A 109,997-nucleotide genomic window follows, 5' to 3' on the forward strand; every position below is an offset into this window, starting at 1 on the left:
CGAAGGCGGTGGTGCACACCCCGTAGGCGAGGGCGAAGACCACCAGCGCGGCCGGCCCCGTCAACTGGGCGGGCCAGCCGCCGGCCAGCAACCGCTGTGGATGCCACAGCAGCATCGCGGCCCCGGCGCAGGCCAGGAGCAGAAACAGCAGTGCCAGTCGCGACCAGGGGGAGAACAACAGACGCGTACAGCGCGCGGCGAGGCCGTCGGGCGTTGCGGCGGGGGCGGGCATCCGGGGAGCGTATCCGACGCGCGCGGCGCACCGCCGGAATCCGGGCCGCGGCACGGCGATCGACACAGCGAATCGCGCCCCGTCTGGCCGCCGGGTCGAGGTCGATATGAAGGGGCAGGATCGGCAGGGCCGATGGGCCGATGGGCCGATGGGCCGATGGGCCGATGGGCCGACGGGGGCGACGGCTGTCGCCCCGCGCCTGTTGCCCCGCGCCTGTTGCCCCGCGTCTGTTGATCGTTGGGCCCGCTTGTGTCAGCCCCCAGGGCCGTAAATCGTTCGACGCCGGAACAACGTCCCGGCACCATATGACGCATGTTCCGGCACGCCTTCCTTCCGATGCCGTCCGCGGTCGCACCGACCGTCGCGGACGCGCCGAAGGCTGCCGCCGGACTCCTCACCGCAGCCCCGGCGATCGACGTGGCCGTCACCGCCGCCGCAGCCACCACTGCTCCCGTCGCCGCAGCCGTCCAGGCCGCCGTCGCGGCAGGCGGCGCACGAAGCTGACCCTCTCCGGATCGTCCGGCGGACCCCGCAGGGGGAGGGTCGGAGCGGGCCAGGGGTCCCCACGGCGCCACATCGCCGTCGTCACCGCATTCCCGATTCCCGCATTCCTGATTCCCGGATTCTCGAAGTCCGAATTCTCGAGTGCATTCCTGCGAGGAAGAACACCATGCCCAAGACGGCATACGTCCGGACCAAGCCGCATCTGAACATCGGCACCATGGGCCACGTCGACCACGGCAAGACCACGCTCACCGCCGCCATCACCAAGGTCCTCAGCGACCGGGGCAGCGGCACGTTCGTGCCGTTCGACCGCATCGACCGGGCCCCCGAGGAGGCCGCCCGCGGCATCACGATCAACATCGCGCACGTCGAGTACGAGACCGGGACCCGGCACTACGCCCACGTCGACATGCCCGGCCACGCCGACTTCATCAAAAACATGGTCACCGGCGCGACCCAGCTCGACGGCGCGATCCTCGTCGTCTCCGCGCTCGACGGGGTCATGCCACAGACCGCCGAACACGTCCTGCTCGCCAAGCAAGTGGGCGTCCGGCACATCGTCGTCGCGCTCAACAAAGCCGACGCAGGGGACCCCGAGCTCACCGACCTGGTGGAGCTGGAGGTGCGCGAACTGCTCAGCGGCCACGGCTACGACGGCGAGCACCTGCCCGTCGTCCGGGTCTCCGGGCTCCGCGCCCTGGAGGGCGACCCGCGCTGGACGGAGGCGATCGCCGCCCTGTTGGACGCCGTGGACACCTACGTCCCGGTGCCGGAGCGGTATGTGGACGCGCCGTTCCTGCTGTCCGTGGAGAACGTCCTCACCATCACCGGACGCGGAACCGTCGTCACCGGGGCCGTCGAACGCGGCACGGTGCGGTGCGGCGACCACGTGGCGGTGCTCGGCGCAGAGACGCTGACCACGGTCGTCACCGGGGTGGAGACCTTCGGCAAACCGATGGAGTCCGCCGAGGCCGGGGACAGTGTCGCGCTGCTGCTGCGCGGGCTGCACCGCGAGCAGGTACGCCGGGGTGACGTCGTCGCGGCACCCGGCAGCGTCACGCCGCGACGGCGCTTCACCGCCGAGGTGTACGTGCTCTCCACGGAGGAGGGCGGCCGGCGCACGCCGCTGACCACCGGGTACCGGCCGCAGTTCTACCTCCGTACCGCGGACGTGGTCGGCGCCATCGACCTCGGCGAGCGGGCGGTCGCCCGTCCCGGCGAGACGGTGTCGGCCACGGTCGAACTGGGCCGCGCGGTCCCGCTCGAGCCGGGCCTCGGCTTCGCCATCCGCGAGGGCGGCCGCACCATCGGCGCAGGCACCATCCGCACCACGGAAGCCTGACCGCAGCCCGACCGCACGCCGACGACACGGCCAGTTCTCGGACAACCAGTGTGGCCAGTTCTCGGACAACGCAGCCAGTTCTCGATCGTCCCTTGAGAACTGGCCGCACGCTCGTCCGTCGAGAACCGGCCGCGCGAGAACTGGCCGCACCGAACGACCACGCAGGGGCACGCCCCTGTAGGAACCACCCTGCAGGGGCGTGCTACGGCAGATCGGCTCACCTCAGCTGAGGGGCTGAGATCGGCTGAGATCGGCTGAGCGGGCTGCGGGATCTGAGGGCATGGAACTCCCCGCCCGCCCGTCACAATGGCTGGGTGCACAACGAATCACCGGCCGAATCACCGGCCGCCGAGGACCCGGTCCCCGTCACCCGCACCGTCGACCACGGGACCGCCAAACTGCTCCCGGACATCGATCGCCCTCGCGCATGGCTGCTCACCGTGGACGGCGCCCCGCAGTCGTACGTCGACCTCGACGACCCGACCCACCTGGAGTTCGAGTACGCCCGCCGGCTCGCGCACGTCCTGGACGAGGCCGCGCCCGAGGGACAGCCGCTGGACGTGCTGCACCTGGGCGGCGGCGCGCTGACCCTGCCGCGTTACGTGGCCGCGACCCGCCCGCACTCCCGCCAGGACGTGATCGACTCCGACCGCGGCCTGCTCGACCTGGTGGCGGAACACCTGCCGCTCCCGGACGCCCCCGACTCCGACGTTGATCCCGCCCCCGACTCCGACGACGATCTTGACCCCGACTCTGGAATCACGCTGCACGCGCAGGACGCCCGAGCGGCGCTGGAGGCTGCGCCGGAGGGGGGCGTGGACGTGATCGTGGCGGACGTCTTCACGGGCTCACGGGTACCCGCGCAGCTGACCTCGATCGAGTACGCGCGGGCAGCCGCCCGCGCGCTGCGCCCCCGCGGTTGCTACGCCGCCAACCTTGCCGACAGCGCTCCGTTCGACTTTCTGCGCAGCCAACTCACCAACTTCGCAGCGGTGTTCACCCACCTCGCTCTGATCGCGGAACCGTCGGTGCTGCGCGGTCGGCGCTTCGGCAACGCCGTGCTGCTCGCCTCCCACGCGGAGCTTCCGGTTGCCGCCCTGGCCCGCCGCGCTGCCGGCGACGCATTTCCGGCTCGCGTGGAACACGGCTCGGCCCTGCGACGTCTGATCGCCGATGCGCGTCCCGTGCCTGATGGTCAGGCGCGCCCGTCTCCTGTGCCTCCGGATGGCGCTTTCAGCGTCGGTTAGGCGGTTGGGGGTTGGGCGGTTGGGCGTTAGCTGGTTGCAGTCAGTTGGCGATGCAGGCGGTTAGCTGGTTGATGTTGATGTTGATGTTGATGTTGGTGGTGGGCTGTTGGCGGGTGCCCGTGAGCCCGTGAGCCCATGAGCCCGGGAACACGGGGGCGCTGGCTGCTGGCTGCGAGGTCGGCACCCCGCCCTTTGTCCCTTCTCCCTTCTCTCCCTTCGCTTCGTCTCTTCCGTTCCGTTGTGGCTCCGTTGGCTGTTCTTCTTCGGGGCGGGGGGCGGGGTGGGTCCCTGGGTGGTTGGGGTGGGGCCTGTGCCGGGGGGCGTCTCCTGCCTTTGCTGGGGCCGCTTCCTTTCTTCTTTTACGGCAACGATTACGGAGAGTTATTTGTTCCCTTCGTTGTGTTGCTGGCGTTTGGGCTGGTGGGAGGGAGAGGGGGTGGGGGAGGGGAGGTCGTGGGTGGGGTGGTGACGGTGGGTTTGGGTGGGCGGTGGGTGAGGTGGCGGACGTCGGGGACGCAGAGGACGGCGGCTGTCAGGAGCACAATCAGGGAGGCGCTGGCCCATAGGGCGGCGGTGCGGCCGATCAAGTCCTGAGCAGGGCCGGCCAATGCGGTGGTCACGGGGACCATCGCCAGTGAACCGAGCCAGTCGTAGGAGGAGACCCGGGAGAACTTCTCCTCTGGTATCTCCTGGTGGAGGGCCACCATCCAGGTCACCGAGAAGACCTCGATGGACACCCCAGCGGCGAACATGATCGCCGCGAGCCAGCCGACCGGTAGCGGTATGGCCAGTGCGGCTGACGGGAGGGCGAACGGGAAGACGCAGAGCGTGCCGGTCAGTAGGAGGCGGCGCGGTTTGAGACGAGTCATCAGGAGGGCGCCGGTTGCGGTCCCGGCGCCGAGCGCGGCCAGGGTCAGGCCCCAGGGGCCGGCGCCGCCCAGATGTTCGTCGGCGACCAGTGGCCCGTAGACCGATTGCGCCGCGACGGCCACCGCGTTGACGATGGAGAACTGTGCGACGATCGCCCACAACCACGGCCGGGACGCCACCTCCCGCCAACCGTCCCGGAGGTCGTTGCGGATCCCGCCGCCCGGAGTGCGCTCCGGGATGCCGCTCACGTCGAGGAAGGCACGCAGGGCCCCGGCGACCGCGAAGGCGGCGGAGTCGATCGCCAGCACCCACCCCGGACCGATGACCGCGACCAGGGCGCCGCCGAGCGCCGAGCCGCCGATGCCCGCGCCGTTCACCCCGATCCGGAACACGGCGAAGGCACGCCCGGCCTGCTCTCCGGAGACGCTGGCCAGCAGCATGCCCTCGGAGGCCGGGGCGAAGAACGCCTGCCCGGTGCCGCCGATCGCGGCCAGCAGCGCCATCTGCCACAGGTGTGCCGTGCCAGACAGGACGAGGAGCGCGAACAGGCCCTGGGAGAGGCAGTTGACGCCGTTCGCCGCGACCATCACCCGGTGCCGGGGGAGCCGGTCTGCGACCGCGCCTCCGACCAGTAGGAAGAGGACGAGTGGCGCCATACGGGCGGCGGAGACCAGGCCGACGTCGGTGGCGGAGCCGCCCGCGCCGAGGACCGCGAACGCGGTCGCGATCAGCGCCCCGTTGCTGCCGAGGCCGGCGATCACGGTGGCGGCGCTGAGGAGGACGAAGTTCCGGCCTGCCCAGGTGGGGCGGGTCGCCATCAGACCGGCCGCCATCAGTGGGGGTCCGGTTGGTTCGAGCGGTTCGATGCTTCCCGGGCGGGTGGTTCGAGGGGCCACACTTCCGGAGCCAGGGTCAGGGTCAGGGGTGGTACTTCCGGGGCCAGAGCTTTCAGGGGTGGATGTGTTCCTTGTGTTTCTGGTGGGGTCCCCAGGGGCGGGAGTTGGAGCCCTAAGGGGTGTGGGGGAGGAGCGGTGGGGTGTTGTCGGGTGCGGTTCCGTCGTGTCATGGGCGTTGACGATATGGGGGTGGGGAGGTCAACGCCTGGATTTTCGGCAGGGTTTGGGAAAGTGAGGTGCAGAGGGGTGCAGAGAGCGGCGGCGCTCTCTGCACAGCTAAGCTACTGATAGGTAACATGGTGGCTTGTCCGCAGAGTCCCTGCCGCCGATCGGCGACATGATGGCGGCATCCGTGCCGATGGTCCGCACCCTGAACCTCTAGATGAGTGAGTCCGATGTTTGTGCTGGCCGCGACCATGGCGAAGGGCGCCCGTTGGCTCGTGTGTGACGACAAACCTGGACGCCCGTCTGGCGGCACTCTACGTGTTCATCGACGACCATGTGGCCCCTCGTCGCCGGATCGGGCGACCCCCGAAACTCACAGACGCCGAACTACTGTGCCTGGCAGTCGCCCAAGTACTGCTCGGCTTCCCCTCCACCCGGCACTGGATCCGCTTCGCCCACGCCCGCCTACGACACCTCTTCCGCTACCTCCCTCAACAATCCGCCTACAACAAACGCCTGAACGCTGCCGGCCCACTGATCTCAGCCGCGATCCAGGCACTGGCCAGGCAGGTGCCCACCTGGCACGACAACCTGCGGCTGATCGACTCCACCCCACTGCCGTGCGCCGCCTCCCGCGAGACAGTCAAACGCTCCGAACTGGCAGGACACGCAGGCTACGGCTACTGCCGCAGCCACTCCCGCTACTTCTGGGGATTCCGGCTCTACCTACTGACCACAGCCGAAGGCATGCCCATCTCCTGGTGCCTGGCCAATCCCAAGATCGGCGAACGGGAGGTGATGACCGCGCTGCTGGAACGCGACCACCACCTGGTCCACTCCGGCCAGGTGATCCTCACGGACAAGGGCTTCGCCGGGAAGGAATTCGAGGCGTTTCTGACCGAGAGCCTGGGCGTCCATCTGGTGCGTCCGGACCGCAAGGACGAGCCCGTGCGACACGGCCGTCTCGCCCGTGTCCGCCAATGGATCGAGGCTGTGTTCGCCACGCTCAAGGGCCAGCTCAACCTGGAACAACACGGCGGCAGAACCCTGCCTGGAGTGTTCGCCCGCACTGGCCAACGACTCCTCGCACTCGCAGCAGGTATCTGGCACAACTGGACCACCGGCGCCAAGATCAAACGATCCCTGACCGCCTTCGACCACTGAGAACATCGGACTCACTCATCTAGTTCACCGGGACCACCGCCGAGCGCGCCGTGGTCCGCATGGCCGGCCAGCCCGACTTCCACAACCACGTCGGCGGTCCGCGCGCCGGGGCGTAATGCCCCCATAGGTACACGTCGGGGTTCCGTGCGGAGTTGTTGATCTCGCCGACGGAGCGAGTCCGCGATCCGTGGGGATCGAGGGGCTTCTATCGGGTCAGTGGTGCGTCGGGAATGGGGATGGCGGGTGATGCTACCGACGGGTAACATGGAGCCCATGACAGTTGAAAACACGTCGATTGGCGAGATGCTCGCAACCACGGTGCCGATGGTGCGCACCCTGAACCTGGAGTTCCTCGAAGTCACTCCGGAACGTGCTGTGCTCCGACTCCCTGACCAGCCGGAATACCACAATCACATCGCTGGTCCGCATGCGGGCGCCATGTTTACGCTGGCTGAGTCGGCCAGTGGTGCCATCGTCCTCTCCGCGTTCGGGGACCAGCTCTCACGGGCTGTCCCGCTGGCGGTGCGGGCCGAGATCGGCTACAAGAAGCTTGCCAAGGGGCCGGTGACGGCCACGGCTACACTGGGGCGCCCGATTGCCGAGGTCATCGCGGAGCTGGACGCGGGGCAGCGCCCGGAGTTCCCGGTGAGCATCGCCATCCAGCGCGAGGACGAGGCGGTCACGGGTGAGATGACCGTGGTGTGGACTCTCCGTCCCAACAGCTGAGTTGAGGGACAGGAGCACGAGGACTTCGGAACTCTCCTGGCTTCTGGTCGGAAACGGAGTGGGGGTGTCCGAGCATTGGATGCCCCCACGTCGGGGTTGGGGGCGGCGTTGCCGATTGGCGGGATTGGCGCGGCCAGGGGGAGGTCGAAGGGCGAGGCCCTGGGGGGAGTTGGACCATACGCACATGCCGGTGATGCGGGGCGAATTGCGGCTGACGTAGGGGGATTCGAGGCCAGAGCGAAGGCCAGTGAACCCTTGGCCGTCTGCAGAGCGACCGGCAAGACCCGGAATCTTACGCCCTGGGCGAGGGTGAATATGGTTGTGGTCTACCCGAAAGGACCACCCACTGGCATGGTCCCGGCTAGAGCACGGGCCCCAGGTATGGAGCCGCACCTGTGGCCGTGGCGGGCATCGTGCACTACTGGAGCCCACACCGCATGACGCCCCGGCTCACGTGAGCCGGGGCCGTTCAGGGGTTCTTCTTCTTGCGCGCCGTCCCGAATACCGCCTTTACAGCGTCCGTGACCCGCCCCACCAAGTCCTGGAGCCTCAGAGCAGACGCCCCTCCGCGGTGTCGCGCACCGGAAGCCACAGAGCCAGGCGCCGCATCCACCATGGCAGCTGCCGCAGGGGGATGAACGTCAGCGCGTCCCTGATGGCGTTTTCAGCCACGCCACCGAGCCTTCCGCACGCAGTACGGCGCAGATCCCGGGCTGAGCGTGGTGTACAGGCGCGCCATGTCGCCTGCGGCTACGAACCCCAGCTCGCGTACCTTGGGATCCGGTGAGCGCATCGCGCGTTCCACCCGGGGCGCGATCACGGCGACGTCATCGCCGTGCGGCACCATTCCGATGACGGCGGTGCCCACATGTCTCTCGCCTCGGTCGAGGGCGGCGTCGATCTCGGCCGGATCACGGATGTCGATCACCCCGTCACCGGTCTCCCAGTCCGGCTCATTCGGCACGTCGGTGCCCCTCTCGACATGGTCGGACACAGGCGGCGGCAATACCCACTGCTTCTTGGTGTTGTTGATCATCCCAGCCCTCTTCCAGCGCTGCCTGGCCGTCCGACGGTGCCCGTGAAATCTCCTGTCCTCCCAAGGAGTTGGCCGAAGCGCCGTGCTTCTTGTAGTCCTTGTCGTCGTAGATGCGGGTGATCTTCTTGGCCAGGCCCAGCGGGTCCAGCCACCGCAGAGGGTTGTCGACGTAGGCGTGGTGGTTGGGGGCCGGTTCCAGTCCGAGCGGGTCGGGTGAGAGGTGGCGGGCGGAGTCGGGGTCGTAGTAGTGGGCGAGGAGTGGCGGACGCGCGCCATGCGATCTCGCTGCTGAGAGTGACAGCTCGCGTGGGGTCCCGATCAGCCCGCAGCGATATTTGCGACCTGAGCCGGCGGCAGGACGCCGGTCCGCCCCGGCCGCGCCCACGGCATCACCGTCGCCCGGCCTGCGTGGGGGATGCCATCTAGTTGCGCTTTCCGTAACTAGATGGCAGCTTTGAAACCATGACGTCCGATGAACTCCGCCCCGGCCCCCGCGAGCAGCTGGCCGTGGTCAACGCCGCCCCCGACCTGTCCCGTTCCGCGTCCGTCCGGGAACGTGTCGTCAGCCTGGCCACCCTCGCCGTCCTGTACGCCGGGCTCGTCACCGCGATGGAGTGCAACCTCCCCCGCATTGCCGGAGTCGGCGTCTACCTCGCCGCCTTGGTCCTCCTCCTCACCTGGAACGGCCACCACGACGACGCTGCCCGCAGGCGGCCCCACACGCGCCTGGAGAAGGCCGCGCGGTTCGGTGGCGTCGTACTTCTCTCCATCCCCGCCACCAACCTCATCTTCGGCGGCGGCCCCGACACCCTCATCGGCCATCTCCTCACTGCCGCGATCCCCACCGTGTGCGCTGCCGTCTACTTCGTACTGCGCTGGAAGCGGTGACCGGTGGCGGAGGACACTGCGGCACGGCAGCCGCGCGACGTGCTGGCCAATCTCATCCACTCCCCGAACCGCCTGGCCATCCTGGCCACCCTCAACCGGGTCCAGCACGTGGCTTTCGCCGACCTGCGCGAGAGCCTGAACCTCACCGCCCCGGAACTCTCCCGCCAGATCGCGATCCTGGAGAAGGAAGGGATGGTGGAGGTCGCCAAGCTCCGCGTCAAACGTGTCGCCGTCACCCACGTCCGCCTCTCCGACACCGGACGCGAACGCTTCGCCTCCTATCTGGCTGACCTGCACGCCATCGTGGACGGATGAGGCTGACCGCTGACGAGCACCACCACGCAGGCACGACGGAGCCTCCGACATCCAGCGTCGGAGGCCCCGTTGCCATTGCACCGCCTCAACGAAGGCGGGTGTGCGCCGCCTTCGAAGCCAGCCGGTGTCTGCGGGCTACGCCCAGATACAGGTGACGGCAGCGACAGCGAGGGATGCGGCCAGACCCGCGGCCCCGCCCTTACCCGCGATCTTGATGCCGCGCTTGGCCGCTTCCTTGATGCCGATCTCGGCGACCTTCCGCCAGTTCTTCTTCTTGATGTGCTCCTTGACCTTCTCCACGACACCGCCGATGCCACCGACACCGATCGCGTTGAGCAGGCACATCTCGTAGGACATGCGCTTCACGCGCTTCGGGCCCTCCCCGCCCAGCTCCTTGTGGGACTTGATGGCGTCGGCGAACTCGACACCGAACTTCGCCTTGGTGGCCTCGTAGTCGAACTTGCCGTTGGCGTCGAGGTGTTCCCCCTTGTCGATCGCTTCGAGGTAGCGGGCGACCTCGTCGATCTGCGCCTGCGTGACCTCTTCGGCCTGGGCCACGGCCGCGGGCTGGTCCGCCGGGGCGTGGGCCTGCGCGACGCCGGTGGCGCCAACGGACAGGGCGCAGACGGCGGATATGATCGCGGCGCTGATGCGCATGCGCGGGTTCATGTGAAGGGTTCCCTTGCGTGTCGGTGCGCAGGGAGAGGAGTCGCGGCGTTGCCTGTACGGCGTTGCGAAACCATTCGGCCCCGCCCGGCTTCCCCCTGCCGTAACTGTCCCCCGGCCGCTTTGGTCAAAAGCTCCGGGGTTGAACGGGTGTGAACGTATCGATCCTGATCACGCGCATTCAAAGCCCAGCGAGAACTTCCGCACCCAATAGCTGCCTTTGACCGTTTTATTGGTCCGCGTGGCGGGTGCCCCGCCCCCGCCACCTGGCGGGGGCAGCGGTCCGGTCGAGCGCGTCCCCTGACAGCTCGGCCTCCGGTCGGTACGGCAGTACCGCGCGAACCACGAAGCCACCGTCCGGGGTGGGCATGGCGTGCACGTCACCCCCCAGGAGGGAAGCCCGTTCACGCAGACCTGCCAGCCCTCGGCCAGAGCCAGCGGCAGAGGAAGAACGGTGGGTCCTGCGGTTGGGCGGGAATCCGGTGCCGCGGTCGGGCGGCGGACCGTTGAGCACCTCGACGTGCAACGCGTCACCGCCGGGGAACGTCGACAGGGCCACGGTGACCTCGCTGCCCGGCGCGTGCTTGGCCACGTTGGTCAGGGCCTCCTGCACAGTCCGGTACGCAGCGTGCTCCGTCTCCGGCGCATACGGCCCCGTCGGCAGATGGTGCTGGATGCACACCGCGAGACCGCTGGCCCCGATGAGGGCAGACAGGTCGGCGAGACCCGGCAGGCCGACGGGCTCCGCAGTTCCGCGCAGCGCGCCCAGCATGGCGTGGAGTTCGTCGAGGGTCCTTGTGCCCAGCTCGCCGATGTGCTCACCACTTCTGCGGGCCTGGGGGTCCGATGACGTGAGGGCGAGTACCCCGGCCTCCACGGAGATCAGGTTCACCTGATGGGACACCACGTCGTGCATCTCGCGGGCGAGCCGGGCACGTTCGGCCGTGATGGCCTTCTCCGCCGCCACCATGCGCTCCCGCTCCTGGCTCTCTCTGAGCTCCGCAAGTCGGGCTGCCAGCTCACGGCGGGTACGGGCCAGGCGCCCCAGCGCCGTCGGCCCCGCGGCGAACAAGGCGGGACCCAGCAGCGCGGCGCCCCACTCACGTGCCTTCCACGACCCGACCTCGTCCATCAAGGAGGGTGTCGCGGCGGCCAGGAACATCAAGGCCGCGCAGCCGTAAACGAGGAACCGGCCGGACAACGCGGCGGCGGCCGTGCTCAGGGCGCACATCGGCGCGAGCCACAGATATCCGGTGACTGCGGCGGGCACGGTGACGAGCGCCACCGCGAGCGGCCACCGCCTGCGCAGCGTCAGGGCTGTCACGGCCAACACATAGGTGGCGATCACCATCGGTCCGACCTGGCCGATGACAGTGACGAGTTCCGCGGCGGCAACGGAGACGATCACGGCCTCCACAGCCCACACCGGGAGACGGCGCCTCATGACTGCTCGGAGCTGGTCCCGGCCCGGCTCACGCGCCCGGTTCCGTTGGTCGCCGAGCGTCCGGCCAGGACGGTTGCGGCCAGGACCGCCGCCTGGATGCGATTGTCCGCACCCAACTTGGCGAGGAGAGCACTGACGTGGTCCTTGACCGTGCACCGGCTGAGGAAGAGCCGCTCGGCGATCTCGCCATTGGTCATGCCCGTGGGCAGCAACTCCAGTACGTCCCGTTCCCGTTCGGTCAGCGGCGTACCGGGAAGCTTGCGGGGAGAATCGGAACCGTGGGGGACGGAGCGCGCGAAGGAGTGCGCGACCGCATGCGTGACCCGCGAGGACAGCGCACTGCCCCCAGCCGCGAGCAGCCGCACACCGGGGATCAGCTCTTGGGCCGCAGTGTCTTTGAGGAAGAAACCGGCAGCACCGGCGGCGAGTGCCCGTGCGACGTTCTCATCGGTCGCGAAGCCGGTCAGCATGGCCACGACCGGCGGGTCGTCGAGCTCCCGCAGTGCCGTCAGCACCTTCAGCCCGCAGACGTCGGGCATGTAGATGTCGACCAGCGCAACCTGGGGACGGTGTCGTACGGCTTGGTCCACGGCCTCAAGTCCGTCACACGTCGCGGAGACGCGGATGTCGTCAGTGCTCTCCAAGATTCTTTGCAAGCCATACCGCAACAGCTTGTCGTCATCGACGACCATCACATTCACGGGAGGCACAGACCCACTCGCCTATAAAGTAAAAAATCAGAACAATGATGCTCTGTGCACCTTAACCGATGCTTTACAGCCACCTCTGGTCCCGGAGCGAGCAACGGAACGGCGGCGGGCTGCGTGGCCGTGGACCTCACTCTTCGGCGGGGCCTCGCCGGTGCTCCCGAACAACCGGAGGGGGACCTGGTGAGCCTGCCGAGCTGGGTACGCAGCCGCTTGAGACGACCGCCGACCTTGTGGCTTCCGGGTGCGCGATGAGCTGCCCGACACCCGAGGGTGCGCGAGTGGTGGGGGATGCCCTGCTCACCGGCCTGGGGCCGCGAGAAGGACGCGAACAACCGGGTGGCTCGTGATCGCACGGGCCGGACCAGCGAGTTCCTCCGGCTTCAAAACGCCTCGGCCCCGGCAGTCTTGTCGCCTTCGGCAGGACGCCGGATCGGTCCGCCCCGCACGTTCTCCGAACAGAGGGTGCCCGCCAGCAGCGGCGGCTGAAGAAGTCAGTCTGGGGTCGTCTCGATGAGCAGGCGAATACCGTCGATCAGCGCCTGCGCCTGCCCATCGGGCCAGTCCGCGATCCGGCCCGCAAGGTGCCGGGTCAGCGTGTTGCGCAGCCCAGTGACCGTTGCGCGGCCCTTGGGCGTCAACGCGAGCAGGGTGGCCCGGCCGTCGCAGGGGTCGGGGCTGCGCTCGAGCAGACCCGCGCTTTCGAGCCGGTCGGCATAGCGACTTGCGCCGGATCGGTCGATGCCGACCTCGTCGGCCAGCCGCGCCGCCGATTGCGGTCCGAGTCGAGCCAGCCCACTGAGCACCGGGTAGGTCTGACGATCGACACCCGCCGGTGCCGCGTCGAGGACCGCGTCGTAGAGCGCGCTCCGGTTGCGCCGCAGCAACAGCTGTCCCAGCGCTTGCTCCAGGTCCCGTGCCAAATCCGTATTCGCCATCCAACAATGATACGTGTGAAACGCACGGAATGGGCGTAGGGTTGTTGCGTGCAAGTCGCACGCGCTTCTCTTGGGAGGTCTCATGGTCATGGGTCATGTGCTGACCCGGCGGATCATCGGTCAGCCGGACGACGCTGTGGTCGACATCGCGCGCTACTTACAGCCGTCCGACGTTCAGGTCACCGATGGCGTCGTCAGCGACTACTCGGGGTTCGTCGAGCACATCACACCGGTTCTCCGCGGCACGTTGCTCGCCCTTGCGGACACCGAGCCTGCGACGCCGATCGGCGCGGGCGAGGTTGTTGAGCGACTGGCGGGCGCGCGGCGGACCGAGGGGGCGCGGTGATGACCGAGAGGCGTCGCAGCGCGCTGATCGGGCCGGTGCTGGTGCTGGCCACGCTGGTCTCCAGCATCATCAGCTCGTTCGGTGCTCCGCTGATCCCCACTGTTGCCCGCGCTTTTCATGAGTCGCTGAGCACGGCGCAGTGGTCGTTGACCGTGGCGCTGCTGGTCGGCGCGGCGAGTTCCCCGGTCCTGGGCCGACTCGGCGACGGTCCGCGACGGCGAGTGACGTTGCTCGGCGGCTTGGCTGTGGTCACGGTGGGCGGTGTCGTGGCTGCGCTGGCAGGCGGCTTGGGGACGCTGCTCGTCGGCCGTGGACTGCAGGGCGTCGGGCTCGGGCTGGCGCCGTTGGCGATGGCCACCGCCCGGGAAGAACTGCCGCAGGCCAAGGTCGCGCCGATGATTGCGCTGTTGTCGGTATCGGCGGGGGCCGGCCTCGGCGCCGGTTACCCGATCAGCGGGTTGCTCGCCGAGGCGTGGGGATTGGCGGGTGCGTACTGGTTCGGCACGATCGTGTCCGGCCTCGCGTTGATCTGTGTCGCCGCAGTCGTACCGTCGAGCGCGGGGCGTAGCGCCCCCAACCGGCTCGACTGGGCCGGTGCCGTGCTGCTCGCACTGGCGATGGTCGCCGCACTGGTGGCAACGGCCGAGGGGACACAGTGGGGTTGGGGTTCGCCGGCGATCAACGGCCTGTTGGCCGCCGGGGTAGTGCTCTTCGCGGTCTGGGCCGTGCAGCAGCTGCGCGCCGGGAACCCGCTGGTTCAGCTGCGTCTGTTGCGCCATCCATCCGTGCTTTCCGCCGATGCCTGTGCCGTGGTGCTCGGCGTCGCGATGTACATGGTGCTTTCGGGGGTGACGGAGTTCGTGCAATCCCCGCGCTCGGGCGGATTCGGGTTCTCCGCATCGGCCGTCGTGGCCGGCCTCGTCCTCATCCCCCTGTCCATCTTCATGCTGAGCAGCTCCCGCACCCTGCCAATCTTGGTGACATGCATAGGGATCCGGGCGGTGCTGACGCTGGGCTGCCTCGTAGCCGCGCTGGGCTGCGGATTCTTCGCGGTCTTCCATGGTGCCCTGTGGCAAGCCTTCGTCATGACGGGTGTCCTGGGAGTGGGACTGGGCACCACCTTCGCCGCGATTCCCGGTTTGATCGTGCAGTCGATCCCCGCCCGGGAGACAGGTAGCGCCATGGGCTTCTACCAAGTGGTCCGCTTCACCGGCTTTTCCCTGGGCAGCGCGCTCACCGCCACCATCCTGGCCGCTCATGTCAGCGGCAACGGTCAGCCAACGGTGGGCGGTTACACCACGGTGCTGTGGTTCTCCGCCGGCTTCTGTGTCCTCGCCGCCGCCCTTGCCTGGTTCCTGCCCGCCCGATCCACCCGGCTCACGCCCGCAGAGAGCCTGCCCGCCGACGAGATCCGGCTACGGGGACAGACCGACAGCAACGACCTCTCGTCATGAGCAACCTCCGGCCGGACGACCCGCGTCGCCGCCTTTGCTCGTTCGTCCCTGCCGGTCCAGCACCTCAGCAGGTCTTGGTATCAATCCCCTCGAACTGTGGAGATCTTCTAAGCGGCCAGCCCCAGAGGGGAGTTGGCTTGGCGGTCATGTTCGTAGTCGATCGGGCTCCGGTACCCACACACGCTGTGCAGTCGGTGGGTGTCGTAGAACCCGGTGATCCAGGTGGCGATCTTCAGCCGGGCCTGGGTGCGGGTGGCGAAGGTGCGCCGGTGGACGTACTCAACCTTGAGGACGCTGTGGAACGCCTCGCTGACGGCGTTGTCGAAACACGAGCCGACCCGGCCCATGGACTGCGTCACGCCCAGGCGCCGGCAGACCCGCCGAAAGCGTCGGGAGCAGTACTCGCTGCCGCGGTCGCCATCGGGCGTCGGGCAGGTCGCTGGGGTACGGCTTCCGCTGGCTCACGCGGTAGCGTGATCATGGATGCGGCGGACGGTGCTGTCCGTTGCCGTTGGGCGTTTCTGTCTGATCTTCAAACCAGACGGGCTTCGTGTGCGAAAGCCGGAGCAAACGGGCGGCCACGTGCGCAGCTCGATGGATGCGACCTCGCTCTCCCCGGCGACTTCGCCACCGTGCTCTTCATCGCCTACGCGCTCCTCCTGGTCTGCTGGCTCACCGCATCCCTGTGGATGGCCGTCGCCATCCTGCGCGGCACCACCTCCTTCCCTCGCTGGATGTGCGCCGCCAATCCCGCCGTCTGCGTCCTTGTCGGCCAACTGCTCGCCAAGGGTGTCCCGGGCCCGGCGGGCATCCCGCTCCAAGGCGCCCAACTCAGCCTCGCCAACCTCCTGTTCTTCGCCTTGACCACTGCCACCCTATGGAACGCCCACCGTCGTAGGGCCGCAACGACGACGCCTGGGGATCACGCGCCACCATGCCGGTAGCCACGGGTTTCGGAGGTGGGGCGTGGCTACCGCCGTACCGCGCCGTGAGCGGTGCGGCGCCCACCGGTCACCGTGACGAGGTGTGCGGGAACCACGCCGTGGGCCGGGAGCAGGCCCGATGGTAGATCTGCTCGGCGGTGGCGTACTCGAACCTCGTGGTGATCCCCGCACGCGCGCAGGCCCGGGGGCGCGATCACCGGGTTGGACGGCTTTGACGCCGGGGTGGAGTCGTCGGTCGCTGTTGCGGACGGCTCGGGGGTGGCTCCATCAGCATGCGCAACCGGGCCGGCAGTGAACAGGAAGGCGCCGGCAGAGATAGTGGCCAGAAGGGCTCTGGTCACGTGCTTGGGTATCAAGGGTTGTGCTCCGGAGTGGTGTCAAGGTTGTGCAGTCGTACTCCGTCAGGGCCGTACACGTTGAGTACACGTAGCCCTGACCGAAGCGGACGCCTTCCCGGGGGAGGAAAGACGTCAGTTTGGTGGCGAAGTTGTCGACGTTCTCGTAGCCGGCCTTCTTGTGGGTCCACGCGCTCAGTGCAAGGACGCCCTTGTCGTTCTTCGCATGGTGGATGCCGTAGACGTCGGCGCCGCCCTGCAGTCGGTCCGCGCCGCCCGGCCCGACGGCGCCCCGATCTACATCATTTTGGACGACCGCTCCGCTCACACCGGAGCGGACATCCGCTGCTGGGCAAAGAAGAACCAGGTCGAGCTGTGCTTCACCCCGGCCTACGCCTCTTGGGTCAACCCGATCGAGGCCCACTTCGGCCCGCTGCGGCAGTTCGGCCTGGCGAATTCACACCACCGCAGTCACCCGGCGCAGACCCAGGCTCTGCACCGCTACCTACACTGGCGCAACGCCAACGCGCGCCCTCCCGATGTCCTCGTCGCACAGCGCAAGGAACGCGCCCGCATCCGCAGCGAAAAGGGCATCCGCTGGGGCGGACACCCCTCGCCACCGCGGCATAAGGGACGCCCCACGGTAGAACCGATCGGGTTCGGGCGGGAATGATCCGGGTCAGTAGGCGCCCGGTGCGGTGCGCGCTGGGAGGCAGCGCCAATGCGCCCCTGCACGGGAGTACCGCCCGCCCCCTGGATGCCGCCACCCTGGCCGGTAATCGATGGGGCCACCGCACCCCGCACGCAACGAAAGGGGTTCCGTCATGCGCCTGCTCAACACCAAGAGAATCGCACCCGCCCCGGCGGTCGCGGCGATGCTGCTTGGCGCCGCCTTCCCCCTTGTGGGGCCAACGGTCGCGGCGGACGCATCGGTTCTCGACCTCAGTTGCCGGGGTGCGACGCAGGTGACGTACGACCCCGGCCTGACCCTGACGCCTCAGCGTGTCCACTTTCACGCGGTGAACCAACTCACCAGCTGCACCTCGCCCAAGGACCCCACGCTGACCAGCAGCCAGCCGTACATCATCGACGGCGACCTCGTCCTGTCGTGCGGGACTCCGCTGGACAACGGGCCGGCCACCCAGACCATCACCTGGAACAACGGCAGGTCCAGCACCTTCACCGGCTCGTTCACCACCTCGTCGGTCGGCGGTGTGCTGGTGGACACCTTTGTCGGCAAGGTGACAGCCGGCGAGTTCCAGGGAGACTCCGCCGAGCTCGTCTTCGACGAGTCCCAGCGGAATATGGCGCAGTGTGCCCAGCCCGGCGGGCTGAAGCGAGAGTCCGGGGTCCTCAGCTTGACCGTCCAGGAGCTGTAACCCAGGGCCTCACGTCCTACGAGCCCCGGGGCAACCTCGTTTTGCCGGAGGTGCCGTGGCATGAGTGAACCGCTCCTCAGTACCACCTTGACAGGCTTCGAGGCGCTGCCCTTCTGCGAGAACTGCCGCAGCGTCTTCGAACGCGGCGACCATCTGCTGATCGGCGTCAGCCCTGGGAACAGCTATTTCACCCATCAGCGGATAGCTCAACTCGTGGCCTGGGCGAGGGAGTTCTTCGCAGCAGTGGACGTCGTGTACGCCGATCTGCAGGTCGAAGCCCAGTTCATGGCCTGCGGCTACCCTGCCGAGCAGGCGCTGCGTCGCGCCGCCAAGGAGGTCAAGGCCACGTATCGGCGGATTCACCGAGGCGTCCTGGAGGCGGATCGCAGCCGTGTACGGATCCACGCGCTCTCGGATTTCCTGTCTCACCCCGCCTATCGGCGACTGGGCCGGGCCGTCCGTGAGGCGCTGACTGGTGACCGAGAGTTCCGTGAGGCCACCGAGGGCATGGCCCGGTCCTTCCTCAAGGCCCGGCTCGACCAGGGGCTCGCCCCCTCCGCAGAGCAAGTCGCCACCGGCGTCGAGTACATCGCGGCCGAGCTGCCGTTCCTCCTGAACACCCCGGCGCTGCTCGACGTCCCGTCCTCCGTCGCCTGCTACCACGTCGAACTCCACGTCACTGCGGTGCTGTACGGCCGCGAGGGGGGTCTTCGGGCGGTCCCCGAGCAAGGCTACGCCGTAGTGCGCCCGGTGAGCCGACCGCAGACGGCGCTGCCTGATCCGTCGACCACCCATCAGATGGAGAGCAGGATGACCACGACTACGCAGCCCGAGGCCGCCTTCCCGCTCTCCCGGCGCGGCGACGTCCTCCCAGAGCAGGCACACCTGCTGTGCGAGAAGCATCCGGTTGCCAGGGTCCGCACGATGACTGGGGACGTAGCCTGGCTGGTCAGCAACTACGCCCTGGCCAAGCAGGTCCTGGAGGATGAGCGGTTCAGTCTCAAGGACACCGCCAACCCAGGAGTGCCCCGTCAATACGCGCTGACCATCCCACCGGAGGTGGTCAACAACATGGGCAACATCAACAGCGCTGGGCTGCGCAACGCCGTGATGAAGACCCTCTCGCCCCGCGCCGACAAGGAGTTGGCCGGCTGGCTGGAGACCGAGGCACACCAGCTCATCGACCGCCTCGTCGAGCAGGGCGCCCCGGGCGAGCTGCGAGACGGCTTCACCCAACCGTACTCGGCCGCCTTGCACTGCCGCCTGCTCGGGATACCGACCGACGACTGGCGCCGGCTGATGTCCGGCATCGACGTCGCGTTCATCACCAGCCCCACGCCCTTCGAGGGGGCTGCTCACAACTGGTACAAGGACCTTCGCTACATGCTCGATCGGCTCAACGCCGACCCCGAGCCGACCGAGGGCCTGCTCGGCCGCTTCGTCGAACTCCGACGCTCCCCGGACGTCTGCGACCAGGTCAGCGACGAGCTGCTGGCCACCGTCGCCCTTTCGCTCTTCGGCGCGGGTGCGGTCTCCACCTCCTCCTTCCTGCTGCACGCGATCATCGCCCTGGCGCAGCGGCCCGAACTGGCCGAGCGCATCCGCCGGGAGCCGCCCGTCATCGACCGGGCGGTGGACGAGCTCCTCCGCTACAACCTGTCGATCGGTGACGCCCTGCCCCGGCTTGCCCTGGCGGACGTCCAGATCGGCGACGTGTTGGTCAGGACGGGAGAGCTGGTCCTCGTGCTGATCGAGGGGGCCAACTACGACCCGGAGGTCTTCCCCCACCCGGAACGGATCGACTTCGACCGGGAGCCCAACCCGCACCTCGCCTTCGGCGCGGGACGGCACTTCTGCCCTGCCTCGGCCATCGCCCGCACGCACGCGCAGATCGCACTGACAGCACTGGTGCAGCGGTTGCCGGAACTACGGCTGGCCCTGCCGGTCGAGCAACTCGTCTGGCGACCGGGCTTCATCAAGCGCCTCCCGGAACGGCTTCCGGTCCTTTGGTGAACCCATGGCACTTGCTGACCCTCCATCTGGCACTTGCTGACCATCCATCGCGACCGCTGAAGTCTCGGCGACCGGCACCGCGGCGCCTCCTGCCATCGCAGCGGCTGGGGCTGCAGCCGGTTGCCTCCTCCGCCCGTCCGGTCCCGCGTACTGCGCAGGGCCGTACGAGTTGGGGTGGGGAGCCTGATCTACCGACGCCAACAGCGCTCCCGGAGCTGCTGCTCGGGGGCTGTTGGGGACTTCCTGGTGAACTGAGAGGACGTCTGGGCGCACGGTTCACCGCGCGCTGTGCGGTGCCCAGCGACGTGTCATATCGGGCAGGCTCTCCATGTTGCGATCGCCGTCGTTGGTGTCCAGGACGGTGAAACCGTGGCGCTCATAGAACGCCCGGGCGCAGATGCGCGCGATCACGGCTGCATCTGCCGCTTCCGCGCATCGGATCCGAGCCCTGCCGTCCTCACTCACGTCGGGAACCTACAAGGCCAGCAGCGCCCCGCCCACTCCCTTCCCTTGCTTCGGATGCGCCTGTTAGCCTGCTCCATACCAAACCTTTTGGTATGGAGCAGAGGGGGCAGGGTGAGCGTGGAGAGATCGGCATGGCTGGACCAGGGCTTGACGTTGCTGGCGGAGCAGGGCGCCCCGGCGGTCACGCTGGAGCGACTGTGCGAGCGCATGGGCATGTCGAAGGGCGCCTTCTACCACCACTTCGGATCGATGCCGAAGTATCGGACCCGATTGCTCGACCACTTCGAAGCCAAGTGCACCACGGCGATCATCGATGGGGTGGAAGCATCCGACATGCTGCCGGCCCGGGAGCGGCTGGACAGGCTCATGGCGGAAGCGACCAAGGCCGCCAGTCCCTCGCTGGAGGTAGCGATGCGGGCCTGGGCGAAACAGGATCCGGTAGCGGCGAGGGTGCAGGAGCGTGTCGACGCGACCCGCATCGGATATCTGCGTGATCTGTGCGAACAGGCCGGTCATGACAGACCGGACCAAATGGCCAAGCTGCTCTATCTGATGTTGGTCGGGGCAGAGCACCTCATGCCCCCGCTCCCGAAATCAGAGCTGCGCGACATGTACGAGCTGCTGATGCCGCTCCTGGACCGGCCGGCCTCCTGACTTGGCCGGCGATCGAGGTGGGTCCCTCATCCGGAAGGAACACAGCGTCATGAACGCCTCCGCACGCCCGGAATTCTGTAAGTCCAACGCCAGAGGTCTCCGCCTCTGGGTGCCCCGCCTGATGCTCGCTGCCGCTGTGGTGCACATGATGGTGGGCATCATCGCCGCGTACTCGCACTGGAGCGGAATCATCTCCGACGGGCTGTGGAACACGGTCCGCAATGACGACGACGCCCGCATGACGGCCCTGTGGTTCATGATCAGCGGGGTTGCCTTCTTCGGTCTCGGGCTCCTTGCCAGGAGGTCCGTGATCGCCACGGGCACGGTGCCTACGGAGACCGGATGGATCCTGCTGGCACTTGGAATCCCGGTAGCAGTGCTGGAACCCGTCTCGGGCGGCTGGTCGTTGATCGCCATCGGTGTGCTGGCAGTTGTGGCGTCGCGGCGTGACCGTTCCACGACGGGCTTCGGCCGGTCGGCCGCTCAGCGAACGGGAGGGACAGCCGCGTCGGCCGCGGCCTCATGGAATACCGCCCCCTCCGAATAAGCGCTCTGCGCCAGTAATCTGCCCACTGGCCAGCAGACTGTCTCCACGACCTGATCTTGGAGGTGGGGGCCGATACGACGTCCGCGTCGGTACGGCGTGTATGCCGAGGGGGTGGTGGTGGACCAGGAGCAGGCGCCGTCGGACGATTATGTGACGCCTGGCCTCGAGTTCACCGACCGGCAGGGCCGACCCGTCAGGTTTCTGGCCGCGGCGACAGGGACGGGGCTGGGGCTGGACCTCGGAACCCATGTGCCGGTCGTCTATCTGCCCGAACAGCCGGAGAATGCAAGGGTGTTCATCCGGAAGCACCGCCGATCCCGGACCGTCGGCCTGTTTACCGGAGGCGTGCTCTTCCTCGGCGCCGCGGTGCTGGTCACGCTCAGGTGAACCGCCACGTGAGCGGCCCACCGCCTCGCCAGACCGGTGCTGGACCGGTCGCCTGCGGGATCCAGGTACCCATGCCGGCCGGTGACGGGCCCCGGCGGCGTGCTGGTGGGCACGGCACACCGTGGCAACGAGTCCGCGAGTACGGACGGCGCTTGGGCAAGGAGTACTCCGACGCCTACGTCGACAGCGAGGCGCTGACTCACCTCCTGGGGCAGCTCAGTATCGGTGAACTCATGCCCTACGCGAAGATCGGCTGGGCGCTCATGCGGTCGGGAACACGGCTGTCGAGCGAACGCGAAGGCGCAACCAGGAGTCCCTGGTTGCGACCCTCGCGCGTGTCGTTCATGGACGCCCTTGGTCCATGAGGGTCGGGTCAGTCGTTGCGGTAGTTCGGTTCCTTGATCAGCAGATGCTGACGTCCGGTGACCTCCGGTCCGTAGACGGTGTCGAGCCAGTCGTGCGCGGCCACCGGCTCCAGAGCGATCGACACCGCGCCGTCGTAGGCGTGGAAGTGCTCTGTGACGGGCGATGGGGTCACTTGCCGAGGCGGGTGCGAATCGCCGAGACGAGTTCGGCGATGCCCTGCTCCTTCAGCACGCTGTAGTGGTCGGCGTCCAGGTCGACCACCGTCGGGGAAGCGGCGGAGTAGCCGGAGCTGCCCTCGATGAACGAGTAGTCGTCCCCGGTGGCCTTGAAGAGGGTCACGGGCGCGTTCACGCGCCGCTCGGCCAGCTCGCGGAAGCTGTACTCGAACTCGTACGTTTCCCCGACGATCCGCGTGATCCTCCGGATCAGCTGCTTGCCCAGGGTGGGGAGCAGACCGTGGACGAAGGACACGAAGCTTTCCTCGTCCCGTGCCGCCTTGAGGCAGTGATTCAAGGCGGGCCCACTGATGGAGCCTGTGAAGACGGAGAAGAGGATGGTCACGTATGCCGGATTGCGGTACGAGGCATCACGCCCGTATTGCCTTCCGTCGGCCTGGCGGACCTTCGGATTGCCGGGGCAGATCAGCAGCAGGTTTTCCACCTGCTCGCCGGACTGCTCCAGCTGCCAGGCCGCTTCGAAGGCGACTCGGGCGCCGAAGGAGTAGCCCCAGAGGGTGTAGGGCCCCTCGGGCTGTACACGCCGGATCTCCGCCACGTCGGCGGCGGCCATCTCCCGGATGGTCGGGTAAGGGTGCTCTCCGTCGTTGATTCCGCATGCCTGTACCCCGTAGAACGGCCGGCCGAGCCCGGTGCGCCCACCCAGGAGGCGGAGGTTCATCGGATAGCCGCCCAGTCCCGGCCAGCAGAACACCGGGCTGCCCGCGCCCTGGTGCAGCGGCACCAGCCGTGCGGCTGGATCGGTCGAGTTGCCTTCGATCCGGGCCGCCAGCTCGGCCAGTTTCGGGCATGCGAAGACGACCTGGAGCGGGAGCTGCGTGCCGAACTCGCGGTTGATCTTGTTGACGAGCGCGACAGCGGTCAGCGAGTTCCCTCCGGCGGCGAAGAAGTCGTCCTCCACCGAGACGTTCTCGTATTTGAGCGCCTTCCCCCAGGCTTCGGCGAGCCACCGTTCGTGCCGCGTGGCAGGAGCCACGTACGGGGTCGCACTGCCCGCGGACCGCACGTCCTGGGAGGCGGCGAGGGCCTTGACGTCGACCTTCCCGTTCGCCGTCAGCGGCAGCCGGTCCAGCACCAGGACCCGGTTGGGGATCATGTAGTCGGGCAGGACCTGGGCCAGCTCGTCCTTGATGATCTCCGCCGGGCCCTTCATGTGGACGGTGTCCTCGTACATGCCCTCGCTGCGGCTCTGCTCCTGGCTCACCTTGCCGCCGAGGAAGAAATACGAGGCGCCTGACCGGATGCCACAGGAGGCCAGGATGTCGTCGATGCGGCGGGCGGCCGGAAGCGGGTGACCGGTCTTGGAGCTGTAGCCCGAGGACATGAAGCCCAGCCCGAGGCCGTTGCGCTGCAGGTGGTGCAGCTTCTTGCCCAGGCTGATGTACTCCAGCCACGCCTCGTCGGCGCGGCTGACGGCGGTGATGCCGAAGCTCGCCCGCTCGTACACCTGCTGGTTGATGGCGATCACGTGCTTGGTCAGCAGCAGGGCGTCCGAGATGCGCTCCAACCGCCCGTCGGTGTAGCGGTATTGACCGGCCGGCAGGTCTGCCATCCGCCCAGGGTGGGCCTGGACGAAGACCTCGGTGGGGTCGGGATGCGGGGCGCCGTCGCCGGGGCGGATGTCGAACGTTCCGAGGTAGTAGTCCTCGGAGGCGACGTCCAGGCTGTCCTTGACGGACGGCCGGTGGCCCAGGGGCCGGATGCTGAGCCCGTACTCGGGCAGCACTTCCTCGAACACGCCCACCATATGCCCGGTCTCGAACTCCAGCACCTCCTGGATGTTGTTCTTGTACACCGGCTCGATCGCGCGCCTCTTGCCGGCGAAGTGCACCGACAGATACGGGAGATACGGGCCGGATCGCTTCGCGGACTCGCCGACCCGCACCAGGGTGTGGTCCGCGGGGTGGTAGTAGTACACGCCTGCATCCAGGCCGGCCACGCCTCCTGTCTCCAGGTACAGCTGTGTCGCGTACAGAGCCCCGGGGGAGGCGTAGGCGTACTTCGGCAGCAGCCGCTCGTCACTGCGGTACGCGCCGAACCAGCGCAGCATCTCGCCGAGTTCGGCGAACGTCAGCTCATCGAGGCCACGAGAGAGGCCGCCGCCCTTCGGCTCGGCGAGGAGTTCCAGCAGGTCCGCCCGGGTGACCTGGCCGCCGTCGTAGAAGCGGTAGGTCTTGCGGGCGAAGACCTCCCCGCGCTGGCGCTGCGTCTCCTGCCTGCCGGGCAGCTCCACGACCGTGCGGCCGGCGAGTTCCTCGCGGTCTCTCACACCAGGGTCGGACAGCTGCGCCTTCACCTGGAGCCTGCTGGCCTTCGACTGGTGGTGGGTGCCGTGGTTCCCCTGGTCCATCAGAGCTGCCTCCTTGGGGTTCAGCTCGATGCAGGCCACCAGGCTCTGAAAGCCGGTCCGCTCGTCGTCGGTGACGAGCGCGGCCGCATGCCGCACCCAGGGATGCTCCTCGATCGCCAGCGCGATCTCGTCCAGCTCGACGCGGTAGCCGCGCAGCTTGACCTGGTTGTCGGCCCGGCCCGCGAACTGGATGGTGCCATCAGGGTTCCAGTACGCCAGGTCGCCGGTGCGGTAGAGCCGCTCGGTCGGGACGAACGGCGAGGGTATGAAGCGTTCCTGGGTCTGCTCGGGGCGGTGCAGATAGCCGCGGGCCAGTTGGATGCCGCCGATGTACAGCTCGCCGATCTCCCCGATGTCCACCGGCGCCCGGTTCCGATCGAGGATGAAGCACTGGGTGTTGTCGACCGGCACGCCGATGGGGACCGTGCCCGGGCCGTCGTCGGCCGCGTCCGGGTCGACCAGGCACGCGGTGGCGTTGATGGTGCACTCGGTCGGCCCGTACAGATTGACCAGTGACGCCCACGGGAGATCGGCGGCGAAGGCGCGTGCGAGCCGCCAGGAGAGGGCCTCACCGCCGGAGAACACCCGTCGCAGCGTGCTGCACCGGTGGAACTCCTCGGTGTCCAGCAGTGCTTGGAGCAGGGTGGGCACGCACTGGAGCGCAGTCACCTCGTGCTTGACGATGGTTTCGATCACGGCCTCGGGGTCCCGGTAGATGCCCGGAGTGCCCATGACAACCTGGCCGCCTACCGCGGGGGCGAGGATCTCCCACTGCGCCGCGTCGAAGCTCATCGGCGTCTTCTGGAGCACCGTGGTGCCCTTGCCCAGGTGCCCGTAGGCGTGCATCCAGCGCATCTGGGACATGATGCTGCGGTGCTCGATCATCACGCCCTTCGGTCTGCCGGTACTGCCGGAGGTGTAGATGACGTAGGCCAGGGCGTCCGGCCGCACCATCGCCGGGCTCATCCCGGCATGGTCTGCCGCGTCGGCCAGGGTGACGACCCGCGTCCCCGGCGGGGCGAGCTCCGCGACGCGCACAGCCAGGTGGGCCTGGGTGACGATCACGCGGGTGCGGCTGTCCTCGATCATGTAGCGCAGCCGCTCTTCCGGGTACTCCGGGGACAGCGGCAGATAGGCGGACCCGGCGAACAGGATGCCCCACACCCCGGTCATCAACTCCAGGGACGGCTCGACGAACAGGCCCACGCAGTCATCGGAGCCCACGCCCAGATCCCGTAGGCAGGCGGCCAGCCGACTGCCTGCCTGCTCCAGTTCCCGGTAGGTCAGGTGCTGGTCGTCGCAGACCACCGCGATGGCCTCGGGCTGCGCCTCGGCCTGCTCCCCGAGCAGGCCCGTCAGGCAACCGCCCGGATGAGTGTGGTGTATTCGTGCGCTGAACGGTGCGGTTGCCATCACAGCTCCCCTCGGCCGGACGGTACGTGGCGGGACGCATGAGTGACGGGCGGCTCTTCGGCCGGCTCCTGGACACTGCGCCGCTGCCTGGGCTGCGCCAGGACAACAGCCGCGACGACGGCCGCGGCCCCGGTCATCTGCAAGGGCGTCAACGCCTGGCCCAGCACGACGTATCCGAGGACCGTCGCGGCCAGCGGGCTGGCGAACCCCAGGATCGACACCGCCAGCGCGGGCAGCCGTCCAATGCCCCGGAACCAGATGGCGTAGGCGAACAGCGCCCCGATCACGCCCAGGTAGGCGAACCCGGCGATGTTCGTGCCGGTGATGCGGCTGGGCAGCCCTTCGACGACCAGCGTGACCGGTGCCAGGACGAGACCCCCGACAGTCAACTGCCAACCGGTGAACGTCACAACGCCCACACCGTCCGGCCGGCCCCACCGCTTGGTGAGCACGATGCCGGACGCCATGCAGACCGCGCCCGCCAGTCCGGCCAGGACGCCGACGGCATCCACCCCCGCCTGCGGCTGCAGGACGAGCAGCGCCACGCCCAGCACACCGAGCAGGCACGCCGCCAGCTGCATCGGCCGGATCCTGTCCTTCAACAGGAACGCCGCCAGCAGCAGCACGAGCATGGGCTGAAGCGCAACCACCAGTGCGGCCACACCGCCGGGCAGGTGGTACGCGGCCACGAACAGCAGGTAGAAAAACGCGCCGATGTTCAGCACCCCCAGCACCAGGGCGCGCCACCACCACACCCCACGCGGCAGCACCCGGCCGAACGCGAGCAGCACCAGCCCCGCCGGCAGCGCCCGCACCGTGGAGGCCAACAGCGGTCTGTCCGGCGGCAGCAGCTCCGTCGTCACCAGGTAGGTACTGCCCCAGACCGCCGGAGCCAGCGCCGTCAGGGCCGCGTCGAGCGCCAGCCGGTTGCCCTTCACCTGACCCCCGCAACCATGACCGGCCCGGCAGCTGCCACGACGGATTGCACGAATATGGGCACGATGAGCCCTCCGATTCGGGCGGGGCTAGCTAACGCCCTGCGTCCTCCGGCCCACACGGCGTGAACCCGCACCGGAGAATATGTGAGGCAAGGCTTACCTAACAAGCCTGTGAGTCGGTTTTCCTCTCGGGTGGCCCTCGGATTGATCGACTCATGCCTCTCTGGCTTCGCCTCGTCGGGCGGCGCCGCAGCTCGGAAGGTACGGCGGCCCAGCACGTTGAGGTACGCGTGCTTGAGCGGGGAGAGCTCGGCGACGTCGTCGTGCAACTCGTCGGTGGCGTCCGTTTCGACACGTTGAGAATGATCCAAGCTCGCTGCGTGGCTGCGGCGTCGCCCAGGTGGCCGTGGGCCCGTGCTTCGATGGAGGCGAGACGCCGGCGCGCCACATGCTCCATACCCGCGAAGTGCTGCGCCTGGCGAGCCAGTTGGGCGACGCGCAGGGGCTGGCCGGAGAGGTACGCGATGTAGGCGAGTGTGCCACCGGCGAAGGCGCGCAGCGGGTTGAACCGGGCGGTCTCCCCGTACAGCGCGGCGGATCGTGACAGGCGGGTCGCGCCGTCGAGGGAGCCCAGGTCGAAGGCAGCGGTGGCGAGCAGCGCGCACGCCTGGCCCGCGATGATCAAGGTGATCCCCGCGATGGGCGGCACGACAACCCCGTCAGCGCACACGCCATGTTGATGCCATGTGCGTGCCACTTCCACCGGCCAGTTGAGGTACGCGTGGGTGCACGCCAGACGGCACCCGGTGCGGCATAGCGATGACACCCGCCTTCCCGGGACGCTGTGCCAACCGTTGAGGCGCGCGTCCACCGGGCGCGTAGGCGCCTGGCCGCAGCAGCGCTGCCTGGCCGCCCGTCTGCGACTGCCCGTCTGCCGGTTTCCGGTGTCGGGTGTCGCGGTGGGCGCCGATGCGGGGGTGTCTCGCCGGCGCGGGGCGCCCCCTGGCGGAGTCCGCCGCGGATGCACCAGCGCGCGACCGGGAATCGTCGTCGGGATGCCCCGATCGAGTACGCTTCCCAGGCGTGCCGACGTGGCGCGCCTGGGAACGACCGATCGGTGCCGGGCACCGGGCAGCGGCCCACGGGGGCCCAACATCAGCGGAGGAAGCGGCCTTGCACATCCAGGAGTGGCTGGAGACGGTACCCGCCGTGAGTGTCTACCTCCTCGTGGGGTTGGTCATCGGGCTGGAGAGCCTGGGCATTCCGCTGCCCGGCGAGATCGTTCTCGTCAGCGCCTCGATCCTGGCCGCGACCCAGGACCACATCAACCCCTACGTGCTGGGTGCCTGCGCCTCCGCCGGGGCGATCATCGGTGACTCCATCGGCTACCTGATCGGTCGCAAGGGCGGCAAGCCGCTGCTGGCCTGGGCCGGCCGGAAGTTCCCCAAGCACTTCGGGCCGGATCATGTCGGCATGGCCGAGGCCAAGTTCGACAAGTGGGGCATGTGGGCCGTCTTCTTCGGCCGGTTCATCGCGCTGCTGCGGATCTTCGCCGGTCCGCTCGCGGGCGTGCTGAAGATGCCGTACTGGAAGTTCCTGATCGCCAACGTCCTCGGCGGCATCATCTGGGCCGGTGGTACCACGGCGCTGATCTACACCGTCGGTCTCGTCGCCGAGCCCTGGCTCAAGCGCTTCTCCACGTGGGGCCTGGCCGCCGCGGTGCTGTTCGGCATCGGGTCGTTCCTGCTCATGAAGTACCGGGCGAAGAAGGCCGCGGCGGCGCGCGAGGCGGCGGAGGCGGAGAAGTCCCCGGTCGCCGCGACCCGGGCCGACTGAACCGGCCGGCGACGCACCAACGAGCGCGGCGCCCCGGATGTCCACCTCAGAAGGGGCAGGACCTCCGGGGCGCCGCGCTCGTTGATGCCGCATGCCGAGCATGGCAGGGGTGCATCCGTCGTGCTGTACGTGTCTCTGCGTGTCTGCTGCCGCCGGCCGGCCGGCGACGTCACGGCATCTGCCAGGTGTCCGGTCCGCAGTCGCGCCACTCGATGACGCCGGTGTCGTGCCAGACGAAGCGTGTGGTGGAGAATCCGGCCCGGCGCAGGATGGCCGCCACGTCGCCGGGGCGCAGCGCCCGGCCCAGATCCTGGCCGTGGAGCGTGACGCGGCGGCCGCCGGTGCACGGCGGATGCACGATGACGGGGGCGCGTTTCATGCCTCCAGGATGCGACGGACCGGGTCCCTCCGCATTCCGACCGCAGTCGTAGCGTCACGTACGGTGTGGGGCAGCGGCACCGCCGATCCCACGCGCTCCGCTGTCCGCATGCACAAGGGCGCCGAACGGCCGTGCATCACGGGCCCGCCCCCTGCCCCACCCGTCGGGCATCACGGCCCCGCGCGCAGCCGTGAGAAGAAGGGCTGGGAGTGGGGGTCGGAGGTGCCGCGCCGCCACCAGCGGGCTTCGCCGCCGAGTGTGCGGACGGGGGCGTCGGCGCGGATGCCGCGGCGCAGGGCGGCCAGCATGGTGCGGGCGCCCACGATGAACAGCGGGTCGCCGATCAGCTTCTTGGCGACCAGGGCCTTGCGGCAGGCCCGGAGGGCGGCGGCCGGGTCGCCGTGGGCGCGTTCGATGAGCGCGCGGGCGTAGAGGATCGTCGAGTGGAGCCAGAAGTCGCAGTCGGCGTGGCGGGATTCCCAGGCGCGGCGGGCCGCGGCCCGGGCCCGGCCGGCGTCGAGCGGGGCGAGCGCGATGGCGAGCAGCGCCCAGCTGTGGGCGGGCCCGGGGCCGAACCAGGTGTCCTTGGAGGAGTGCCGGGCGGCCTCCTCCAGGCAGGCCACGGCGGTCGTGATGTCCTCGCGATAGAGCGCCAGCACGGCGTGGGCGTGCGCGATACGGGCCAGGCCGTCGGTGTCCGCGTGCATCACGGCCGCCTTCCATGCCTGGGCGAGGAGGGGTTCCGCGGCCGCGGGGGCGTTCTCCTGGGCGGCGAGGTAGCCGGCCAGCCACAGGGCGCGGGCCCGCAGGGCGGTGTCTTCCCGGGCGAGTGCCAGCAGCCGGTCCAGATGGGCGCGGCCCTCGCGGCGGAAGCCGCAGGCCGCCCACTGGAACCACAGGGAGACCGCGATCTCCAGGGCGGCGAGCGCGTCCTCGGCGTCCAGCGGGGGCCGGGTCAGCGCCGCGTCGAGGTGGTGCTGCTCGTCCTCGACGAGGCGGACCGCGAGCTGCTGTCCGGTGCCCTGCCAGGTGATCTGGGCCTCGGCGGCGAGGGCCGCGCACGCCTGCCGGAAGCGGCGCAGGGCCCCGGCCTCGTCACCGGTCTCGCGCAGCCGGGCCCGGCCGAAGTCCCGGGCGCCGCGCGGGAGTCGGTAGCGCGGCGGCAGCCCGGCCCCGGAGTCGGCGGTGACATCGGCGTCCCGTACGCATTCGAGGACGGAGGCGGCGCGCAGACGCTCCAGCGCGGCGTCGACGGCGGATGCAGGAACGTCACTGCGGGTACAGACGCACCCCGCGAGCCAGGGATCGAAGTCCCCGGGGAGGACCGAGAGGCAGTCCCAGACCCGGCGGTCGAGCGGGGAGCAGAGGGCGTAGCCGGCGGCGTGCGCGGCGTGCAGCGAGGTATGACGGGTGGTGGGGGAGGGCCCGGAGTAGTGCAACGGGCCCTCCAGGTCCAGCCGGGCGGCCAGTTGGGACAAGGTCATCCGGTCCAGTTGCCGGGCGGCCAGCCCGATGGCGAGTGGGCAGCCCTCCAGGGCCCGGCACACCGCGACCAGCAGTTCCGGGGCGGCGGGGCCGGTGCGTGCCGCCAGGAGTTCCACGGCCGGTCCGGCGATGCCCTCGCCGAGGGTCACCGGCAGCGGGGCGAGGGCGAGGATCCGTTCGCCGGGTAGTCCCAAAGGGCGGCGGGCGGTGGCGACGATCCGCAGGGCCGGTTCGGTCCGCAGCAGGCCCCGGACCAGGGCCGCGCAGGCGTCGAGCAGCGGGTCACAGTCGTCGAGGAGGAGGATCGTGCGGTGGGTGCGGCAGTGGCCGGCGAGGTCCTCGACGGTGCTCGGCGCGGGGAGGCCGGCGGCGCGGCGGAGGGCGCCGGGCAGGTCGTCCGCGGTCAGCCCGTCCCAGCAGGCGATCCGGAGGACGGCGCCGGGGCGGTCGGCGGTGTGTTCCTCGAGGACGGCCCGGGCCAGCAGGCTCTTGCCCACTCCGGCCGGCCCCGTCAGCGTGACCGGCGCGGCCCGGTCCAGCAGCCCGGCCAGCTGCTCGTGCTCGACCGCCCGCCCCACTACGCCGGGCAGCGGCCCGTGATCGGCCCACGCGGTCATCGGTCATCCCCAACCACGGCACAGTGCCGCGCACTTCCCTAGGAGCGACCCACGATGCCAGAACCGACCGCCGGGTAAACAGCGGACGGGGTTCACCGTTAGGGGGAAACCTGCTCGGCGGCTTTGACGTGGCGTTTCGTCTTGGTGCTGATACAGAACGGTAAACCCCAGGTCACGAAGGCGGGGGCGGCGTCGGGCAGCCGTGGGACCGATCTTAGAGTTATGGCTTTCGACCGGATTCGCGGTGGCACCGTGGTGTCCCGCCCGGCCCCACGTGCCTGCAAGTGCCTGAGGAGATCGTTCCGATGAAGTCCGTGCGCGTCCGAGCTGCGGTGAGCGTGGTGGCCCTGGGGCTGCTGGCCGGGTGCGGCGGGCCGCAGCAGGACGTGGTGGACGCCTCGAACGTGCCGCGGCTGCGGGCCCACGCCGCGGACGCGGTCAACGGGCGGCCGCGCACCGTGATGCCGCAGGGGCCGCGCTCGGTGTTCACCACGTATCGCACGACGGGCGACGACGGCAGCCAGGTGGTGCACACCAAGTGGCACGGCCGGGCGTCCGGCTACACCGGCGACGTCTGGGCCTGGGTGCCGCCGCAGTACAACCAGGCCAGGTACGCCCGGAGCGGCTTCCCGGTGCTGATCGCGCTGCCCGGGGCCTGGGGGTACCCGTCCAACTACTGGGCGGATGCGCCGTTCGCGCTGGAGGAGCGGCTCGCGGAGTGGTCGAAGGAGGGCAAGACGCTGCCGTTCATCCTCGTGATGCCGGTGCTCAACCCCCGCAAGACCTACTACGACGGCAGCGATATCCCGGGGCAGCCCAGGATGGGGAGCTGGCTGACCAGGGACATGCCGGCGTTCGCCCGGGCCAACTTCCGCACGTATGCGTCACGGGACGGCTGGGGCTTCATGGGCTCGTCGTCGGGCGGGTTCGCGGCGCTGAAGGCGGTGCTCAAGGAGCCGCAGCGGTTCAAGGCGGCGATCGTCAACGGTCCCGACACGGCTCCGGACTCGCCGCTGTGGAAGGGACATGCGGCAGAGAAGCTCGCCAACGATCCGCGGCATCTGGCGCGGCAGTTGACGGCGCGCGGCGGGCCGCAGGTCTACCTGGCCTTCGAGCTCGGCAGCAAGGAGGACGCGGTGCCCGATGTGAAGCGGTTCGTCAGCGGGTACACCGACGGGGCCCGTGGGCCGATCCACTCCACGCTCTTCGAAATACCGGATGGTGTGCACAGTGGGCACACCTACATCAAGCGGATGCCCGAGTCGCTGCACTGGATCAGCGAGCAGATGCAGGGGCCGGTGGCGGCGCCCTCGGTCTGAGGGATGAGCGTCTGAGGGATGAGCGTCTGGCGGTCCGTCGGCGGCGAGTTGGCGGTGCGTCTCGGACAATCTCGTGCCGCCGAGGGTGCTCCGTGAGCCGCGTTCGACCGGCCGGGAACGGTCCGCGCAGGGCCGAGTGGCCGCCGGACGCGGCCTGTTGACGCCGCCGACCGCCGGTCGATGGCGGGGTGTTCGGCGGCGTCTTCCGGTGTGCGGCGGTGGGGTGATCGAGCTGCGTGGCACCCGGTGCCACCGATCCGGCCTGCGGATTCGTGGTGCGTTGCGTTCGTTGGCGCGCCGTTCGGAGTGCTAGCGGGTCGTCAGGAAGCGGCCCGACTCCTTGCGTCCCGGAGCCGTGCCGGGAGCCAATAGCCCCATAGGGGGCCTTTGTTGAATCTCCGTCAGGTGCCAGAACGTTACGGATCGCTGTTGGACTTGAGTCGATGGCGTGATGCTAAGATCATCGCACTTGCCAACCGGGTAGTCACCTGCTATGGCAAAAGGGAATTCCGCGCATTGGCCTGAGAAAATCGCCACCCCGGGGAGAGGTATGCCGTTAACCGGGCCCTCAGAGGCTTTCTGGCAGGCGACTTTGCGCGGCCGATCGTCTATTGTCTGGGGCCGTGCGTGATCATCCACACGGCAGCCGGGCATACGGCACCTGGTGGCTTCGTCCTCCGAAGAGAGACCTATGACGCAATATTTTCAGGATCCAGCGCTGTGGGCCTTGGTCGCTGGTACACCTGTCGCCGCTACCGCGATTATTCGTGGCCGGAAGAAGATCTCGGAGCTGAGCAAAGAAAAGCTTGAGCTGAAACAGCACTACGCGCAGCTGGAAGAGCACTACGCGGAGGCCGTGGAGGAGGCCAAGGACCGCGCCGAGGAATCCACCAAGAACACCCTCAAGACTGCCATGCGGACGCTTCAGGGTCTGGCGAGCGAGCAGCAGCTGGCGATCTCCAAACTCCAGGACGCCTACGGCGAGCATAAGATCCTGCAGGATCTGCTCGATATCGACCACATGAACTCGCAGTTCGCACGACGGGCCCAGTCCATCGCCGTGCTCTGTGACGGATGGCTCGGTCGGCGTCGTAACGACGCCTCGCTCTACGACGTGGTCCGCAGTGCAAAGGGCCGTATCCGGCACTTCACCCGCGTCGAGATCCGCTCGCAGAGCAATTTCGCCATCGTCAGCCGCGCCGTGGAACCGGTGGCGCTGGTCCTCGCCGAATTGCTGGACAACGCCACCAGTTATTCCGCGCCGGAGACGGTGATCGAGATCAATATCCGCCCGGTACCCAAGGGCGTGTGCATCGTCGTGGACGACGCCGGTGTCGGCATGAACGAGGAGGAGAAGGCACGGGCCGGCCAGCTGCTTTCCAGCGGTAATTCCGCGAGTGTTTCCAGCCTCGGCAATCCGCCGCAGTTCGGCTTCACCGTCATCGGTGTGCTGGCCGCCCGCTACGGCTTCACGGTCTCGGTCGACTCCACCTCGCCGTACGGCGGTGTGCGCGCGGTCGTCCTGCTCCCCGACGAGTTGCTCACGTCCCTGCGCGAACCCGAGGAGGGTCCTGCCGTGGCCGCGTCCGCCCCGTTGCCGCCCGAGAATCCTCCTGGTCAGCAGGGCCTTCCGACACCGGGCAGGCATCGGGCGCCGGCCCCTCCGCCGGGCTTCGGCGCCCCGGACGCCGACGCTCCGGACGTCGCCGAGACGACCGCCGGCGGGCTGCCGAAGCGCCGCCGCCGCGGAGCGATATCGATCGTGCCGCCGGCGGACGAGGGCACCCCCACTCCTCCGGCCCGCGACAGCGCCCGGACGGCGTCCGCCCTGGGCGCATTCCAGCGCGGTACGCAATCGGGCCGTCGTTCCACCCAAGCAAGCAGTGAAGGGCATGAGGTTCCGTGAACTACGATCTGTCGTGGATGCTTGACAGTGCTCTGGAATTGCCTGAAGCGCAGCATGCCATCCTCGTCTCCGCCGACGGTCTGCTCATGGCCCGTTCGAAGGAGGTGGGCCGGGACCACGCCGACACGGTGGCCGCCGCGATGAGCGGTATGCAGTCGCTGAGCCGTACGGTCGCCGATTTCTGCAACAGCACCGGTCCCGCGGTGCGCCCGCAGTGGCGGCAGACGCTGGTGGAATTCGACCACGGCTGGGTCTTTCTCATCTCGGCCGGTGAGGGCGCCTATCTCGCGGTCTCGGCATCGCCCGATGTCGACATGGCGGAAATCACGTTCCGGATGCAGCAGTTGGTCAGTCAGCTCGGCAAGGCGCTGACCAGCCCGCCGCGCGAGAGGGCCGATATCCAACCATGACGACCGATGACGAGCCGGAGCTGGTACACGAAGCAGCGGAATTAGTACGGCCGTACGTCATCACCAACGGCCGGGACCTTGTCGACGACAGCACGTTCACGTTGCTGACACTGGTCACCGTCGCTCAGGATCCGCCCCGGACCCAACCGCTCGACCCGGAGAAGCAGCGCCTGTTGGAGCTGTGCGCCGGGGGTTTTCTGTCGATCGCCGAGATAGCCGGGCACACCGGGCTGCCGGTGGGTGTCGCAAAGATTCTGGTGTGTGATCTCACGGAGGAGGGCCATCTCTATGTGCGCGCGCCCATCCCCAGCGCTCAGCTTGTCGAACGGCAAATCCTGGAGGAGGTGCTGAATGGGCTCCAGGCTCGCTTTGGATGACGGTGTGTACCTGCGGAATTCGGTGCAGACCGCGGCCAAGATCCTCGTCGTCGGGCACTTCGCCGTGGGGAAGACCACGTTCATCGGAACCATGTCGGAGATTCCGCCGCTGCGCACCGAAGAGGTGATGACGCAGGCCAGCGCGGGCATCGACGATCTGCGGGCGGTGCCGGGGAAGACCACGACGACGGTCGCCATGGACTTCGGGCGGCTGACGCTGAGCGAACGGCTGGTGCTGTACCTGTTCGGAACTCCCGGCCAGCAGCGTTTCGTTCAGGTGTGGGAGGACATGACGCGTGGGGCGCTGGGGGCGCTGATCCTGGTCGATCCGCAGCGTCTCGAGGAGTCCTTTCCTGTCATGGACCTGGTGGAACACTACGGCATCCCGTACGCCATCGCCGTGAACCGCTTCGACGGGACTCCGGAGCATTCGCTGGACGAGATCCGGGAGGCGCTCGACCTCCTTCCGGAGACACCGGTCGTCAACTGCGATGCGCGTGACCAGAAATCGTCGGCGGATTCTCTGATCACGCTGGTCCGCTATCTGCAGTCCCGCCTCAACTAGGAGTGCCCCCATGCAATCTCATCCGGAATTCCAGACTCCGCCACCGGGTTGCCCCGCCCATGCCGATGGCATGCGAACGTCCCTGCACGGCCCGGAATTCGCCGCCGCGCCGCACGCGGTCTACGAGCGGCTGCGGCAGTACGGCCCGAGCGCACCGGTCGAACTCGCCCCCGGGGTGGAGGCCGAACTCGTCACGGACTACGCGACGGCGCTGCAGGTGCTGCAGAACCCGGACGTCTTCGCGCGTGACTCCCGCCGCTGGCGGGCGCTCAACGAGGGCCGGGTGCCGCTCGACAGCCCGGTGCTGCCGATGATGATGTACCGGCCGAACGCCCTCTTCTCCGACGGCGCCGAGCACATGCGGCTGCGGCAGTCGGTCACCGCGAGTCTGGCCAAGGTGGACACCCACCGGCTGGGCCGCCATGTCGGCCGCGTCGCCGCGTACCTCGTCGGCCAGTTCAGCAGCCGCGGCCGGGTCGACCTGGTCGCCGACTACGCCCAGCTCCTGCCGCTGCTGGTCTTCAACGACCTCTTCGGCTGCCCGGAGGAGATAGGCGACCGCCTCGTCTTCGGGATATCCGGCATCTTCGACGGGGTCGAGGCGGAGAAGGCCAACGAGGTGCTGACCGAGGCGCTGAGGGAGCTGGTCGCCCTCAAGCGGCGCTCGCCGGGCGACGATGTGACCTCCTGGCTGACGCAGCATCCGTCCGGGCTCTCCGACGAGGAGATGGTCCACCAGCTCGTCACGCTGATCGCGGCGGGCACCGAGCCCACCCAGAACATCATCACCAGCGCCCTCCTGCTGCTGCTGTCCGACGAGCGGTACGCCGGGGACCACAACACGGCCGGTCTGCTGGTCGACGACGCCATCAACGACGTGCTGTGGAACAGCGCTCCGATCGCCAACTACGGTGTGCACTACCCCGTGCGCGAGGTCGAGATCGGCGGGGCCAAGCTCGCCGCGGGGGACCCCGTGGTGATCAGCTTCGCGGCCGCCAACACCGACCCCGCACTCTCGACGGGCCGTCAGATGCTCAGCAAGCGCGCCCATCTGGCCTGGGGTGCGGGCCCGCACGCCTGCCCGGCGAAGGACCCCGCGACCCTGGTCGCCAACCTCGCCATCGAGAAGCTGCTCAATTCCCTGCCGGACATCGAACTCGCTTTGCCGACGGAGAGTCTGACCTGGCGGCCCGGCCCATTCCACCGTGCGCTCGAAGCGCTGCCCGCGCGATTTACTCCGGTCCGGCCGGAGCGGCGTTCGCCCGATTCCTCCGCATGGGGTCAGAGTGCGCCCGAGAATGCCCCGGCGCCGGGGAAGAGTGGGGCGCAAAAGGGCAAGTGGTGGAGTTCATTCCTGTCCTGGTGGAAGGTGTGATCTTTACGGCAGACTTAATGCGGCCGCGGTGCGTAAACGTTCAAGTGCGTGGGTAGTCAGGGCTGGTCCATCGGTTCTGGTGTCTTGAACGAAGGAGTTACCGCGGTGGAGCCCGGCATAGTTTCCCTGCGCACGTCCCCGGCTGTCGACCGGCGTTCCGTGGCAAGGCTGCTCTCCCGTCTGCGCACCCCGGACGGGCAGGCCAATCCCTTGCCGCACTACGCGGAAATCCGGTCGATGGGGGACGTCGTTCCGGCGCCCTGGGGTGGCTACCTGGTCAATTCCTATGGCCTGTGCGACCGGATCCTGCGGAGCAAGTCCTGGCTCGTGCCGGACAGTTCATGGCGCGCCCGGCAAGGCCGGACGCCGCGCTGGACGGCAGCCTCCTCACAGGAAATGGCCGCAATGCTGCCGGGACTCAACCCGCCGCACCACACTCGTGTGCGGCGGTCGGTGGGCAAGATATTCGACCGCCGTGCACTGGTCGATATCCAAAAATCCGTCGAGCGTTTCACCGAAGAACTCCTCGATGAACTCGACGTGCAACTGAAGGACGGCGAAGCGGATTTTGGAGCCATTGTCAGTGACCAGCTGCCGGTGCTGACGATAGGGGACTGGCTCGGACTGCCGACCGCCGACTACCCCTTGCTGCGATCCCTGACCCACGATCAGGTATTCGCCCAGGAGTTGCTTCCCTCGGCCAGTCAGCTCGCCCTCTCGGACGCTGCGACCGAGATTCTGCGCGAGTATTTCACCGCCCTGGTGAAGGAGCGCCGCAAGGCTCCGGGAGACGACCCGGTCTCGGGCTGGATCAGGACCTGGGACCACCTCGAACGGGACCGGGAGAAAGCGGACGAGGCCGTCTACCGGCTGGTGCTGTTCGTGGTGCTGGCGGCGCTGGAGACCACAGCGAACCTGCTCTCCACCGCGGTGTGGCTGATCACTTCGCATCCCCGCCAGATGGGATGGCTCCGTGCGCAACCGGAGAACATCCCCGCGGCCGTCGAGGAGGTCCTGCGCTACGACTCCCCGACGCACGTGGTGACCCGGGTCGCGGGCGAGGACACCGTGCTCGCCGGTGTGCCCGTCCGCAAGGACCAACTGGTGCACTGCATGGTCGGGGTGGCCAATCACGACCCGGCGCAGCACGTGGACCCCCACCTCTTCGACGCCCGGCGCAGGGCCGGCCACCTCAGCTTCAGCAGCGGCATCCACTACTGCCTCGGCTCCGCGCTGGCCCGGCTGGAGGCGCACACCCTGCTGACGGCCGTGCTCAGACGCTTCCCCGGACTGCGGCCGAGCCGGATGCCCGAATGGGCGCCGCGGGTGGCCTTCCGGCGGCTGCTCACCCTGCCCGTCGCCCAGGCGGGCGTCGGGGTGAGGTAGGAATCGAGCATGATCGAAGACTTCAAGTCGCTCGTCGTCCGGACCGAAGGACCCGTGCTGACGGTCCGGTTGAACAGCCCGGAGACCGGCAATGCGCTCTCGGAGACGGTGCTGGACGAACTCCTCACCGTGCTGCGGGCGATACCGCACCAACCCGGCATACGCGTGGTGATCCTCTCCGGCGCCGGCGCCGACTTCTGCCTGGGGGCCGACCGCCGGGAGTTCGCCGAGTCGCTCGCCGCCGACCCCACCGGAGCGGGCGTGCGCGTCGTGGGCGCCAAGGCGCGGCAGGTGTGCGACGCGCTCGCCACCACCGAGGCCGTCACCGTCGCCCGCCTGCACGGTGGGGTGATCGGCGCGGGGATCGGGCTGGCGCTCTTCTGCGATCTGCGGGCCGGGGCGGACAACTGCCGCTTCCGGCTGCCGGAGGCGGCACTGGGGGTGCCGCCCGCCTGGGGCGGGGTGCTGCCGCGGCTCATGCACGAGGCCGGCGCCGCCAAGGTGCGCGAACTGATCCTCACCGCGGACACCTTCGACGCCGCCACCGCCCAGCGGATGTCGATCCTCCACCAGGTCGTCCCCGAGGCGGAGCTGGACGGGGCGATCGCCCGCTGGATCAAGCCCCTGGTGCGGCGGTCGCCCACGGCGTTGCGGACCGCCAAGCTCATGATGAACGCCTACGGGAACGCGCACCGGCTGGCGGACGCCACGCTGTTCGACGCGGAGCTGCTGTCCTCCGCGCTGAGCGCCGGTCATCAGGCCCGACGGGACTGACCCCGTCCGGAACGGGATACGCAGACCCGACGCGGACCCGTCGGTGCGGCCCTGACCAGGCCGCACCGGTGGCGCGTCCGGAGCCGTCAGCCCGTGGGTTCCCCGGCCGGTGTGCCGTCCGCGGCGAGCGGGACCGCCGCGCGGTGGCGGGCGGCCAGCTCCACGTACACCGCGGCGTTCAGTTCGATGGACTCCCGCTCCTCCGCGGTCAGTTCCCGCCTGACCTTGGCCGGCACCCCGGCGACCAGTGAGCCCGGCGGCACCCGCATGCCCTGCGGCACCAGTGCCTGGGCCGCGATCAGCGAACCCGCCCCGATGTGTGCCCCGTTCAGCACCGTCGCGCCCATCCCGACCAGTACGTCGTCCTCGACGGTGCAGCCGTGCAGGACGGCGTTGTGGCCGACCGAGACCCGTTCGCCGACCGTGACCGGGAAGCCGGGGTCCCCGTGCACCGTGCAGTTGTCCTGGATGTTGCTGTCGGCGCCCAGGACCACGGGGCCGCTGTCGGCGCGCAGTACGGCGTGATACCAGACGCTGGCCCCCGCGGCCAGGGTGACGTCGCCGACGACGACCGAGGTGGGCGCGGTGTACGCCCCGGGGTCGAGGTGCGGTGTCGCGCCGCCCACCGCCGCGATCAGTGCCCGTTCTGCCATCTGCGCATCTCCTCGCCGGTTGAGTGCCGCGCCACCAGCACCGTAGACGACCGGTGCGCGGGGCGGACGGGGCGGCCGGGGGTGGGGTGAAGATCACAGCCCGGCGCGCGGCCGGTGGCCGGGCGCGCTGAGTACGGTGTGCGGGTGCCGATAAACCAGAACGTGTTCTCGTCCCTGACGGCCTGGCGGCGCCGGGCGGTGTCCCGCGCCGTCCACCGCGGGGCGCGCTGGGTGCGGGAGACCGGGGCGGTCACGGCCGAGCGCCCGGGCCCGTACCGCTTCCGCCGGATCGGCACCGGCACCCGGCTGGCCTTCCCGCAGGGGACGGTCTTCGGTGACCCCTGGATCGAGCTGGGCGCGCACTGCATCATCGGCCAGGACGTCACGCTCACCGCGGGCATGATGCCCGATCTGGACCTGGGCCCGGACCCGATTCTGACGCTGGGCGACGGTGTGGTGCTGGGCCGCGGCAGCCATGTGATCGCGGACGTCCGGCTGACCGTCGGCGACGACTGCTTCTTCGGGCCCGGCGTCTACGTCACCACCACCAACCACAGTTACGACGACCCCGAGACGCCGATCGGCAGGCAGTGGCCGCGCAGTGAGCCGGTCGCCATCGGGCCGGGCGGCTGGATCGGTACCGGGGCGGTCATCCTCCCGGGCGCGCGGCTGGGGCGGAACGTGGTGGTCGCGGCCGGGGCGGTGGTGCGCGGCGAGGTCCCCGACCACGCGGTGGTGGCCGGGGCGCCGGCCAGGATCGTCCGCCGCTGGGAACCGGCCACGGGCTGGCAGCCGCCGCTGCGCACGCCGGCCCCGGTGCCGATCCCCGAGGGCGTGACGCCGCAACAGCTGCTGGCCCTGGGGGAGTGGGAGAAGGCGGGCGGCTAGGGCGCGTTGGCCTCTTGGCCGTTGGCCGTTGGCCGTCCGGCCTGCCGTGCTCGGGTGGGCCGGCCCTCTCGGGGGCTCGGTCAGCCGTGGGATGCCAGGAGGAGGGAGCCGACCAGGGCGAGGGAGGCCCCGGCGGTCTGGACGGCGCGCAGGCGTTCCTTGAGGACGCCGAGGGCGGCGAGTGCGGTGACGACCGGGTACAAGGAGGCCAGGACCGCGGCCATGGTGACCGGGCCGTGCTGGGCGGCGACGGAGTAGGTGCCGTTGGCGGCGACGTCGGCGAGGCCGACGAAGGCGAGCGCGGGGAGCGACCCGCGCAGGGCGGACAGGCCGCCCTCGGGCAGCGCCGGGGTGCCGCGCCGGACCGTGGCGTACAGGGCCGCGCCGCCGACCGCCACATTGCACAACCGCTGGACGAAGAGGGCCAGGAAGAGGCCGGTGACGGTGGTGGACGCCTCCGCGATCAGGGCCATCACCGCGCCGAAGCCGAGCGCGGAGACCACGGTGAGCACGATCGTCCGGCGCTCGACGCTCGCCCCGCCCAACTGGGGGCCGCCGGCCAGGAGTACGCCGACCACCGCGACGGCCATGCCGGCGGCCTGGAGGAGCCCTGGCCGTTCGCCCGCGAGGATGCCGACGCCGAGCGGGACGAGGACGGTGCCGAGCGAGCCGAGCGGGGAGACCACGCCCATCGGGCCGAGGGCCAGCGCGCGGTAGAAGCAGAGCATCGCGGCGGGGCCGACGACGCCGGCCGCGACCGCGAACCACAGTTGTGGTCCGGCCTCCCGCCAGCCGCCGGTGGCCAGCACGATGCCGCCCAGTGCCAGGGCGGCCAGGGTCTGCGAGACCACCACGACGGTCAGGGCGTGCAGCCGCCGGGTGAGCAGGCCGCCGCCGAAGTCGGCGAGCCCCCACAGGAGGCTGGTGGCAAGGGCGAAGGCCGCGGTCATGGAGGAACCTCGCAGTACAGTGAACCGGACGATGAAGTACAGCACACCGTAGTGCAATAAATTGAACCGCGGTAGCGAATATATTGACCTGCCACCACGACCCTGACTTGGACGGACCGTGACGGACCTCGACCAGCTCACGCAGGCGCTCGCCCGCAACCTCAAGCGCTGGCGCACCGAGCGCGGCTACACCCTCGACGCGCTGGCGGCCCGGGCCGGCGTCAGCCGCGGCATGATCATTCAGATCGAGCAGGCCCGGACCAACCCCAGCGTGGGCACCACCGTCAAGATCGCCGACGCGCTCGGCGTCAGCATCACCACGCTCCTCGACTACGAACAGGGCCCGCAGGTACGGGTCGTCGGCCCCGGCGAGGCAGTCCGGATGTGGTCCACGGAGGCCGGCAGCCACACCTCGCTCCTGGTGGGCGGCGAGGCCCCCGGCCCCTTCGAGATGTGGGACTGGCGGCTGATGCCGGGCGACGAGAGCGCCTCCGACCCGCATCCGCCGGGCACCGTCGAGCTGCTGCACGTCCGCTCGGGCACCCTCACCCTGCTCGTCGACGGCACCGCGCACGAGGTGGTCGCCGGGGCCTCGGCGACCTTCGAGGCCAAGGTCCCGCACGGCTACCGCAACGACGGCCGGGAGCCGGTGGAGATGACCATGTCGGTGATCATTCCGCCGCCCCGCTGAGGCCGTCGCTCAGCCCAGGCGGGGTATCTCGATCGCCGGGCAGCGGTCCATCACCACGGCGAGGCCGGCCGCGCGGGTGCGCCGGGCGGCGTCGTCGTCGATGACGCCGAGCTGGAACCAGACCGCCTCGGCGCCGATGGCGACCGCTTCGTCGGCGACGGGGCCGGCGAGTTCGCTGCGGACGAAGACGTCCACCACGTCGATCTCGAACGGGACGGCGGCCAGCGACGGGTACCCCTTCTCCCCGTGCACGGTCTCGGCTCTGGGGTGCACGGGGACGATCCGCTTGCCGTAGCGCTGGAGCACGTCGGCGACGCCGTACGCGGCGCGCCGCTCGTTGGCGGACAGTCCCACGACCGCCCAGGTGTCGCCGAGTTCGGTGAGGACCCTGCGGATGGTGGCTTGTTCGGCGTGCATAGGGGCTCCCGTCGTCCGTCGTCGTGCCCGGTGACCGGCGCGCGGCTCGGTGCTCGGTGCTCGGTGCTCGGTGCTCGGTCACCTTGGGCAACGGCCGGCGGGGCCGGCGCATTCCTCGATCGCTGCCCGAATGACGGGTCGTTCGGGACGACGGGGCGTCCGGGCAGCAAGACGCCCCGCCCGAAGGGGAAGACGGGCGGGGCGGGTTCGGGGGCGTCAGCCGGTGCCGCGGGCCAGGCCGGCGGTGACGACGTCGCCGGCCGCCGCGGAGCGGGCCGGCTTGCCGATCGCGCGGCCGCCGACGACCGGTTCGGCCGGGCCGGCGCCGGTGCCCGGCCACCGCGCCGCGGCGGTGGCCGGCTCCCGGGCGGGCCGCGCGGTGCCGTCCGCGGCGGCCGGCGCCGCACGCAGCCGCTCGGCCTCCACGACCATGCTCACCGGCCCGGACGGGTTGACGTAGAGGGCGTGGCCCGGCGGCAGTTGCTCGACCAGTTCGGCCACCGGCCGCTGGTCGTAGAGCAGCCGCCCGGTCGACTCCAGGTGGGCGGCGGCGGTGTAGACGGGCACGACGGGGGCGCCCTCGGGGGAGGCCGCGGTCAGGGGCGCGCCGGTGGCGGTGACCAGGAAGGAGACCTCGGCGGCGGCCAGCTCCTCGTAGACCGCGCTCTCCGGGCCGTACCCGGTGGCGGACAGCTGCACCGCGCGGTCCACCGGGTCGGTGGGGTCCGCCCAGTCCAGCATCTGCGGCGACGGCCGGTACTCCGGGTTGTCCCGCCACTCCTCGATGGCCCCGTCCGGGCCCGACCGCCACTGGCCGATCACCGCCCACAGCGGGGGCGCCTCCGTGCCCGACCAGGTCAGGTCCACCATGGCCAGCCAGTGGTCGGGGGCCTCACGGGCCGCCTCGACGACCTCGGGCGGCGGCACCGGCATCTCGTCGCCGGTCACCGGAGCGCCGGCCGTCATCGCCGCCAGTGTGCTGTCGTCCATCGAGCCCTCCGCCGAGCCGCCGTTCCGTTCCCGCCGGCCGTGCCTCCGTACGACGGGTCCCGCTGGGCCCACAGTGCCCATGGGGGCGGCGGACGTCTCCCCGACGCACCGCACGGGCGGCCCGGGTACGCCGGGTGGCGGTGCGCGGTCCGCCCGTACGGCGGACACCGCAGCGCGGCGCGGGGCGCCGGGTGCCCGGACCACCTCCGCGGGGCGGGCGCATAGGGTGGTCGGATGCAGGACCAGTACCGGACGCCGGCCCGCGAGGGTGTCCACGAGATCGAGATCAGCAAGTCCCGCTTCCTCTGCGCGCTCGCACCGGTCGCGACGGAGGAGGAGGCCCAGGACTTCATCGCGCGCGTCCGCCGGGAGCACCCCACCGCCCGGCACCACTGCTTCGCCTACGTCCTCGGGGCGGACGGCGGGATCCAGAAGGCCAGCGACGACGGCGAACCGGGCGGTACCGCCGGGGTGCCGATGCTGCAGATGCTGGTGCGGCGCGAGGTGCGCTATGTGGTCGCCGTGGTCACGCGGTACTTCGGCGGCATCAAGCTGGGGGCGGGCGGCCTGATCCGGGCCTACGGTGGCGTGGTCGGCGAGGCGCTGGATGTGCTGGGCACGGTCACCCGGCAGCGGTTCCGGCTGGTGACGGTCACCGTGGACCACCAGCGCGCGGGCCGGCTGGAGAACGATCTGCGCACCACGGGGCGGGCGGTGCGCGAGGTGGCATACGGGGCCGAGGTCCGCATCGAGGTGGGGCTTCCGGAGGCGGAGGTGGACAGGTTCCGCGCCTGGCTGGCGGACACCACGGCCGGGACGGCCCGGTTGGAGCTCGGCGGGGAGGCGTACGGGGAGGTCTAGGGCGAGGACGGCGGGAGCCGGGGCGGGGGGTTTCGGTCGGTACCGGTGCGCGGTGGCGGCGGGCGTGTCAGCCTGGGGCCCGCGGAACAGGCCGCGGCCGGCGTGGGTGCCGGCAGGGGAAGGGGCTTGAGGCATGCCGGACCTCCTGGGTGAACGGGTGGGATTCGTCCGCCGGATCGGGCTGTTGCAGGCCACCGCGATCAACATGAGCCAGATGTGCGGCATCGGGCCGTTCGTGACGATCCCGCTGATGGTGACGGCGTTCGGTGGGCCGCAGGCGGTCATCGGGTTCGTGGCGGGTGCGGTGCTGGCGTTGGCGGACGGGCTGGTGTGGGCGGAGTTGGGGGCGTCGCTGCCGGGGGCGGGCGGCAGTTATGTGTATCTGCGGCAGGCGTTCCAGTACCGCACCGGGAAGCTGATGCCGTTTCTGTTCGTGTGGACGGCGATGCTGTTCATCCCGCTCGGGATGTCCACCGGCATCATCGGCTTCGTGCAGTACCTGGGCTATCTGTGGCCGGGGATGAGCCCGGGGCAGGGGGACGCGGTCGGGCTGGCCGTCACCGTCGGCGTCGTGGCGCTGCTGTGGGGTCGGGTGGAGCGGATCGCCCGGCTCGCGGTGGTGCTGTGGACGGTGATGATCGCCGCCGTCGGCCTGGTGATCATCGCGGCGTTCACCCACTTCAGCCCGGAGCGGGCCTTCACCTACCCCGCGCACGCTGTGGAACTGACGGCCGGTCACTTCTGGGTCGGGTTCGCCGGCGGGCTCACCATCGGCATCTACGACTACCTCGGCTACAACACCACCGCCTACATGGGCGCCGAGATCAGGCGGCCCGGCCGCACCCTGCCGCGGGCCATCCTGTTCTCCATCCTCGGCATCATGGCGATCTACCTGCTGCTCCAGATCGGCACGCTGGGGGTCGTCGACTGGCGCGAGATGCTCGACCCGCACAGCACCGCCGGCTCCTCGGTGGCCTCCGCCGTCCTGGAGCGCACCTGGGGCCGGACCGCCGCGGGCGTCGTCACCGTGCTGATCCTCGTCACCGCCGTCACCTCCGTACTGACCGGTCTGCTCGGCGGCTCCCGGGTCCCCTGCGACGCCGCCCGGGACCGCGTGTTCTTCCGCCCGTACGGGGCGCTGCACCCCCGCCACCGCTTCCCCGTCCTGGGGCTGCTGACCATGGGGGGCATCATGGCGGCGGGCTTCCTCCTGGGCCGGCACACCGATCTGGCCACCGTCATCCAGCTGCTGACGACGGTGATGGTGCTGGTGCAGGCGCTGGCCCAGATCGCGGCGGTCACCGTGCTGCGGCGCCGGCAGCCGGGGCTGCGCCGGCCCTACCGGATGTGGCTGTACCCGCTGCCGAGCCTGGTCGCGCTGGTCGGCTGGCTGGTGATCTACGGCTACGCGGACCGCAACGCCCCGGGCCGGCACCCCATCGAATGGTCGCTGGCGTGGGTCGCGGCGGGGCTGGTGGCGTTCCTGGTGTGGGCCCGGCGCGAGCGCGAGTGGCCGTTCGGGCCGAAGCGGATCAGTGAGGAGTATCTGGGCGGGGCGGATCCGGATGCGGAGATGGATGTGGAGGTGGACGCGGACCCGGATGCGGTTCCGGGTGCCGATGCGGGAGGGGCGGACGGAACGGCGGCGCCGCTCCCTCAGCCGGATTGACGGCCTGACCGGACTGGCGGCCTGATCGGACTGGCGGACCGTTGGACTGACGCAGCGTCAATCGACTGTGCTGGAAGGCGACTTCAACTGTCCGGCAGGGCGATGGTGCGCGTCGTGCCCGGGGCGACGGTGAAGGGGCGGCCGCACAGCCGGACGCGGATCGCGGCGTGTTCCGAGTCCGGCACCGTGATCCGCACCGTGCGGTCGGCACGGATGCGCAGGTCGATGTCCCGGTGGCGGCGGTAGCGGATTCGCACGCCGAACTTGGACAGCTGGGGTAGCGGCGCCGGGTCCAGCCACAGGGCGCGGTCCCGGGTCTCCAGGCCGGTCATCCCACGCTGCACGAAGTCGACGGTGCCGGCCATCGCGCCCAGGTGGATGCCCTCCGCGGTGGTGCCGCCCTGGACGTCCGCGACATCGCCGGTGAGGGCCTCCGCGCAGTACGCCCAGGCGTCGTCCCGGCGCACCCGGGCCAGTACCCAGGCATGGACCACGGAGCTGAGCGTCGAGCCGTGACTGGTGCGCCGCAGGTAGTGGTCGACGGTCGCCCGCCAGCCGTCGTCGTCGAGGCGGTAGCCCAACTGCTCGAAGAGTCCGGCCAGTTCGGAGGGCGGGAAGAGGTAGCCGAGCATCAGCACGTCGGCCTGCTTGGACGCCTGGTAGCGGTTGACGCTGTCGCCCTCCGCCTCCAGGATCCGGTCCAGTCGCCGGATGTCGCCGTAGCGGGCGCGGTAGCCCGCCCAGTCGAGCTCGGCCAGCCGCTCGTAGCCCGCGAACTGGCTGATCAGGCCCCGGTGGAAGGGGACGTGCAGGCGGTGCGCGACGTCGTCCCAGTACTGCCGCTCGTCGTGGGCGAGCGCCAGCCGCTCGAACAGCGCCCGTCGTCGCGCCTCGGGCAGCCGGCGGCACAGGTCGAGTGCCCGCGCCAGCACCCAGGCGGCGGTGACGTTGGTGTAGGCGTTGTCGTCCAGACCGGGCAGGTCGGCGCCCGGATACGCGTCGTGGTACTCGTCCGGGCCGACCACCCCGCGGATGCGGTAGCGCGCGAGCGCCGGGTCCCACTGGGCGCTCGCCGCCCAGAAGCGGGCGATCTCCAGCAGCATCTCGGCGCCCCTGGTGTGCAGGAACGCGGTGTCGCCGCTGGCCTGCCAGTACCGCCACACGTTGTAGGCGATCGCCGAACCGACGTGGTGCTGGAGGTGGGAGTGGTCCGGCAGCCAGCGGCCCGAGCGCGGGTTGAGGTGCAGCCGCTGGGTCTCCTCGCGGCCGTCGCTGCCGCTCTGCCACGGGTACATCGCGCCCGTCCGGCCCGCCTCGCGCGCCGCCCGGCGGGCCGCCGGCAGCCGCCGGTGGCGGTAGTCCAGCAGGGCCCGGGACACCTCCGGGAAGCGCAGGTTGAGAAACGGCAGCACGAACAGCTCGTCCCAGAAGACGTGCCCCCGGTACGCCTCGCCGTGCAGGCCGCGGGCCGGCACGCCGACGTCCAGCCGCGCGGTGTGCGGGGAGACCGTCTGGAGTACGTGGAAGACGTGCAGCCGCAGGAGCCGGCCGGGCTCGCCGGGGACGTCCAGCCGTACCTGCCGCCACAGGTGCTGCCAGGCGCGGTGGTGCGAGGCGAGCAGCCGGGGGACGGCCGGGGCGCGGCGGACCGCCTCCAGGGCCGCCGGGAGCGGCGCCGCGCGGGCCAGGTCGCGCGAGGTGTGCAGGGCCACCGTCTTGTCGACGGTCGCCGGGGAGCCGGGCCCGACGGGGACGGTGAACACCCGGCGGGCCGCGCGGGGCGCGAGGGCGGTGCGGGCGGTGCCGCCGCGCGGCGCGACCCGGGTGCGGGCGGCCAGTGCGATCGTGACGCCGGAGCTGCGGGTGCGGCACCGCAGCCAGAGGACGCCGTCGTCCGCCGCACCGGTCTCCCAGTCGGTGAGGTGGGAGTCGGCCAGGTCGCGGTAGCGGGCCACCCCGCTGTTGCGGACGTCGCCGTCCAGCTCCGCCGCCACCTCCACCTCCCCGGACCAGCCCTCGGCGGTGAACACCGCGCGCTGGACGGCGAGATCGGGCTCGCCCATGTGCACCAGGCGGCGTTCGGTGACGGTCAGCCGCCGCCCGGCGCCGTCCTCGTAGGACGACCAGCGGGTCAGGGTGCCGCGGCGCAGGTCCAGTGTGCGGCGGTGGCCGGTGAGCTGGGGGTGGTCGGGGGAGAGCCAGGGGCCGGGCTCCGTGGCGTCCGCGGGGCGGATGCGATAGCGCAGCGGCAGCCAGTCGGGCAGGTTGACCAGGTCCTCGTTCTCCACCCGGAGGCCGCCGACGACGGAGGTCAGCCGGTTGTAGACGCCGGCGGCGTACGTGCCCGGGTAGTGGGTGGGGCCGCGCGGGGTCTCCGGGGCGGCGCCGCGGGTGGCGAAGCGGCCGTTGCCGAGCGTGCACAGCGCCTCCCGCAGCCGCTCGTCCTCGGGGACGTACCCCTCGTACGTCCAGGTCCAGGCCGGCGCCGTCATCGGGCCGCCCCGGGGGCCAGCAGCTCGCCGGGGTCGGTGACCACCACGTCGGCGCCGCGGCGGCGCAGCTCGGCCGCGTGCCCCGGGGCGCCGCTCCGGTCGACGCCCACGACCAGGCCGAAGCCGCCGCGGCGGCCCGCCTCGACGCCGGCCTCGGCGTCCTCCAGCACGGCCGCCTCCCGGGGCGGGACGGCCAGTCGCCGGGCCGCCTCGGCGAAGAGCGCCGGGTCCGGTTTGCCCGGCAGGCCCAGCCGCGCCGCCTCGTCGCCGTCCACCACCGCCGCGAACAGCTCCAGCAGTCCGGCCCGGGACAGCAGCTCGGTGGCGTGCCGGGACGCGGACACCGCGGCGCAGCCGACGCCCGCGCCGCGCAGCGCGTGCAGCAGCCGCACACTGCCCGGCCACACGGTCGCCCCCCGCTCCCGCAGCAGCGCGGTGTAGACCTCGTCCTTGCGGGCCGCGACCGCCGCCACGGTGCCGGTGCCGGGCGGGTCGCCGGGGGAGCCGGGCGGCAGCGCCAGGCCGCGGGAGGCCAGGAACGCGGCGGCGCCGTCCAGCCGGGACCGGCCGTCGACGTGGCGGAGGTAGTCGTCCACCGGGTCGAAGGGGCGCTGTCCGCCCGCGGCCGCCAGGCAGGCGTCGAACGCCGCTCGCCAGGCCGCAGCGTGCAGCCTCGCGGTGTCGGTGAGCACACCGTCGGTGTCGAAGACCACGGCCCGCACCGGGCGCAGACACGCGGCCAGCGGTGACGCGGCGGACATGGCGGGTCCCTCCGGCAGCCCTGGTCGGCAACTCGTCCCTCCATGGCACCACGACATCCGCGCCGGGGCTGCTCCTGGCCGCCCGCGGGCCTGGCGGGCCCGGGCCCCCGGGGCACACGATGGAAGGGGCCGAGGGCGCGACCGGCCGCCGCGGTGCGGGCCCGGCGCCCGCCCGGCACGGCCACGGCCCGAGCGACGGAAGGCGGTGGGGACGATGGAACTCCCCCTGGTCGTAGGCGTGGACGGATCGGACGCCGGGCTGCGCGCCCTGGACTGGGCGGTGGACGAGGCGGTGCGCCACGGCCTACCACTGCGCCTGGTGTACGCGTCCCAGTGGGAGCGGTACGAGGGAGTGGCGCCGCGGGAGGACGCCCCCGAGGAGCAGGCGATGGCCGACCGGGTCGTGGCGTCCGCCGCCGAGCGCGCCGCCCGCCGCAACCCCGAGGTCGAGGTCTCGGTGCAGGTCCTGGCCGACGACCCGGTCGCCGCGCTGCTCCGCGAGGCGCCCTACGCCACCGCGGTCGTCCTCGGCTGCAAGGGGCGCGGGGAGTTCGCCGATCTGCTGCTGGGCTCGGTCAGTCTGTCGGTGGCGGCCCGCGCCCGGCATCCGGTGGTGGTGGTCCGCGGCGACCGGGCCGGGCTGGAGAGCGGCCACGACCGGGTGCTGCTCGGTGTCGGCGACACCGCCCAGGGGTCCGCGGCCGTCCGGTTCGCCTTCCGGGAGGCGGAGGCCCGCGGCTGCGTCCTCGACGCGGTGCGCGCCTGGCGCTGCCCCGCCTACGAGACCGCCGACCGCGCGCAGCGGGCCGCGGGGCCCGAGCACCACTACGAACACCAGGCGTCGGAGCTGGTCGACGCCGCGGTCGCCGAGGAGGCCGAGGCACATCCGACGGTGCACGTCCGGCGCACCACCGTGGAGGGGCCGGCGCACAAGGTGCTGGTCCGGCGGTCCGCCGCCGCGGACCTGCTGGTGCTCGGCGCCCGGCAGCGGCACGGCCACTTCGGGCTGCAGCTGGGCCGGGTCGGGCACGCCGCGCTGCACCACGCGGCCTGTCCGGTCGCGGTGGTGCCGCGGGGCTGAGGCCGGCCGGTCGGTCGCGGCTCGGACCCGCGTCGCCGGGCATCCGGCCGCGTCCGTGCGCACCCGGCCGGGTCAGGGCGCGCAGGCCCTCAGGCGTAGTGCTCGTACGGTGCCAGCACCGCCCGTTCGATCCGCCGCCGGACGTGCTCCGCGAGGGTGGCCAGCGGTGTGGAGACCGACGGCGGCACCGGGACCGGCGACCGGATGGCGCGGGCCGCCGCCGGCAGCTCCGCGAGGTCCGCCGCCAGCCGGGCCCGGGCGTCCGCCAGCGGGGTCCGCGGCGCACAGCGCACCCCGTCGCGCATCAGCGTCTCCAGCAGCGGCACACTGCCGGCCGGCGCCGGCTCCTCGGCCAGCCCGATCACATCGCGGCAGCCCGGGTGCCGGAAGACCTGCTTCCGGCCGGGCGCGGTGACCTTCGCCGACGACAGCTTCATCACCGGCCGGCCGTCGTACGCCACGAGCTTGTACGCCGAGTCGAGATACGGCGCGTCGGCGCTCACCCCGACCCGGGTGCCCACCGCGAACACATCGATCGGCGCCCCGGCCCGCACCAGGTCGTCCACCGCGAACTCGTCCAGCCCGCCGCTGGCCACGATCCGCACCCCCGGCAGCTCCGCCCGGTCCAGCATCGCCCGGGCGCGGACCGCCAGCGCCCCCAGATCGCCGCTGTCCAGCCGGATCGACGCCCCCTCGGCGCGGTCCAGGGCGTGCAGCACCCGGGCCGCCGCGGCCACCCCGGAGTCGACGTCGTAGGTGTCCACCAGGAGCGTCACCGGCCCCGGGTGGGTCCGCAGGAAGGCGGTGAACGCGGCCTCCTCGTCCTCGAACGCCTCGATGTACGAGTGCGCCATGGTGCCCACCGCCGGCAGGCGTTCGGCGTGCGCCGCCGCGACGTTGCTGGTCCCCGCGAAGCCCGCCATCGCCGCCAGCCGCGCGGTGCGGAAGCCCGCCTCGGCGCCGTGCGTCCGCCGCAGCGAGAAGTCCACCACCGGCCGCCCGCGGGCCGCCAGGACGCACCGTGCGCACTTGGCGGCGATGGCGGTCTGGTGGCTGAGCTGGTTCAGTACGAAGGTCTCGACGAGCTGGGCCTGCGGCAGCGGCGCGGTGATCTCCAGCAGCGGTTCGCCGGCCAGCACCACCCGGCCCTCCGGCACCGCCCGCACCTCGCCGGCGAAGCGCAGCCCCAGCAGCGGCGCCAGCTCCGCGACCGGCCGGCGCAGCGCCTCGGCGAACACCTCGACGTCCTCGGGCCCGATCCGGAAGCGGGAGAGGTAGTCGAGCACCGACTCCGCCCCGGCGGCGACCAGGAAGCCCCGCTCGGCGGGGAGTTCCCGGACGAAGCAGCTGAAGGTGGCCGGCCGGGTCATGCCCTCGCGCAGATACGACAGGGCCATGGTCACTTCGTACAGGTCGGTCGTGGTCGGACCGGCCGTCGTCGCGTCCGGCATCACCGGCTCCTTCCCGGGGCGGGCCGGGGCGGTGCGGCCCACGGGCCCGCGGGCGGTCTCAGGCCAGCTCGTCCGCCCAGCCGTAGAGGGTGCGCCGCTCGTGCCCCGGCGGCGCGGCGCCGGCGCCCGCCAGGTCGCGGTCCGCCAGCCGGATCAACTGCCCGGCGAGGTCCTTCATGGCCCGGCCGGCCGCCAGCTCGTCCCCGATCACCGGGACGTCGGGGTCCTCGGGGTTGCAGCGGGCCCGGCCGTGCCCGGTCAGCGACCGGGTCCCGGTGTGCAGCTCCACCCGGGCCCGGGTCGTCCCGTCCTCCTCGGTGACGGTCAGCCGGACCGGCCACTCGGTGCTCTTCGCCATGGCTCACCTCCGCGGTGTGCAGGGGCCGCGCCGGGCGGAATCCGCTCGTCGTCCCCTGCCACCCATTGTTGGAAGAAACCGCCCGGCCCGCCTGTCCGTGCGGGGCGCGGCGGACGGCTCACTCGTGCGGCACCAGCGCGACCGGGCACGGCGCGTGGTGCACCACCGCCTGCACGACGTGGCCGATCCGCGGCGCCGGGAAGCGCAGCTTGTGCCGGCGGCCGACGACCAGCAGCGCGGCGTCCGCGGCGTCCCGCAGCGCCGCCCGCACCGGGCCCTCCAGCTCGACCCGGGCGTCCACCGCGACCTCCGGGAACTTCTCCTGCCAGGGCCGCAGCGCGTCCGCCAGCTGCTGCCGGGCGTCCGCGACCGTCTGCTGCGCGGCGATCGGCTCGACCCCGCCGCCGCGGTTGTACGCGTGCGCGGGCAGATGCCGGCCGTGCACCACCCGCAGCGGGACGCCCCGCCGGGCCGCGCTCCCGAAGGCGAACGACAGCAGCGCCTCGCAGGGCTCGTGCAGGCTCAGCGCGGCCGTCACCGGGGCGCCGGGCGCCTGCGCCGCGGCGCCCAGCGGAGCCCGGACCAGCACCGTGGGGGTCTGGGTGTGCGCCACCACCTGGAGGCCGAGCTCGCCGATGGTGTAGCGCGCCACCACGCCCACGTCCCGTGACCCCAGGACCAGCAGCGACGACTGGCCGGCCGCCTCCTTCAGGGCGGTCAGCGGGTCGTCGGCCACCAGGGCCTCCTCCACCGGGAGGTCCGGGTGGCGGTCCCGGACGGCGGCCCGGGCCTCGTCGATGATCCGGTGCGGCCAGTAGTTCCGCTGGTCCTGGCCGTCCGGTCCGGGCTCCGGCTCCGGCCCCAGCAGCACCCAGGCGTGCAGCAGCCGCAGCCGGGCCCGCCGCAGCTCCGCCTCGTGGGCCGCCCACAGCGCGGCGGCGGTCGCCTCGGGTGTCCCGTCGACACCCGCGGTGATCACGTCCTGCATGACCTCACCTCGTTCCCGGTCCGCTCGCCGCCGACGGGCGCGGCGGCGAGCCGCATTTCCAGTCTCCGACGGACCGGCGCCCGGCACCGGGCGGGCGGCACCCGGCCGGGTGGCCCGGCGGCGCTGGAGCGGACCGAAGCGAGGGCCCGTGCCGTCCGGGTACGGCGGTTCAGGCCGGCGGAGGCGCCTCCTCCGGATGCTGCCGCCGCCAGCGCGCATGGGCCGGGCTGCCGGGGCGGGCGTCGAGATGGGCGGCGCGCACCCGCCGCAGCACCGCCTCCCCGTGCCGGGCGAGCGGGCCGTCGTGGTGCCAGGCCAGCAGATGCCGGTACCACAGCGGGTTCCCGGCCAGCGGACGCACCGCGACCCCGGGCACCTCGATGAACGTGGCCTGACACAGGCTCACCGCCAGCCCCGCCCGGACGATCTCGACCAGCTGCCGCCCCTCGGCCTCGTAGGGGATGCGGAGACCGCGGCCGGTCCGGGCACAGACCGACGACCAGTGCTCGCGGGTGCGGTCGCCGTCCATACGGGGCGCCGCCCAGTCCTCCTCGGCGAGCCGCTCCAGGGACACCTCCGCCGCGTCCGCCAGCGGATGGTCCGCCGGCAGCAGCGCGAAGAGCGGCTCGGTGACGAGCGGCTGCAGCAGCACCCCGTCGGGTGCCGTCGGCTCCTGGCCGGGGTGGGCGCCGAGGACGGCGACCTCCAGACGGCCGGCGCCGAGGTCGTCCAGCAGCGGCCCGGACGCGTGCTGCCCGCGCGCCGTCACCTCCGCGTCCGGCAGCAACTCCCGCACCGCCAGCAGGAGATGCCCGAGGAACGGGGTGCCGACCGAGCCGACGCGGAGGCGGGTGGGGGCCGCGGCGCGGCGCGCGACCCGCTCGGTGTCGGCGAGGAGCTGGTCCACGCCCGGCAGGATGGCGTGCGCCCGGGCCAGCACCAGTTCGCCCAGCGCGGTGGGCGCCGAGCCGGCCCGCCGGCGGTCGAACAGCGCGCCGCCCAGGAGGTGTTCGATCCGCCGCAGCTGGGCGCTCAGGCCCGGCTGGGTCATGCGCAGCGCCGCCGCGGCCCGGGTGAGGCTGCCGGCCTCGGCGATCGCGCACACCACGCGCAGATGCCGTATCTCCAGATCCATGAGCGGATGTTATGGACCGCCGGGAGGTTCCCGACAGGGTGTGCCGTCCCGCAGGCTCATGTGGCGTCCCGCCCCCTGTCGGGAGGGCGCCCCCAACCCTGCCGACGAGGAGGAACCCATGACCGGAGCCCGCCCCACCGCCTGGCACACCGTCAGCCACGATCTGCCCGTCTCGCCGGAGCTCGAACGGTTCCTGGCGGGCGGCTGGGCGCCCACGCCGCTGCCCGACGGGATCCGGCTGCCCGCCGCCGACCGCACCCCCGCCCGCCGCCGGCGCCTGTCCGCCCGCTTCCCCGGCGAACGGCTGCTCGTCCCCGCCGGGGACCTCACCGTCCGCTCCAACGACTGCGACCACCGCTTCCGGCCGCACAGCGCCTACGCCTGGCTCACCGGCCTGACCGGCGAGGACCAGGCCGGCCACGTGCTGGTCCTGGAGCCCGACGGGCCGCGGGGGCACGAGGCGGTGCTCTACCTGCGGCCCCGTTCACCGCGCAGTGACGGGGGCTTCTACCGGGACCGCCGGTACGGCGAGTTCTGGGTCGGCCGCCGCCCCGACCTCGCCGAGGCCGAGCGGATGACCGGCCTGCGCTGCGTCCACCTCGACGAACTCGGCGCGCTGCCCCCGGGTCGCAGCGCCGCCACCGACGGCGAACTCGCCACCGTCCTCAGCGAGTTGCGGCTGGTCAAGGACGCCTGGGAGATCGCCCAGCTTCAGCTCGCCGTGGACCACACCACCACCGGATTCGAGGACGTGGTCCGCGCGCTGCCGCGGGCCCTCGCCCACCCGCGCGGCGAGCGCTGGATCGAGGGCGTCTTCGGCCTGCGCGCCCGTGCCGAGGGCAACGGCACCGGCTACGAGACCATCGCGGCCGCCGGCGCACACGCCTGCGTCCTGCACTGGATCCGCAACGACGGCCCGCTGGACGCCCGGCAACTGCTGCTCCTGGACGCCGGCGTGGAGACCGACACCCTCTACACCGCCGACATCACCCGCACCCTGCCCCTGTCCGGGCGCTTCTCCCCGGTGCAGCGCCAGGTGTACGACGTGGTGCTGGCCGCCCAGGAGGCGGGCATCGCGGCCCTGAAACCGGGCGCGCGGTTCCGCGACTTCCACCGCGCGGCGATGCGGGTGATCGCCGAGGGCCTCACCGACTGGGGCGTCCTGCAGACCCCCGAAGGGGACCTCCACCGCCGCTACACCCTCTGCAGCAGCGGCCACATGCTGGGCCTGGACCTCCACGACTGCGCCCGGGCGCGCGCCGCGGCCTATCTGGACGGGGTGCTGGAGGAGGGGCAGGTGCTGACCGTGGAGCCCGGTCTCTACCTCCAGCCCGACGACGAGACGCTCCCGCCCGCACTGCGCGGCATCGGCATACGGATCGAGGACGACCTGGTGATCACCGCCGACGGGGCACGGCTGCTGTCGGGCGCCCTGCCGCGGACGCCGGACGCGGTGGAGAGCTGGATGGGAGAGCTGACGGAGGGCTGAGCCCCCGCAGCGCCCAGGAGGCCGATGCGGGCCCCGGCACCGGCAGCGACTAGCGTGGTCGCCTGCGGAGACGCCCGCCCGGGTGGACAAGGGCCGGCGACGGTGTGGAAGGAGCGGAGAACATGCAGGTCGGAGCGGTGCCCCGGTGAGATTCCTGCACACCTCGGACTGGCACCTGGGCCGGTCCTTCCACCGCGTGAACCTCCTGGCCGCCCAGCGCGCGTTCCTCGACCACCTCGTCGAGACGGTCCGCACCCGGGACGTCGAGGCGGTGCTGGTCGCCGGCGACGTCTACGACCGCGCGGTGCCGCCGCTCGCCGCCGTCGAGCTCTTCGACGACGCCCTGCACCGGCTGGCCGCGCTCGGCGTGCCCACCGTCATGATCTCCGGCAACCACGACTCCGCCCGCCGCCTCGGCGTCGGCTCCGGACTGATGCGCCGGGCCGGCATCCATCTGCACACCGACCCGGCCGACTGCGCCACCCCCGTCGTCCTGGAGGACGCGCACGGACCAGTCGCCTGCTACGGGCTGCCCTACCTCGAACCGGCCATGGTCCGCGACACCCTCGGCGCCCCGCGCGCCGACCACGCCGCGGTGCTCGGCGCGGCCATGGACCGGGTCCGCGCCGACCTCGCCGAGCGGCCCGCCGGCACCCGCTCGGTGGTGCTGGCGCACGCCTTCGTCACCGGCGGCACGGCCAGCGACAGCGAGCGCGACATCACCGTCGGCGGCGTCGCCTCGGTCCCCGCCGCGGTCTTCGACGGCGTCGACTACGCGGCCCTCGGCCATCTGCACGGCTGCCAGACCCTCACCGAACGAATCCGCTACTCCGGCTCGCCGCTCGCCTACTCCTTCTCCGAGGCCGCCCACCGCAAGTCGTCCTGGCTGATCGACCTCGCCGCGGACGGCGGCGTGACGGCGGAGCGGGTGGACTGCCCGGTGCCCCGCCCGCTGGCCCGCCTCCGCGGCCCGCTGGAGCAGCTGCTGGACGACCCCGCGCTGGCCCGGCACGAGGACTCCTGGGTCGAGGCCACGCTCACCGACAGCTCCCGCCCGGCCGAGCCGATGGCCCGCCTGGCCAAACGCTTCCCGCACACCCTCAGCCTGGTCTTCGACCCCGACGAGGCCCCGGCCCGCCCCTCCGCCTCCTACGCCCAGCGGCTGCGCGGCCGCAGCGACCAGGAGATCGCCGAGGACTTCGTCGCCCATGTCCGCGCCGGCCGCGGCGCCGACGCCGCTGAACGCGCCGAACTCCGGTCGGCCATCGACGAGGTACGGGCCGCCGACGCCGTCGAGGAGGTGGCCCGATGAGGCTGCACCGGCTGACCCTCACCGCCTTCGGCCCGTTCGCCGGCAGCCACACCGTCGACTTCGACCGGCTCGCCCGCGACGGCCTGTTCCTGCTGCACGGCCCGACCGGCGCGGGCAAGACCTCCGTCCTGGACGCGGTCTGCTTCGCGCTCTACGGCTCGGTGCCCGGCGCCCGGCAGAGCGGCCAGGCCCTCCGCAGCGACCTGGCCGACCCCGCCACCCCCACCGAGGTGGTCCTCGAACTCACCGTCGCCGGGCGCCGGTTGGAGATCACCCGGCTGCCCGAGCAGCCGCGCCCCAAGAGGCGCGGCACCGGCACGACGAAGGAGAAGGCGCAGAGCCGCCTGCGGGAGTTCGCCCCCGCTGCCGACGGTGCCCCGGACGCGGGGGAGTGGCGTGCGCTCAGCCGCTCCCACCAGGAGATCGGCGAGGAGATCGGGCAGCTGCTCGGCATGAGCAAGGAGCAGTTCTGCCAGGTGGTGCTGTTGCCCCAGGGCGACTTCGCGCGCTTTCTGCGGGCGGACGCGGAGGCCCGGGCCCGGCTGCTCGGGCGGCTCTTCGACACCCGGCGGTTCGCCGCGCTGGAGGACCAGCTCACTGCTCGCCGCAGGGCCGCCGCCGACCGGGTCGCGTCCGGCGACGAACGGCTGCTCGCCCTGGCCCACCGCATCGCCCAGGCCGCCGGCGACACCCCGGACCTGGCCGACCCGTCCGTCCCGGCACTAGCCGCCCGGCCCGCCGTGCCCGCCCAGGCCGGGCCCGCCGGCCGCGGCGCCCGTACGCCCCGCGGCACCGCACCGGCCCGCCCGGCGGACCCGGACGGCGCCGCCGCTCCCGGCCCCGGCGATCCCGGCTTCGCCGACGCGGTCCTGGCCCGGGCCGCCGTCGCCCGGTCCGGCGCGCGCGAACGCCTGGACATCGCCCGGGCCGCGGTCGCCGCCGCCGAGACCGCCGAACGGGCCGCGGCCGGGCGGCTGGAGGAGGCCCGTGAGCGGGACCGGCTCCAGCGCCGCCACGCCGACGCCCGGCAGCGCGCCGACCGGCTCGCCGCCCGCACCGAGGAACGCGACCGGCTCCGCACCCGGCTGGAGCGGGCCCGCGCCGCCGCCGAGGTGGCCCCCGTCCTCGACCTCCGCGACGCCGCCTGGCGGGAGCTGGCCGCCGCCCAGGACGCCGAACGCCGCCACCGCGCCCCACTGCCGCCCGACCTCACGGACGCCGAGGGTGACCAACTCGCCGCGCACGAAAGGGAGTTGCGCTCCACCCTCGGCTCCCTCTCCGCCGCCCGGCGGGCCGAACGGCGCGCCGCCGACCTCGTCCGGGAACGCGCCGGCCTCGACCGCGAGGCCCGCGCCGACGAACAGACCCTGCTGGACGCCGCGGAGTGGCTGGCCGACTGGGACGCCGCCCGCGAGGCCCACCGGCGCCGCATCGACGACGCCCAGGAAGCCGTCCGGCGCGCCGAACAGCTCGCCGCGCAGCTCGCCCCGGCCGCCGAGCGGCTCGCCGCCGCCCGCCGCCGCGACCGCATCGCCGCCGAACTCGCCGCGGCCGAACGGCAGTTGCTGGCCGCCCGGGAGCGCGCGGCGGCGGCCCACGAGCACTGGCTGGACCTCAAGGACCGGCGGCTGCGCGGCATCGCCGCCGAACTCGCCGCCAACCTGACGGCCGGCCGGCCCTGCGCGGTGTGCGGGGCCACCGCCCACCCGGACCCGGCGCGGGCCGGCGCCGGCCACGTCGACCGGGCGGCCGAGGAGGCCGCGCAGACCGCCCACCGCCGCGCCGAGGACGCCCGGCAGCAGGCGGAGGACCGCTGCCAGTCCGTCAAGGAGTCCCTGGCCGCCGCCACCGCTGCGGCCGGCGACACCCCGACTGCCGAACTCGCCGCCCACGTCGAGCAGTTGACGACGGAGGCGGACCACGCGCACGCCGCCGGCGCCCGCCTGCACGCCGCCCGCGAGGAACTGACCCGCGCCGAGCAGGAGTACGAGCGCCGCCGCGACGACCGCCAGCGAGCCGAGCGCCGGGCCGCCGCCCGCACCTCCCACCGCGAGGCCCTGGACCGCGAACGGGCCGCCCTGGAGGCCGAGTTGGCCGAGGCCCGCGGCGACTGCGCCAGCGTCGCCGACCGGGCGGCCCGGCTGGAGGCGCAGGCCGCTCGGCTCGCCGCCGCGGCCGAGGCGTCCCGCACTGCCGCGGCCTGCGCCGAACGCCTGAAGGAGGCCGACGCCCGGCTCTCCGACGCCGCCTACCGCGCCGGCTTCACCACCCCGCAGGACGCCGCCGACGCCGTCCTCCCGGACGCCGAACGCCGGGCTCTCCAGCAGCGCCACGACGACTGGCAGGCCGAGGCCGCCGCCGTCGCCGCCGAACTGGACCGTCCCGAACTCCGCGCCGCCGCGGCCCTGCCCGCCGTCGACCCGGACGCCGCCCGCACCGCCCACCAGGCCGCCGCGGCCCGGCTGCGCACCGCCACCACGGCCCTCGCCGCCGCCCGGGAACGTCACGCCGCCCTCGACCGGCTCTCCGCCGACGCCGCCGCCGACGCCCGCGCACTGGCCCCGCTGCGCACCGCCTACGACCGCATCGCCCGCCTCGCCACGCTGGCCGCCGGCACCTCCGCCGAGAACGAGCGCCGGATGCGGCTGGAGTCCTACGTCCTGGCCGCCCGCCTCGAACAGGTCGCGGCCGCCGCCACCGCCCGCCTGCACCGGATGTCCGCCGGCCGCTACACCCTCGTGCACTCCGACGAACGCGCCGGCGGGGCCCGCCGCTCCGGCCTCGGCCTGCACGTCATCGACGCCTGGACCGGCCAGGAACGGGACACCGCCAGCCTCTCCGGCGGCGAGACCTTCTTCGCCTCGCTCGCCCTCGCCCTCGGCCTCGCCGACGTCGTCACCGACGAGGCGGGCGGCACCCGGCTGGACACCCTCTTCATCGACGAGGGCTTCGGCAGCCTCGACGAGCAGACCCTCGACGAGGTCCTCGACGTCCTCGACGGCCTGCGCGAACGCGACCGCAACGTCGGCATCGTCAGCCACGTCCCCGACCTCAGAACCCGCATCCCCACCCAACTGGAAATCATCAAGAACCGCGCCGGCTCCACCCTCCGGCACCGGACACCGGCCGGCACCTGACCGACTCACGGGCTGCCTTCGCGGCGTTACCCGGTACGTGTGCAGGCCGGCCGCACGAGATGGCAGAATCCCGCCATGACTCAGAAGAACGGCCTGCTGTCCGGCAAGATTTCCCTGATTACGGGAGCGAGCAGCGGGATAGGCGCGGCAACCGCGAAGCTCTTCGCAGCAGAAGGCGCGGTGGTGGTGCTTACGGCCCGTCGGGTCGACCGCCTCGCTGCTCTCGTGGCAGAAATTCGGGAAACCGGCGCCGAAGCGTCGTACACGGCGATGGACGTCTCTCGCGACGAGGACGTGAAACGTGCCGTCGAATTCACCATGGAGAAATACGGGCGCTTGGATCTGGCGTTCAACAACGCGGGCATCGGCTGCGATCAGGAGCCCATGCACCTGATGAAGCAGAACGCGTACGACGAAATCATGGACATCAACGTCCGCGGTGTCTGGCACTGCCTGCAACACCAGATCGCCGCGATGCTGCACGGCGGTGCGGGCGGATCCATCGTCAACAACAGCAGTGTCGCCGGACTGCAGGCAATTCCCGCCGGCGCACCCTATATCGCCTCCAAGCACGCCGTCATCGGGCTGACCAAGGCAGCGGCTGCCGAATATGCGCCGCACGGTATCCGCGTCAATGCGGTGGCGCCCGGTACGACCCGCACGGAGATCATTGCCGGCTGGTTCGACCGGAATCCCGGGCTGGAGGAGCAGCTGCACCAGGCGACTCCCCAGGCCCGTACCGCCGAGCCTGACGAAATCGCCCAGGCGGTCGCGTGGTTGTGCAGCGACCGCTCTTCTTTCGTCACGGGGACGGTGACGCCCGTGGACGGTGGATACACCCTGGTGTAACGCCCGGACGTGGAAGATGCCCGCTTGCGCTGAGCCGGGCCTGGACCGGCTGTCTCTTTCGGGCAGCCGGTCGAGATCCGCAGCGGTCGCCGGACGTCAGCAGCTGGAGCTGGTGAGGACGGCGGTGAACGCCAACTCGCCGTTCTGACGGCCGGTTACGGACACCGCAGTGGCGCCCTCGGTCTCAGCGGAGACCGGGTGCGCTTCGATCGAGCAAGGGCTGTCGAACTCGACGTAACGGTGAAAGGCTGTCTTGACGGTTTCCGCCCGGAAGGTCCTCGGCGACGCCGCCAGACGGGCGGCTTGCTGGGCGGCCTCGATCAGGACGAGGCCGGGGACGTGGTCGACGGGATGGTCGTACAGCGCGGTGTTCTGGAAGTCACTGCGCAGCAGCCACCGCCCGGCGTCGTCCGTGGGCGTGAGCACCACCTCGACATCGGTGGTGCAGTCCACCTGAGCCGGCGCGACGGGAGCCGACAGCGGTGGCTGGTCACTCACCGCCTCGGCGTGGTCGCCCCGGAGGCGCCGGAAGACGGCCGGAGGGATCCATTCGAAGCTGGTGGCCGCCGTGCCGACTTGCCGTCCGTCGAAGTGGATGCTCATCGTCATCTGCAGACCGGTGATGGAACGGCCGCGCGACTTGGTGATCTCGCACCGGACATTAATAATCAGGTCGGCCGGTTTGTTTTCGCCGCCCAGAAAATCCATGTCGAAGTCGAAGTCGAAATTGCGCAGCAGGACCGCATGACTCAGGGGGACCCCGAACTCCGTGTGTGCGAGCAGCAGTCCTGCCTGCCGTACCGTCTGCGCGACCGTCATGGTCCCGCTCCGGAAGTCCCGGCCCGGCACCTCGTTGCCCCGTGCCGGCCACCTGGCGGTGACCTGGTAATTCATGGCGCTGGAGCGCTGCCAGTCGGTGACCAACACGGAGTCGTCGCGTCGGAGATGGACGAAGCTCTTGAGCACGCTTGCGCTTCGTTCGATGCTCTGCGTCGCCGGGAGCGGCGAGCTCTCGTGCGGTGCGACAGAACGTTCCTTGTGGTCGAGCCTGAGCAATGGCCTGGACATGGAGGACCCCCTCGGTACCTCGAGCAACAGCGCTTCGGCTGGCTGATGATAAGATACGTACTTACCGGTTTGATTTTCAATGCAGAGGTACACCACCACAGAGCACTCGCTCAAACGGGGAGGTGAGCCGCGTGCGGGAGGATCCGTCATGGCGAGGCAGGCACGGGCGATACAGACGCGACGTCAGATCTTAGAGGCGGCGGGCGTTGTGTTCGACCAGCTCGGATACGAGTCCGCAACCATAACCGAGATCCTCTCGCGGGCGGGCGTGACCAAGGGCGCCCTGTACTTCCACTTCGACTCCAAGGAATCGCTGGCCCGAGGCGTGCTCGCGGAGGCCGTCACCACCGAGGGCGTCCTCCCGCAGGAGTCCAAACTTCAGGAATGCGTGGACCTGGGCCTCGTTCTCGCGCACCGCGTGCCGCGAGAACCCATGCTGAGCGCTGCGATTCGCCTGTCGGCCGATCAGAAGGCCCGCACTCTGTTCGGCACTTCCTGGACGGCCTGGGCGAACCTCATGGGCGAGTATCTCGACCTGGCCAAGGCGCAGGGCGAACTGTTGCCGAACACCGTCCCGCAGGAAACGGCGATGATCATCGTCGCGGCATGGACCGGCGTGGAGATCGTGACCTCCGATCTCAAGGACGGCGAGTGCCTCGAACGCCGCATTTCCCGGCTCTACGATCACCTGCTGCCCAGCATCGCCGTGCCGGGTGTGCTGGCAAAGCTGGACACCTCGCCGGACCGCGGCGCCCGGATCTGGGAGGCACACCAGAAACAGGCTGCGGGAGCTGGTGGCACTCTCGATCTGCCGGCCTATGTCTGAACTGGCCCCCTCGGGCCCGCAGTCCGCGGCTTGAGCGGCGCGCGTCCGCGCAGTCGCACGGCACGTCCCGGCCCAGGCCCACCTGATTCACGTCGGCTCCTCAGTCGAGGGGGCACGTCGTCCCGGGGCCGACCCGCAGGTTTCGAGTGGTGCCGCCTGTGGCGTGCGCAGGGGAGCCCGGCTGGGTCTTCCTGGCGCGGGGCACGGACCTGGCGAGGCCCGCACGGGGGCCGAGCACGCCGCCCGTGGTGTTGATGACCGACTCCGTGCCCACGAGTTCCAGCCTCTCGAACGCTTCTGGTCTGGCGAGTCCGGGCAGCAGGTGCCGCCAGAGGCCGGCCAGGGACTCTCTGGAGAGCCAGTCAGGGTTCTGCCGGCCGAGGGACTCGACTCCGACGGTGGCCGCCACGATCGTCGCCGTGGCGTCGTCGTGCGCCGCATCGGGAAACGCCGTCTGGTCGGCCACGGCTCGGGCCAGCAGCTCGTGGACGCAGGTGAACCAGCGCTCGCGGAGATTGATGTCGAGCGCGTGCGGTGCCTCGGAGTTCAGGTGCAGGCCCGCGCGCACCACCACGTCCCAGCGGATGTGCTGCGCGTACACGTGGCTGATGTCGATCAGTGCCTGAAGCGCCGAAGGGCTCTTGCGCCGGACGTGACGAGCCAGGCCCCGCAGCGTGCGGTCCGCCTCCTCCTCTACGGCTGCTGCCACGGCTGCCTTGGTGTCGAAGTGGAAGTACAGCGCCCCCGGGCTCACGCCGGCTCCGGAACTGATTCCGGACAACTTCGCGTGCGCGAAGCCATGTTGGTCGAACGTCTGCGCCGCGGAGCGGATCAGGGCGTTGCGCGTGGAGACGGCCCTCGCCTGCATCGTCATCGGTGGCTCCTGCTCAAGGCATCCGGAGTGGCGAAACGACGACGGCTTGCGCGACGGGGACGGGCGGCGAACGGAACGGCTGCAGCACCCCACCATCAAACCAACTAACCGGTTTCTTTTCCAGGGTGCCGCCCGAATTGCTGCATGTCTGCACTCCTTGCGCCGCGGTCGAATCCGGGCAACGGGCAGGGACCTCGGGTTACCCGTGCACCGTCGACCTCGCTTCGGCGTAGGCCGCGCGGATGCGGTGACCGGTGGAGCCGTCGGCGGGTGCGGTGATGCGGCGGGACGCGGCAACGGGCCAGGGCGGTGGTTCGGGAGTGCCCGCCAGCGCCCAGGCGGCCTGGCGGGCGGCGCCGAGGGCGACGTACTCCTCCGGGGCGGGCACGGTGACCGGGGTGCCGAAGATCTCCGCGGCGATCTCGCCGACCACGGGTGCCTTGGCCGCGCCGCCGATGATGAGCACCCGGCGGGCCTCGACGTCCTGGTCGCGCAGCCGGTCCAGGGCGTCGGCCATGTTGCACAGCATGCCCTCGACGGCTGCCCGGGCGAGGTTCGGCGGGTGCATGTTCGCCTTGCGCAGGCCCATCAGGCTGCCGGCGGCGTCGGGGAGGTTGGGGGTGCGCTCGCCGCCGAGGTAGGGCAGGAGCACCAGTCCGCCGGCGCCGGGTTCGGCCTCGCGGGCGAGCCGGTCGAGGTCGTCGAGGGTGACGTCGAGCAGGCGGGCGGTGGAGCTGAGGACCCGGGCGGCGTTGAGGGTGCAGACCAGGGGCAGGTAGCGGCCGGTGGCGTCGGCGAATCCGGCGACGGCACCGGTGGGGTCGCCGGTGGGGTGGTCGGCGACGGCGAAGGCGGTGCCACTGGTGCCGAGGGAGATCACCACGTCGCCCGGTTCGATGCCGAGGCCCAGGGCCGCGCCCATGTTGTCGCCGGTTCCCGCCGCGACCAGGGCGCCGTGCGGGGTGCGTCCGGCCGCCTCCAACGGGCCGAGGACCCGGGGGAGTCGGGCGGTGCGGCCGTCGAGGGCGAGGGCGAGCAGGTCGCGGCGGTAGGCGCCCTCGGAGGGTGACCAGTAGCCGGTGCCGGAGGCGTCGCCGCGGTCGGTGACCGGCTCGGCGCCGCTGCCGGGTCCGCCGCACAGGTGCCAGGTCAGCCAGTCGTGCGGCAGCAGGACGCGTTCGGTGCGGTCGGCGTGCTCCGGCTCGTGTTCGGCCAGCCAGCGCAGTTTGGCGACGGTGAGGGCGGCGACCGGGACCGTGCCGACCGCCTCGGCCCACTTCTCCGGCCCGCCCAGCTCGTCGACGAGGTCCGCGGCGGCCCGTGCGGAGCGGGTGTCGTTCCACAGCAGCGCGTCGCGTACCGGTGTTCCGGCGGCGTCCAGCGCCACCAGACCGTGCTGCTGGCCGGCGACCGCCAGCGCATCGACATGTTCCAGGAGGCCGTCGCCGGCCTCGCGGAGCGCCCGCCACCAGGCCGCGGGTGCGATCTCGGTGCCGTCGGGGTGGGCGGCGCGGCCCCGGTGGAGGACCTTCCCGGTGTCGGCGTCGCAGACGACGACCTTGCAGGACTGGGTAGAGGAGTCCACCCCGGCAACTGTGGGCATGACGATGTCGCTTCCGTGCAACGAATCGGGAGAAGTGGGGAGTTCAGCCCTGCGGGCGGATCTGGATCTTGCGGCCGGAGCCCTCGCGGAAGGTCTGGAGGGCGGCGCCGAAGTCGTCCAGCGGATAGCGGTGGGTGATCATGGTGTCGGCGTCGATGACGCCCTTCGCCATCAGGTCCACCGCGCGCCCGAAGCTGTGCAGTACGGCCATCGACCCGACGATGGTGATCTCGTCGTTGTAGACCCGGAACGGCGAGAAGGACGCGGTGGCGGCGGACGGCGCTACGCCGAACTGCTGGAAGGTGCCGCCGCGGCGGACCCGGCCGAGGCCGTCCTCGATGACCGGGATCACGCCGGTGCAGTCGATGACGGTCTCCCAGCCCTGCGGGCGGTCCAGCTCCGCGGCGCTCACCGCGGTGGCGTCCGCGCCGAGCCGTTCGGCGACGGCCAGCCGGTCCGTGTTGAGGTCGACGACCGAGAGGGAGGCCGCGCCCGCGGTCCGGGCGAGCTGAAGCATCATCAGGCCCATGGTGCCGGCGCCGTAGATGAGGTAGTGGTCGCCGAGCCGGCGCGGCAGCACGTCGAAGCCGCGCACCGCGCACGACAGCGGCTCGATCAGGGTGCCCTGGCCGGCCTCGACGCTCGCCGGTAGCCGGTAGCAGTTGGCGGCGGGCACCTTGACGTACTCGGCCATCGCGCCGTCCACGGTGTCACCGATCGCGCCCCAGTTCTCGCACAGGTTGCCCCGGCCGTTGGCGCAGTAGTGGCAGGCCCCGCAGAACAGCGACGGATCGACGGCGACCTGCTCGCCGGTGCGCAGCCCGGTCACGCCCGCGCCCAGCGCGACGACCTCGCCGGTGAACTCGTGGCCGGGAATGATCGGATACGGGGTGGGGGCGAACTCCCCCTGCACTATGTGCACATCGGTGCCGCAGATGCCCACCGCGGCGGGGGCGACGACGACCTCGCCCGGACCGGGCGTCGGGTCGTCGACGGTGGTGACCTCGTACTGCCCGGGGGTGTGGATGACGACGGCACGCATGGACGTGGCCTTTCTCGGGGGTGGGTGGGGTGCGGAGGGTGTTGGGGGAAGCGCCCCGGGAAGGCGGGGGCCTCGGTCCGGCCGGGGACGGCTCGGCTCAGCCGTGGGGATCGACGGTGCGGATCTCCACGCCGAGGTCCCGGACGGACCGCAGCTCGCTCTCCGGGGTGTCGGTGTCGGTGACCAGCAGGTCGTAGCCGCCGGCGTCGCCGTACGGGTAGGTCGCGGTGCGGCCGAACTTGCTGTGGTCGACGGCCAGTACGGCGCGTTCGGCGGCCTGTAGGTACGCCTGCTTGGTCTCCGCGTACTCGCGGACCGGGTGGAAGAGCCGGCCGTCGCGGACCGAGGTCGCGGTGACGAAGGCGACCGTGGCACGGAGGTCCTGGAGCTGGCGGCGGACCTGCGGGCCGGCGCAGGACTCGAAGTCCTCGTAGTAGCGGTCGCCGAGCAGCGTCACCTCGGCGGGCGCGGCCGCGAGGAGGGAGGTGACGCGCAGCGAGTTGGTGATCACGCGGATGCCCTGGACGGCGGCGAGCCGGCGGGCGAGCGGGAAGAGCGTGGAGCCGCAGTCGATCAGCACCGTGTCGCCGGGCGAGACCTCTTCCGCGAGGGCGTCGGCGATGGCGGACTTGACCTCGACGTTGGCGTGCTCGCGAAAGCGCAGTGCGCTCTCCATGGCGACGTTGGAGAAGGCCGTCGCCACTCCGCGGCCCTTGCGCAGCAGTTGGCGCTCGTGGAGGTTGTCCAGGTCGCGGTGCATGGTCATCACGCTGACGCGCATCCGCTCGGCGAGGTCGGCGATGCGGATCTCGCCTTCCGCGGCGACCTGGCGCAGTACCGCCTGCCGGCGCTCCTCCACCTCGGCCTCGGAGCCGCGACTCGGTCGCATGGTGGCACCCCGTTCCTTCCCCGGCGGTCCGTCCGCCGCGCTGCACTCTAAAACATCACACACTTTATGTGAAGCTCTTGAAATTCTCTGAGACCTTGTTCAGTCTGTTGGCCGTCCACGGGCACACGCCCGGCCCATCAGGAGGTCCCCCGTGCTCCACCCACCCCAACAGCGCGAACCGTCGCCACCCCGCAGCACCGTCCTCGGTATCCCCCGGGCCCTGATCTGGGGCTATGTCGGTGTCCTGCTCTTCATGATCGGCGACGGCGTGGAGACCAGCTATCTGCCGACGTTCTTCAAGACCGACCTCGGCTTCGCGGAGGCGAGTGTCGGGATCATCTTCACGGTGTACGGGGTCACCGCCGCGGTGGGTGCGTTCCTGGCGGGCGGGCTCTGCGACCTGTGGGGGCCGCGCCGGGTGATGATGGCCGGGGCCGCCTGCTGGGCCGTCTGCCACACCCTGATGCTCGCGGTCGCCGTCCCCGCCCACTCCTACTGGCTGATCCTGTTCACCTACGGTCTGCGCGGCTTCGGATATCCGCTGTTCGCCTACGGGTTCATGGTCTGGATCATGGCGGGCGCGCCGGAACGGCAGCTCGGCAAGGCGCTCGGCTGGTTCTGGTTCTGCTTCACCATGGGCTACCCCGTCCTCGGCTCCGCGCTGGTCTCGCTCCTCAAGCCCGCGATCGGCTTCTACCACACCCTGTGGGTGTCCCTCGCGATGATCGTCGCGGGCACCCTGGTCGCGCTGCTCCTGCTGCGCGAACGCACCGGATTCCAGGGCCTGTCCAGGGGCGCGGAGCGGCCCGGCCTGTCGCGTACGTTCCTCGGTTGCTTCACCGTCATGTTCACCAAGCCGCGCGTCGGCATGGGCGCCGTGGTCCGGCTCATCAACACCACGTCGCAGTTCGGCGTGTGGGTCTTCGTCCCGCTCTTCCTCGTCGACCGGATCGGCTTCAGTGCGCAGGAGTGGGCGTCGCTGCTGATCGTGATGATGGTCAGCAACCTCGCCTGCGTGGTGCTCTTCGGCGCGCTCGGTGACAGGTGGAGCCGGCGCAAGACCGTCGCCTGGCTCGGCGGTGTGGTCTCGGCGCTCGCCTGTCTGGCGCTGTACTACGTGCCCCGGGCCGCGGGCCACGACTTCCCGCTCGTCGCCGTCGCCGCGGGCGCGCTGGGCGTGGGCATGGCCGGGTACGTCCCGTTGCCCCCGCTCATGACCTCGCAGGACCCGGAGCGCAAGGGCCAGATCATGTCGGCCTACACGCTGGGCGCCGGCGCCAGCATGGCCTTCGGCCCGCTCATCGGCACGCTCTTCATCGGCTCGATCGGCATCGGCGGCGTCCTGTGGATCTACGCCGTCCTGCATCTGCTCAGCACGGTGCTCGTGCTGGCCGTGAAGTCGCCCGGTGCGCCCGCGGAGCTCGGTACGTCCGTCGCCGCACAGCTGGTGGAGCAGTAGTCGGCGGGTCGTTGAACGGGCCGTACGGTAAATCCATGAACAAAAGGGGCGTATCGGTCATCTCGGTCTACGGGGGCTAACTCCCGCGCCCCTCATGGCCCGGCCGCGGTCGGGCCGTCGGCCCCCGGCGGGTCAGGTGCGGACCGCACGCCGGGGGACCGGTGAGGAGTACACGACGCTGGTGGCCACCTCGCCCAGGGTGCCGATCCGGCCCGACACCTCCTCCAGGTGCTTCATCGACCGCGCCGCGACCTTGATGAACAGGCAGTTCTCGCCCGTGACGTGATGCGCCTCCAGGATCTCCGGGGTGTCCGCCACCAGGTCCCGGAACGGCCGGCCGTCCCCGCCGGAGTGCCGCAGCCGGACGAACGCCAGCACCGGCAGCCCGACCCGCTCCGGGTCGATCACCGCCGCGTACCCGGAGATCACCCCGGACTCCTCCAGGCGCCGCACCCGTGCGGACACCGCACTCGGCGACATGTTCACCGCCCGCGCCAGCTCGGCGCGGCCCATCCGCCCGTCGTGCTGCAGGACGTCGAGGATGCGCCGGTCGGCGTCGTCAGGGGAGTATCCGGTCATCCCCGCTGTCTAGCAGGGGAGTCACCGGCAGAGCAAGGGTCTCCGGGGCACCGATGGGTGGGGCCTCCGAGGCCGCCGCGGCCGGCCATCACGGGAGGGCGGTGGCCGGCCGCGGGAGCAGGTGCCCCGGTTCAGAGGGCGGAGAGTTCGGTCAGCAGGTCGTCCAGGCCGAGCGAGCCCTGCGACAGCGCCGCCATGTGCCATGCCTTCAGGTCGAAGTCCGCGCCGTGCCGTGCGCGGGCGGCCTCCCGGCCCTGGAGCCAGACCCGCTCGCCGAGCTTGTAGCCGATCGCCTGGCCGGCCATGCCCTGGTAGCGGACGATCTCGCTCTCGACGAAGTCGGCCGGGCGGCTGCTGTGCGCGGCCATGAACGCGTGCGCCAGCTGCGGCGTCCAGCGCTCGCCCGGGTGGAACGGCGAGTCGGCCGGGATCGCCAGCTCCAGGTGCATGCCGATGTCGATGATGACTCGGACCGCCCGCATCATCTGGGCGTCCAGATAGCCCAGCCGCCGCTCCGGCGTGGTCAGGAAGCCCAGCTCGTCCATGAGGCGCTCGGCGTACAGCGCCCAGCCCTCCACATTGGCGCTGACCATGCCGACCGAGGTCTGGTAGCGCGACAGCCGGTCGGCGACGTGCGCCCACTGCGCGAGCTGGAGGTGGTGGCCGGGCACCCCCTCGTGGTACCAGGTGGAGACCAGGTCGTAGGCCGGGAAGCGGGTCTGGCCCATGGTCGGCAGCCAGGTGCGCCCGGGCCGGGAGAAGTCCAGCGACGGCTGGGTGTAGTACGGGGCGGCGGCGCTGCCGGGCGGGGCGATCCTGGACTCCACCCGGCGGACCCGCTCGGCGAGGTCGAAGTGGGTGCCGTCCAGTGTGTCGATGGCCTCGTCCATCAGCGACTGGAGCCACTGCCGGGTCTCCTCGACGCCCTCGACCGCCTCGCCGTGCTCGTCGCACCAGGCCAGCGCCTCCCACGGGGTCCTGGCGCCGGGCAGCACCTTCTCGGCCTCGGCCTGCATCTCGCCCAGCAGCCGGTGGAACTCCGACCAGCCGTAGGCGTACGCCTCCTCCGGGTCGATGTCGGCGCCGTTGTAGTAGCGGGCGAGCCGGGCGTACCGCTCACGGCCGACCACGTCCGGCGCGCCCTCGATCGCCGGGGCGTAGACGTCCCGGAACCAGTCGCGCAGCTCCACCAGGGCGCCGCCGGCGGCCTCGGCGGCCGCGTCCAGCTCGGCGCGCAGCGACTCCGGGCCGGGGGCGGTGAACTCGGCGAACCAGCTGCGGCCGGTGCCGATCCACTCGTCCAACTGGCCGATGACGGTGGTCACCTGGAGCGGCCCGGCGGGGAGGTCCTGCTCCAGGCCGGCCTGGAGGGCGGCGCGGTAGCCGGCCAGCGCGGCCGGCACGGCGCGCAGCCGCCGGGCGATCGCCGCCCAGTCCTCCTCGGTGTCGGCGGGGTTGAGGATGAGCGCCTCGCGGACGTGGTGCAGCGGCGAGCTGAGGTTGCTGACGGTGCGCAGCCCCTCGCCGGCGTCGTGGACGGCGAGTTCGGCGGTGAGCCGTTCGCGCAGCAGCCGCGCGCAGACCGTCTCGGCGGGGCTGTCCGCGCCCGGCCGGGCCTCGGCCTCGGTGAGCCGGTCCAGGGTCGTACGGGCGAGCTGCGCCACTGCTTCCTGGCCCTCGGGCGAGAAGTCGGGGAGCCTGCCGGAGCTCTCGGGAACGCCGAGGAAGGTGCCGGTGATCGGGTCCAGTTCGACGAGGGCGTCGACGTAGGCGTCGGCGACCTGGCGGGGCAGCGGACCGCCCGCGGGAGTAGTGGTGTTGGACATGCGGGCCATCCTCGTACGGATCGGCCCGTCGCGTCACCATCATTCCGTCGGACGGGCCTGTCGCGGCCGGTGCGGCGCTCCTCCGGCACCGGCCGCACCGGCTCAGCCGTGCCGGGAGCCGTCCCGCAGGCGCAGCTGCGGACCGTCCGCACGACGGGCGGGGAGGCCGCCGGGGCGTGCGGTGATCACCAGCGTGCCCTCCTCGATCTGGTAGTCCAGCGGCAGCCCCAGGCCGCGCATCGCCGCCACCATGCCGGTGTTGGACGCCTTGGTGATGGCGTAGACGCTCTCGCAGCCGGCCTCGGCGGCCATCGCGATCAGCCGCCGCAGCAGCTCCGTACCGATACCGCGCTGCTGCCAGGCGTCCTCGATCAGTAGCGCCACCTCGGTCTCGTCGCCGTCCCACAGCAGGTGACCGAGGGCCACCAGCCGCCCGGAGGCGGTCTCCACGGCCAGCGTGCGGCCGAACCGCGGGCTCAGCAGATGCCCGAGATAGCGGTCGGCGTCCCCGACCGGGCCGTGGTAGCGCTGCGCCAGCGTCCGCGGCGAGCAGCGCTGGTGCATGGCCCGGGCGGCGGCCAGATCGCCGGGGTCGGCGCGGCGGACGGTGATCTCGTTGCCCTCCGGCAGCGTGAGCACGTCGCGCCGCGGCGGTATGCGCTGGCCGAGCCGGGCGTCCAGGTCGACCAGCGCCCGCACCCGGGCGAACTCGGTGGGGGTGAACGGCAACTGCGGCCGTTCGATGGTGAGCGAGCCCCCGGAGGGGTCGCGGAACTTCATGGTGTGCTCCTCCAACACGCCCTCTGCGGGCACTTCTTCGGCCTGCGGCTGGCCGGTCAGCGACCGGGCCGGCACCGAGTGGATGGTGCAGCGACCCAGCAACTGCCGCAGTGCCAGTGGGAGTTCGGCGGAATCCAGGGCCGTACGGGTGGCCAGGCCCAGCATCCGGGTCGGCGCGTCGGCGAGGTCGTGCGCGTCGGCCCGCTCCAGCCAGGCGTCGCTGCCGCCGGCGCCGGTGATCGCGGCGGTCAGGTCGGCGGGCGCCAGGCCGGCCGGGGTGCGCAGCAGGAACTCGTCGACCGTCCCCGCGGACAGCGGGTGGGTCTGCAGGCTGAGGATGTCCACCCGCAGTGCGGCCAGTGCCGTGCACAGGACGGCGAGGCTGCCCGGTTCGTCGCGGACCGTGGTCCGCATCCGCCACAGCGCCGTCTCCGGGGCGCCGGCCTCGGCGGCGGGCCCGGCCGGCGCCGCGGTGGCGCCGGCGGCCGCGGGAACCGCCGGTGGTCGGGCCGTCTCCTGACGGCGTGCCCACCATTCCCGGCAGCCCGCCGCGGCCAGCAGGGCCGGCGCGGCGGCGCACAGCAGCAGCCGGCCGGACGGGCCGGGGACCAGGGCGTCGACGGCGGCATCGGCCACCGCCACGGCCGTGAACAGGGCGGCGAGCGCGACGGCGGCCCGGCGCCGGTCGGGGCGCCGGGCGGAACGGGCGGAGGTCGCTTCAGTCATGCGGACAGCCTCGCCGACAGGTGTTGCCTGGTCGCCAACACCTTGTGTCGGACGGGTAAAAGGCACCTTGGGCACATTGGCCTCTACTGTCCTACCCATCCCGGTTGCAGCGTTTTGGTGAACAACACCTCGCCGCCCTCCTGACACAGCCGCACCGTCAACTCCCCGCTTCCCCCGTCGATATCGACCTCGCCGAAATACTGCGGACTCTCCGCCGGGGAGACGTTCGCACGGTCCGGCGCCTTGATGAACGGCTGCGCCGGCCCGAAAGTTCCATCGAGCTTCACGGCCGGGAAACCGCCCGCGCAAAGCGGTCCGGACACGAACTCCCAGAACGGCTCGAAGTCCTTGAACGCCGCCCGCTCGGGTGCGTAGTGCTGCGCCGAGGTGTAGTGCACGTCGGCCGTCAGCCACAGGGTGCCGGTGATCCGCCGGTGCTTGATGTGCCGCAGCAGCTCGGCGATCTGCAGCTCCCGGCCCAGCGGCGCCCCCGGGTCGCCCTGCGCCACCGCCTCGAAGTTCGCCGGGCCGTCCGTGACGACCAGCCCCAGCGGCATGTCCGCGGCGATCACCTTCCACACCGCCCGCGACCGCGACAGCTCCCGCTTGAGCCAGCGCAGCTGCTCGGCGCCCAGGATGCCCTGCGGGTCGGCGGTCTGCCGGTCGGGGGAATTGGCGTTGCGGTAACGGCGCATGTCCAGCACGAAGACGTCCAGCAGCGGCCCGTGCCGCAGCACGCGGTACACCCGGCCACGGGCGTCCGGCCGGAGCGTCCGGACCGGGAAGTACTCGCTGAAGGCGCGCAGCGCCCGCGCGGAGAGCACGTCGACGTCCTTGACGCGGTACCGGTCGTCGTCCAGCAGCTGGCCCGGATACCAGTTGTTGTGCACCTCGTGGTCGTCCCACTGGATGACCGTCGGCACCTGGGAGTTGAACCGGCGCAGGTTCTCGTCCAGCAGGTTGTAGCGGAACGCGCCCCGGAACTCCGCCGGCGTCTCGGCGACCTTGGACTTCTCCTCCGTCGTGACGTTCCGCCAGATCCGGCCGTCCGGCAGCGTCACCCGCTCCGGGATCGGGTTGTCGGCGTAGATGTTGTCGCCGCTGCACAGGAAGAAGTCCGGGTCCCGGCGCCGCATGTCCTCGTAGACCCGGTAGCCGCCGCGCTCGGGGTTGATGCCCCAGCCCTGCCCGGCCAGGTCCCCGGACCACAGAAAACGCATGTCCCGGCGCCGCTCGGGCGCGGTGCGGAACGTACCGGCCACCGGCTCGCCCGTGCGCTTCGGGTGGTCGGGGTCGGCCAGCAGTACCCGGTAGTGGACCTGCTCCCCGGCCGGCAGTCCGTGCAGCGCGGTCACCCCGGTGAAGTCCGTGCCGGGCCCCAGCAGCGGCCCCTGCCACGTACGGGCGTTGCGGAACGACTCGGTGGCGGCGGTCTGCACCACCATCCGGGCCGGCCGGTCGGACCGCACCCACACCAGGCCGGACGATGCGGTCACGTCACCGGCCTGCACGCCCCAGGAGGCGCGCGGCCGTCCGCTCCGTACCAGTGCCGGCGCGGCCGTCGCCGGCGTGGCCCCGGCCACCGCGGGCAGCGCCAGCGCCGCGGACCCGGCCGCCGCGCCCTGCAGGAGCGACCGCCGCCCGAAGCCGCCGCCGGAACCCTGGCCCATCTCGCACCTCCGTGATGCGTCCGATCTCGTCACGCCCCGTTCGTATCGCCACCCGGTGCCCTGCGGGCGAACTCCCGGTGAACACCGGCCGCATGACCCCGGATCGGACCAGCGTCCCAGGACCACCGACCGATCGCCAGGCGCCGTCCGCAACCCCTACGGTCCGATAACGCGCCGCCGCCCGGCGGCCTCACGGAAGGCGACACCCGTGCCCGACCTCGGCACCGCATCCCTCCGCCTGGCCCGCCCGTCCCGCGACCTGGCCGCCGCCGGCCACTTCTGGCGGGACGGCCTGGGCCTGCGCGAGCTCTACCACCACACCTCCGAGGCCGGCGAGCACTCCCTGCTGATGCTCGGTCTGCCGGACGCCACCTGGCACCTGGAACTCACCCTCGACCCCACGGGCGCGCTCCACCCGACACCCACCCCGGACGACCTCCTCGTCCGCTACCTGGCCGAGCCGGTCCCCGAGGACCTCGTCGCCTGTCTGGAGCGCTGCGGCGGCACCCGCGTCCCCGCCCACAACCCCTACTGGGACGAGTGGGGCGTCACGATCGAGGACCCGGACGGCTACCGGCTCGTCCTGTCCACCCGCGACTGGAACAACGCCCAAGCCCTGGCCGTGCCCTGACACCACCGCTCCCGCCCATCCCCCCGAAAACTGCGCGGCGCGGCCCGGCTTCCCGCCCGGGGGACGCCCGCCGGACGGCAATCCCGCTGGACAACGCGCGCATCGGCCGCTGGGATGGGACGGTGCAGAGCGAACCCGCCGGCGACGCCACCGAAGTCTTCGAGGCCCACCGCCCGCTGCTCCACGGGGTGGCCTACCGCATGCTCGGCCGGGTGGCCGACGCCGAGGACGTGGTCCAGGACGCCTGGCTGCGCTGGTCCGCCGCCGACCGTGCCGAGGTGCGCGAACCGCGCGCCTATCTCGTCCGGATCACCACCCGGCTGGCCGTCGACCGGCTCCGCCAGGTGCAGTCGCGCCGCGAGTCCTACGTGGGGCCCTGGCTGCCGGAACCGCTCGTCACGGACGTCCTGGCCCCCGGCCGGCCCGCCCCCGACGGCGCGGAGCAGGCGGCGCTCGCCGAGACCGTCACCTTCGCCTTCCTCGTCGTCATGGAGGCGCTCTCCCCGTTGGAGCGCGCGGTGTTCGTGCTGCGCGAGGCGTTCGGCTACCCCTACGCGGAGATCGCCACCGTCCTGGAGCGCAGCGAGGCCGCGGTGCGCCAGCTGGCCGGGCGGGCCCGCCGCCATGTGGAGGAGGGCCGGCCGCGGTTCGACGTCGACCCGGACCGGCAGCGGGAATTGACCGTACGGTTCCTGTCCGCCGCCGCCGGCGGCGACCTCGACGGGCTGCTCGACCTCCTCGCGGCGGACGCCCGGCTCGTCGGGGACAGCGGCGGCAAGGCCAAGGCCCCGCTGCGGATCATCGCCGCGCCCGACAAGATCGCCCGGTTCCTCATCGGCGTCGTCCAGATCTCCCCGGCCGACCTGGAACTGCAGTTCCTGGAGATCAACGGCGGCATCGCGCTGCTCACCCGCCTCGGCGGCACCCCGGACTCGGTCCTCCAACTCGCCATCCGGAACGGCCGGATCGAGACGGTCTACGTCCTCCGCAACCCCGACAAACTGGCGTCACTGGCCCACTAGCCGGGCCGCCGCCCGCAGGCCGCTCCGCGGGCTCGCCAGCACCGGCACCCCGCCGTCCGCGAACCGCTCCGCGGCGGGTGCCATGGACGCCTGCGCCAGGACGAGGGCGTCGACCCCGCCGGTCTCCCGCACCCGCCGCACCGCGTCGGCGACCGCCGCCAGGCTGCCTTCCTGGTCGCCGGCGGTGAAACGCTCCCAGGCTTCCGGCACGAGCACGGTGCGCACCTGGGCCGTCCGCCCGGCGCGGCGGGCTTCGTCGGCGATCAGCTCCGTGGTGGGCGCCAAGGTGCTCTCCACCGAGGCGAGGACCGCGATCCGGGACCCGGTAGCGACGGCCTCCGCGGCCATCGGCCGGTCGACCCGCAGCACCGGCACGCCCAGCGCCGGCCCGGCCGCCTCGGCCACCGTGCCCAGCGTCGAGCAGGTGCACAGCACCGCCCCGGCTCCGGCGCGCACCAACGTCCCCAGCTCCCCGGCGACCTCCTCCGCGACCGCGTCGGGCCCCGACTCCCGTGCCGCGGCCAGGAGTTCCGGCCGTACCAGATGCCGCAGCGGAAGCCCGGGGGCGTCCGTGTCGCGCAGCGCGTCGAAGACGGGGACGTGGACCGGCGAGGTGTGCAGGAGAGCGAGCATTGCAGGAGGGTAGCGCCCGCTCGGAGGCCGGGCGACGGCCGGGGGAGCCCCGATGAGCGGGCGGAATCGGTGGGCGAATTGGTCTTGACCAAGGGTGGGGGCAGTCATATCGTCGGGATACTGCAACAACCTTTAATAAAGAAGCGCTCAATATCTGGTCCGCATGCGGGCCGCGGCTATGGGGGTGGGGACCACGCAGCTCGAAACGGCTCCGGAGCCCAAGTACTGGCATCTGAAGACCGTGCTCAGCGACGCACTGGACACCGAGTTCGCGGTCGGCGAGGTGCTGCCCAACGAGCGGGATCTGGCGGCCCGTTTCGGCGTCGCCCGGGCCACGCTCCGGCAGGCGCTCGAACAGCTGGAGCTGGAGGGCAGACTCCAGCGCCGCCGCGGTGTCGGCACCACCGTCGCCCCGCCGCGGGTCGGCGTCGCCGTCGACCCCACCCGGCACACCTGGCCCGGCGCCGCCGGTGACGACTGGCAGCCGGTCGCCGCCAGCGAGTCCGACACGGTGCCCGCGGCGGTGGCCCGTCTGCTGGAGACCGCCCCCGCGGAGGCGGTCCACATCGTGCGCCGCAGCCGGGTCTCGGCGGGCCGGCCGGTCGCCGCCGAGCTGCTCTACGTCCGCGCCGACGCGGTCCCCGGCTGTGCCGTGGCGGCCGTCACCGACCCGGCCGCCCGCGCTCGCGCCGTGCTGCACGCCCTCCAGGAGCTCGATCTGGACGGCCAGGAGCGCACCGTCGAGCTGGGCTCGGCCCGCGCCGAGGACGCCAAGCAGCTGGACCGGCTGCCCGGTTCGCCCGTTCTTGTCGTCACCACCCGCTATGTCTCCCAGGGTCGGGCCGCCGCCGTCGCGGTCTCCACCTACCGTGCCGACACCTGCCGGCTCACCTTCGGGGAGCGCGAGGCGGAGCCGCTGCTCGCCGGCTGAACGGGCCGTCGCCGCACGTGAGGTGCCGCCCCTGTGCGGCACTGCACGGCGTCGCTCACGTTTTCCGCTCTTCACGGTGTGGGCCCGTTACCGGGGCGTGTGTGTGCGCTCCCGGTAACGGGCCTTCGGCAGTCGTACGTCCGGGCCGGGATGCGCGCGCTTCAGCGCCGCCGCCCCGTCACCGTCCCCTCCACGGCGAAGAGTTCGCCCTCCACATGGTCCAGCGCCAGCCGCAGCGCCCCGGTCGCGATCGCGGCCGGTCCCAGCCGCGACAGTACGACCTCCGGCGGGCGCAGGCAGTAGCGTGCCAACTCCCGGCGCAGCGGCCCGAGAACGCCCGCCAGCCCCGACGCCCAGCCGCCGATCACCACCAACTCCGGGTCCAGGGCCAGCACCAGCGCCGCGACATCGTGCACCAGTCGCCGGAGGAAGCGGTCCACCGCCTCCCGCGCCTGTCCGTCCCCGTCCCTGGCCGCCGCGAACACCGCCGCCACCTGCGCCTCGTCCAGCGGGTGCAGCGGTTCCCCGGTCGTGGACAGCAGTGTCTCCGGCGTGGCCTCCCGGCCCAGCAGGTGCAGCGCGCCGATCTCCCCGGCCGCGCCGCCGAACCCGCGGTGCAGCCGCCCGCCGATCAGCGCCCCGGCCCCGGGACTCAGCCCGGCCAGCACGAACACCACGTCGTCGGAGCCGGTGGCCGCGCCCTGCCAGTGCTCGGCCACCGCCGCCGCGTTGGCGTCGTTCTCCACCAGGACCGGGCAGCGGAACGAGCGCCGCAGCCGCCCGCCGAGCGGCAGTCCTGTCCAGCCGGGCAGCGCGGTGCCCAGCCGGACGGTGCCGTCCGCCTCCATGATGCCCGGGCCGGCCACCCCGACCGCCCGCAGCGAACTGCGGGCCACGCCCGCGTGCCGCAGCAGGTCGGCCACCATGGCCCGCACCCGCTCCAGCCGCTCCTCGGCCGGCGCGGTCTCGGCCACCGTGCGCTGCGCCGAGTCCCGCACCCGCCCGCTGAGGTCGGACAGCAGCGCCGCGACGCGGTGCGGTCCGATCTCGATGCCCAGCAGATGGCCGGCCTCGGTGCGGAAGCGGAACCGGCGGGCCGGGCGGCCCTGCCGCCGGGCCTCGCCCTCCTCGGCGGGCGCCTCGGCCACCAGCCCGGTCTCGATGAGCCCCTCGATCACGCCCTCGACCGTCGGCCGGGACAGGCCGGTCACCTGGACGAGATCGGTGAGCGTGGGGGAGTCCGCGGCGCGCAGCGCGTGCAGCACCACCGCGGAGTTGATCCGTCGCAGCAGGGAGGGGTCCCCGCCGGTGAGCCGACCCAACGTCCGTCTCCTCGCCTCGCCTGTCCCGCGGATCGTAGCCGGTCAGCGGGTGTGCGGCGAGCCCCGAGAACCCCGCGGGCGCCGCACCCGGAGCGGCCCGCGGTGCCGATGCGGAGCGCGCGCCCGGCCAATTGTCAGAACCCGGGGGTTTACTGACGGTATGACGACAGAACCACCGCGCGACGCGCGGACCCAGCCGCCCGGCGGACCGCCCGCCGGCCTCGTCGCCCGGCTCGACGCCTTACGCGCACGCCCCTTCCCGAAGCGGACGGAGCACACCGCGGCCGGCACGAGCGGACCGGGCTTCCATGTGGCGCGCCTGTGGGCGACCGGCCCGCTGTGGGACGCGGACCCGGCGGACGCCGCGGCCGCCCGCGAGAGCTGCGTCGAGGAGCTCGCCGCACTGGTCGCGGTGGTGTCCTTACGCCGCGGCGAGCCCGTCGTCCACGAGCTGGCCGAGGCCCTGGAGCGAAGCGCCATGGGTCTGCCCGTCCCGCCGCCGCTGGCGCTGCTCGCCGGGCGGGTGCCGCGGCTGTACGGCTGGCGGGACGGCCGCCGCTGGTTCGCGGTCAGCGCGGGCCAGGCCGGCGACGGTCAGCCGCACCAGGTGCTGGCCGCCATAACCGACGGACCGCTGCCAGGGGGTGGATGACCATGCGGCCGGTGCACACCCGCCGCCGGTCAGGAGTCGGCGAACGCCGCGGCGCGCAGCCGGCCGTACTCCTCCGCCATGGTCGCCAGTGTCCAATGGGCGTTCAGACCGCTGGGGTTGGGCAGCGCCCAGATGCGGGTGGCGCCCAGGGTTCGCTCCTGCGGGCCGATCGCGGCGCGCTTGTCGTCGAACGCGACGCGGTAGGCCGTGACACCGGCGACCGCGAGCCAGTGCGGCCGGAGCCGGGCCACCTTCTCCGCCAGCAGCCGGCCGCCCTCGCGGTACTCCTCCGCGGTCAGCTCGTCGGCCCGCGCGGTCGGCCGGGCCACGACGTTGGTGATGCCCAGCCCGTGGTCGAGCAGTTCGCCCTGCTCGGCGGGGCGGAACACCCGGGGGGTGAAGCCGGCCGCGTGCAGGACGGGCCAGAAGCGGTTGCCGGGCCGGGCGAAGTGGTGCCCGGTGACCGCCGTCATCAGCCCGGGATTGATCCCGCAGAACAGCACCCGCAGTCCGCCCGCCACGACGTCGGGGACGACGCGGTCGCGGGCGGCCTCCAGTTCCTCAGGGGTGAAGCGCATGCCGGCTCCGGGTCAGAGGATCGCGCCGGGGGTGTAGGCGGCGGCCTCGGGGTGCTGCTCGGCGATCTTCTCGATCCGGGCGACGACGGTGGCCACCTGGTCGGCGGCCGCGCCGGTGAAGGACAGCTTGTCCGCCATCAGCTCGTCCAGCTGCGCCTTGTCCAGCGGGATCCGGCCGTCCGCGGCCAGCTTGTCCAGGAGTTCGTTGCGCTCGGCGCCCTGCTCGCGCATGGCCAGCGCCGAGGCCACCGCGTTCTCCTTGATCGCCTCGTGGGCCTCCTCGCGGCCCACCCCGGCCCGCACCGCGCCCATCAGGACCTTGGTCGTGGCGAGGAAGGGCAGGTAGCGGTCGAGCTCGCGGGCGACCACGGCCGGGAAGGCGCCGAATTCGTCGAGCACCGTCAGGAAGGTCTCCAGCAGGCCGTCCAGCGCGAAGAACGCGTCCGGCAGCGCGACCCGGCGGACCACCGAGCAGGAGACGTCGCCCTCGTTCCACTGGTCGCCGGCCAGCTCGCCGGCCATCGAGGCGTAGCCGCGGAGGATCACCATCAGGCCGTTGACGCGCTCGCAGGAGCGGGTGTTCATCTTGTGCGGCATCGCCGAGGAGCCGACCTGGCCAGGCTTGAAGCCCTCGGTGACCAGCTCGTGCCCGGCCATCAGCCGGATCGTCTTGGCCAGCGACGACGGTGCGGCCGCGAGCTGCACCAGCGAGGTCACCACCTCGTAGTCCAGCGACCGCGGGTAGACCTGGCCGACGGAGCTGAACGCCTGGCCGAAGCCGAGGTGGGCGGCGATCCGCTGCTCCAGCTCGGCGAGCTTGGCGGCATCCCCGCCGAGCAGGTCGAGCATGTCCTGGGCGGTGCCGACCGGGCCCTTGATGCCGCGCAGCGGGTAGCGGGAGAGCAGTTCCGTCACCCGCGCGAAGGCGACCAGCAGTTCGTCGGCGGCGGTCGCGAAGCGCTTGCCCAGGGTCGTGGCCTGCGCGGCGACGTTGTGCGAGCGGCCGGCCATGACCAGCTCGGAGTGCTGGGCGGCCAGCGAGCCCAGGCGGGCCAGCACCGCGACCGTGCGGTCCCGCACCAGCTCCAGCGACAGCCGCACCTGGAGCTGCTCGACGTTCTCGGTCAGATCGCGGGAGGTCATGCCCTTGTGGATCTGCTCGTGCCCGGCCAGGGCGTTGAACTCCTCGATCCGGGCCTTGACGTCGTGCCGGGTGACCTTCTCCCGCTCGGCGATCGAGGCCAGGTCCACGGTCTCCAGGACCCGCTCGTAGTCGGCCAGCGCCTGCTCTGGGACGGCCACTCCCAGGTCCTTCTGGGCGCGCAGCACCGCGAGCCACAGCTTCCGCTCCAGCTTGACCTTGTACTCGGGGGACCACAGCACGGCCAGCTCCGTGGAGGCGTAGCGGCCGGCCAGGACATTGGGGATGCGAGGCTTCGCAGACACAGCAGTCACGTGGTCAGAGTCTACTGGCGGTTTGCGCAGGCCAGCGCCCCGGTCCCGGCTGTACGTTCCTACAGGCGCCGCGCCCCCGTGCGGGCCCCCACCGTACCGTTCGGTCACCGCGCCGCACCCGGGGCGGCCCGTGCCGTCAGTCCTCGTCGTCCTCCGCCCGGCGCTCGCCCTCGGCCTGGGACGGCTGGGTGCGCATGGTCTCGGGGTGCCGCGCCTCCTTGGGGTCCCGGTCCTCGTCCAGCCGCTCGCCCTCGGCCTGGGAGGGGGTGGTGTACTCGTCGTACTGGCTCATGGCCGCCTCCGTGCAGTCGGAACATATCCGGACAAAGCGAGCGTAACGCCTGGCCTGGCCCGCGGCCCGGAGTGATCCCTCGCACGGCGGCGTACCCCTCGACCCCGCCCGGCGCGTGCTCGGCCTGCCGCGCCCCAACGACGTGCACACGGCGCGGTGTTGGGGCGTCGAGAGGGGGCCCGGTGGCCCGGTCAGGCGCCGATGTACGCCGCGAGATGCTCGCCCGTGACGGTGGCGCGGGCGGCGACGAGGTCGGTGGGGGTGCCCTCGAAGACGATCCGGCCGCCGTCGTGGCCGGCGCCGGGGCCGAGGTCGATGATCCAGTCGGCGTGGGCCATCACCGCCTGGTGGTGCTCGACGACGATCACCGACTTGCCGGCGTCGACGAGCCGGTCGAGCAGGCCGAGGAGCTGTTCGACGTCGGCGAGGTGCAGGCCGGCGGTCGGCTCGTCGAGGACATAGATGCCGCCCTTCTCGGCCATGTGTGTGGCCAGCTTCAGCCGCTGCCGCTCGCCGCCGGAGAGCGTGGTGAGCGGCTGGCCCAGGGTGAGGTAGCCCAGCCCGACGTCGGCGAGCCGCTGCAGGATCTTGTGGGCGGCCGGCGTGCGGGCCTCGCCCTCGGCGAAGAACGCCTCGGCCTCGGCCACCGGCATCGCCAGCACCTCGCTGATGTCGCGGCCGCCGAGGTGGTACTCCAGCACCGACGCGTCGAACCGCTTCCCCTCGCAGTCCTCGCAGGTGGTGGAGACCCCGGCCATCATCCCCAGGTCGGTGTAGATGACGCCGGCGCCGTTGCACGTGGGGCAGGCGCCCTCGGAGTTGGCGCTGAACAGCGCGGGCTTGACGCCGTTGGCCTTGGCGAACGCCTTGCGGATCGGGTCGAGCAGTCCGGTGTACGTGGCCGGGTTGCTGCGCCGCGAACCGCGGATCGGGCCCTGGTCGACGGAGACGACGCCCGACTCGGCGGGGATCGACCCGTGGACGAGCGAGCTCTTGCCGGAGCCGGCGACGCCGGTGATCACGGTGAGCACGCCGAGCGGGATGTCCACGTCGACGTCCCGGAGGTTGTTGGCATCGGCGCCGCGGATCTCCAGGGTGCCCTTCGGCTCGCGCACCGTGTCCTTGAGCGAGGCGCGGTCGTCGAGATGGCGCCCGGTGACGGTGTCGCTGCCGCGCAGTCCGTCGACGGTGCCCTCGAAGCAGACGGTGCCACCGGCCGTGCCGGCGCCGGGACCGAGGTCGACGACATGGTCGGCGATCTCGATGACCTCCGGCTTGTGCTCCACGACGAGCACCGTGTTGCCCTTGTCCCGCAGCCGGCGCAGCAGGTCGTTCATCCGCTGGATGTCGTGCGGGTGCAGGCCCGCGGTCGGCTCGTCGAAGACGTAGGTGACGTCGGTGAGCGAGGAGCCGAGGTGGCGGATCATCTTGACGCGCTGCGCCTCCCCGCCGGAGAGGGTGCCCGCGGGCCGGTCGAGCGAGAGATAGCCCAGGCCGATCTCCACGAACGAGTCGAGGGTGTGCTGCAGCGCGGTGAGCAGCGGCGCCACCGACGGCCGCGCGAGCCCGCGCACCCAGTCGGCCAGGTCCCGGATCTCCATCCGGCAGGCGTCGGCGATGGAGAGCTTCTTGATCTTCGCCGCGCGGGCGTGCTCGGCGAGCCGGGTGCCGTCGCAGTCGGGGCAGGTGGCGAAGGTGACCGCGCGCTCCACGAACGCCCGGACGTGCGGCTGCATCGCCTCCTTGTCCTTCGACAGCATCGACTTCTGGATCCGCGGGATCAGCCCCTCGTAGGTCATGTTGATGCCCGCGATCTTCATCCGGGTCGGCTCGCGGTGCAGCAGGTCGTGCAGTTCCCGCTTGGTGAACCTGCGGATCGGCTTGTCCGGGTCGAAGAAGCCCGACTCCGCGTAGAGCCGGGAGTTCCAGCCGCCGCCGGTGTAGCCGGGGACGGTGAACGCGCCGTCGTTGATGGACTTGCTGTCGTCGTAGAGCTGGGTCAGGTCGAGGTCGGAGACCGCACCGCGGCCCTCGCAGCGCGGACACATGCCGCCGACCCGGTTGAAGGTGACCTTCTCCGCCTTCTTGGCGCCGCGCTCCACCTTGATCGCGCCGGATGCGGAGACCGAGGGCACGTTGAAGGCGAAGGCTCCGGGCGGGCCGACGTAGGGCTTGCCGAGCCGGCTGAAGAGGATCCGCAGCATCGCGTTGGCGTCGGTGGCGGTGCCCACGGTGGAGCGCGAGTCGGCGCCCATCCGCTGCTGGTCGACGGATATCACGGTGGTCAGCCCGTCGAGGACGTCGACCTCGGGCCGCGCCAGGGTGGGCATGAAGCCCTGTACGAAGGCGCTGTAGGTCTCGTTGATCAGCCGCTGCGACTCGGCCGCGACGGTGTCGAAGACCAGCGAGCTCTTGCCGGAGCCCGAGACGCCGGTGAACACCGTCAGCCGCCGCTTGGGGAGCTCGATGCTGACGTCCTTGAGGTTGTTCTCCCGCGCGCCGTGGACGCGGATCAGGTCGTGGCTGTCGGCGGCGTGCCGCGCGGGCAGGTCCCGCCCCGGGGCGCTGCTCATCGTGTCTCCCTCTGCGAGGCGGGGCCGCCTGCGCGGAATCGCTGTGTCGTCGTGAGGCTGTGTCGTAGCGAGTATGAAGTGCGGCGCGGGGCCGAAGGGGGCTGATGGCACACGGGGGTGGCCCCGCGGGACGCCGCGGCCGCTGCCGCCGGACGGTTCAGCGGATCTCGTTGATGCGGATCAGGTTGCCCGCGGGGTCGCGGAAGGCGCAGTCGCGCACCCCGTACGGCTGCTCGGTCGGCTCCTGGACGACCTCGGCGTCGCCGGCCTGCAGCCGCTCGAAGGTGCCGTCGAGGTCCTTGGTGGCCAGGACGATGATGCCGTAGGTGCCCTTGGCCATCATCTCGGTGATGGTGCGGCGCTCGTCGTCGGTGACGCCCGGGTCGGCGGCCGGCGGGTGCAGCACGATGGCGGTGTCGGGCTGGCCGGCGGGGCCGACGGTGATCCAGCGCATGGTGCCGCCGCCGACGTCCTGGCGGACCTCGAAGCCGAGGGTGTCGCGGTAGAAGGCGAGGGACGCCTCGGGGTCGTCGTGCGGGAGGAAACTGGCGTGAATGGTGATGTCCATGGAGCTCAGGCTAGGACCGGCGGTTCCCCCGCGCTTCTCGATTCCTGATCGGTCTGGTGACCTGCTTCGCCACGCACGGCGGCGGCTCCTGCGCGGTGGCCGCGGCGTCGCGGCGGTAGGCGCCGGGCGGCATCCCGACGAGTTCGGTGAAGCGGGTGCTGAACGTGCCCAGCGACGCACAGCCGACCGCGAAGCAGACCTCGGTGACGCTGAGGTCGCCGCGGCGCAGCAGTGCCATCGCGCGCTCGATGCGCCGCGTCATCAGGTACGCGTAGGGCGACTCCCCGTAGGCGAGCCGGAACTGGCGGCTGAGGTGCCCGGCCGACATGTTCTCACCGCGGGCGAGCGCCTCGACGTCCAGCGGCTGTGCGTACTCCCGGTCGATCCGGTCGCGGACGCGGCGCAGCAGTGCGAGGTCGCGCAGGCGCGGGGATGCGGCGGGTCTGCTGGTCACGTCCGCGATCGTGCCACGCCGCGGCGGAGTTTCCCAGGCGGTGCGGGGCGGGCGGTCGGGCCGGCCCCGCTCAAGCTGGCGCCACCCGCCGCCAGCTCGACACCGGGCCGGGGTCGGTGTGGTCCGTGGGCGATATCCAGAAGGCCCGGCCCTGCTCGGCGCTGAACTGGGCGCCCGCGCGGCCGTCGCCCGAGGAGCGGCCGGTGAGCCGGCGCCCGATCCACGGCACCAGGTGCTCGCGGGCGAACCGCAGATCGGCGGTGCGGCGGGCGGCCCAGCGGGGTGGGGCCGCGGGCGGCAGGGGTGCGTTCCAGTCCGAGGCGGCGGGCAGCCCCAGGGCCTGCCAGACGGCCTCGGCGACCCGGCGGTGCCCCTCGGCATTGAGGTGCAGCCGGTCCTCGGCCCACATCCGCGGATCGGCCAGCGCCTCGGACGCGTAGAGGTCGACGACCAGGGCGCCGTGCCGGGTGGCCAGCTCGTCGATCCGCGCGAAGAGCTGCTCCATCCGCGGACGGAAGCGCTCCAGCACCGGCCCGCGGCGGCCCGGGCTGCGCATCAGCACCAGCTGCCCGCCGCCGCGCGCCAGCAGGTCCGCGCAGTCCGCGAGCCGCGCGCACACCCGGTCCACGTCGCACCTGGGGCGCAGCACGTCGTTCAGTCCGCCGACCAGCGTGACCAGGTCCGCGCCCATCGAGGCGGCGGGGCCGCACTGCTCGTCGGCGATCTGGTCGATGAGCTTGCCGCGCACGGCGAGGTTGGCGTACCGGAAGCCGGGCGAGGGGAGCACGTCGGGGGTCCCGTCGGCGGCCGGCCGGGAGAGGCCGGCGAGCCGGGCGGCGAGCAGGTCCGCCCAGCCCCGGTAGGAGCCGTCCGGGAGGGTGTCCGACATGCCCTCGGTGAAGCTGTCGCCCACCGCCACAAAACTCGTGTATCGCGCATTCGTCTCCATGGCGCGGTGATCCTATCCCGCGGTGTACGGTCGACAGCGGCCGGAGTTCGGGCCGCGGAAGGAATCGGAAAGACAGAGGTGGGCGTGGGATGAGTCCTCGGCCGGGCACGGATGCGGAGGCGGCGACGTTCACCGAACGGGCCCGCCGGCAGCAGCTGATCGACTGCACCATCGACCTGATCTCCACCCGTGGCTACTCCTCCACGTCGCTGTCCGCGATCGCCGAGCGGGCCGGGGTCTCCAAGGCCGCGGTGCTCTACCACTTCTCGTCGAAGGACAACCTCACCCGGGCCGCGCTGACCCAGGTGCTGGAGCAGTTCGGCGGCCACGTCCGCGAGCGCGTGGAGGCGGCCGAGGACCCGCTGGCCGCGCTCGTCGCCTACGTCCACGCGATGATCGGCTACCAGCGGGACCACCGCCGCCAGGTCCGCGTGATCACCGAGATGCTGCTCGACGACGAGGGCGGCACCCGCCTGAAGGCGCCCGGCTCGCACGACACCTACGGCCGCTGGCAGGCCCTCGCCGAACTCCTGACGAAGGGTCAGAAGGCGGGTGTGCTGCGGGAGTTCGACCCGCGCACGATGTCGCTGGCGATCGGCGGCGCGATCGACGGGGTGATCGGGCACTGGCTCGCCCACCCGGACCTCGATCTGGACGCCGCCGCCGCCGAGTTGGAGACCTTCACCCTCAACGCCGTCGCGCGCCGGGACTGACCCTGGCGAAGTCCGGCGTCGGCTCGGGCCGGAAGCCGATGCCGCCGAGATAGCCGGTGACGGTCCGCAGCGCCGGCACCCGCTGCAGCAACCTCATCGGCACCGGCAGCCGGTCCCCGCGCAGCGTGCCGTCCAGCGCGGAGCGGATCATGGCGTGCTCCTGCTCCTGCGACTTCTGGACCAGCGCCATCGGCCACTCCCGCCGCCGCTGCACCCGGGCCAGGTCGTCGCTGCCGACCGTCCCGCGGCGCAGCGGGCCGGCCAGGATCCGGGCGGCGGCCACCGCGTCCTGGAGGGCGAGGTTGACGCCGACCCCGCCGACCGGCGACATGGTGTGCGCGGCGTCCCCGAGGCAGAGCAGGCCGGGCCGGTGCCAGCGCCGCAGCCGCCCGAACGTCACCTCCAGCAGCTTGACCTCGTCCCAGGAGCCGATGGTGCCGGTGACCTTGTCGTCCCAGCCGAACAGCGCGCCCAGCCGGTCCCGCAGCCACTGGATGTCGTGGCGGCGCATCGCGGCGTCCTGTCCCTTGCCGATCAGGTAGGACGTCTGGAAGTACGACCCGCGGTCCATGGTGACCGCGGCCTGGCCGCCGCCGAACCTGCCGAAGACCCGGCCCCCCTTGAGGGCGTCGGCCGGGGCGTCCACCCGGATCTGCCAGACGTCCATCGGGACGTCGAAGTACCGCTGGCGCATCCCGGCCAGCTCCCGGATCAGCGAGTCCCGGCCGTCGCAGGCGAAGGTCAGGTCCGCGGCCAGTTCCCCGGGCTCGCCGTGCTCGTCGACGTAGCGCACGCCGGTCACCCGGCCGCCGTCGGTGCGCAGTCCGGTGGCTCGGGTGCGCATCCGCAGGGTGAACGAGGGCTCCTTCGCCGCCGCGCGGGCGATCAGGTCGAGGAAGTCCCACTGCGGGACCATGGCGAAGTACTTGTGGCGGCCGGGGATGCGGCGCATGTCGGCCAGCACCACGGTGGTGCCGCCGATCTGGACCCGCATCTCTTCCAGCTTCGGGAACGGCAGCTGCGCGAACTCCGCGCCGAGGCCGAGGTCGTCGAGCAGGTTCAGGGTGGACGGGTGGACGGTGTCGCCGCGGAAGTCGCGCAGGAAGTCCCCGTGCTTCTCCAGGACGGTGACCTCGATGCCGGCCCGGGCCAGCAGGAGTCCGAGCATCATGCCGGCCGGGCCGCCGCCCACCACGCAGCATGTCGTGCGGTTCATGGTGTTCCCCCTCGTCGCGTGCGCATACGGATGCATGACCGGGCGCCGCGGTGCCGCGTACGGACGCGACTGACCGATCGGTTAGTAATCTAACCGATCGGTCAGTGAGGGTTTTCGCGGGGTGGGGTCAGGCCGCGGGCTGCTGCAGCACCAGCTCCCGCAGGACGTCCTCCATGGTCACCAGCCCGGCCAGCCGCCCGTCGTCACCGATCACCGCGGCCAGGTGCGTCCGGGAGCCGCGCATCGCGGTCAACACGTCGTCCAGCGGGGTCGCCGCCCGCACCCGGGCGATCGGGCGCAGCGCCGACACCGGGAACGGCGTGGTCCGCGGGGCGGCGTCCAGGGCGTCCTTGACGTGCAGATAGCCCAGGATGCGCCGGGTGTCGTCGACGACCGGGAACCGCGAGAACCCCGACTCGGCGGCCAGGTGCTCCAGCTCCTCGGGGGTCGCCCCGATACGCGCCGAGACCACCTCGCTCACCGGCAGCACCACGTCCCGCACCGGGCGGCGGCCCAGCTCCAGGGCGTCCCGGAGCCGCTCCTGGGCCCGCTCGTCGAGCAGCCCGGCGGCCCGCGCGTCCTCGACCAGCTGGGCCAGCTGGGCGTCCGAGAAGGTGGCCGCCACCTCGTCCCTGACCTCCACCCGCAGCAGCTTCAGCAGCCCGTTGGCCAGCGCGTTGACCGCGAAGATCACCGGACGCAGGGCCCGGGTCAGCGCCACCAGCGGCGGGCCCAGCAGCAGCGCGGTGCGGACCGGCTCGGCCAGCGCCACGTTCTTCGGGACCATCTCGCCGAAGAGCATGTGGAGATAGGTCGCCACGGCCAGCGCGATCACGAACGAGACGACGTGGATCAGCGCGGACGGGACCCCCACCGCGTCGAACGCCGGTGAGAGCAGGTGCGCGATGGCCGGCTCGGCGACCGCGCCCAGCACCAGCGTGCACAGCGTGATGCCCAACTGGGCGGCGGCCAGCAGCGCCGAGACGTGCTGCAGGCCCCACAGCACGCTGCCGGCCCGCCGGTCCCCGGCCTCCGCGTACGGCTCGACCTGGCTGCGGCGCACCGAGATCAGCGCGAACTCGGCGCCCACGAAGAAGGCGTTGACGACCAGGGTCAGCAGACCCACGAACAACTGGAGCGCGGTCATCGGCCGGCCTCCTCGCCACCGGCGCCGCCGGACGCGGGCGCGTGCAGCAGCACCCGCGCCGCGCGGTGGCCGGCGGCGTCCAGCACGTCCATCGTCCAGCCCGCCACCTCCACGGTGTCGCCGGGCCGCGGGATCCGGCCCAGCTCGGTGGCGATCAGCCCGGCGAGGGTCTCGTACGGGCCCTCCGGCAGCCGCAGCCCGATCCGGGCCAGTTGGTCGGTGCGGGCGGCGCCGTCGGCCTGGTAGACCGCCCGCCCGTCCGCGTCGGTGCCGGCCGCCGCCAGATCCGGGATCTCCAGCGGGTCGTGCTCGTCGCGGACCTCGCCGACCACCTCCTCGACGATGTCCTCCAGGGTGGCGACGCCGGCCGTGCCGCCGTACTCGTCGATGACCACGGCCATCGTCCGCCGGCCGGAGAGCCGGTCCAGCAGCCGGTCCACGGTCAGCGTCTCGGGCACCAGCAGCGGCTCGCGCAGCAGCTCGGAGACCGGGTGCCGGGGCCGCAGATAGGCCGGGACGGCCAGGACGTCCTTGATGTGCGCCACGCCGACGACGCTGTCGAGGCTGCCGCGGTAGACGGGGAAGCGGGACAGCCCGGTGGCCCGGGTCGCGTTGGCGACGTCCTCGGCCGTGGACTGCACCTCCAGGGCCACCACCTGCACCCGCGGGGTCATCACGTTCTCCGCGGTCAGATCGGCGAGGTTGAGGGTCCGGACGAACAGCTCGGCGGTGTCCGCCTCCAGGGCGCCCGCCTTGGCCGAGTGCCGGGCCAGCGCCACCAGCTCCTGCGGGCTGCGCGCGGACGCCAGCTCCTCGGCCGGCTCCAGGCCCAGCCGGCGGACGGTACGGTTGGCGGTGTTGTTCAGATGGGTGATCAGCGGTTTGAAGGCGGCGCTGAAGCCGCGCTGGGCGGTGGCGACGCGCTTGGCGATGGCCAGCGGGCTGGAGATCGCCCAGTTCTTGGGGACCAGTTCGCCGACGACCATCAGGACCACGGTGGACAGCGCGGTCCCCAGGACCAGCGCCACCGAGTCCGAGGCGGACCGCGACAGCCCGATCGCGGCCAGCGGACCGGCCAGCAGGGTCGCGATCGCCGGCTTGGCGAGCATGCCGATGATCAGGCCCGTCACGGTGATGCCGAGCTGGGCGCCGGACAGCTGGAAGGTCAGCGAGCGCACCGCCTTGAGGGCGCTGTCCGCACCGCGCTCGCCGCGGGCGGCGGCGCGCTCCAGATCACCGCGCTCCACCGTCGTCAGCGAGAACTCCGCCGCGACGAAGACGCCGCACGCCAGGGTCAGCAGGAGTGCCACGGCCAGCAGGAGCAGGTCGGTCATCGGGTCACCTCCGTCCCATGGTCGGACACGTTCGGGAGGTTCGCGCTCCGTCGGGAGGACACGCGACGACTGGGAGGCTCGGCCATGGCCGACGCTCACGCACCTTTCGCAGGATTCGTAGGGGAGGGGCCCCGGGAGTCCGTCGTTCCGGGGACTCCATGGTAAAGGGTCGGCAAAGTTGATGGGTGGTGCATGGCGAACGAGGCGACGGGGGTGGTGCTCGACGAGGGGAGCGGGGAACGCGCAGGAAGCAGTGGAGCCCGCCCCGGGCACGGGGCGGGCTCCTCGACAACGGCACGGCGCTCAGACCTCCAGCGGCCTGACCCAGCGGCTCCACTGCGGCTCCGGCGCGTACCCGGCCGCCCGCCACGCGTGGTGCGCCGTCTCGTTGCGGTCCAGCACCATCGCGTCGGCGCGCCGGCCGCCCAGCTGCACGAAACGCTCTTCGGCCGCGGCGAGCAGGGCCTTCGAGATGCCCTGCCTGCGGTGGTCCGGATGCACGGCGAGCCGGTAGAGCGAGGCTCGCCAGCCGTCGAAGCCGGCGATCACCGTGCCCACCAGCTCCCCGGCCCGCTCGGCCAGCAGCAGCGCCTCCGGGTCGCGCGCCACCAGCCGGGCCACGCCCGCACGGTCGTCGCTGATGCTGGTGCCCTCGGCGGCCAGCTTCCAGAAGGCCAGCGCGGCGTCGAGATCCGCCGGACCGCCGGCGCGGATGTGGAGATCAGTCATGGGTGGATCCCATCACCGGGCACGGCGGCCTGTCGATCGGATTTCGGGATGCGGACGGCCTCCGATCCGCGGTCAACTGCCCTTGAGTTCCTCAAGAACCGGCGCGAACGCCTCCAGGAACCGGTCCAGGACGGTGATGTACGAGAAGCCGTGGCGCTCCCGGTGCTCCCGCAGCTGCTCGGCCATCTGCGCCGGCGTCCCGATCAGCAGCGTCGGCACCTCCAGCGCCTGCTCCTCGTCGATCCCGGCCCCGTGCGCGACGAACTCCCGGGCGGCGGCCCGCCGGTCGTCGGTCACCAGCACCTGCTGGACGAGGATGTTCCGCTCGGCCGGCCCGGTGCGGTCCGCGGCGCGCTCCTCGTAGGCCGCGTAGGCCGCCACCGACGCGGCCACCTGCTCGGCCGGCAGCAGCTCCAGCGTGCCCTCCGGCCGGCCCGGCGCCTGCCGCGCACCGGTGAACGCCGCGATCTCCGCGTGCCGTGCCGCCAGCCGCAGCATCCGCGGGCCGTTGCCGCCGATCAGCAGCGGCGGGCGGGGTTGCTGGACGGCCTTCGGCAGCTGCCCGGGGTCGCCGAGGAGCCGGTCCAGCTCCCGGATCGTGTGCTCCAGGTGGTCCACCCGTCGGCCGGGCGTCCCGAACGGCAGCCCGGCCGCGTCGTGTTCGTCCTTGACGTACCCGGTGCCCAGGCCCAGCTCCAGCCGGCCACCGGTGAGCGCGTCGGTGGTGGCCACCTCACGGGCCAGCAGCGCCGGGTTCCAGAATCCGGCGTTCAGCACGAAGGTGCCCACCCGCGGACGCTCGGTCGCCTCCGCCGCGGCCACCAGCGCGGGGAACGGCGACGGCCACCCCAGGTGGTCCGGGACGAGCAGCACGTCGTAGCCCAACTCCTCGGCGCGGCGGCACTTCTCGCGCCAGGCCGGCCCGGTGACGAGGGTGAGCAGGTTGACGCCGAAGCGGAACGGACGCGGCATGAAGCCCCCTGAGGACGCGGTCGTCGTCGGATCGTGCAGGTGCCAGGACGTGCCGACCACCATGCAATCACGGCCCGTTCGGCGTCGTACACGCCGCGACCGGCGCCGGGGTTCTGCGTCAAGCCGAGACGGTCAGGTCCTCGTACGCCAGGGTGACCGACTCCTCGGCGGCCTCGGCGCCCGCGGCGTCGTCCGGGGGCTCCCACGCGGTCGGGAGGGCGCCGAGGAGGCGGTAGCGGCGCAGCGGGGTGCGGTCGGCGGCGTAGTGGACCACCGTCACCGTCTGCCGGGAGTGTTCGCCGCCGTGTTCCCGCAGGCATCTGGTGAGCCAGTCGGTGAAGGCGGCGCTCTTGTCCGGGCCGCGCACGATGGTGACCTCGCCCGGCCGCCCCACCCCTTCCGGGAGCGCCTCCGTGCCCGATGGTGCGGTGCCGAACGCCGGGCCGGAGACCGAGCGGACCGTCTCGACCTGGAACGCGCCGAGCTCGACGGTGACCGCCGCCGGACGCCGGACCTCGGAAGTGTCGTCGATGGGCATGGGCTACCTCCGGGCACAGGGACGGGGCCGGCCGGCCCCGTGTCGACAGCCCGACCGCTGCCCGAGCCGGCCCGGGCGCATTCCGGGCCTCGCTCGAACGGGGGCAGGAAGAACGATTCGGCTCGCTCGAACGGCGCTGTGCCGCGCCGGCGCCCGATGACGAGCCGCCGGGTACCGGCGTCCCTCACCGCCGCCGGCCGCCGGGCCGTGCCCGCACGCGCTGGGTCACGTACCCGGCGGCGCCGACCGCCAGCAGCAGGCCGACGGTGCTCAGCGTGAACGTCTCGAAGGTGAGCCGGGAGACGCCCCACACCGTCCGGAAGCGGTACGGCATCCCGAGCGCCGCCTCCAGGCTGCCCGGGAAGAGCGCCACCCAGGAGCCCAGCAGGATCCAGGCGTAGACCAGCAGCGCCGCGACGGTGAACCCGCGGGTGCCGAACGGGACTTCGTAGGGCCGGGGCACCTCGCGGTGGCGCAGCCGCAGCGCCAGCAGCGCCGGGATCACCGTGAGGTACGACAGCAGCAGGGTGGTGATCGCCACGGAGAGCACCACACCGAAGGCGGCCGCGGCGTCGCCGTGCGCCAGGCGCATGGCGGCGACCATGAAGGTGGTGGCGGTCACCCCGGACAGCAGGTTCATCCGGACCGGTGTGCCCAGCCGCGGATGGAAGGCGCCCAGCGCCCGGGTGAAGAAGCCGCCGTCGGCCGCGGCCATCGCCTGCATCCGGTCGGCGACGATCATCCAGGCGCTGCCCTGGGTCAGCAGCGCCAGCGCGAACAGCACCGCGGCGGCGGTCAGCAGCGGCCCGCGCCAGCTCCCGTAGATCCCGAAGACCAGCTGCGCGGCGTCCATGAAGCCGCCGAGCCCGGTGACCCGGCCCGGCGGCGCGGCCGACAGGATCGCCACCACCGGCAGCAGGTAGCAGGCGGCGGCGACGGCGCCGGACACCCCGATCGCCGCCGGTACGTCGTGCTGCGGATCGAGCATCTCGTCGCCCGCCGCGTTCGGCGCCTCGAACCCGACGTAGGCGAAGAGCAGCACCGGCACCAGGGTCAGGAAGCCGGCGGCGGTGGGGGCGAAGTGCGCCTCCGCCAGCCCCCGGAAGCCGTGCCGGACGCCGTAGGCCACCGCCGTGGCGGTGAAGAAGGCCAGCGCCAGCACCTTGGCCGCGGCCCCCGCCGTGGTGATCCACTTGCCGCGGCGCAGCGAGACCACGGCGGTGAGGATGGCGGCCCAGATGAAGACCAGTTTGAAGGCGTAGTCGGCGGCGGTGCCGGAACCCAGCGGGAAGACGAAGCCGTCCCACGCCTCGGCGGCCAGGAACACCAGCGAACCGCCCAGCCAGACCGGGTTGGTGACCCAGTAGAAGATCGTGGTCAGCGCGGCCGGCAGCCGTCCGAACGCCACGTCCACCCACACGTACGGGCCGCCCTCCTGCGGGAACGCGGCCCCGGTCTCGGCGAACAGCAGGGCGTACGGCAGCAGGAACCCCACCGCGAGCACCGCGATCCAGGTGATGGCCTGCCCACCGCCCGCCGCGATCTGCCCGATCACGTCGAAGGAGACCACCGCGGCGACACCCATCGCCATGATGTCGAACCGGCGCAGACTGCGCCGCAGGTGCGGGACGGGGGCGGGGACGGACACAGGGGCGCTCCTCCGGGGCGGACGGCCGGGCGCCGCGGCCGCCCGGAGGATCACATCGTGCGGCATCCGCCCGCGCGGCCCGGGGGTGGCGCGGCGGGCGGGCCGTACCGGTCGCCCCGATCGGCCCGGGAGCCCGGCACGCTTCCGGAGGACGCCCTCCGGAACGCCGGCACCGGCGGACCTTGTCGGTGCTAGCGGATCCGCGCTAGCGTGGAGGTGTGGCGAAAACGCAGTTGAACGTCCGGGTGGACGAAGCCACCGCCGAAGCGGCGCGGGAGCGCGCCCTCCAGCGGGGAGTGAGCGTGAACCGCTATATCGAGGAACTGGTCCTCAGGGACGCCGGCGAGGTCGGCCAGACCTTCGTCGAGGCCGCCGCGGACTTCATGAAGCAGTACGAGCGCCTCTTCGCCGAGGAGTTCGGACCGGACCCGGGCCCCGAAGGCCCCCGCACCGCCCCCGGCCACCGGGACACCCCCCACCGGGAAGGACAGCCGGGCACAACGTGACACTGCGCATCGATCTCGCCTGGCTCCTCCTGATCGCCGAACAGCACACTCCCGGGGACCCGCAGGTCACCGACTGGGGCGCTTTGATGGCCGCGGTCGGCCGCCACGAGGCGGAGATATTCGGCGTCCCCGTCTACCCCGCCCCCGAGGACCGCGCCGCCGCCCTGCTCCAACTGCTGCTCCACGTACCGGCGTTGGAGCGCTCCAACGCGATGTTCGCCACCGCCGTCGCCTACGGCTTCCTCGTCGCCAGCGGCCTGAAGGTCGCCACCTCCCCCGAGCAGGTCCGCGACCTGGCCCGCATGGTCAAGGACGGCACCACGGACGTCCACGCGATCGCCGAGGAACTACGCACCTGGACGGCCTGAGCAGGCACCGGCCGGCCCGGGGGCCCGCCGGGCCACGGTGATGATCTCCGGCGACTCCGGGCCGAACGGCCGCCGATCCCAGTCCCCGTACCGCGCCTCGACCGCCAGCCCCGCCTCCGCCAGCCGCTCGCTCAGCCCCGCCGCGCCCAGGAACCGCAGCACGGCCCGGTCGACCCGCGCCGCCGGCCACTCCGGTCCCTCGAACGTCTCGGAGAAACGGACGAGGTCGCCGGTCACCGGCAGTTCCACCTGATGGGAGACCCGGACCGTGCGCCCGCCGGGGCCGGTCGCCGTCACCGCGTGGTCGGGCGTCCACCGCTCCCACGGCCGCACCAGCGGATTACGGGTCTCGAAGACGAACCGGCCGCCGTCCCGGAGCGCCGACCGGATGGCGGCCAGCGTGGCCCGCACCGCCGCGTCGTCGGTGAGGACCTGGAAGGCGTGACCGGTCATCACCACCAGGTCGAAGCCGGCGCCGGGGCCCGTGCCGACGACCTCGGGGGCGCCGGCCGACGCCGCGTCGGCCGCCAGCCACTCGATGCCGGGTCCGGTCCGGCGGCGGGCCCGGCGCAGCATCGCCGGGGAGGGGTCGAGCCCGCAGAGGCGGCCGGTGTGCCCCGCCTCCCGGGCCCGCTGCAGCAGGACCCCGGTGCCGCAGCCGACGTCCAGGACGGCGTCCGCGGCCAGTACGAGGCCCAGGTAGAAGTCGTTGTCCGGGCCCCAGGGATTGAGGACGTCGTACCACACGGCGAGCGCGTCGTCGGTCGGTGCGTGCTCCGTCATCGCACCAGTGTCCGGCCGGGTGCCCCGCTGCGGCGACGGAATTACCGTACGGGCGCCGCCGGTTCGAGGTGTGCGAGGTCGGTGGGGGTGAAGGCGCCGGAGCCGCCGAGCCGGGGTGCCAGCCAGGCCGGGGCGGCGGCGCGGAAGGCGTCCGGTGGCAGTGAGCCGGAGCCCTCGGGTACCAGTCCGAGGAGCGGGGCGCCGGCGGCCTCGGGGAGGTCGCCGAGGTTGCAGCGGGCCGCGAGGTCGGGTTCGGACGGCCAGCTGCCGACGACGACACCGGGGCAGTGCAGACCGTACGAGCGCAGCGCCAGCGCGGTCAGCGCCGTGACGCTGAGGGTGCCGAGGCCGGCCTGGACGACCACCAGGACGGGGGCGCCGGCCATCCGCGCGGCGTCGGCGAGGGTGTTGCCGTCGTCGTCGAAGCGGACCAGCAGCCCGCCGGCGCCCTCGACCAGGACCAGGTCGTGCGAGGCGGCCAGTTTCGCCGCGGCCTCGGCGATCTCCTGCGGGCGCACCGGCGGCAGACCGGCCCGGCGGGCCGCCCGGTCGGGCGCCAACGGCTCGGGGAAGCGGGCGAGTTCGCTGAGCGTGACCGTGCCGGCCAGCCGTGCCACCTCGGCCGCGTCGCCCGGTTCGTCCGCCGCGACACCGGTCTGGGCGGCCTTGAGGACCGCGACCGAGCGGCCCTGGCGGACCGCCGTCGCGGCGATCGCGGCGGTGGTGACCGTCTTGCCGATCTCGGTACCGGTACCGGTCACGAACAGCACCGACATGTGTGCCTCCGAACTCTTCGCTGGTGGTGGGGGAGGGGAGGGGCCGCGGGCGGGGGTGGGCCGGCGGCCGGCCCCGCCCGCGGCCGTGGCGTGGTTCAGCCCTCGCGGGCGGCCGCGCGGACCGCGGTGCAGATCCGCGCCACGTCCTCGTCGCCGGTGATGTACGGCGGCATGGTGTAGATCAGGTCCCGGAACGGGCGTACCCACACGCCCTCCCGGACGGCGGCGCGGGTCGCCGCCGCCATGTCCACCGGGTGGTCGAGCTGGACGACGCCGATCGCGCCCAGCACCCGCACCTCGCGCACCCCCGGGATCTCCGCGGCGGGCGCCAGGCCCGCCCGGAGCCCGGTCTCGATCCGCTTGACCTCCTGTGCCCAGTCCTGGGACAGCAGCAGTTCGACGGACGCCTCGGCGACCGCGGCGGCCAGCGGATTGCCCATGAAGGTCGGGCCGTGCGCCAGCACCGGCAGCGCGCCGCGGGAGATCCCGTCGGCCACCTCCGCGGTGCACAGCGTCGCCGCGAGGGTCAGATAACCCCCGGTCAGGGCCTTGCCCAGGCACATCACGTCCGGTGCGACGCCGGCGTGTCCGGCCGCGAAGAGCGCGCCGGTGCGGCCGAAGCCGGTGGCGATCTCGTCGAAGACCAGCAGCACGCCGTGCGCGTCGCAGGCTTCCCGCAGCACCCGCAGATAGCCGGGGGAGTGGAAGGACATCCCGCCCGCGCCCTGCACCACCGGTTCCACGATCACCGCGGCCAACTCGTCGGCGTGCCGGGCGATCAGCTCGCGCAGATGGTCCGCGTAACCGGGGTCGACCGGCGCGTCGAAGCCGGGCGGCGGCGCGTCCGCGAAGATCTGCCGCGGCAGTATCCCCTGCCACAGTTCGTGCATCCCGCCGTCCGGATCGCAGACCGACATCGGCTGCCAGGTGTCGCCGTGGTAGCCGCCGCGCCAGGTCAGCAGCCGCTGTTTGCGCGGTCTGCCCACCGAACGCCAGTACTGCAGGCACATCTTGACGGCCACCTCGACCGACACCGAGCCGGAGTCGGCGAGGAAGACGTGCCGCAGCGGCTCGGGGGTGAGGTCCACCAGCCGCTTGGCGAGCCGGACCGCGGGCTCGTGGGTGAGCCCGCCGAACATCACATGGCTCATCCGGTCCAACTGGCCGCGCGCCGCGTCGTTGAGCACCGGGTGGTTGTAGCCGTGCACCGCCGACCACCACGACGACATGCCGTCCACCAGCTCGGAGTGCCCCTCGGCCGGCCGGCCCAGCCGCAGCCGGACGCCGGCGGCCGACTCGACCAGCAGCGGCTCGCTCCGGCCGGGCATCGGCCCGTACGGGTGCCAGACGTGCTCCCGGTCGAGGGCCAGCAGGTCTTCCGGGGTGAGCGGCTCAGGCATTGGGCGGCAGGTCGGTGCCGGCGCCGCGGCGGCGCACCGCGACGAGGTCGGGCCGGGCCTCCTCGGCGGGGGCCGGCACGGCGGCCGTCGCCCCGGCCTCCACCGCGTCCACCGGGTCTGCCGCCGCCCGTCGGTGCGCCGGCAGCGTGGCGGTGTCCGTGCCCTCCACCTCGAACCCGGCGTCCGCGATCATCGCCAGGTCGTCCTTGCCGGCCTGGCCCTCGCTGGTCAGGTAGTCGCCCAGGAAGATGGAGTTGACCAGGTGCAGGGCGAGCGGCTGCAGGCTGCGCAGATGCACCTCGCGGCCGCCCGCCAGCCGCACCTCCACGTCCGGGCAGACGAACCGCACCATCGCCAGGATCCGCAGGCAGCGCTGCGGGGTGAGGTGCCACTCCTTGGCCAGCGGCGTGCCCTCGAACGGGATCAGGAAGTTGACCGGCACCGAGTCCGGGTCCAGTTCGCGCAGTGCGAAGACCACGTCGACCAGGTCGGCGTCGGTCTCGCCCATCCCGGCGATCAGCCCGGAGCAGGCGGACATCCCCGCCGACTGGGCCTGCTGGACGGTCTCGACGCGGTCGGCGAAGTCGTGCGTGGTGCAGATGTCGCCGTAGGTGGCTTCCGAGGTGTTGAGGTTGTGGTTGTAGGCGTCGGCACCGGCGGCCCGCAGCCGCTCCGCCTGGCCCTCGCCGAGCAGCCCCAGGCAGGCGCAGATCTCGACGCCCTCGTTCTGCTCCTTGATGGCGGAGATGGTCTCCGAGACCCGCTCCACGTCCTTGTCCGTGGGCCCGCGGCCGCTGGCGACCAGGCACACCCGCTTGGCGCCGCCGGCCACGCCGGCTGCGGCCGCCTTGGAGGCGTCGTCAGGCTTGAGCCAGGTGTACTTGAGGATCTCCGCCTTCGAGCCCAGCCGCTGGGAGCAGTACGAGCAGTCCTCCGGGCACAGGCCGGACTTGAGGTTGACGAGGTAGTTGAGCTTGACCCGCCGTCCGAACCACTCGCGGCGCACCCGCCCCGCCGCGGCCACCACATCGAGCAGTTCGTCGTCGGACGTCGCCAGTACGGCGAGCGCCTCGTCACGGGTCGGCACCTCGCGCCGCAGTCCCTTGTCCACCAGTGTGTTCAGCAGGTCCATGGCGATGATCCTGGCGTACGCCCCGGCCCCCGGCCAAGGAGGATTCCCACAATGCCGGTCGATCGGGGTGTGTGTATCACCACACCGTCTTCGTGCGGAACGAGCGCTAACGTCTATCGACAGCCCACAATCGGGGTGCCACCAGCCCGTTGCCGGAACCTGTTTCGTCATGCCCGTTCGCCGGGCCCGGAACGGGTCGTTCCCGGGCCGACCGACGAAGGACGCCGATGCTCCAGGATCCCGCCGCTCCGCCGCTGTCGCGCCCCGCCTCCGCCGAGCCGCCCGCCGCGCCCCTCCGGCCCGCCTCCGGCACCGTCCCTCGCCCCGCCTCCGGCACTGCCCCTCGCCCGGCCTCCGGCGCGGCGTTCGACTGGATCGACACCGCCCGCGCCGAACGCCGCCGCGCCGGTCTGGTCCGCACCCTGCGGCCCCGGCCCGCCGACTCCCCGCTGCTGGACCTGGCCGGCAACGACTACCTCGGACTGGCCCGGCACCCCGAGGTGACCTGGGGCGCGGCCGAGGCCGCCGGCCGGTGGGGCGCGGGCGCGACCGGCTCCCGACTGGTCACCGGCAGCACCGAACTCCACGCCCAACTGGAGCGCGAACTCGCCGAGTTCTGCGGTTTCGAGGCGGCACTGGTGCTCTCCTCCGGGTACACCGCCAACCTCGCCGCGGTCACCGCGCTCACCGCCCCCGGCACCCTGGTCGTCTCCGACGCCGGCAACCACGCCTCGCTCATCGACGGCTGCCGGCTCTCCCGGGCCCGCACCCAGGTGGTCCCGCACGCCGACCCGGAGGCCGTCCGCGACGCCCTGGCCGCCCACCACGGGCGGGCGCTGGCGGTCACCGACGCGGTCTTCTCGGTCGACGGCGACGCCGCGCCGCTGTCCGCGCTCGCCGACGCCTGCCGGACGCGCGACGCGGCCCTGCTGGTCGACGACGCGCACGGGCTGGGCGTGTTGGGCGACGGGGGCCGCGGGGCGCTGCGGGCCGCCGGGCTGGCCGGGGACGCCGACGTGGTGGCGACGGTGACGCTCTCCAAGTCGCTCGGCGCCCAGGGCGGTGCGGTGCTCGGCCCGGCCCGGGTCATCGAGCACCTGGTCAACACCGCCCGCTCGTTCATCTTCGACACCGGCCTGGCACCGGCCGCGGCCGGTGGCGCGCTCACCGCCCTGCGACTGCTGCGCCGCGAGCCGCATCGCCCCGCGCGGGTCCGGCAAGTGGCGCGGGAGCTGCACGCCCGGCTCACCGCGGCGGGCCTGACGGCGGTCCGGCCGGACGCCGCGGTGATCTCGGTGCGCGCCCCCTCCCCGGAGGCGGCGGTCCGCTGGGCCGCGGACTGCCGGGCGGCCGGGCTCGCGGTCGGCTGCTTCCGCCCGCCGTCCGTGCCCGACGGCATCTCCCGGCTGCGGCTCACCGCCCGCGCGGACCTGACGGACACCCAGATCGCCACCGCCGCCGACACGATCCTGGCGACCGCCCCGGTGGCCTGACGACGCCGCCCGGCGACGGCGGCGCCGCGACACCACGGGCCCGGCGCGCCGCCCCGGACGGCCCATACACCCCAAACGCCGTCTGCCGCAGCAGAGTTCACCGCATCGGGCGAGCGAACGGCGATAGAAATCCGTATGTCTTGGGCGATGGCCCACCACACCGGCAGCATGGGTGGCAGTCTGGCGCACAGTACACAACCGAGGCCGTCGGCACCCGGCCGGCATCCCTGGCTTCCCGGCGCCGCAGGCGCGCCTCGGTGGGAAAGGGACGGCGTCGTCATGGCAGACCACCAGGAATCCACCCGCACTCTGCCGAGCCTCCCCGCCTCGGTCGCCGCCGCCCGCGGACACGTCCGGGACGTCCTCGTCCAATGGGGCCTGCCGCCCGGCTCGGCGGCCGTCGACGACTTCCTGCTGATCGTCTCCGAACTCGCCACCAACGCCGTCCAGCACACCCGGGGCCGCTCCCCGGCCTTCACCGTCGCCCTCCGCCTCGACCGCGACGAACAGCTGTGCCTGGGCGTCACCGACGCGCATCCCCGCCCGCCGCTCCGGCTGCCCGCGGCCGTGCAGCAGGACAACGGCCGGGGCCTGGTCATCATCCGCTCCCTGGCGGCCTCCCGTGGCGGCCGGCTCTGGGTCGAGCCCGTCGCGGCCGGCGGCAAGACGGTCTGGGTGACGGTGCCGTGGCCGGCCGCGGCACCCAGCCGGGCCGACGGCGGCGTCTGACCGAGCCGCCGCTTCCCGACCGCGCTCGCGCAGCCGGCTCGGCGGCGCCAACTGCCGGGTGACGGCAGGCCCGTCGGGCCGTGTGCGCCCGTCCGGGTCAGAGCACCCGCCCGTACCACACGGAGCGGCTCCAGATCCGCTCCAGGCGGACCACCGCCCCGGCCTTGGGGGCGTGCCAGATCCGGTCGGCGCCGGCGTAGATGCCGACATGGTAAATGCCCTTGCCGGAGTGGAAGAAGACCAGGTCGCCGTCCTTGCGGGAGGAGCGCGCGACGTGCTCGGTGTGGCGGTACTGCTGGGCTGCGGTGCGCGGCAGGGCCCGTCCGGCGCGCCGGTAGGAGTAGCGGGTCAGTCCGGAGCAGTCGAAGCTGTCCGGGCCCTGGGCCCCCCACTTGTAGGGGGCGCCCTCCTTGGACGCGGCGACCCGCAGGGCCTTGACGGGCACGGAGGCTAAGGAGACCTCCGCGGCGGTTCCTGGGGTCTCCGCGGCCACACCGGGGACCGCCGCGGGTCCGCTCAGGGTGACCAGCGTGAGGGCGGAGACGGTGCCGGCACGCGCCAGCAGATGCGGCATCTGCACGCGCATGGTCATGCGCAACAACCCTTCGTCAGCCGGTGATCCGGACGACGGTGGATCAGCTGTCCGTCCGGACCGCCCCGTCGCTGTGGCGGGGGCTTGTCGTCGAAGGGATCGTCACGCACCGCCCGCCCGATTTCCAGGCTGAAATTGCCGTGTGTGACATTGGTCACGCTTGCACCGTTTGGGTGGATTTGCGGCGTATGGGGCGGGACCGACGGCGAAGACGGGGCCGGGACCAGCGCCGAAACCCGAGGGGTCCGGGAAATGTCCGTGACCCGCGCAATTCCTCGCCCTCCCGGTACCGCCGCGCACGCTACGCCGTCTGTGCACGCCGGAGCCGTACGTGTCCCGGCCGCGCGGGGCGCCGCGTCGGCAACACGCCCCGCGCCGGGGCCCGTACGGCTCCGCGGACCCCCCGGCGGCGGGTCAGACGCCGGGCCGGGCGCCGTCCTGCGGCGGTACCGTCACCCGCCGCGCCCGGCGCTCACCGTCCAGCACCCGCAGGGCCCGGCCCAGGGTCGCGGTGTGCAGCTCGCGCTCCCCGCGCTGGTGCATCAGGGTCAGCGCCTCCCGCAGTTCCGCGGACTTGCTCACCAGCGCCTGGGCTGCGCGCAGGCCGCTGTACGTGCTGGTGCCGCGGGCCGGGTTGATCCGGCCCAACAGGTCGACGATCTCCAGATAGCTGTCGATCAACTGCCCCTCGGCGCGGGTCAGGGCGGGCAGCGGCGGGAGTTCCGGCAGCATCGCGCATCACTGCCCGACGGGCTGGAGGGCGGAGCGCTTGCGGCCGAGGGTCGGGCCGTCGATCAGGCCGTACTCCTGGGCGGCGGCCACGCCGAAGAAGGTGTCCCGCTCGATGTCCGCGGCGATCCGCTCCCGGGGCTGGCCGGTGTGCTCGGCGAGCATCTCCGCCAGCTTGGCGCGGGTGCGCAGCAGTTCCTCGGCCTGGATCTGCAGGTCGGAGGTCTGGCCCTGGGCGGGTTCGCCGAACGCCGGCTGATGGAGCATCACCCGTGCGTGCGGGAGCGCCAGGCGCTTGCCGGGGGTGCCGGCGGCCAGCAGGACCGCCGCCGCCGAGGACGCCCGGCCCAGGCAGACGGTCTCCACGTCGCAGGAGACGAAGCGCATCGTGTCGTAGATCGCGCACATCGCGGTGAACGAGCCGCCGGGGGAGTTGATGTAGAGCGAGATGTCCTGGCCCGGCGCGGCGTGTTCGAGGTGGACGAACTGCGCCATCACGTCGTTGGCGGAGGCGTCGTCGATGGCCGTGCCCAGGAAGACGATCCGTTCGCTGAGCAGCTTGGAGTACGGGTCCAGCGTCCGGCTCCCGTAGCTGGTGTGCTCGGTGAACTCCGGCAGGACGTAGCGAGCCGACGGCGGCAGCATGGCTGCTCCCTTCCTCTGTGAAAAATGTACAGGACGTACATCCCGTTAGAATGGAAGCATGGCCTACGAAATTCCGGTGACGCAAGCCCGCGCCGAGCTCGCGGATCTGATCAACCGCGTCGTCTACGGCGGCGAGCGGGTGGTCGTCACCCGCCACGGCAAGCCCCTGGTGGCGCTGGTGTCCGCCGCTGACCTGGAACGACTTGAGGAATTGGGGCGGCAGGAGGTGGCCGGGGAGCAGCCCGAGGTGATCAGCACGGTCTCGTCCGTGCGGTCGCTGTCGTCCGCTCCCGGTGAACAGCAGCGCTTCGGTATCGCGGCACAACACCGCGACCCGGCCGCCGGGGATCGGCGACCGGGTCGGGAGAAGTGACCGCGGGGCGGCCGACGACCGCGCGGGGCGGCGGGTGTCGGCGCGCTCGCGGCGTCAGGAGCTGAGCTGCCAGACGGCGTTGGCGATCGCGTCGGTGTGGTTGTGCAGCGCGGTGTCGTCGATGTTCTTGGACGTGTCGCAGGAGCGGTGGTAGCAGGCGTCGAACGCCTTGCCCGCGGTGCCGCCCCAGTTCTTCGCCTGGGCGGCGGTCTTGATGTAGTCGGCGCCGGAGAAGAGCCCGCCGACCGGGATGCCGGCGTTCTGGAAGGAGGCGTGGTCGGAGCGGCCCTCGCCCTCGGTGTCCCATTCGGTGGCGATCTTCTTGGTGGCGAACCAGTCCGTGAAGACCTTCGCCAGCTTGTCGTCGTAGTGGTAGACGAAGTAGCCGGGGTTCGGCGAGCCGATCATGTCGAAGTTCAGGTACGCGGAGATCTTCGACTTGTCGGCGCCGAGGCTGTCGACGTAGTGCTGGGAGCCGACCATGCCGTCCTCCTCGTCGCCCCACCAGCCGAACCGCAGGTGCTTGGCGGGCTTGAGGTGCTCCCGGGAGACGGCCAGGGCGACCTCCAGGATGCCGGCCGAGCCGGAGCCGTCGTCGTTGATGCCCGGGCCGGCGTCGACGGAGTCCAGGTGCGAGCCGACCATCACCGTCGAGTCCTCGGCGCCGCCGGGCCAGTCGGCGATCAGGTTGTAGCCCTTGGTACCGCCGCTGGTGAACTCCTGCACCGCGGTCTTGAAGCCGGCCGCGTCCAGCTTGCCCTTGATGTAGTCGACCGACGCCCGGTAACCGGCCTGCCCGTGGGCGCGGTTGCCGCCGTTGGCGTCGGCTATGGACTGGAGCTGGTCGAGGTGTGCCTTGATGCCGGCCACCGGGATGTCGGGCGCGCCCTGGGTTGCGGGGGCGGTGGTGGCCTGGGCGATCGCCGCGGTGCCCAGCAGGGCGGCGACGGCGGTGCAGGTGCCGGCGGCGAGCGCCGCCCGGCGGATACGGGAAGAGCGAGTCACGGAGGGCTCCGATGCTGTTGTGGGGGGATGTGCAGCGCAGCGGAATTGTTGACGCGGGCATGAGGATCGCGACCGCGTTTGAACTCCGTCAAGAGCGGATACCGGACACCTGCGTCCAGGCATCGGAACGGGTGCCGGTTTTGGGGAAGATGATCCCGGTTGACTACGCGCCATCGTGCCGGTCTTCCGTATTCCGGAAGGGTGTTGGGATGTGGAATTCGCCACCCGGAATCCGCGCAACCCTCGGCCGCGAAGAGGGGAAGACTGCTGCCGTGGCCCTGGCCGTCATGGGTAACGCCTGGTGATTTCCGGGATGTTACGTCAGGCGCGGCAGGGGTCGTGGAATGTGCCGCTCGCTGTAACAGCGTCGAAATCTCGCCCAACTAGACTTCCACGATGAGGAAGTTGATGGTCAACTACTGAAAGTCGGTTTGCTTCGCCTTTAATCGCTGTGTGGTACATCTAACGAGACGGGTGTGTCCACGCCTGTGGCCTGGGTAAATGCGCTCGGGTGAAAACCTGTGAGGTGGAACGTATGCAACTGACCCCGCATGAGCAGGAACGGTTGTTGATTCATGTGGCGGCAGACGTGGCCGAAAAGCGACGAGCCCGGGGCGTGAAGCTCAACCACCCCGAAGCCATCGCCCTGCTGACGGTGCACATCCTCGAAGGAGCCCGCGACGGCCGCACCGTCGCCGAGCTCATGTCCTCCGGGCGCAAGGTGCTCACGCGCGACGACGTCATGGAAGGCGTCCCGGAGATGATCCACGACGTCCAGGTCGAGGCCACCTTCCCCGACGGCACCAAGCTCGTCACCGTTCACGAACCCATCAACTGACCGCGGGAGAGCCGAACATGATCCCGGGACAGATCCTCTACGCCGACGAGCCGGTGCGCCTCAACGACGGCCTCCCCCTCACGCGCATGACCGTCCTCAACTCCGCCGACCGTCCCGTCCAGGTCGGCTCCCACTACCACTTCGCCGAGGCCAACCCCGGCCTCGACTTCGACCGCGCGGCGGCGTACGGCAAGCGGCTCAACGTCGCGGCCGGCTCCGCCGTGCGCTTCGAACCCGGCATCCCCACCGAGGTCGAGCTGGTCCCCATCGGGGGCAAGCGGATCGTCGCCGGCCTGCGCGGGCGGACCGGCGGACCCCTCGACGTGAGCGAGGCACGGGAGGCCACCGGGCCCCAGCCGTGGAACGACCTGCACCGTCGCCCGGCGGGCGAAGAAGGAAACGGAGCCCAAGGTGCCTGAACTGACCCGCCAGGAGTACGCCGACCTCTTCGGCCCGACGGCCGGCGACCGGATCCGGCTCGCCGACACCGACCTGGTCGTCGAGATCTCCGAGGACCGCTCCGGCGGCCCCGGCCTGGCCGGCGACGAAGCCGTCTTCGGTGGCGGCAAGGTGATCCGCGAGTCGATGGGGCAGTCCCGCGTCACCCGCGCCGAGGGCGCCCCGGACACCGTGATCACCGGTGCCGTCGTCCTCGACCACTGGGGCATCGTCAAGGCCGACGTCGGCATCCGCGACGGCCGGATCACCGCCCTGGGCAAGGCCGGCAACCCCGACACCATGGACGGCGTCCACCCCGACCTGGTGATCGGCCCGGAGACCGAGGTCATCGCCGGCAACGGCAAGATCCTCACCGCCGGCGGCATCGACACCCACGTCCACTTCATCTGCCCCCAGCAGGCGGACGAGGCGCTGGCCGCGGGCATCACCACCATGATCGGCGGCGGCACCGGCCCCGCCGAGGGCAGCAAGGCCACCACCATCACCCCCGGTGCCTGGCACGTCGCCCGGCTCTTCGAGTCGATGGACAACCTGCCGGTCAACGTCGGCCTGCTCGGCAAGGGCAACACCATGTCCCTGCCGTCGATGCGCGACCAGCTGCGGGCCGGCATCCTCGGCTTCAAGATCCACGAGGACTGGGGCGCCACCCCCGCCGTCCTCGACGCCTGTCTGTCGGTGTGCGAGGAGAGCGGCGCCCAGCTCGCCATACACACCGACACCCTCAACGAGGCCGGATTCCTCGGCGACACCATCGCCGCCATCGCCGGCCGCTCCCTCCACGCCTTCCACGTCGAGGGCGCCGGCGGCGGCCACGCCCCCGACATGATCGCGATGGTCTCCGAGCCCAACGTGCTCCCGGCGTCCACCAACCCCACCCGGCCGCACACCGTCAACACCGTCGAGGAACACCTCGACATGCTGATGGTCTGCCACCACCTCAACCCCGCCGTCCCGGAGGACCTGGCCTTCGCCGAGTCCCGGATCCGGCCCTCCACCATCGCCGCCGAGGACATCCTGCACGACCTCGGCGCCATCTCGATCATGTCCTCCGACGCCCAGGCCATGGGCCGGATCGGCGAGGTCGTACTGCGCACCTGGCAGACCGCGCACGTCATGAAGCGCCGCCGGGGCGCCCTGCCCGGCGACGGCCGCGCGGACAACCACCGCGCCCGCCGCTATGTCGCGAAGTACACCATCAACGCGGCCCTCGCCCAGGGCATCGACCACCTCGTCGGCTCGGTCGAGAGCGGCAAGCTCGCCGACCTCGTCCTGTGGGACCCGGCGTTCTTCGGCGTCAAGCCGCAACTGGTCATCAAGGGCGGCCAGATCGCCTACGCGCAGATGGGCGACGCCAACGCGTCCATCCCCACGCCGCAGCCGGTCCTGCCCCGCCCGATGTTCGGCGCCTTCGGCAAGGCCCCCGGCAGCAACTCGGTCAACTTCGTCTCCCGGCAGGCCCTGGAGGACAACCTGCCCGAGCGCCTCCCGCTGGCGAAGTCCTTCGAGGCCATCCGCTCCACCCGCGGCGTCAAGAAGGCCGACATGCGCAACAACGACGCCCTGCCGCGCGTCCACGTCGACCCCGACACCTTCACGGTGACCATCGACGGCGAGGTGGTCGAGCCCGCCCCCGCCGCCGAACTGCCCATGGCCCAGCGGTACTTCCTCTTCTGACCTGCCGCCCATGCCGTCACCGAACGATCCGGAGCACCACCGATGAGCGAGCGTAGCGAGCGAATCATCCAAAGGTGCGCACTGAGCGAACGCGAAGCCGAGCGAAGCGTGGGGGTCCCCCGGTCGGAGACTGGGGGAGTGCCGGCATGAGCCGCGCCGCGCTGCTCGTCCTCGCCGACGGCCGGTTCCCCGCCGGAGGGCACGCCCACTCCGGCGGCGCCGAACCGGCCGTCACCGCGGGGCACATCAAGGACGCCGCCACCCTGGAGACCTTCTGCCGGGGCCGGCTGCACACCGCGGGCCTGGTCGCCGCGGGCCTCGCCGCCGCGGCCGCGGCCGGCCTGGACCCGCTCGTCCTGGACGACGCGGCGGACGCCCGCACGCCCGTCCCGGCCCTGCGCCAGGTCGCCCGCCGGCTCGGCCGGCAGATGATGCGGGCCGCCCGCGCCACCTGGCCCGGCCCCGCACTCGACGCGCTGGCCGCGGCCCGCCCGCGCGGCGCCCACCAGCCCGTCGTCCTGGGCCTGGCCGCCCGGTCCGCCGGGCTGACGCCCCTGGACGCCGCCTACGCGGTCGCCTACGAGAACATCAGCGGCCCGGCCACCGCCGCGGTCCGCCTGCTGAGCCTGGACCCCTTCGACGCCACCGCCGTCCTCGCCCGCCTCACCGGCGACCTCGACCAGGTCGCCGAACAGGGCGCCGAAGCGGCGCACCGCGCCGCCACCGAAGGACCGGACGCCCTGCCCGTAGCCTCCGCGCCGTTGCTCGACATCGCCGCGCAGGCACATGCCGCCTGGCCGGTACGGCTCTTCGCGTCCTGACCTTCGTCCGCCCGCCCACCGCGCCGCGCACCCCGCGGCCCTACGCACCACCGGAGTGACCATGCACCTCGACCACCAGGACGGCTTCCCCGAGCGGCACACCTACAGCGCCGCCGCCCCCGTGCGCGCCGACGGCACCCGACGCGCCCTGCGCATCGGCCTGGGCGGCCCGGTCGGCACCGGCAAGACCGCCACCGTCGCCGCCCTGTGCCGGGAGCTGCGCGACGAGTTGTCCCTCGCCGTCGTCACCAACGACATCTACACCCGCGAGGACGCCGAGTTCCTGCTGCGCGAGGCGGTACTGCCCGCCGAGCGGATCAAGGCGGTGGAGACCGGCGCCTGCCCGCACACCGCCATCCGCGACGACATCTCCGCCAACCTCGAAGCCGTCGAGGACCTGGAGGACG

113 protein-coding genes and 1 pseudogene (1 of these 114 only partly in view) are annotated in these 109,997 nt (G+C 72.0%); 52 read left to right on the forward strand and 62 right to left on the reverse strand.

Annotation, left to right across the window (positions count from 1 at the left end; translation table 11 throughout):
* A protein-coding gene (locus tag B073_RS0137795) for a TVP38/TMEM64 family protein (RefSeq protein ID WP_018543250.1) crosses the window boundary here: on the reverse strand, positions 1-232 show its start. 470 nt of this gene lie to the left of the window's left edge; the window shows 232 of its 702 coding nt (coding positions 1-232); the start codon lies at positions 230-232; its stop codon lies beyond the left edge, outside the window.
* A gap of 312 nt (positions 233-544) precedes the next feature.
* Here B073_RS0137795 and B073_RS0137800 point away from each other — a divergent pair, with 312 nt between their 5' ends.
* The 3 genes from B073_RS0137800 to B073_RS0137810 all read left to right on the forward strand — a co-directional run bounded on the left by B073_RS0137800 (position 545) and on the right by B073_RS0137810 (position 3,325).
* Positions 545-736 carry a hypothetical protein gene (locus B073_RS0137800; protein WP_018543251.1) on the forward strand — a complete coding sequence of 64 codons (192 nt, stop codon included), beginning with the start codon at positions 545-547 and terminating at the stop codon, positions 734-736.
* Positions 737-902: 166 nt separating this feature from the next.
* Positions 903-2,078, forward strand: coding sequence for an elongation factor Tu (tuf, locus tag B073_RS0137805; protein WP_018543252.1), 1,176 nt, complete (start codon positions 903-905; stop codon positions 2,076-2,078).
* A gap of 314 nt (positions 2,079-2,392) precedes the next feature.
* Complete coding sequence (locus tag B073_RS0137810) at positions 2,393-3,325, forward strand: spermidine synthase (protein WP_018543253.1); 933 nt, start codon at positions 2,393-2,395, stop codon at positions 3,323-3,325.
* Between the two features lie 40 nt (positions 3,326-3,365).
* On the opposite strand, the gene B073_RS46995 is transcribed toward B073_RS0137810, so the two are convergent.
* Positions 3,366-3,509 (reverse strand): hypothetical protein, encoded by a 144-nt coding sequence (locus B073_RS46995; RefSeq protein ID WP_158690327.1) that lies wholly within the window; start codon positions 3,507-3,509, stop codon positions 3,366-3,368.
* Positions 3,510-3,696: 187 nt separating this feature from the next.
* Positions 3,697-5,028, reverse strand: a complete 1,332-nt coding sequence (locus tag B073_RS0137820) for an MFS transporter (protein WP_018543254.1) — start codon at positions 5,026-5,028, stop codon at positions 3,697-3,699.
* A 507-nt stretch (positions 5,029-5,535) separates the two neighbouring features.
* Here B073_RS0137820 and B073_RS0137825 point away from each other — a divergent pair.
* Entirely contained in the window at positions 5,536-6,420 is an 885-nt protein-coding gene (locus B073_RS0137825; RefSeq protein ID WP_018543255.1) for an IS982 family transposase, read from the forward strand.
* Positions 6,421-6,693: 273 nt separating this feature from the next.
* Positions 6,694-7,146, forward strand: a complete 453-nt coding sequence (locus B073_RS0137830; RefSeq protein ID WP_026248112.1) for a DUF4442 domain-containing protein — start codon at positions 6,694-6,696, stop codon at positions 7,144-7,146.
* A gap of 549 nt (positions 7,147-7,695) precedes the next feature.
* Here B073_RS0137830 and B073_RS48965 read toward each other — a convergent pair.
* The 3 genes from B073_RS48965 to B073_RS45080 are packed head-to-tail and all read right to left on the reverse strand — an operon-like array spanning position 7,696 to position 8,567.
* On the reverse strand, positions 7,696-7,818 hold the full coding sequence (locus B073_RS48965) for a hypothetical protein (protein WP_018543257.1): 123 nt from the start codon (positions 7,816-7,818) through the stop codon (positions 7,696-7,698).
* Positions 7,811-8,182, reverse strand: a complete 372-nt coding sequence (locus tag B073_RS42505; protein ID WP_018543258.1) for a hypothetical protein — start codon at positions 8,180-8,182, stop codon at positions 7,811-7,813. Before B073_RS42505 ends, B073_RS48965 begins: the two co-directional genes overlap by 8 nt.
* Positions 8,100-8,567: an RHS repeat-associated core domain-containing protein gene (locus B073_RS45080; RefSeq protein ID WP_078508404.1), complete on the reverse strand. Its 468-nt coding sequence runs from the start codon at positions 8,565-8,567 to the stop codon at positions 8,100-8,102. The genes B073_RS42505 and B073_RS45080 overlap by 83 nt, the downstream gene beginning before the upstream one ends.
* 77 nt (positions 8,568-8,644) lie before the next feature.
* Here B073_RS45080 and B073_RS0137850 point away from each other — a divergent pair, with 77 nt between their 5' ends.
* Both B073_RS0137850 and B073_RS0137855 read left to right on the forward strand, forming a co-directional pair.
* Positions 8,645-9,070 carry a hypothetical protein gene (locus B073_RS0137850; RefSeq protein ID WP_018543260.1) on the forward strand — a complete coding sequence of 142 codons (426 nt, stop codon included), beginning with the start codon at positions 8,645-8,647 and terminating at the stop codon, positions 9,068-9,070.
* Between the two features lie 3 nt (positions 9,071-9,073).
* The gene (locus B073_RS0137855; protein ID WP_018543261.1) at positions 9,074-9,385 is read left to right on the forward strand and encodes a transcriptional regulator; all 312 of its coding nucleotides are present in this window, start codon (positions 9,074-9,076) and stop codon (positions 9,383-9,385) included.
* A 135-nt stretch (positions 9,386-9,520) separates the two neighbouring features.
* Here B073_RS0137855 and B073_RS42510 read toward each other — a convergent pair whose 3' ends face one another.
* The 4 genes from B073_RS42510 to B073_RS0137875 all read right to left on the reverse strand — a co-directional run bounded on the left by B073_RS42510 (position 9,521) and on the right by B073_RS0137875 (position 13,140).
* The gene (locus B073_RS42510) at positions 9,521-10,054 is read right to left on the reverse strand and encodes a hypothetical protein (RefSeq protein ID WP_018543262.1); all 534 of its coding nucleotides are present in this window, start codon (positions 10,052-10,054) and stop codon (positions 9,521-9,523) included.
* 226 nt (positions 10,055-10,280) lie between these two features.
* Entirely contained in the window at positions 10,281-11,459 is a 1,179-nt protein-coding gene (locus tag B073_RS49190; protein ID WP_324608820.1) for a sensor histidine kinase, read from the reverse strand.
* 32 nt (positions 11,460-11,491) lie between these two features.
* Positions 11,492-12,139 (reverse strand): LuxR C-terminal-related transcriptional regulator, encoded by a 648-nt coding sequence (locus B073_RS42515; protein WP_420706493.1) that lies wholly within the window; start codon positions 12,137-12,139, stop codon positions 11,492-11,494.
* A 557-nt stretch (positions 12,140-12,696) separates the two neighbouring features.
* A complete protein-coding gene (locus tag B073_RS0137875; protein ID WP_026248113.1) occupies positions 12,697-13,140 on the reverse strand; it encodes a MarR family winged helix-turn-helix transcriptional regulator in 444 nt (147 codons plus the stop codon).
* An 88-nt stretch (positions 13,141-13,228) separates the two neighbouring features.
* Here B073_RS0137875 and B073_RS0137880 point away from each other — a divergent pair, with 88 nt between their 5' ends.
* A complete protein-coding gene (locus B073_RS0137880; RefSeq protein WP_158690328.1) occupies positions 13,229-13,486 on the forward strand; it encodes a hypothetical protein in 258 nt (85 codons plus the stop codon).
* Positions 13,486-14,940 carry an MFS transporter gene (locus tag B073_RS0137885; protein WP_037814197.1) on the forward strand — a complete coding sequence of 485 codons (1,455 nt, stop codon included), beginning with the start codon at positions 13,486-13,488 and terminating at the stop codon, positions 14,938-14,940. Before B073_RS0137880 ends, B073_RS0137885 begins: the two co-directional genes overlap by 1 nt.
* A 107-nt stretch (positions 14,941-15,047) precedes the next feature.
* On the opposite strand, the gene B073_RS42520 is transcribed toward B073_RS0137885, so the two are convergent.
* Complete coding sequence (locus B073_RS42520) at positions 15,048-15,299, reverse strand: integrase core domain-containing protein (protein ID WP_106732081.1); 252 nt, start codon at positions 15,297-15,299, stop codon at positions 15,048-15,050.
* Between the two features lie 273 nt (positions 15,300-15,572).
* Here B073_RS42520 and B073_RS0137895 point away from each other — a divergent pair, with 273 nt between their 5' ends.
* From B073_RS0137895 to B073_RS48635, 4 genes are all read left to right on the forward strand, one after another.
* On the forward strand, positions 15,573-15,884 hold the full coding sequence (locus B073_RS0137895; RefSeq protein ID WP_018543269.1) for a DUF6796 family protein: 312 nt from the start codon (positions 15,573-15,575) through the stop codon (positions 15,882-15,884).
* 564 nt (positions 15,885-16,448) lie between these two features.
* Positions 16,449-16,892 (forward strand): transposase, encoded by a 444-nt coding sequence (locus tag B073_RS42525; protein ID WP_420706496.1) that lies wholly within the window; start codon positions 16,449-16,451, stop codon positions 16,890-16,892.
* 151 nt (positions 16,893-17,043) lie between these two features.
* Positions 17,044-17,598 carry a hypothetical protein gene (locus B073_RS0137905; RefSeq protein WP_018543271.1) on the forward strand — a complete coding sequence of 185 codons (555 nt, stop codon included), beginning with the start codon at positions 17,044-17,046 and terminating at the stop codon, positions 17,596-17,598.
* Positions 17,599-17,658: 60 nt separating this feature from the next.
* Positions 17,659-19,611: a tRNA-dependent cyclodipeptide synthase gene (locus tag B073_RS48635; protein WP_018543272.1), complete on the forward strand. Its 1,953-nt coding sequence runs from the start codon at positions 17,659-17,661 to the stop codon at positions 19,609-19,611.
* Between the two features lie 276 nt (positions 19,612-19,887).
* Here the strand turns inward: B073_RS48635 and B073_RS49530 are convergent, their stop codons facing one another.
* Entirely contained in the window at positions 19,888-20,076 is a 189-nt protein-coding gene (locus B073_RS49530; RefSeq protein ID WP_420706494.1) for a hypothetical protein, read from the reverse strand.
* A gap of 111 nt (positions 20,077-20,187) precedes the next feature.
* On the opposite strand from B073_RS49530, the gene B073_RS0137920 reads away from it, so the two are divergent.
* From B073_RS0137920 to B073_RS42535, 3 genes are all read left to right on the forward strand, one after another.
* Positions 20,188-20,730, forward strand: coding sequence for a TetR/AcrR family transcriptional regulator (locus tag B073_RS0137920; RefSeq protein ID WP_018543274.1), 543 nt, complete (start codon positions 20,188-20,190; stop codon positions 20,728-20,730).
* A 49-nt stretch (positions 20,731-20,779) separates the two neighbouring features.
* The gene (locus B073_RS42530; protein WP_018543275.1) at positions 20,780-21,277 is read left to right on the forward strand and encodes a DUF6463 family protein; all 498 of its coding nucleotides are present in this window, start codon (positions 20,780-20,782) and stop codon (positions 21,275-21,277) included.
* 117 nt (positions 21,278-21,394) lie between these two features.
* On the forward strand, positions 21,395-21,664 hold the full coding sequence (locus B073_RS42535; protein WP_158690329.1) for a DUF3592 domain-containing protein: 270 nt from the start codon (positions 21,395-21,397) through the stop codon (positions 21,662-21,664).
* Here B073_RS42535 and B073_RS48640 read toward each other — a convergent pair.
* Positions 21,665-21,790 (reverse strand): annotated as a pseudogene (locus B073_RS48640) (IS5/IS1182 family transposase); the annotation flags it as partial.
* 26 nt (positions 21,791-21,816) lie between these two features.
* Here B073_RS48640 and B073_RS0137935 point away from each other — a divergent pair.
* Positions 21,817-22,029, forward strand: coding sequence for a hypothetical protein (locus B073_RS0137935; RefSeq protein ID WP_018543277.1), 213 nt, complete (start codon positions 21,817-21,819; stop codon positions 22,027-22,029).
* 8 nt (positions 22,030-22,037) lie between these two features.
* Here the strand turns inward: B073_RS0137935 and B073_RS47000 are convergent, their stop codons facing one another.
* The 3 genes from B073_RS47000 to B073_RS0137950 are packed head-to-tail and all read right to left on the reverse strand — an operon-like array spanning position 22,038 to position 26,967.
* Positions 22,038-22,202 carry a hypothetical protein gene (locus B073_RS47000; RefSeq protein ID WP_018543278.1) on the reverse strand — a complete coding sequence of 55 codons (165 nt, stop codon included), beginning with the start codon at positions 22,200-22,202 and terminating at the stop codon, positions 22,038-22,040.
* A complete protein-coding gene (locus B073_RS0137945) occupies positions 22,199-26,029 on the reverse strand; it encodes an amino acid adenylation domain-containing protein (protein WP_018543279.1) in 3,831 nt (1,276 codons plus the stop codon). Before B073_RS0137945 ends, B073_RS47000 begins: the two co-directional genes overlap by 4 nt.
* A complete protein-coding gene (locus B073_RS0137950; RefSeq protein WP_018543280.1) occupies positions 26,029-26,967 on the reverse strand; it encodes an EamA family transporter in 939 nt (312 codons plus the stop codon). The genes B073_RS0137945 and B073_RS0137950 overlap by 1 nt, the downstream gene beginning before the upstream one ends.
* 1,173 nt (positions 26,968-28,140) lie before the next feature.
* On the opposite strand from B073_RS0137950, the gene B073_RS0137960 reads away from it, so the two are divergent.
* Positions 28,141-28,803, forward strand: coding sequence for a DedA family protein (locus B073_RS0137960; RefSeq protein WP_018543281.1), 663 nt, complete (start codon positions 28,141-28,143; stop codon positions 28,801-28,803).
* Between the two features lie 169 nt (positions 28,804-28,972).
* Here the strand turns inward: B073_RS0137960 and B073_RS0137965 are convergent, their stop codons facing one another.
* Positions 28,973-29,182 (reverse strand): hypothetical protein, encoded by a 210-nt coding sequence (locus B073_RS0137965; RefSeq protein WP_018543282.1) that lies wholly within the window; start codon positions 29,180-29,182, stop codon positions 28,973-28,975.
* Between the two features lie 170 nt (positions 29,183-29,352).
* Positions 29,353-31,284: an ATP-binding protein gene (locus B073_RS0137970; RefSeq protein ID WP_018543283.1), complete on the reverse strand. Its 1,932-nt coding sequence runs from the start codon at positions 31,282-31,284 to the stop codon at positions 29,353-29,355.
* A 305-nt stretch (positions 31,285-31,589) separates the two neighbouring features.
* Between B073_RS0137970 and B073_RS0137975 the strand changes: the two genes are divergently transcribed.
* The 8 genes from B073_RS0137975 (at position 31,590) to B073_RS0138010 (ending at position 39,396) form a co-directional block, all read left to right on the forward strand.
* Complete coding sequence (locus B073_RS0137975) at positions 31,590-32,603, forward strand: alpha/beta hydrolase (RefSeq protein ID WP_018543284.1); 1,014 nt, start codon at positions 31,590-31,592, stop codon at positions 32,601-32,603.
* A 691-nt stretch (positions 32,604-33,294) separates the two neighbouring features.
* On the forward strand, positions 33,295-34,509 hold the full coding sequence (locus tag B073_RS0137980; RefSeq protein ID WP_026248116.1) for an ATP-binding protein: 1,215 nt from the start codon (positions 33,295-33,297) through the stop codon (positions 34,507-34,509).
* A complete protein-coding gene (locus tag B073_RS0137985) occupies positions 34,506-34,919 on the forward strand; it encodes a roadblock/LC7 domain-containing protein (protein WP_018543286.1) in 414 nt (137 codons plus the stop codon). The genes B073_RS0137980 and B073_RS0137985 overlap by 4 nt, the downstream gene beginning before the upstream one ends.
* On the forward strand, positions 34,916-35,296 hold the full coding sequence (locus B073_RS0137990; RefSeq protein WP_018543287.1) for a DUF742 domain-containing protein: 381 nt from the start codon (positions 34,916-34,918) through the stop codon (positions 35,294-35,296). The genes B073_RS0137985 and B073_RS0137990 overlap by 4 nt, the downstream gene beginning before the upstream one ends.
* Positions 35,271-35,861 carry a GTP-binding protein gene (locus B073_RS0137995; RefSeq protein WP_026248117.1) on the forward strand — a complete coding sequence of 197 codons (591 nt, stop codon included), beginning with the start codon at positions 35,271-35,273 and terminating at the stop codon, positions 35,859-35,861. Before B073_RS0137990 ends, B073_RS0137995 begins: the two co-directional genes overlap by 26 nt.
* 10 nt (positions 35,862-35,871) lie before the next feature.
* Entirely contained in the window at positions 35,872-37,236 is a 1,365-nt protein-coding gene (locus B073_RS0138000; RefSeq protein WP_026248118.1) for a cytochrome P450, read from the forward strand.
* An 84-nt stretch (positions 37,237-37,320) separates the two neighbouring features.
* A complete protein-coding gene (locus B073_RS0138005) occupies positions 37,321-38,622 on the forward strand; it encodes a cytochrome P450 (RefSeq protein ID WP_234025263.1) in 1,302 nt (433 codons plus the stop codon).
* Positions 38,623-38,631: 9 nt separating this feature from the next.
* Positions 38,632-39,396 carry an enoyl-CoA hydratase/isomerase family protein gene (locus B073_RS0138010; RefSeq protein ID WP_018543291.1) on the forward strand — a complete coding sequence of 255 codons (765 nt, stop codon included), beginning with the start codon at positions 38,632-38,634 and terminating at the stop codon, positions 39,394-39,396.
* A gap of 86 nt (positions 39,397-39,482) precedes the next feature.
* Here B073_RS0138010 and B073_RS0138015 read toward each other — a convergent pair whose 3' ends face one another.
* Entirely contained in the window at positions 39,483-40,049 is a 567-nt protein-coding gene (locus B073_RS0138015; RefSeq protein WP_018543292.1) for a gamma carbonic anhydrase family protein, read from the reverse strand.
* Positions 40,050-40,193: 144 nt separating this feature from the next.
* On the opposite strand from B073_RS0138015, the gene B073_RS0138020 reads away from it, so the two are divergent.
* On the forward strand, positions 40,194-40,937 hold the full coding sequence (locus tag B073_RS0138020) for an acyltransferase (RefSeq protein WP_026248120.1): 744 nt from the start codon (positions 40,194-40,196) through the stop codon (positions 40,935-40,937).
* Between the two features lie 80 nt (positions 40,938-41,017).
* Here B073_RS0138020 and B073_RS0138025 read toward each other — a convergent pair whose 3' ends face one another.
* Positions 41,018-41,887, reverse strand: a complete 870-nt coding sequence (locus B073_RS0138025; protein ID WP_026248121.1) for a DMT family transporter — start codon at positions 41,885-41,887, stop codon at positions 41,018-41,020.
* 118 nt (positions 41,888-42,005) lie between these two features.
* Between B073_RS0138025 and B073_RS0138030 the strand changes: the two genes are divergently transcribed.
* On the forward strand, positions 42,006-42,578 hold the full coding sequence (locus B073_RS0138030) for a helix-turn-helix domain-containing protein (protein WP_018543295.1): 573 nt from the start codon (positions 42,006-42,008) through the stop codon (positions 42,576-42,578).
* A 9-nt stretch (positions 42,579-42,587) separates the two neighbouring features.
* On the opposite strand, the gene B073_RS0138035 is transcribed toward B073_RS0138030, so the two are convergent.
* Together B073_RS0138035 and B073_RS0138040 are read right to left on the reverse strand one after the other, a co-directional pair.
* Positions 42,588-42,995, reverse strand: a complete 408-nt coding sequence (locus B073_RS0138035) for a CoA-binding protein (protein WP_018543296.1) — start codon at positions 42,993-42,995, stop codon at positions 42,588-42,590.
* 216 nt (positions 42,996-43,211) lie between these two features.
* Complete coding sequence (locus B073_RS0138040; protein WP_018543297.1) at positions 43,212-43,985, reverse strand: type VII secretion system-associated protein; 774 nt, start codon at positions 43,983-43,985, stop codon at positions 43,212-43,214.
* 234 nt (positions 43,986-44,219) lie between these two features.
* On the opposite strand from B073_RS0138040, the gene B073_RS0138045 reads away from it, so the two are divergent.
* Both B073_RS0138045 and B073_RS0138050 read left to right on the forward strand, forming a co-directional pair.
* Positions 44,220-44,846: a YigZ family protein gene (locus B073_RS0138045; protein ID WP_018543298.1), complete on the forward strand. Its 627-nt coding sequence runs from the start codon at positions 44,220-44,222 to the stop codon at positions 44,844-44,846.
* Positions 44,847-44,979: 133 nt separating this feature from the next.
* Entirely contained in the window at positions 44,980-46,515 is a 1,536-nt protein-coding gene (locus tag B073_RS0138050) for an APC family permease (RefSeq protein ID WP_018543299.1), read from the forward strand.
* An 83-nt stretch (positions 46,516-46,598) separates the two neighbouring features.
* Here the strand turns inward: B073_RS0138050 and B073_RS0138055 are convergent, their stop codons facing one another.
* On the reverse strand, positions 46,599-49,007 hold the full coding sequence (locus B073_RS0138055) for a glycoside hydrolase family 65 protein (RefSeq protein ID WP_018543300.1): 2,409 nt from the start codon (positions 49,005-49,007) through the stop codon (positions 46,599-46,601).
* A complete protein-coding gene (locus B073_RS0138060; RefSeq protein ID WP_018543301.1) occupies positions 49,004-49,768 on the reverse strand; it encodes an HAD family hydrolase in 765 nt (254 codons plus the stop codon). Before B073_RS0138060 ends, B073_RS0138055 begins: the two co-directional genes overlap by 4 nt.
* A gap of 214 nt (positions 49,769-49,982) precedes the next feature.
* Here B073_RS0138060 and B073_RS0138065 point away from each other — a divergent pair, with 214 nt between their 5' ends.
* Positions 49,983-50,849, forward strand: coding sequence for a universal stress protein (locus B073_RS0138065; protein ID WP_018543302.1), 867 nt, complete (start codon positions 49,983-49,985; stop codon positions 50,847-50,849).
* Between the two features lie 89 nt (positions 50,850-50,938).
* On the opposite strand, the gene B073_RS0138070 is transcribed toward B073_RS0138065, so the two are convergent.
* The 4 genes from B073_RS0138070 to B073_RS0138085 form a co-directional block, all read right to left on the reverse strand.
* On the reverse strand, positions 50,939-52,300 hold the full coding sequence (locus B073_RS0138070; protein ID WP_018543303.1) for a nicotinate phosphoribosyltransferase: 1,362 nt from the start codon (positions 52,298-52,300) through the stop codon (positions 50,939-50,941).
* Positions 52,301-52,358: 58 nt separating this feature from the next.
* Entirely contained in the window at positions 52,359-52,658 is a 300-nt protein-coding gene (locus B073_RS0138075) for a DUF1876 domain-containing protein (protein ID WP_018543304.1), read from the reverse strand.
* 118 nt (positions 52,659-52,776) lie between these two features.
* On the reverse strand, positions 52,777-53,646 hold the full coding sequence (locus tag B073_RS0138080) for a universal stress protein (protein WP_018543305.1): 870 nt from the start codon (positions 53,644-53,646) through the stop codon (positions 52,777-52,779).
* A gap of 169 nt (positions 53,647-53,815) precedes the next feature.
* Entirely contained in the window at positions 53,816-54,781 is a 966-nt protein-coding gene (locus tag B073_RS0138085; protein WP_018543306.1) for a LysR family transcriptional regulator, read from the reverse strand.
* A 118-nt stretch (positions 54,782-54,899) separates the two neighbouring features.
* Here B073_RS0138085 and B073_RS0138090 point away from each other — a divergent pair, with 118 nt between their 5' ends.
* The 4 genes from B073_RS0138090 (at position 54,900) to B073_RS0138105 (ending at position 61,568) form a co-directional block, all read left to right on the forward strand.
* Positions 54,900-56,270, forward strand: a complete 1,371-nt coding sequence (locus tag B073_RS0138090) for an aminopeptidase P family protein (protein ID WP_018543307.1) — start codon at positions 54,900-54,902, stop codon at positions 56,268-56,270.
* Between the two features lie 145 nt (positions 56,271-56,415).
* Positions 56,416-57,582 (forward strand): exonuclease SbcCD subunit D, encoded by a 1,167-nt coding sequence (locus B073_RS0138095; protein WP_018543308.1) that lies wholly within the window; start codon positions 56,416-56,418, stop codon positions 57,580-57,582.
* Positions 57,579-60,719 carry an AAA family ATPase gene (locus tag B073_RS0138100; RefSeq protein ID WP_018543309.1) on the forward strand — a complete coding sequence of 1,047 codons (3,141 nt, stop codon included), beginning with the start codon at positions 57,579-57,581 and terminating at the stop codon, positions 60,717-60,719. The genes B073_RS0138095 and B073_RS0138100 overlap by 4 nt, the downstream gene beginning before the upstream one ends.
* A 75-nt stretch (positions 60,720-60,794) precedes the next feature.
* Positions 60,795-61,568 (forward strand): SDR family NAD(P)-dependent oxidoreductase, encoded by a 774-nt coding sequence (locus B073_RS0138105; protein ID WP_026248123.1) that lies wholly within the window; start codon positions 60,795-60,797, stop codon positions 61,566-61,568.
* A 96-nt stretch (positions 61,569-61,664) separates the two neighbouring features.
* On the opposite strand, the gene B073_RS42540 is transcribed toward B073_RS0138105, so the two are convergent.
* Positions 61,665-62,636 carry a ScbA/BarX family gamma-butyrolactone biosynthesis protein gene (locus tag B073_RS42540; RefSeq protein WP_158690330.1) on the reverse strand — a complete coding sequence of 324 codons (972 nt, stop codon included), beginning with the start codon at positions 62,634-62,636 and terminating at the stop codon, positions 61,665-61,667.
* Positions 62,637-62,784: 148 nt separating this feature from the next.
* Here B073_RS42540 and B073_RS0138115 point away from each other — a divergent pair, with 148 nt between their 5' ends.
* Positions 62,785-63,462 (forward strand): ScbR family autoregulator-binding transcription factor, encoded by a 678-nt coding sequence (locus tag B073_RS0138115; protein ID WP_026248124.1) that lies wholly within the window; start codon positions 62,785-62,787, stop codon positions 63,460-63,462.
* A gap of 100 nt (positions 63,463-63,562) precedes the next feature.
* On the opposite strand, the gene B073_RS42545 is transcribed toward B073_RS0138115, so the two are convergent.
* The 4 genes from B073_RS42545 to B073_RS0138135 form a co-directional block, all read right to left on the reverse strand.
* Positions 63,563-64,336, reverse strand: coding sequence for a ScbR family autoregulator-binding transcription factor (locus B073_RS42545; protein WP_018543313.1), 774 nt, complete (start codon positions 64,334-64,336; stop codon positions 63,563-63,565).
* A gap of 199 nt (positions 64,337-64,535) precedes the next feature.
* Entirely contained in the window at positions 64,536-65,939 is a 1,404-nt protein-coding gene (gene xylB / locus B073_RS0138125; protein WP_026248125.1) for a xylulokinase, read from the reverse strand.
* A gap of 43 nt (positions 65,940-65,982) precedes the next feature.
* Positions 65,983-66,981 (reverse strand): zinc-dependent alcohol dehydrogenase family protein, encoded by a 999-nt coding sequence (locus tag B073_RS0138130; RefSeq protein ID WP_018543315.1) that lies wholly within the window; start codon positions 66,979-66,981, stop codon positions 65,983-65,985.
* A 97-nt stretch (positions 66,982-67,078) separates the two neighbouring features.
* Complete coding sequence (locus B073_RS0138135) at positions 67,079-67,870, reverse strand: DeoR/GlpR family DNA-binding transcription regulator (protein ID WP_018543316.1); 792 nt, start codon at positions 67,868-67,870, stop codon at positions 67,079-67,081.
* Positions 67,871-68,021: 151 nt separating this feature from the next.
* Between B073_RS0138135 and B073_RS0138140 the strand changes: the two genes are divergently transcribed.
* Complete coding sequence (locus tag B073_RS0138140) at positions 68,022-69,329, forward strand: MFS transporter (RefSeq protein ID WP_018543317.1); 1,308 nt, start codon at positions 68,022-68,024, stop codon at positions 69,327-69,329.
* Between the two features lie 132 nt (positions 69,330-69,461).
* On the opposite strand, the gene B073_RS0138145 is transcribed toward B073_RS0138140, so the two are convergent.
* From B073_RS0138145 to B073_RS0138160, 4 genes are all read right to left on the reverse strand, one after another.
* Positions 69,462-69,908: an Lrp/AsnC family transcriptional regulator gene (locus tag B073_RS0138145; protein ID WP_018543318.1), complete on the reverse strand. Its 447-nt coding sequence runs from the start codon at positions 69,906-69,908 to the stop codon at positions 69,462-69,464.
* 131 nt (positions 69,909-70,039) lie between these two features.
* Positions 70,040-71,734, reverse strand: a complete 1,695-nt coding sequence (locus B073_RS0138150; protein ID WP_026248126.1) for a DUF885 domain-containing protein — start codon at positions 71,732-71,734, stop codon at positions 70,040-70,042.
* 102 nt (positions 71,735-71,836) lie between these two features.
* On the reverse strand, positions 71,837-73,240 hold the full coding sequence (locus tag B073_RS0138155; RefSeq protein WP_018543320.1) for a GNAT family N-acetyltransferase: 1,404 nt from the start codon (positions 73,238-73,240) through the stop codon (positions 71,837-71,839).
* Between the two features lie 83 nt (positions 73,241-73,323).
* The gene (locus B073_RS0138160) at positions 73,324-74,910 is read right to left on the reverse strand and encodes an alkaline phosphatase D family protein (RefSeq protein WP_018543321.1); all 1,587 of its coding nucleotides are present in this window, start codon (positions 74,908-74,910) and stop codon (positions 73,324-73,326) included.
* 208 nt (positions 74,911-75,118) lie between these two features.
* On the opposite strand from B073_RS0138160, the gene B073_RS0138165 reads away from it, so the two are divergent.
* Together B073_RS0138165 and B073_RS0138170 are read left to right on the forward strand one after the other, a co-directional pair.
* Positions 75,119-75,541 (forward strand): VOC family protein, encoded by a 423-nt coding sequence (locus tag B073_RS0138165; RefSeq protein ID WP_018543322.1) that lies wholly within the window; start codon positions 75,119-75,121, stop codon positions 75,539-75,541.
* Positions 75,542-75,663: 122 nt separating this feature from the next.
* Entirely contained in the window at positions 75,664-76,563 is a 900-nt protein-coding gene (locus tag B073_RS0138170; protein ID WP_018543323.1) for an RNA polymerase sigma-70 factor, read from the forward strand.
* Here the strand turns inward: B073_RS0138170 and B073_RS0138175 are convergent.
* On the reverse strand, positions 76,549-77,196 hold the full coding sequence (locus B073_RS0138175; protein WP_018543324.1) for an aspartate/glutamate racemase family protein: 648 nt from the start codon (positions 77,194-77,196) through the stop codon (positions 76,549-76,551). The two genes, B073_RS0138170 and B073_RS0138175, sit on opposite strands and share 15 nt — an antisense overlap.
* 184 nt (positions 77,197-77,380) lie before the next feature.
* Between B073_RS0138175 and B073_RS0138180 the strand changes: the two genes are divergently transcribed.
* Positions 77,381-78,127, forward strand: coding sequence for a GntR family transcriptional regulator (locus B073_RS0138180; protein ID WP_026248127.1), 747 nt, complete (start codon positions 77,381-77,383; stop codon positions 78,125-78,127).
* Positions 78,128-78,288: 161 nt separating this feature from the next.
* Here the strand turns inward: B073_RS0138180 and B073_RS0138185 are convergent, their stop codons facing one another.
* The gene (locus tag B073_RS0138185) at positions 78,289-79,449 is read right to left on the reverse strand and encodes an ROK family protein (protein WP_018543326.1); all 1,161 of its coding nucleotides are present in this window, start codon (positions 79,447-79,449) and stop codon (positions 78,289-78,291) included.
* Positions 79,450-79,609: 160 nt separating this feature from the next.
* On the opposite strand from B073_RS0138185, the gene B073_RS0138190 reads away from it, so the two are divergent.
* Positions 79,610-80,101 (forward strand): hypothetical protein, encoded by a 492-nt coding sequence (locus B073_RS0138190; RefSeq protein WP_018543327.1) that lies wholly within the window; start codon positions 79,610-79,612, stop codon positions 80,099-80,101.
* A 29-nt stretch (positions 80,102-80,130) separates the two neighbouring features.
* On the opposite strand, the gene mug is transcribed toward B073_RS0138190, so the two are convergent.
* The 7 genes from mug to B073_RS0138225 form a co-directional block, all read right to left on the reverse strand.
* Positions 80,131-80,679 (reverse strand): G/U mismatch-specific DNA glycosylase, encoded by a 549-nt coding sequence (mug, locus tag B073_RS0138195; RefSeq protein WP_018543328.1) that lies wholly within the window; start codon positions 80,677-80,679, stop codon positions 80,131-80,133.
* A gap of 12 nt (positions 80,680-80,691) precedes the next feature.
* A complete protein-coding gene (purB, locus tag B073_RS0138200) occupies positions 80,692-82,125 on the reverse strand; it encodes an adenylosuccinate lyase (RefSeq protein WP_018543329.1) in 1,434 nt (477 codons plus the stop codon).
* Positions 82,126-82,270: 145 nt separating this feature from the next.
* A complete protein-coding gene (locus B073_RS47405) occupies positions 82,271-82,426 on the reverse strand; it encodes a hypothetical protein (RefSeq protein WP_018543330.1) in 156 nt (51 codons plus the stop codon).
* A gap of 191 nt (positions 82,427-82,617) precedes the next feature.
* Positions 82,618-84,999 carry an ATP-binding cassette domain-containing protein gene (locus B073_RS0138210; RefSeq protein WP_018543331.1) on the reverse strand — a complete coding sequence of 794 codons (2,382 nt, stop codon included), beginning with the start codon at positions 84,997-84,999 and terminating at the stop codon, positions 82,618-82,620.
* 157 nt (positions 85,000-85,156) lie between these two features.
* The gene (locus tag B073_RS0138215) at positions 85,157-85,567 is read right to left on the reverse strand and encodes a VOC family protein (RefSeq protein WP_018543332.1); all 411 of its coding nucleotides are present in this window, start codon (positions 85,565-85,567) and stop codon (positions 85,157-85,159) included.
* A gap of 10 nt (positions 85,568-85,577) precedes the next feature.
* A complete protein-coding gene (locus B073_RS0138220; protein ID WP_018543333.1) occupies positions 85,578-86,021 on the reverse strand; it encodes a helix-turn-helix transcriptional regulator in 444 nt (147 codons plus the stop codon).
* A gap of 70 nt (positions 86,022-86,091) precedes the next feature.
* Positions 86,092-86,970: an SGNH/GDSL hydrolase family protein gene (locus B073_RS0138225; protein WP_026248128.1), complete on the reverse strand. Its 879-nt coding sequence runs from the start codon at positions 86,968-86,970 to the stop codon at positions 86,092-86,094.
* Between the two features lie 89 nt (positions 86,971-87,059).
* Here B073_RS0138225 and B073_RS0138230 point away from each other — a divergent pair, with 89 nt between their 5' ends.
* Positions 87,060-87,683 (forward strand): TetR/AcrR family transcriptional regulator, encoded by a 624-nt coding sequence (locus tag B073_RS0138230; RefSeq protein WP_018543335.1) that lies wholly within the window; start codon positions 87,060-87,062, stop codon positions 87,681-87,683.
* On the opposite strand, the gene B073_RS0138235 is transcribed toward B073_RS0138230, so the two are convergent.
* From B073_RS0138235 to B073_RS0138270, 7 genes are all read right to left on the reverse strand, one after another.
* Positions 87,658-88,899: an FAD-dependent oxidoreductase gene (locus B073_RS0138235; RefSeq protein ID WP_037814152.1), complete on the reverse strand. Its 1,242-nt coding sequence runs from the start codon at positions 88,897-88,899 to the stop codon at positions 87,658-87,660. The two genes, B073_RS0138230 and B073_RS0138235, sit on opposite strands and share 26 nt — an antisense overlap.
* Positions 88,900-89,026: 127 nt before the next feature.
* Positions 89,027-90,046: a hemolysin family protein gene (locus B073_RS0138245; protein WP_018543338.1), complete on the reverse strand. Its 1,020-nt coding sequence runs from the start codon at positions 90,044-90,046 to the stop codon at positions 89,027-89,029.
* Complete coding sequence (locus B073_RS0138250) at positions 90,043-91,380, reverse strand: hemolysin family protein (protein WP_018543339.1); 1,338 nt, start codon at positions 91,378-91,380, stop codon at positions 90,043-90,045. Before B073_RS0138250 ends, B073_RS0138245 begins: the two co-directional genes overlap by 4 nt.
* 303 nt (positions 91,381-91,683) lie before the next feature.
* Positions 91,684-92,109 carry a GNAT family N-acetyltransferase gene (locus tag B073_RS0138255; protein WP_018543340.1) on the reverse strand — a complete coding sequence of 142 codons (426 nt, stop codon included), beginning with the start codon at positions 92,107-92,109 and terminating at the stop codon, positions 91,684-91,686.
* A gap of 72 nt (positions 92,110-92,181) precedes the next feature.
* The gene (locus B073_RS0138260) at positions 92,182-93,081 is read right to left on the reverse strand and encodes an LLM class F420-dependent oxidoreductase (RefSeq protein ID WP_026248129.1); all 900 of its coding nucleotides are present in this window, start codon (positions 93,079-93,081) and stop codon (positions 92,182-92,184) included.
* 118 nt (positions 93,082-93,199) lie between these two features.
* Positions 93,200-93,619: a phage tail protein gene (locus B073_RS0138265; protein WP_018543342.1), complete on the reverse strand. Its 420-nt coding sequence runs from the start codon at positions 93,617-93,619 to the stop codon at positions 93,200-93,202.
* A gap of 184 nt (positions 93,620-93,803) precedes the next feature.
* On the reverse strand, positions 93,804-95,267 hold the full coding sequence (locus B073_RS0138270; protein ID WP_018543343.1) for an APC family permease: 1,464 nt from the start codon (positions 95,265-95,267) through the stop codon (positions 93,804-93,806).
* A gap of 218 nt (positions 95,268-95,485) precedes the next feature.
* Here B073_RS0138270 and B073_RS0138275 point away from each other — a divergent pair, with 218 nt between their 5' ends.
* Together B073_RS0138275 and B073_RS0138280 are read left to right on the forward strand one after the other, a co-directional pair.
* Positions 95,486-95,773: a toxin-antitoxin system antitoxin component gene (locus B073_RS0138275; protein WP_026248130.1), complete on the forward strand. Its 288-nt coding sequence runs from the start codon at positions 95,486-95,488 to the stop codon at positions 95,771-95,773.
* Positions 95,770-96,141, forward strand: coding sequence for a hypothetical protein (locus B073_RS0138280; protein ID WP_018543345.1), 372 nt, complete (start codon positions 95,770-95,772; stop codon positions 96,139-96,141). Before B073_RS0138275 ends, B073_RS0138280 begins: the two co-directional genes overlap by 4 nt.
* Here B073_RS0138280 and B073_RS0138285 read toward each other — a convergent pair.
* From B073_RS0138285 to bioB, 4 genes are all read right to left on the reverse strand, one after another.
* A complete protein-coding gene (locus B073_RS0138285; protein WP_018543346.1) occupies positions 96,121-96,924 on the reverse strand; it encodes a class I SAM-dependent DNA methyltransferase in 804 nt (267 codons plus the stop codon). The two genes, B073_RS0138280 and B073_RS0138285, sit on opposite strands and share 21 nt — an antisense overlap.
* Positions 96,925-96,965: 41 nt before the next feature.
* Positions 96,966-97,700 (reverse strand): dethiobiotin synthase, encoded by a 735-nt coding sequence (gene bioD, locus B073_RS0138290; RefSeq protein ID WP_018543347.1) that lies wholly within the window; start codon positions 97,698-97,700, stop codon positions 96,966-96,968.
* 95 nt (positions 97,701-97,795) lie between these two features.
* The gene (locus B073_RS0138295; protein ID WP_018543348.1) at positions 97,796-99,100 is read right to left on the reverse strand and encodes an adenosylmethionine--8-amino-7-oxononanoate transaminase; all 1,305 of its coding nucleotides are present in this window, start codon (positions 99,098-99,100) and stop codon (positions 97,796-97,798) included.
* Positions 99,093-100,232 (reverse strand): biotin synthase BioB, encoded by a 1,140-nt coding sequence (gene bioB, locus B073_RS0138300; protein WP_018543349.1) that lies wholly within the window; start codon positions 100,230-100,232, stop codon positions 99,093-99,095. Before bioB ends, B073_RS0138295 begins: the two co-directional genes overlap by 8 nt.
* A 227-nt stretch (positions 100,233-100,459) precedes the next feature.
* Here bioB and B073_RS0138305 point away from each other — a divergent pair, with 227 nt between their 5' ends.
* Entirely contained in the window at positions 100,460-101,725 is a 1,266-nt protein-coding gene (locus B073_RS0138305) for an 8-amino-7-oxononanoate synthase (RefSeq protein ID WP_018543350.1), read from the forward strand.
* A gap of 279 nt (positions 101,726-102,004) precedes the next feature.
* Positions 102,005-102,454: an ATP-binding protein gene (locus B073_RS0138310; RefSeq protein ID WP_018543351.1), complete on the forward strand. Its 450-nt coding sequence runs from the start codon at positions 102,005-102,007 to the stop codon at positions 102,452-102,454.
* A 97-nt stretch (positions 102,455-102,551) separates the two neighbouring features.
* Here B073_RS0138310 and B073_RS0138320 read toward each other — a convergent pair whose 3' ends face one another.
* From B073_RS0138320 to B073_RS0138330, 4 genes are all read right to left on the reverse strand, one after another.
* Positions 102,552-103,046, reverse strand: a complete 495-nt coding sequence (locus B073_RS0138320; RefSeq protein WP_018543352.1) for a C40 family peptidase — start codon at positions 103,044-103,046, stop codon at positions 102,552-102,554.
* Positions 103,043-103,204: a hypothetical protein gene (locus tag B073_RS47005; protein WP_158690331.1), complete on the reverse strand. Its 162-nt coding sequence runs from the start codon at positions 103,202-103,204 to the stop codon at positions 103,043-103,045. Before B073_RS47005 ends, B073_RS0138320 begins: the two co-directional genes overlap by 4 nt.
* 256 nt (positions 103,205-103,460) lie before the next feature.
* A complete protein-coding gene (locus B073_RS0138325) occupies positions 103,461-103,778 on the reverse strand; it encodes a hypothetical protein (RefSeq protein WP_018543353.1) in 318 nt (105 codons plus the stop codon).
* A gap of 6 nt (positions 103,779-103,784) precedes the next feature.
* The gene (locus B073_RS0138330; RefSeq protein WP_018543354.1) at positions 103,785-104,420 is read right to left on the reverse strand and encodes an ATP-dependent Clp protease proteolytic subunit; all 636 of its coding nucleotides are present in this window, start codon (positions 104,418-104,420) and stop codon (positions 103,785-103,787) included.
* Positions 104,421-104,478: 58 nt separating this feature from the next.
* Here B073_RS0138330 and B073_RS0138335 point away from each other — a divergent pair, with 58 nt between their 5' ends.
* Complete coding sequence (locus B073_RS0138335; RefSeq protein ID WP_018543355.1) at positions 104,479-104,793, forward strand: type II toxin-antitoxin system Phd/YefM family antitoxin; 315 nt, start codon at positions 104,479-104,481, stop codon at positions 104,791-104,793.
* A 54-nt stretch (positions 104,794-104,847) separates the two neighbouring features.
* Here the strand turns inward: B073_RS0138335 and B073_RS0138340 are convergent, their stop codons facing one another.
* Positions 104,848-105,798 carry a M28 family metallopeptidase gene (locus B073_RS0138340; protein WP_018543356.1) on the reverse strand — a complete coding sequence of 317 codons (951 nt, stop codon included), beginning with the start codon at positions 105,796-105,798 and terminating at the stop codon, positions 104,848-104,850.
* Positions 105,799-106,333: 535 nt separating this feature from the next.
* Between B073_RS0138340 and B073_RS0138350 the strand changes: the two genes are divergently transcribed.
* The 5 genes from B073_RS0138350 to B073_RS0138370 form a co-directional block, all read left to right on the forward strand.
* A complete protein-coding gene (locus B073_RS0138350; protein WP_026248132.1) occupies positions 106,334-106,636 on the forward strand; it encodes an urease subunit gamma in 303 nt (100 codons plus the stop codon).
* Between the two features lie 17 nt (positions 106,637-106,653).
* On the forward strand, positions 106,654-107,055 hold the full coding sequence (locus B073_RS42550; protein WP_018543359.1) for an urease subunit beta: 402 nt from the start codon (positions 106,654-106,656) through the stop codon (positions 107,053-107,055).
* A complete protein-coding gene (locus tag B073_RS0138360; RefSeq protein WP_018543360.1) occupies positions 107,048-108,769 on the forward strand; it encodes an urease subunit alpha in 1,722 nt (573 codons plus the stop codon). The genes B073_RS42550 and B073_RS0138360 overlap by 8 nt, the downstream gene beginning before the upstream one ends.
* A 146-nt stretch (positions 108,770-108,915) precedes the next feature.
* Positions 108,916-109,590: an urease accessory protein UreF gene (locus B073_RS0138365; RefSeq protein WP_018543361.1), complete on the forward strand. Its 675-nt coding sequence runs from the start codon at positions 108,916-108,918 to the stop codon at positions 109,588-109,590.
* Positions 109,591-109,651: 61 nt separating this feature from the next.
* Positions 109,652-109,997, forward strand: a 346-nt coding sequence (locus B073_RS0138370; protein ID WP_018543362.1) for a GTP-binding protein, incomplete at its 3' end; no start/stop codon positions are given.

The sequence above is a fragment of the Streptomyces sp. MspMP-M5 genome (assembly GCF_000373585.1).
Taxonomy (GTDB): Bacteria; Actinomycetota; Actinomycetes; order Streptomycetales; family Streptomycetaceae; genus Streptomyces.

What these genes read in the sequence shown, in the direction of transcription:
- B073_RS0137800 (WP_018543251.1), top strand. Translation starts at nt 545, where the DNA reads ATGTTCCGGCACGCCTTCCTTCCGATGCCGTCCGCGGTCGCACCGACC.
- tuf (WP_018543252.1), top strand. Translation starts at nt 903, where the DNA reads ATGCCCAAGACGGCATACGTCCGGACCAAGCCGCATCTGAACATCGGC.
- B073_RS0137820 (WP_018543254.1), bottom strand. Translation starts at nt 5,028, where the DNA reads ATGGCGGCCGGTCTGATGGCGACCCGCCCCACCTGGGCAGGCCGGAAC.
- B073_RS0137830 (WP_026248112.1), top strand. Translation starts at nt 6,694, where the DNA reads ATGACAGTTGAAAACACGTCGATTGGCGAGATGCTCGCAACCACGGTG.
- B073_RS42505 (WP_018543258.1), bottom strand. Translation starts at nt 8,182, where the DNA reads ATGATCAACAACACCAAGAAGCAGTGGGTATTGCCGCCGCCTGTGTCC.
- B073_RS0137850 (WP_018543260.1), top strand. Translation starts at nt 8,645, where the DNA reads ATGACGTCCGATGAACTCCGCCCCGGCCCCCGCGAGCAGCTGGCCGTG.
- B073_RS42510 (WP_018543262.1), bottom strand. Translation starts at nt 10,054, where the DNA reads ATGAACCCGCGCATGCGCATCAGCGCCGCGATCATATCCGCCGTCTGC.
- B073_RS0137875 (WP_026248113.1), bottom strand. Translation starts at nt 13,140, where the DNA reads ATGGCGAATACGGATTTGGCACGGGACCTGGAGCAAGCGCTGGGACAG.
- B073_RS0137880 (WP_158690328.1), top strand. Translation starts at nt 13,229, where the DNA reads ATGGGTCATGTGCTGACCCGGCGGATCATCGGTCAGCCGGACGACGCT.
- B073_RS0137885 (WP_037814197.1), top strand. Translation starts at nt 13,486, where the DNA reads ATGACCGAGAGGCGTCGCAGCGCGCTGATCGGGCCGGTGCTGGTGCTG.
- B073_RS0137905 (WP_018543271.1), top strand. Translation starts at nt 17,044, where the DNA reads ATGCGCCTGCTCAACACCAAGAGAATCGCACCCGCCCCGGCGGTCGCG.
- B073_RS48635 (WP_018543272.1), top strand. Translation starts at nt 17,659, where the DNA reads ATGAGTGAACCGCTCCTCAGTACCACCTTGACAGGCTTCGAGGCGCTG.
- B073_RS42530 (WP_018543275.1), top strand. Translation starts at nt 20,780, where the DNA reads ATGAACGCCTCCGCACGCCCGGAATTCTGTAAGTCCAACGCCAGAGGT.
- B073_RS0137945 (WP_018543279.1), bottom strand. Translation starts at nt 26,029, where the DNA reads ATGGCAACCGCACCGTTCAGCGCACGAATACACCACACTCATCCGGGC.
- B073_RS0137965 (WP_018543282.1), bottom strand. Translation starts at nt 29,182, where the DNA reads ATGAAACGCGCCCCCGTCATCGTGCATCCGCCGTGCACCGGCGGCCGC.
- B073_RS0137970 (WP_018543283.1), bottom strand. Translation starts at nt 31,284, where the DNA reads ATGACCGCGTGGGCCGATCACGGGCCGCTGCCCGGCGTAGTGGGGCGG.
- B073_RS0137975 (WP_018543284.1), top strand. Translation starts at nt 31,590, where the DNA reads ATGAAGTCCGTGCGCGTCCGAGCTGCGGTGAGCGTGGTGGCCCTGGGG.
- B073_RS0137980 (WP_026248116.1), top strand. Translation starts at nt 33,295, where the DNA reads ATGACGCAATATTTTCAGGATCCAGCGCTGTGGGCCTTGGTCGCTGGT.
- B073_RS0137990 (WP_018543287.1), top strand. Translation starts at nt 34,916, where the DNA reads ATGACGACCGATGACGAGCCGGAGCTGGTACACGAAGCAGCGGAATTA.
- B073_RS0137995 (WP_026248117.1), top strand. Translation starts at nt 35,271, where the DNA reads ATGGGCTCCAGGCTCGCTTTGGATGACGGTGTGTACCTGCGGAATTCG.
- B073_RS0138000 (WP_026248118.1), top strand. Translation starts at nt 35,872, where the DNA reads ATGCAATCTCATCCGGAATTCCAGACTCCGCCACCGGGTTGCCCCGCC.
- B073_RS0138010 (WP_018543291.1), top strand. Translation starts at nt 38,632, where the DNA reads ATGATCGAAGACTTCAAGTCGCTCGTCGTCCGGACCGAAGGACCCGTG.
- B073_RS0138015 (WP_018543292.1), bottom strand. Translation starts at nt 40,049, where the DNA reads ATGGCAGAACGGGCACTGATCGCGGCGGTGGGCGGCGCGACACCGCAC.
- B073_RS0138025 (WP_026248121.1), bottom strand. Translation starts at nt 41,887, where the DNA reads ATGACCGCGGCCTTCGCCCTTGCCACCAGCCTCCTGTGGGGGCTCGCC.
- B073_RS0138035 (WP_018543296.1), bottom strand. Translation starts at nt 42,995, where the DNA reads ATGCACGCCGAACAAGCCACCATCCGCAGGGTCCTCACCGAACTCGGC.
- B073_RS0138040 (WP_018543297.1), bottom strand. Translation starts at nt 43,985, where the DNA reads ATGGACGACAGCACACTGGCGGCGATGACGGCCGGCGCTCCGGTGACC.
- B073_RS0138045 (WP_018543298.1), top strand. Translation starts at nt 44,220, where the DNA reads ATGCAGGACCAGTACCGGACGCCGGCCCGCGAGGGTGTCCACGAGATC.
- B073_RS0138050 (WP_018543299.1), top strand. Translation starts at nt 44,980, where the DNA reads ATGCCGGACCTCCTGGGTGAACGGGTGGGATTCGTCCGCCGGATCGGG.
- B073_RS0138055 (WP_018543300.1), bottom strand. Translation starts at nt 49,007, where the DNA reads ATGACGGCGCCGGCCTGGACCTGGACGTACGAGGGGTACGTCCCCGAG.
- B073_RS0138060 (WP_018543301.1), bottom strand. Translation starts at nt 49,768, where the DNA reads ATGTCCGCCGCGTCACCGCTGGCCGCGTGTCTGCGCCCGGTGCGGGCC.
- B073_RS0138065 (WP_018543302.1), top strand. Translation starts at nt 49,983, where the DNA reads ATGGAACTCCCCCTGGTCGTAGGCGTGGACGGATCGGACGCCGGGCTG.
- B073_RS0138070 (WP_018543303.1), bottom strand. Translation starts at nt 52,300, where the DNA reads ATGCCGGACGCGACGACGGCCGGTCCGACCACGACCGACCTGTACGAA.
- B073_RS0138075 (WP_018543304.1), bottom strand. Translation starts at nt 52,658, where the DNA reads ATGGCGAAGAGCACCGAGTGGCCGGTCCGGCTGACCGTCACCGAGGAG.
- B073_RS0138080 (WP_018543305.1), bottom strand. Translation starts at nt 53,646, where the DNA reads ATGCAGGACGTGATCACCGCGGGTGTCGACGGGACACCCGAGGCGACC.
- B073_RS0138085 (WP_018543306.1), bottom strand. Translation starts at nt 54,781, where the DNA reads ATGGATCTGGAGATACGGCATCTGCGCGTGGTGTGCGCGATCGCCGAG.
- B073_RS0138090 (WP_018543307.1), top strand. Translation starts at nt 54,900, where the DNA reads ATGACCGGAGCCCGCCCCACCGCCTGGCACACCGTCAGCCACGATCTG.
- B073_RS0138100 (WP_018543309.1), top strand. Translation starts at nt 57,579, where the DNA reads ATGAGGCTGCACCGGCTGACCCTCACCGCCTTCGGCCCGTTCGCCGGC.
- B073_RS0138105 (WP_026248123.1), top strand. Translation starts at nt 60,795, where the DNA reads ATGACTCAGAAGAACGGCCTGCTGTCCGGCAAGATTTCCCTGATTACG.
- B073_RS42540 (WP_158690330.1), bottom strand. Translation starts at nt 62,636, where the DNA reads ATGTCCAGGCCATTGCTCAGGCTCGACCACAAGGAACGTTCTGTCGCA.
- B073_RS0138115 (WP_026248124.1), top strand. Translation starts at nt 62,785, where the DNA reads ATGGCGAGGCAGGCACGGGCGATACAGACGCGACGTCAGATCTTAGAG.
- B073_RS42545 (WP_018543313.1), bottom strand. Translation starts at nt 64,336, where the DNA reads ATGACGATGCAGGCGAGGGCCGTCTCCACGCGCAACGCCCTGATCCGC.
- xylB (WP_026248125.1), bottom strand. Translation starts at nt 65,939, where the DNA reads ATGCCCACAGTTGCCGGGGTGGACTCCTCTACCCAGTCCTGCAAGGTC.
- B073_RS0138130 (WP_018543315.1), bottom strand. Translation starts at nt 66,981, where the DNA reads ATGCGTGCCGTCGTCATCCACACCCCCGGGCAGTACGAGGTCACCACC.
- B073_RS0138135 (WP_018543316.1), bottom strand. Translation starts at nt 67,870, where the DNA reads ATGCGACCGAGTCGCGGCTCCGAGGCCGAGGTGGAGGAGCGCCGGCAG.
- B073_RS0138145 (WP_018543318.1), bottom strand. Translation starts at nt 69,908, where the DNA reads ATGACCGGATACTCCCCTGACGACGCCGACCGGCGCATCCTCGACGTC.
- B073_RS0138150 (WP_026248126.1), bottom strand. Translation starts at nt 71,734, where the DNA reads ATGTCCAACACCACTACTCCCGCGGGCGGTCCGCTGCCCCGCCAGGTC.
- B073_RS0138155 (WP_018543320.1), bottom strand. Translation starts at nt 73,240, where the DNA reads ATGACTGAAGCGACCTCCGCCCGTTCCGCCCGGCGCCCCGACCGGCGC.
- B073_RS0138160 (WP_018543321.1), bottom strand. Translation starts at nt 74,910, where the DNA reads ATGGGCCAGGGTTCCGGCGGCGGCTTCGGGCGGCGGTCGCTCCTGCAG.
- B073_RS0138175 (WP_018543324.1), bottom strand. Translation starts at nt 77,196, where the DNA reads ATGCTCGCTCTCCTGCACACCTCGCCGGTCCACGTCCCCGTCTTCGAC.
- B073_RS0138190 (WP_018543327.1), top strand. Translation starts at nt 79,610, where the DNA reads ATGACGACAGAACCACCGCGCGACGCGCGGACCCAGCCGCCCGGCGGA.
- mug (WP_018543328.1), bottom strand. Translation starts at nt 80,679, where the DNA reads ATGCGCTTCACCCCTGAGGAACTGGAGGCCGCCCGCGACCGCGTCGTC.
- B073_RS47405 (WP_018543330.1), bottom strand. Translation starts at nt 82,426, where the DNA reads ATGAGCCAGTACGACGAGTACACCACCCCCTCCCAGGCCGAGGGCGAG.
- B073_RS0138210 (WP_018543331.1), bottom strand. Translation starts at nt 84,999, where the DNA reads ATGAGCAGCGCCCCGGGGCGGGACCTGCCCGCGCGGCACGCCGCCGAC.
- B073_RS0138215 (WP_018543332.1), bottom strand. Translation starts at nt 85,567, where the DNA reads ATGGACATCACCATTCACGCCAGTTTCCTCCCGCACGACGACCCCGAG.
- B073_RS0138225 (WP_026248128.1), bottom strand. Translation starts at nt 86,970, where the DNA reads ATGGAGACGAATGCGCGATACACGAGTTTTGTGGCGGTGGGCGACAGC.
- B073_RS0138230 (WP_018543335.1), top strand. Translation starts at nt 87,060, where the DNA reads ATGAGTCCTCGGCCGGGCACGGATGCGGAGGCGGCGACGTTCACCGAA.
- B073_RS0138235 (WP_037814152.1), bottom strand. Translation starts at nt 88,899, where the DNA reads ATGAACCGCACGACATGCTGCGTGGTGGGCGGCGGCCCGGCCGGCATG.
- B073_RS0138245 (WP_018543338.1), bottom strand. Translation starts at nt 90,046, where the DNA reads ATGACCGCGCTCCAGTTGTTCGTGGGTCTGCTGACCCTGGTCGTCAAC.
- B073_RS0138250 (WP_018543339.1), bottom strand. Translation starts at nt 91,380, where the DNA reads ATGACCGACCTGCTCCTGCTGGCCGTGGCACTCCTGCTGACCCTGGCG.
- B073_RS0138255 (WP_018543340.1), bottom strand. Translation starts at nt 92,109, where the DNA reads ATGACTGATCTCCACATCCGCGCCGGCGGTCCGGCGGATCTCGACGCC.
- B073_RS0138260 (WP_026248129.1), bottom strand. Translation starts at nt 93,081, where the DNA reads ATGCCGCGTCCGTTCCGCTTCGGCGTCAACCTGCTCACCCTCGTCACC.
- B073_RS0138265 (WP_018543342.1), bottom strand. Translation starts at nt 93,619, where the DNA reads ATGCCCATCGACGACACTTCCGAGGTCCGGCGTCCGGCGGCGGTCACC.
- B073_RS0138285 (WP_018543346.1), bottom strand. Translation starts at nt 96,924, where the DNA reads ATGACGGAGCACGCACCGACCGACGACGCGCTCGCCGTGTGGTACGAC.
- bioD (WP_018543347.1), bottom strand. Translation starts at nt 97,700, where the DNA reads ATGTCGGTGCTGTTCGTGACCGGTACCGGTACCGAGATCGGCAAGACG.
- B073_RS0138295 (WP_018543348.1), bottom strand. Translation starts at nt 99,100, where the DNA reads ATGCCTGAGCCGCTCACCCCGGAAGACCTGCTGGCCCTCGACCGGGAG.
- bioB (WP_018543349.1), bottom strand. Translation starts at nt 100,232, where the DNA reads ATGGACCTGCTGAACACACTGGTGGACAAGGGACTGCGGCGCGAGGTG.
- B073_RS0138305 (WP_018543350.1), top strand. Translation starts at nt 100,460, where the DNA reads ATGCTCCAGGATCCCGCCGCTCCGCCGCTGTCGCGCCCCGCCTCCGCC.
- B073_RS0138310 (WP_018543351.1), top strand. Translation starts at nt 102,005, where the DNA reads ATGGCAGACCACCAGGAATCCACCCGCACTCTGCCGAGCCTCCCCGCC.
- B073_RS0138320 (WP_018543352.1), bottom strand. Translation starts at nt 103,046, where the DNA reads ATGACCATGCGCGTGCAGATGCCGCATCTGCTGGCGCGTGCCGGCACC.
- B073_RS0138325 (WP_018543353.1), bottom strand. Translation starts at nt 103,778, where the DNA reads ATGCTGCCGGAACTCCCGCCGCTGCCCGCCCTGACCCGCGCCGAGGGG.
- B073_RS0138330 (WP_018543354.1), bottom strand. Translation starts at nt 104,420, where the DNA reads ATGCTGCCGCCGTCGGCTCGCTACGTCCTGCCGGAGTTCACCGAGCAC.
- B073_RS0138335 (WP_018543355.1), top strand. Translation starts at nt 104,479, where the DNA reads ATGGCCTACGAAATTCCGGTGACGCAAGCCCGCGCCGAGCTCGCGGAT.
- B073_RS0138350 (WP_026248132.1), top strand. Translation starts at nt 106,334, where the DNA reads ATGCAACTGACCCCGCATGAGCAGGAACGGTTGTTGATTCATGTGGCG.
- B073_RS42550 (WP_018543359.1), top strand. Translation starts at nt 106,654, where the DNA reads ATGATCCCGGGACAGATCCTCTACGCCGACGAGCCGGTGCGCCTCAAC.
- B073_RS0138365 (WP_018543361.1), top strand. Translation starts at nt 108,916, where the DNA reads ATGAGCCGCGCCGCGCTGCTCGTCCTCGCCGACGGCCGGTTCCCCGCC.